This window comes from Pedobacter humicola, assembly GCF_056490705.1.
Genome location: NZ_JBWJIG010000004.1, coordinates 1 through 115,343 on the forward strand (window position 1 = coordinate 1; position 115,343 = coordinate 115,343).

At 38.4% G+C, this 115,343-nt stretch carries 95 protein-coding genes and 1 tRNA gene (1 of these 96 running past the window's edge); 31 read left to right on the forward strand and 65 right to left on the reverse strand.

Annotated elements, in window-relative coordinates:
* Positions 1-58: 58 nt before the first annotated feature.
* Together AC04Q1_RS07930 and pdhA are read right to left on the reverse strand one after the other, a co-directional pair.
* Entirely contained in the window at positions 59-1,723 is a 1,665-nt protein-coding gene (locus tag AC04Q1_RS07930) for a 2-oxo acid dehydrogenase subunit E2 (RefSeq protein WP_478363472.1), read from the reverse strand.
* 30 nt (positions 1,724-1,753) lie between these two features.
* Complete coding sequence (gene pdhA / locus AC04Q1_RS07935) at positions 1,754-2,749, reverse strand: pyruvate dehydrogenase (acetyl-transferring) E1 component subunit alpha (RefSeq protein WP_269426432.1); 996 nt, start codon at positions 2,747-2,749, stop codon at positions 1,754-1,756.
* A 508-nt stretch (positions 2,750-3,257) separates the two neighbouring features.
* On the opposite strand from pdhA, the gene AC04Q1_RS07940 reads away from it, so the two are divergent.
* The 3 genes from AC04Q1_RS07940 (at position 3,258) to AC04Q1_RS07950 (ending at position 5,236) form a co-directional block, all read left to right on the forward strand.
* Positions 3,258-3,815: a C40 family peptidase gene (locus AC04Q1_RS07940; RefSeq protein WP_316844818.1), complete on the forward strand. Its 558-nt coding sequence runs from the start codon at positions 3,258-3,260 to the stop codon at positions 3,813-3,815.
* 96 nt (positions 3,816-3,911) lie between these two features.
* Positions 3,912-5,009: a CapA family protein gene (locus AC04Q1_RS07945; RefSeq protein WP_478363475.1), complete on the forward strand. Its 1,098-nt coding sequence runs from the start codon at positions 3,912-3,914 to the stop codon at positions 5,007-5,009.
* A gap of 44 nt (positions 5,010-5,053) precedes the next feature.
* A complete protein-coding gene (locus AC04Q1_RS07950) occupies positions 5,054-5,236 on the forward strand; it encodes a hypothetical protein (RefSeq protein WP_478363477.1) in 183 nt (60 codons plus the stop codon).
* A 122-nt stretch (positions 5,237-5,358) separates the two neighbouring features.
* Here AC04Q1_RS07950 and AC04Q1_RS07955 read toward each other — a convergent pair whose 3' ends face one another.
* Positions 5,359-5,544: a hypothetical protein gene (locus tag AC04Q1_RS07955; RefSeq protein ID WP_138818968.1), complete on the reverse strand. Its 186-nt coding sequence runs from the start codon at positions 5,542-5,544 to the stop codon at positions 5,359-5,361.
* 112 nt (positions 5,545-5,656) lie between these two features.
* Positions 5,657-7,699: a M13 family metallopeptidase gene (locus AC04Q1_RS07960; protein WP_478363480.1), complete on the reverse strand. Its 2,043-nt coding sequence runs from the start codon at positions 7,697-7,699 to the stop codon at positions 5,657-5,659.
* A gap of 91 nt (positions 7,700-7,790) precedes the next feature.
* Here AC04Q1_RS07960 and AC04Q1_RS07965 point away from each other — a divergent pair, with 91 nt between their 5' ends.
* Positions 7,791-8,732, forward strand: coding sequence for an SPFH domain-containing protein (locus AC04Q1_RS07965; RefSeq protein WP_478363482.1), 942 nt, complete (start codon positions 7,791-7,793; stop codon positions 8,730-8,732).
* Positions 8,733-8,962: 230 nt separating this feature from the next.
* On the opposite strand, the gene AC04Q1_RS07970 is transcribed toward AC04Q1_RS07965, so the two are convergent.
* From AC04Q1_RS07970 to AC04Q1_RS07985, 4 genes are all read right to left on the reverse strand, one after another.
* Entirely contained in the window at positions 8,963-11,128 is a 2,166-nt protein-coding gene (locus tag AC04Q1_RS07970) for a carboxy terminal-processing peptidase (RefSeq protein ID WP_478363484.1), read from the reverse strand.
* A 267-nt stretch (positions 11,129-11,395) separates the two neighbouring features.
* Positions 11,396-12,088 carry a tetratricopeptide repeat protein gene (locus AC04Q1_RS07975; RefSeq protein WP_478363485.1) on the reverse strand — a complete coding sequence of 231 codons (693 nt, stop codon included), beginning with the start codon at positions 12,086-12,088 and terminating at the stop codon, positions 11,396-11,398.
* Between the two features lie 29 nt (positions 12,089-12,117).
* Positions 12,118-12,960, reverse strand: a complete 843-nt coding sequence (locus AC04Q1_RS07980; protein WP_478363487.1) for an isoaspartyl peptidase/L-asparaginase — start codon at positions 12,958-12,960, stop codon at positions 12,118-12,120.
* Positions 12,961-13,057: 97 nt separating this feature from the next.
* Positions 13,058-13,933, reverse strand: a complete 876-nt coding sequence (locus tag AC04Q1_RS07985) for a cyanophycinase (protein WP_478363489.1) — start codon at positions 13,931-13,933, stop codon at positions 13,058-13,060.
* A 295-nt stretch (positions 13,934-14,228) separates the two neighbouring features.
* Between AC04Q1_RS07985 and cphA the strand changes: the two genes are divergently transcribed.
* Positions 14,229-16,844 (forward strand): cyanophycin synthetase, encoded by a 2,616-nt coding sequence (cphA, locus tag AC04Q1_RS07990; protein ID WP_478363491.1) that lies wholly within the window; start codon positions 14,229-14,231, stop codon positions 16,842-16,844.
* Positions 16,845-17,009: 165 nt separating this feature from the next.
* On the opposite strand, the gene AC04Q1_RS07995 is transcribed toward cphA, so the two are convergent.
* The 13 genes from AC04Q1_RS07995 to AC04Q1_RS08055 all read right to left on the reverse strand — a co-directional run bounded on the left by AC04Q1_RS07995 (position 17,010) and on the right by AC04Q1_RS08055 (position 27,178).
* Positions 17,010-17,465 carry a PA2169 family four-helix-bundle protein gene (locus AC04Q1_RS07995; protein WP_478363493.1) on the reverse strand — a complete coding sequence of 152 codons (456 nt, stop codon included), beginning with the start codon at positions 17,463-17,465 and terminating at the stop codon, positions 17,010-17,012.
* Between the two features lie 103 nt (positions 17,466-17,568).
* Positions 17,569-18,486 (reverse strand): glycosyltransferase family protein, encoded by a 918-nt coding sequence (locus AC04Q1_RS08000; protein ID WP_478363494.1) that lies wholly within the window; start codon positions 18,484-18,486, stop codon positions 17,569-17,571.
* 176 nt (positions 18,487-18,662) lie between these two features.
* Positions 18,663-19,424, reverse strand: a complete 762-nt coding sequence (locus AC04Q1_RS08005) for a class I SAM-dependent methyltransferase (protein ID WP_478363496.1) — start codon at positions 19,422-19,424, stop codon at positions 18,663-18,665.
* A 12-nt stretch (positions 19,425-19,436) separates the two neighbouring features.
* Positions 19,437-20,084, reverse strand: coding sequence for a class I SAM-dependent methyltransferase (locus AC04Q1_RS08010; protein ID WP_478363497.1), 648 nt, complete (start codon positions 20,082-20,084; stop codon positions 19,437-19,439).
* Entirely contained in the window at positions 20,081-21,406 is a 1,326-nt protein-coding gene (locus AC04Q1_RS08015) for a flippase (protein ID WP_478363499.1), read from the reverse strand. The genes AC04Q1_RS08010 and AC04Q1_RS08015 overlap by 4 nt, the downstream gene beginning before the upstream one ends.
* A gap of 90 nt (positions 21,407-21,496) precedes the next feature.
* On the reverse strand, positions 21,497-22,102 hold the full coding sequence (locus tag AC04Q1_RS08020; protein WP_478363501.1) for a hypothetical protein: 606 nt from the start codon (positions 22,100-22,102) through the stop codon (positions 21,497-21,499).
* Positions 22,103-22,141: 39 nt separating this feature from the next.
* Complete coding sequence (locus tag AC04Q1_RS08025) at positions 22,142-22,660, reverse strand: DinB family protein (protein ID WP_478363503.1); 519 nt, start codon at positions 22,658-22,660, stop codon at positions 22,142-22,144.
* 19 nt (positions 22,661-22,679) lie between these two features.
* Positions 22,680-23,381 (reverse strand): DUF4476 domain-containing protein, encoded by a 702-nt coding sequence (locus AC04Q1_RS08030; RefSeq protein ID WP_478363505.1) that lies wholly within the window; start codon positions 23,379-23,381, stop codon positions 22,680-22,682.
* Between the two features lie 76 nt (positions 23,382-23,457).
* Positions 23,458-24,147 (reverse strand): YjjG family noncanonical pyrimidine nucleotidase, encoded by a 690-nt coding sequence (locus AC04Q1_RS08035; RefSeq protein ID WP_478363507.1) that lies wholly within the window; start codon positions 24,145-24,147, stop codon positions 23,458-23,460.
* A gap of 40 nt (positions 24,148-24,187) precedes the next feature.
* Positions 24,188-24,505: a low molecular weight protein tyrosine phosphatase family protein gene (locus AC04Q1_RS08040; protein ID WP_478363509.1), complete on the reverse strand. Its 318-nt coding sequence runs from the start codon at positions 24,503-24,505 to the stop codon at positions 24,188-24,190.
* A gap of 30 nt (positions 24,506-24,535) precedes the next feature.
* Positions 24,536-25,180 carry a uracil phosphoribosyltransferase gene (gene upp, locus AC04Q1_RS08045; RefSeq protein ID WP_478364085.1) on the reverse strand — a complete coding sequence of 215 codons (645 nt, stop codon included), beginning with the start codon at positions 25,178-25,180 and terminating at the stop codon, positions 24,536-24,538.
* 88 nt (positions 25,181-25,268) lie between these two features.
* On the reverse strand, positions 25,269-26,537 hold the full coding sequence (locus AC04Q1_RS08050; protein WP_478363511.1) for a DUF7033 domain-containing protein: 1,269 nt from the start codon (positions 26,535-26,537) through the stop codon (positions 25,269-25,271).
* 134 nt (positions 26,538-26,671) lie between these two features.
* Entirely contained in the window at positions 26,672-27,178 is a 507-nt protein-coding gene (locus AC04Q1_RS08055) for a DUF6702 family protein (RefSeq protein WP_478363513.1), read from the reverse strand.
* Between the two features lie 192 nt (positions 27,179-27,370).
* On the opposite strand from AC04Q1_RS08055, the gene AC04Q1_RS08060 reads away from it, so the two are divergent.
* Together AC04Q1_RS08060 and AC04Q1_RS08065 are read left to right on the forward strand one after the other, a co-directional pair.
* Positions 27,371-27,955, forward strand: coding sequence for a HupE/UreJ family protein (locus AC04Q1_RS08060; RefSeq protein ID WP_478363515.1), 585 nt, complete (start codon positions 27,371-27,373; stop codon positions 27,953-27,955).
* A 10-nt stretch (positions 27,956-27,965) separates the two neighbouring features.
* Positions 27,966-30,338: a M1 family metallopeptidase gene (locus AC04Q1_RS08065; RefSeq protein ID WP_478364087.1), complete on the forward strand. Its 2,373-nt coding sequence runs from the start codon at positions 27,966-27,968 to the stop codon at positions 30,336-30,338.
* Between the two features lie 117 nt (positions 30,339-30,455).
* Here the strand turns inward: AC04Q1_RS08065 and AC04Q1_RS08070 are convergent, their stop codons facing one another.
* Positions 30,456-31,616 carry an ATP-binding protein gene (locus tag AC04Q1_RS08070; RefSeq protein WP_478363516.1) on the reverse strand — a complete coding sequence of 387 codons (1,161 nt, stop codon included), beginning with the start codon at positions 31,614-31,616 and terminating at the stop codon, positions 30,456-30,458.
* Positions 31,617-31,805: 189 nt separating this feature from the next.
* Here AC04Q1_RS08070 and uvrB point away from each other — a divergent pair, with 189 nt between their 5' ends.
* From uvrB to AC04Q1_RS08090, 4 genes are all read left to right on the forward strand, one after another.
* A complete protein-coding gene (uvrB, locus tag AC04Q1_RS08075) occupies positions 31,806-33,848 on the forward strand; it encodes an excinuclease ABC subunit UvrB (RefSeq protein WP_478363518.1) in 2,043 nt (680 codons plus the stop codon).
* 76 nt (positions 33,849-33,924) lie between these two features.
* The gene (locus tag AC04Q1_RS08080) at positions 33,925-35,217 is read left to right on the forward strand and encodes a DUF3472 domain-containing protein (RefSeq protein WP_478363520.1); all 1,293 of its coding nucleotides are present in this window, start codon (positions 33,925-33,927) and stop codon (positions 35,215-35,217) included.
* Between the two features lie 56 nt (positions 35,218-35,273).
* A complete protein-coding gene (locus AC04Q1_RS08085; protein WP_478363522.1) occupies positions 35,274-35,471 on the forward strand; it encodes a YwbE family protein in 198 nt (65 codons plus the stop codon).
* A 167-nt stretch (positions 35,472-35,638) separates the two neighbouring features.
* Positions 35,639-35,887, forward strand: coding sequence for a DUF4834 family protein (locus AC04Q1_RS08090; RefSeq protein WP_478363524.1), 249 nt, complete (start codon positions 35,639-35,641; stop codon positions 35,885-35,887).
* Between the two features lie 76 nt (positions 35,888-35,963).
* Here the strand turns inward: AC04Q1_RS08090 and AC04Q1_RS08095 are convergent, their stop codons facing one another.
* On the reverse strand, positions 35,964-36,716 hold the full coding sequence (locus AC04Q1_RS08095; RefSeq protein ID WP_478363526.1) for an SDR family NAD(P)-dependent oxidoreductase: 753 nt from the start codon (positions 36,714-36,716) through the stop codon (positions 35,964-35,966).
* A 98-nt stretch (positions 36,717-36,814) separates the two neighbouring features.
* On the opposite strand from AC04Q1_RS08095, the gene AC04Q1_RS08100 reads away from it, so the two are divergent.
* The gene (locus AC04Q1_RS08100) at positions 36,815-37,174 is read left to right on the forward strand and encodes a winged helix-turn-helix transcriptional regulator (RefSeq protein ID WP_478363528.1); all 360 of its coding nucleotides are present in this window, start codon (positions 36,815-36,817) and stop codon (positions 37,172-37,174) included.
* A gap of 626 nt (positions 37,175-37,800) precedes the next feature.
* Here the strand turns inward: AC04Q1_RS08100 and AC04Q1_RS08105 are convergent.
* From AC04Q1_RS08105 to AC04Q1_RS08115, 3 genes are read right to left on the reverse strand one after another with little or no spacing between them, the layout of a single operon-like run.
* Positions 37,801-38,208, reverse strand: a complete 408-nt coding sequence (locus AC04Q1_RS08105) for a TlpA family protein disulfide reductase (protein WP_478364089.1) — start codon at positions 38,206-38,208, stop codon at positions 37,801-37,803.
* The gene (locus tag AC04Q1_RS08110) at positions 38,166-38,339 is read right to left on the reverse strand and encodes a hypothetical protein (RefSeq protein WP_478363530.1); all 174 of its coding nucleotides are present in this window, start codon (positions 38,337-38,339) and stop codon (positions 38,166-38,168) included. The genes AC04Q1_RS08105 and AC04Q1_RS08110 overlap by 43 nt, the downstream gene beginning before the upstream one ends.
* Before the next feature lie 28 nt (positions 38,340-38,367).
* Complete coding sequence (locus tag AC04Q1_RS08115; RefSeq protein WP_478363532.1) at positions 38,368-38,733, reverse strand: hypothetical protein; 366 nt, start codon at positions 38,731-38,733, stop codon at positions 38,368-38,370.
* Between the two features lie 860 nt (positions 38,734-39,593).
* On the opposite strand from AC04Q1_RS08115, the gene AC04Q1_RS08120 reads away from it, so the two are divergent.
* Both AC04Q1_RS08120 and AC04Q1_RS08125 read left to right on the forward strand, forming a co-directional pair.
* A complete protein-coding gene (locus AC04Q1_RS08120) occupies positions 39,594-40,580 on the forward strand; it encodes a restriction endonuclease (protein ID WP_478363534.1) in 987 nt (328 codons plus the stop codon).
* A gap of 144 nt (positions 40,581-40,724) precedes the next feature.
* Positions 40,725-41,783 carry a DUF4365 domain-containing protein gene (locus AC04Q1_RS08125; protein ID WP_478363536.1) on the forward strand — a complete coding sequence of 353 codons (1,059 nt, stop codon included), beginning with the start codon at positions 40,725-40,727 and terminating at the stop codon, positions 41,781-41,783.
* A 100-nt stretch (positions 41,784-41,883) separates the two neighbouring features.
* On the opposite strand, the gene AC04Q1_RS08130 is transcribed toward AC04Q1_RS08125, so the two are convergent.
* The 5 genes from AC04Q1_RS08130 to AC04Q1_RS08150 all read right to left on the reverse strand — a co-directional run bounded on the left by AC04Q1_RS08130 (position 41,884) and on the right by AC04Q1_RS08150 (position 48,777).
* Positions 41,884-43,368 carry a metallophosphoesterase gene (locus AC04Q1_RS08130; RefSeq protein WP_478363538.1) on the reverse strand — a complete coding sequence of 495 codons (1,485 nt, stop codon included), beginning with the start codon at positions 43,366-43,368 and terminating at the stop codon, positions 41,884-41,886.
* A 5-nt stretch (positions 43,369-43,373) separates the two neighbouring features.
* Complete coding sequence (locus AC04Q1_RS08135) at positions 43,374-43,688, reverse strand: hypothetical protein (protein ID WP_478363540.1); 315 nt, start codon at positions 43,686-43,688, stop codon at positions 43,374-43,376.
* A gap of 267 nt (positions 43,689-43,955) precedes the next feature.
* Positions 43,956-44,960 carry a lipase family protein gene (locus AC04Q1_RS08140; protein WP_478363542.1) on the reverse strand — a complete coding sequence of 335 codons (1,005 nt, stop codon included), beginning with the start codon at positions 44,958-44,960 and terminating at the stop codon, positions 43,956-43,958.
* Between the two features lie 111 nt (positions 44,961-45,071).
* Positions 45,072-46,697 carry a hypothetical protein gene (locus AC04Q1_RS08145; RefSeq protein WP_478363544.1) on the reverse strand — a complete coding sequence of 542 codons (1,626 nt, stop codon included), beginning with the start codon at positions 46,695-46,697 and terminating at the stop codon, positions 45,072-45,074.
* 364 nt (positions 46,698-47,061) lie between these two features.
* Positions 47,062-48,777, reverse strand: coding sequence for a pentapeptide repeat-containing protein (locus AC04Q1_RS08150; RefSeq protein WP_478363545.1), 1,716 nt, complete (start codon positions 48,775-48,777; stop codon positions 47,062-47,064).
* A gap of 795 nt (positions 48,778-49,572) precedes the next feature.
* Here AC04Q1_RS08150 and AC04Q1_RS08155 point away from each other — a divergent pair.
* From AC04Q1_RS08155 to AC04Q1_RS08185, 7 genes are all read left to right on the forward strand, one after another.
* On the forward strand, positions 49,573-50,805 hold the full coding sequence (locus AC04Q1_RS08155; RefSeq protein WP_478363547.1) for an ImmA/IrrE family metallo-endopeptidase: 1,233 nt from the start codon (positions 49,573-49,575) through the stop codon (positions 50,803-50,805).
* A 2-nt stretch (positions 50,806-50,807) separates the two neighbouring features.
* Positions 50,808-51,401 (forward strand): P63C domain-containing protein, encoded by a 594-nt coding sequence (locus AC04Q1_RS08160; protein ID WP_478363549.1) that lies wholly within the window; start codon positions 50,808-50,810, stop codon positions 51,399-51,401.
* Positions 51,402-52,311: 910 nt separating this feature from the next.
* Positions 52,312-53,193: a hypothetical protein gene (locus AC04Q1_RS08165; RefSeq protein ID WP_478363550.1), complete on the forward strand. Its 882-nt coding sequence runs from the start codon at positions 52,312-52,314 to the stop codon at positions 53,191-53,193.
* A gap of 46 nt (positions 53,194-53,239) precedes the next feature.
* Positions 53,240-53,593, forward strand: a complete 354-nt coding sequence (locus AC04Q1_RS08170) for an STAS-like domain-containing protein (RefSeq protein WP_478363552.1) — start codon at positions 53,240-53,242, stop codon at positions 53,591-53,593.
* A complete protein-coding gene (locus AC04Q1_RS08175) occupies positions 53,580-54,116 on the forward strand; it encodes a PIN domain-containing protein (protein WP_478363554.1) in 537 nt (178 codons plus the stop codon). Before AC04Q1_RS08170 ends, AC04Q1_RS08175 begins: the two co-directional genes overlap by 14 nt.
* 264 nt (positions 54,117-54,380) lie before the next feature.
* Positions 54,381-55,451 (forward strand): AAA family ATPase, encoded by a 1,071-nt coding sequence (locus AC04Q1_RS08180; protein ID WP_478363556.1) that lies wholly within the window; start codon positions 54,381-54,383, stop codon positions 55,449-55,451.
* Between the two features lie 4 nt (positions 55,452-55,455).
* Entirely contained in the window at positions 55,456-56,112 is a 657-nt protein-coding gene (locus AC04Q1_RS08185) for a DUF4276 family protein (RefSeq protein WP_478363558.1), read from the forward strand.
* A 1,097-nt stretch (positions 56,113-57,209) separates the two neighbouring features.
* Here AC04Q1_RS08185 and AC04Q1_RS08190 read toward each other — a convergent pair.
* The 3 genes from AC04Q1_RS08190 to AC04Q1_RS08200 all read right to left on the reverse strand — a co-directional run bounded on the left by AC04Q1_RS08190 (position 57,210) and on the right by AC04Q1_RS08200 (position 59,063).
* The gene (locus AC04Q1_RS08190) at positions 57,210-57,593 is read right to left on the reverse strand and encodes a (deoxy)nucleoside triphosphate pyrophosphohydrolase (protein ID WP_478363560.1); all 384 of its coding nucleotides are present in this window, start codon (positions 57,591-57,593) and stop codon (positions 57,210-57,212) included.
* Positions 57,580-58,458, reverse strand: coding sequence for a YDG/SRA domain-containing protein (locus AC04Q1_RS08195; protein ID WP_478363562.1), 879 nt, complete (start codon positions 58,456-58,458; stop codon positions 57,580-57,582). The genes AC04Q1_RS08190 and AC04Q1_RS08195 overlap by 14 nt, the downstream gene beginning before the upstream one ends.
* Positions 58,459-58,670: 212 nt before the next feature.
* Positions 58,671-59,063: a hypothetical protein gene (locus tag AC04Q1_RS08200; RefSeq protein ID WP_478363564.1), complete on the reverse strand. Its 393-nt coding sequence runs from the start codon at positions 59,061-59,063 to the stop codon at positions 58,671-58,673.
* Between the two features lie 925 nt (positions 59,064-59,988).
* On the opposite strand from AC04Q1_RS08200, the gene AC04Q1_RS08205 reads away from it, so the two are divergent.
* Genes AC04Q1_RS08205 through AC04Q1_RS08215 form a run of 3 tightly spaced genes read left to right on the forward strand, consistent with a single transcriptional unit; the run spans position 59,989 to position 65,294 of the window.
* Positions 59,989-60,726, forward strand: a complete 738-nt coding sequence (locus tag AC04Q1_RS08205; RefSeq protein ID WP_478363566.1) for a TlpA family protein disulfide reductase — start codon at positions 59,989-59,991, stop codon at positions 60,724-60,726.
* Between the two features lie 37 nt (positions 60,727-60,763).
* Positions 60,764-63,949: a SusC/RagA family TonB-linked outer membrane protein gene (locus tag AC04Q1_RS08210; RefSeq protein ID WP_478363568.1), complete on the forward strand. Its 3,186-nt coding sequence runs from the start codon at positions 60,764-60,766 to the stop codon at positions 63,947-63,949.
* Between the two features lies 1 nt (position 63,950).
* A complete protein-coding gene (locus AC04Q1_RS08215; RefSeq protein ID WP_478363570.1) occupies positions 63,951-65,294 on the forward strand; it encodes a RagB/SusD family nutrient uptake outer membrane protein in 1,344 nt (447 codons plus the stop codon).
* 65 nt (positions 65,295-65,359) lie between these two features.
* Here AC04Q1_RS08215 and AC04Q1_RS08220 read toward each other — a convergent pair whose 3' ends face one another.
* From AC04Q1_RS08220 to AC04Q1_RS08230, 3 genes are all read right to left on the reverse strand, one after another.
* A complete protein-coding gene (locus tag AC04Q1_RS08220; protein WP_478363572.1) occupies positions 65,360-65,725 on the reverse strand; it encodes a hypothetical protein in 366 nt (121 codons plus the stop codon).
* A gap of 107 nt (positions 65,726-65,832) precedes the next feature.
* A complete protein-coding gene (locus AC04Q1_RS08225) occupies positions 65,833-66,069 on the reverse strand; it encodes a hypothetical protein (protein ID WP_478363574.1) in 237 nt (78 codons plus the stop codon).
* Positions 66,070-66,323: 254 nt separating this feature from the next.
* Positions 66,324-66,680 carry a hypothetical protein gene (locus tag AC04Q1_RS08230; protein WP_478363576.1) on the reverse strand — a complete coding sequence of 119 codons (357 nt, stop codon included), beginning with the start codon at positions 66,678-66,680 and terminating at the stop codon, positions 66,324-66,326.
* Positions 66,681-66,864: 184 nt separating this feature from the next.
* On the opposite strand from AC04Q1_RS08230, the gene AC04Q1_RS08235 reads away from it, so the two are divergent.
* The 3 genes from AC04Q1_RS08235 (at position 66,865) to AC04Q1_RS08245 (ending at position 68,942) form a co-directional block, all read left to right on the forward strand.
* Complete coding sequence (locus AC04Q1_RS08235; RefSeq protein WP_478363578.1) at positions 66,865-67,704, forward strand: LytR/AlgR family response regulator transcription factor; 840 nt, start codon at positions 66,865-66,867, stop codon at positions 67,702-67,704.
* Between the two features lie 97 nt (positions 67,705-67,801).
* Positions 67,802-68,353: a hypothetical protein gene (locus AC04Q1_RS08240; protein ID WP_478363580.1), complete on the forward strand. Its 552-nt coding sequence runs from the start codon at positions 67,802-67,804 to the stop codon at positions 68,351-68,353.
* A gap of 70 nt (positions 68,354-68,423) precedes the next feature.
* The gene (locus tag AC04Q1_RS08245) at positions 68,424-68,942 is read left to right on the forward strand and encodes an SH3 domain-containing protein (protein ID WP_478363582.1); all 519 of its coding nucleotides are present in this window, start codon (positions 68,424-68,426) and stop codon (positions 68,940-68,942) included.
* Positions 68,943-69,137: 195 nt separating this feature from the next.
* Here AC04Q1_RS08245 and AC04Q1_RS08250 read toward each other — a convergent pair whose 3' ends face one another.
* From AC04Q1_RS08250 to AC04Q1_RS08290, 9 genes are all read right to left on the reverse strand, one after another.
* Positions 69,138-70,112, reverse strand: coding sequence for a DUF5712 family protein (locus AC04Q1_RS08250; RefSeq protein WP_478363584.1), 975 nt, complete (start codon positions 70,110-70,112; stop codon positions 69,138-69,140).
* A 2-nt stretch (positions 70,113-70,114) separates the two neighbouring features.
* Positions 70,115-70,690: a BfmA/BtgA family mobilization protein gene (locus tag AC04Q1_RS08255; RefSeq protein WP_478363586.1), complete on the reverse strand. Its 576-nt coding sequence runs from the start codon at positions 70,688-70,690 to the stop codon at positions 70,115-70,117.
* Positions 70,691-71,382: 692 nt separating this feature from the next.
* Positions 71,383-71,697 carry a helix-turn-helix domain-containing protein gene (locus AC04Q1_RS08260; protein WP_478363588.1) on the reverse strand — a complete coding sequence of 105 codons (315 nt, stop codon included), beginning with the start codon at positions 71,695-71,697 and terminating at the stop codon, positions 71,383-71,385.
* Between the two features lie 147 nt (positions 71,698-71,844).
* Positions 71,845-72,603 (reverse strand): hypothetical protein, encoded by a 759-nt coding sequence (locus tag AC04Q1_RS08265; RefSeq protein ID WP_478363590.1) that lies wholly within the window; start codon positions 72,601-72,603, stop codon positions 71,845-71,847.
* Positions 72,604-72,885: 282 nt separating this feature from the next.
* The gene (locus AC04Q1_RS08270; protein ID WP_478363591.1) at positions 72,886-74,637 is read right to left on the reverse strand and encodes a UvrD-helicase domain-containing protein; all 1,752 of its coding nucleotides are present in this window, start codon (positions 74,635-74,637) and stop codon (positions 72,886-72,888) included.
* On the reverse strand, positions 74,637-76,769 hold the full coding sequence (locus tag AC04Q1_RS08275; RefSeq protein WP_478363593.1) for an ATP-dependent nuclease: 2,133 nt from the start codon (positions 76,767-76,769) through the stop codon (positions 74,637-74,639). Before AC04Q1_RS08275 ends, AC04Q1_RS08270 begins: the two co-directional genes overlap by 1 nt.
* 195 nt (positions 76,770-76,964) lie before the next feature.
* On the reverse strand, positions 76,965-77,609 hold the full coding sequence (locus tag AC04Q1_RS08280) for a hypothetical protein (protein WP_478363595.1): 645 nt from the start codon (positions 77,607-77,609) through the stop codon (positions 76,965-76,967).
* A gap of 7 nt (positions 77,610-77,616) precedes the next feature.
* Complete coding sequence (locus AC04Q1_RS08285) at positions 77,617-78,261, reverse strand: hypothetical protein (RefSeq protein ID WP_478363597.1); 645 nt, start codon at positions 78,259-78,261, stop codon at positions 77,617-77,619.
* 328 nt (positions 78,262-78,589) lie between these two features.
* Complete coding sequence (locus tag AC04Q1_RS08290; RefSeq protein WP_478363599.1) at positions 78,590-79,201, reverse strand: GIN domain-containing protein; 612 nt, start codon at positions 79,199-79,201, stop codon at positions 78,590-78,592.
* Between the two features lie 655 nt (positions 79,202-79,856).
* Between AC04Q1_RS08290 and AC04Q1_RS08295 the strand changes: the two genes are divergently transcribed.
* Entirely contained in the window at positions 79,857-80,423 is a 567-nt protein-coding gene (locus tag AC04Q1_RS08295; RefSeq protein WP_478363601.1) for a hypothetical protein, read from the forward strand.
* Between the two features lie 127 nt (positions 80,424-80,550).
* Here AC04Q1_RS08295 and AC04Q1_RS08300 read toward each other — a convergent pair whose 3' ends face one another.
* From AC04Q1_RS08300 to AC04Q1_RS08320, 5 genes are all read right to left on the reverse strand, one after another.
* Entirely contained in the window at positions 80,551-81,315 is a 765-nt protein-coding gene (locus tag AC04Q1_RS08300; RefSeq protein ID WP_478363603.1) for a metallophosphoesterase, read from the reverse strand.
* Positions 81,316-81,650: 335 nt separating this feature from the next.
* Entirely contained in the window at positions 81,651-82,652 is a 1,002-nt protein-coding gene (locus tag AC04Q1_RS08305) for a nucleotidyl transferase AbiEii/AbiGii toxin family protein (RefSeq protein ID WP_478363605.1), read from the reverse strand.
* Complete coding sequence (locus AC04Q1_RS08310) at positions 82,636-83,259, reverse strand: DUF6088 family protein (protein WP_478363607.1); 624 nt, start codon at positions 83,257-83,259, stop codon at positions 82,636-82,638. Before AC04Q1_RS08310 ends, AC04Q1_RS08305 begins: the two co-directional genes overlap by 17 nt.
* An 813-nt stretch (positions 83,260-84,072) precedes the next feature.
* Positions 84,073-85,344, reverse strand: a complete 1,272-nt coding sequence (locus AC04Q1_RS08315; protein WP_478363609.1) for a site-specific integrase — start codon at positions 85,342-85,344, stop codon at positions 84,073-84,075.
* Positions 85,345-85,656: 312 nt separating this feature from the next.
* A tRNA-Arg gene (locus AC04Q1_RS08320) sits at positions 85,657-85,728 on the reverse strand.
* Between the two features lie 235 nt (positions 85,729-85,963).
* Here AC04Q1_RS08320 and AC04Q1_RS08325 point away from each other — a divergent pair.
* Complete coding sequence (locus AC04Q1_RS08325; RefSeq protein ID WP_478363610.1) at positions 85,964-86,686, forward strand: SDR family oxidoreductase; 723 nt, start codon at positions 85,964-85,966, stop codon at positions 86,684-86,686.
* A gap of 90 nt (positions 86,687-86,776) precedes the next feature.
* Here AC04Q1_RS08325 and metG read toward each other — a convergent pair whose 3' ends face one another.
* Entirely contained in the window at positions 86,777-88,888 is a 2,112-nt protein-coding gene (metG, locus tag AC04Q1_RS08330) for a methionine--tRNA ligase (protein ID WP_478363612.1), read from the reverse strand.
* 40 nt (positions 88,889-88,928) lie between these two features.
* Here metG and AC04Q1_RS08335 point away from each other — a divergent pair, with 40 nt between their 5' ends.
* Positions 88,929-89,828 (forward strand): S66 peptidase family protein, encoded by a 900-nt coding sequence (locus tag AC04Q1_RS08335; protein ID WP_478363613.1) that lies wholly within the window; start codon positions 88,929-88,931, stop codon positions 89,826-89,828.
* A gap of 1 nt (position 89,829) precedes the next feature.
* Complete coding sequence (locus AC04Q1_RS08340) at positions 89,830-90,237, forward strand: DoxX family protein (RefSeq protein WP_478363614.1); 408 nt, start codon at positions 89,830-89,832, stop codon at positions 90,235-90,237.
* 69 nt (positions 90,238-90,306) lie between these two features.
* Here the strand turns inward: AC04Q1_RS08340 and AC04Q1_RS08345 are convergent, their stop codons facing one another.
* The 13 genes from AC04Q1_RS08345 to AC04Q1_RS08405 form a co-directional block, all read right to left on the reverse strand.
* Positions 90,307-91,788 carry a RagB/SusD family nutrient uptake outer membrane protein gene (locus AC04Q1_RS08345; protein WP_478363616.1) on the reverse strand — a complete coding sequence of 494 codons (1,482 nt, stop codon included), beginning with the start codon at positions 91,786-91,788 and terminating at the stop codon, positions 90,307-90,309.
* 11 nt (positions 91,789-91,799) lie between these two features.
* Positions 91,800-94,952, reverse strand: a complete 3,153-nt coding sequence (locus AC04Q1_RS08350; RefSeq protein WP_478363618.1) for a SusC/RagA family TonB-linked outer membrane protein — start codon at positions 94,950-94,952, stop codon at positions 91,800-91,802.
* A gap of 1,179 nt (positions 94,953-96,131) precedes the next feature.
* Positions 96,132-97,604 carry a SusD/RagB family nutrient-binding outer membrane lipoprotein gene (locus tag AC04Q1_RS08355; protein ID WP_478363620.1) on the reverse strand — a complete coding sequence of 491 codons (1,473 nt, stop codon included), beginning with the start codon at positions 97,602-97,604 and terminating at the stop codon, positions 96,132-96,134.
* Positions 97,605-97,623: 19 nt separating this feature from the next.
* Complete coding sequence (locus AC04Q1_RS08360; protein WP_478363621.1) at positions 97,624-100,863, reverse strand: SusC/RagA family TonB-linked outer membrane protein; 3,240 nt, start codon at positions 100,861-100,863, stop codon at positions 97,624-97,626.
* 723 nt (positions 100,864-101,586) lie between these two features.
* The gene (locus tag AC04Q1_RS08365; protein ID WP_478363623.1) at positions 101,587-102,291 is read right to left on the reverse strand and encodes a hypothetical protein; all 705 of its coding nucleotides are present in this window, start codon (positions 102,289-102,291) and stop codon (positions 101,587-101,589) included.
* A gap of 198 nt (positions 102,292-102,489) precedes the next feature.
* Positions 102,490-103,449: a DUF1735 domain-containing protein gene (locus AC04Q1_RS08370; protein WP_478363625.1), complete on the reverse strand. Its 960-nt coding sequence runs from the start codon at positions 103,447-103,449 to the stop codon at positions 102,490-102,492.
* 13 nt (positions 103,450-103,462) lie between these two features.
* Positions 103,463-105,064, reverse strand: a complete 1,602-nt coding sequence (locus tag AC04Q1_RS08375; RefSeq protein ID WP_478363627.1) for a SusD/RagB family nutrient-binding outer membrane lipoprotein — start codon at positions 105,062-105,064, stop codon at positions 103,463-103,465.
* 11 nt (positions 105,065-105,075) lie between these two features.
* Positions 105,076-108,216 (reverse strand): SusC/RagA family TonB-linked outer membrane protein, encoded by a 3,141-nt coding sequence (locus AC04Q1_RS08380; protein WP_478363629.1) that lies wholly within the window; start codon positions 108,214-108,216, stop codon positions 105,076-105,078.
* A gap of 353 nt (positions 108,217-108,569) precedes the next feature.
* Positions 108,570-109,052, reverse strand: coding sequence for a lipid-binding protein (locus AC04Q1_RS08385; RefSeq protein WP_478363631.1), 483 nt, complete (start codon positions 109,050-109,052; stop codon positions 108,570-108,572).
* Between the two features lie 27 nt (positions 109,053-109,079).
* On the reverse strand, positions 109,080-109,721 hold the full coding sequence (locus AC04Q1_RS08390) for a DUF5011 domain-containing protein (protein ID WP_478363633.1): 642 nt from the start codon (positions 109,719-109,721) through the stop codon (positions 109,080-109,082).
* A gap of 20 nt (positions 109,722-109,741) precedes the next feature.
* A complete protein-coding gene (locus AC04Q1_RS08395) occupies positions 109,742-111,211 on the reverse strand; it encodes a SusD/RagB family nutrient-binding outer membrane lipoprotein (protein WP_478363634.1) in 1,470 nt (489 codons plus the stop codon).
* Between the two features lie 11 nt (positions 111,212-111,222).
* Positions 111,223-114,393 carry a SusC/RagA family TonB-linked outer membrane protein gene (locus tag AC04Q1_RS08400; RefSeq protein WP_478363636.1) on the reverse strand — a complete coding sequence of 1,057 codons (3,171 nt, stop codon included), beginning with the start codon at positions 114,391-114,393 and terminating at the stop codon, positions 111,223-111,225.
* 199 nt (positions 114,394-114,592) lie between these two features.
* Positions 114,593-115,343, reverse strand: the end of a protein-coding gene (locus tag AC04Q1_RS08405; protein WP_478363638.1) for a M14 family metallopeptidase. It continues 1,745 nt past the right edge of the window; only the last 751 of its 2,496 coding nucleotides appear in the window; the start codon falls outside the window, past its right edge; its stop codon occupies positions 114,593-114,595.

The following is a 115,343-nucleotide window of genomic DNA, read 5'->3' on the forward strand; positions in this document are numbered from 1 at the left end:
CTTGGATGGCTTTAATTATATTGATCAGTATAACTGAAAACCGAGTATTGCTAACTGATTAAGCTAATAACCTGATGGGCTCTTCCAATAAACCTTTTAAGGTTTGCAAGAACTGTGCCCCGGTTGCACCATCAACCACACGGTGATCGCAACCTAAAGTTAGTTTCATTACGTTACCAGGCACAACCGCGCCATTTTTAACTACAGGAACCTGTTGAATGGCACCTACCGATAAAATTGCACCATCAGGTGAGTTGATAATTGAAGTAAACTCGTCAATACCAAACATACCCAGGTTAGAAACGGTAAAAGTAGAACCTTCCCAGTCTGCTGGCTGTAATTTCTTAGCTTTTGCTTTACCACCAAAATCTTTTACTTCTGCAGAGATGTGTGATAAAGATTTACCATCAGCAAAACGTACTACCGGAACCAATAAACCATCTTCAACAGCCATCGCAACACCAATGTTGGTATGCTCGTTAAATCTGATTTTATCGCCACCCCATGATGAGTTAACAGCAGGGTGTTTTTTCAATGCAACAGCAACCGCTTTAATGACGATATCGTTGAAAGAAACTTTAACCGGAGCAACCGCATTAATTGCTGTGCGGGCTGCCATTGCATTGTCCATATCAATACTGACGGTTAAATAGAAATGCGGGGCGGTAAATAAACTTTCTGCTAAACGTTTTGCAATTACTTTACGCATTTGCGAAACCGGAGCTTCAGTAAATTTAACTTCGCCAACATATTGAGGAATAACCGGTGCTGGTGCAGCAGTCTTCTCAGCAGCCGGAGCTGAAGCCGATTCTGCTTTAGCCGGGGCAGCAGATGGTTTAAAGTTTTCGATATCTTTTTTAATGATACGGCCACCTTCTGCACTGCCTGCAACCTGCGCTAAATCAATCCCTTTATCTTTTGCTATCTTCTTAGCTAAAGGAGAAGCTTTAACACGGCTATCTGAAGAGCTTTCTGCAACCGGAGCAGACGCACTTGCATCAGCAGTTGCCGCTTGCTTTTCTTCTTTAGGTGCTTCAGCGCTTTCCGCTTTTGGTGCTGGAGCTGAGCCACCTGCCAAAATTCCGCTAACATCTGTTCCTTCCGGACCAACGATAGCAATAATTCCGTTTACTTTTGCAGCAGCACCTTTCTCAACACCAATGTGTAACAAAGTTCCGGTGGCATAACCCATTACTTCCATAGTTGCCTTATCGGTTTCTACATCAGCAAGAACATCATCATCCTTAACTTTATCGCCAACTTTTTTATGCCACTCGGCAATTACGCCTTCTGTCATGGTATCGCTTAATAAAGGCATGCGGATCACCGTAACACCTTTAGCAGCTAATTCTTCTTCGCTTAGGCCACCACCCTGTGCAGGTGCAGCTTCTTCCTTTTTCTCTTCAGCTTTTGGTGCTTCTGCACTTTCGGCTTTTGGCGCTTCTGCACCTTTTTCCGCTTCCAAAGCAGCTTTATAATCTTCGCCTTCTTTACCGATAACGGCCATGATGGCATCAACAGGAACAGCTGATCCTTCTTCTACACCTATGTATAAAATAGTGCCATCCCAATAAGATTCCATATCCATTGTTGCTTTATCAGTTTCTACTTCTGCTAAAACATCGCCGCTTTTCACTTTATCGCCCACTTTTTTATGCCACTTCGCCAAAACCCCTTCGGTCATGGTGTCGCTCATTTTGGGCATTTTAATTACATCAGCCATTATATCTAATTAATTGAAATCTTATTAATATTAGTCCATTACGTAAGGGTAGTCCTGTTGCATATATACATCTTTGTATAATTCGGATGCATCAGGCCAAGGAGATTCTTCAGCAAATTTCACTGCCTGATCAACAGTTGCTTTTACTTTAGCTTCTACTTCTTCGATCCAGGCCTGATCTGCATACTTTTCTTTAAGAATAGTTTCTCTTGCATGCTCAACCGGATCTTTTGCTTTATAATCTTCTAATTCTTCTTTGGTACGGTATTTTGCCGGATCAGACATCGAGTGACCACGGTAACGGTAAGTTCTCATTTCTAAGAAAGTAGGTCCTTCACCCTTACGTGCACGTTGGATCGCTTCGTCCATAGCATTGTGAACTGCAACCGGATCCATACCATCAACTGGTGCGCATGGCATATCAAAACCTAAACCTATTTTATAGATATCGGTCATATTGGTGGTACGTTGAACCGAGGTACCCATTGCGTAACCGTTGTTTTCGCAAACAAAAACAACCGGCAATTTCCAAAGCATGGCCATGTTAAATGTTTCGTTTAGTGCACCCTGGCGCACCGCACCATCGCCCATATAACAAATGTTAACATTGTCTGTTCCTTTATATTTTTCTGCAAAAGCAACGCCAGCACCTAATGGAATCTGACCGCCAACAATTGCATGACCACCATAGAAGTTATGCTCTTTACTAAACATGTGCATCGAACCACCTTTACCTTTAGAGCAACCTGTAGCTTTACCATACATTTCTGCCATAATACTATCGGCACTAACTCCTAAAGCTAAGGCATGGGCATGATCACGGTAAGTTGTAATCATCGAATCACCTTTTTGCATTGCAGATATTGCACCTGCAACTACAGCTTCTTGTCCAATGTATAAATGACAAAAGCCACGTATTTTTTGTTGTCCGTATAACTGGCCAGTTTTTTCTTCGAACTTGCGCATCAGCAACATCGACTCAAACCACTTTAACCAGGTATCTTTATTTATTTCTACTGCACTCATTTTAGGATATTTGTTTTTTGCGACAGCAAATCTAATTTTTTTATTGTAATTTTTGGCACTTTCTAGTGTAAAAACATCATAGTATAAGGGTTAAAATCAGATTTAACAGTTGTTTTACAATTAAATACAATCGTTAATGTGCCTTTACCAACTTTCGCCAATTTAAGTGCGATTTCACATAACTAAATCAATGCCCTTTATCATAATATGGAATCAATTTATTCTAAAATTTAATTTTGTCTAAATCCTGATTTACGTAATTAAAAAATAAGGCATTTTCTATTCTCCGATCAGAATTTTAAAACGAAAGGCCCCCATAAGAAAAGATATTTTTTTATCGAAATATGAGGCGGCAACGGTGGATAAAAAATAAAAATGTTAATAACTTCCACTTTTTATAAGATTACATTTGGATAACATTTGTATAATCAATACTTTTGACAACCAACAATAAGCCCATGTGGTGTACGTTAATGTGTAAGTGAATACCCAAACATAACTGTATAACATGATTAAAAAATTTTTGTTTTCAACCCTAATTGCTATCTGCACGCTCTCAACCGCATTTGCGCAAACAAAAACAAAAGAATCTGGTAAAGAATTAAATGATCCCGACAACCTTGCATCGCAGTATTTCTCGCAGGTTATGGGTGTTGCAGTAGATGCAACTTCGAATTTAAAACTGTATAAGTTTATTTACGAATGGATCGGAACTCCATATAGTTACGGTGGAAACAGCAAAAGAGGCATCGATTGCTCAGCTTTTACTAAAGCGATTTACGACAAAGTTTTCAACACTACCATCAGAAGAAATTCGCGCGATATTTTTAGTATGGTAGATCCATTGTCTAAGGAAGATTTAAAAGAAGGTGATCTGGTTTTCTTCAAGATTAAAAGCAGAAGTATTTCTCATGTGGGTATTTACCTTGGCGATAACAGATTTGCACATGCATCAAGTTCACGCGGCGTAGTGATCAGCAACCTGAACGAACCCTATTACAGCCGTTACTTTTACAAAGGCGGGCGTGTTTTAGAATCGTTTAAGAAAGAATTCGAAGTAGAATAGTTCAGTGAGCAGTTACCAATTTTCGGTTAACAGTTAAAAATATACAATCCTCCTAAAGAAATTTTGGAGGATTTTTTTATACCGCTTAAATCAACAATGAAGTTCATCAATACGCTAATGATATCCACGCTTGCACTAATTATTTTGATTAGCTGCACCAGTAACAATGCCCAGGTTACCACCCCGGTTGCTAAACAGGATACTGTGATCAGGAAAATAAAAGATACCATATCCATCACTGCAGTAGGCGATATCATGCTCGGCTCGGCATTCCCTTCAAAAACCAATCTGCCACCTGATGATGCGATAAACAGTTTTGATGCGGTAGATAGTCTATTAACAGGAGACATCGTTTTTGGAAATCTGGAAGGCTGTTTCCTCAATTCGGGCAATTCTAACAAATGCAACGGGATCAATCCGAATAACTGTTATGCCTTTAGGATGCCTGAGCGTTATGCCGGAATTTACAAAAATGCGGGCTTCAATGTTTTAAGCATAGCCAACAACCACGTTGGTGATTTTGATGCCAAAGGACGAAAAAACACCGCGAGGATTTTAGATTCCTTACAGTTCCATTACGCCGGACAGGTAAACAAACCTTTCGAGATTTTTGAAAAAGACAGCATAAAATATGCCTTCTGTGCTTTTGCCCCGAACGAGAATACGGTTTCGATCAATAAGATCGACAGCGCCAAAGCTTTGGTGGCCCGATTAAAAGCTGTGGCTGATATTGTAATCGTTTCCTTCCATGGGGGAGGTGAGGGTGCAAGGTTTGAACATGTTCCCCGCAAAAATGAGATCTTTTACAAAGAGAACAGGGGTAATGTTTACGCCTTTGCGCATGCGGTGATTGATGCGGGTGCCGATGTGGTATTGGGCCATGGCCCACACGTAACCCGTGCAGTCGAAGTTTATAAGAATAAATTCATCGCTTACAGTTTGGGCAATTTCTGTACTTATGGCATGTTTAGCTTAAAGGGTAACAATGGCATCGCTCCATTGCTACAGCTTAAAATAAACGCCAAAGGCGATTTTCTCTTTGCAGATATCGTTTCGGTTAAACAGGATAAGATTAACCGTTTAACCTTAGATGATAATCACAGCGCTTTTAAACGGATCAAAGAATTAACGGATAGCGATTTCATTGGCCATCAGCTGAAATTTACTGATCACAGGATCAGTTTAAAAGATTAATCTTCTACGACATCAATCTCAATTTATTTCAGAATATTTGTGCCATGAAAACCGGATTAATACTTCATTATATTATAGGGATAGCAGCAGCGCTATTAGTGCTGGCCGCTGCTTACTACATTCAGCAAAACCCAAAGAACCTCTTATCTGCCGGGATTATCATTTTAGCTGGCTGTCTGGTAGCTTTTAGTCAATATCAGATTATCAAGCATAAGAAGAAAAAATAACAATTACCATTATTTTACGGTCCCGAAGGCTGAAACTTTAAGAATGGTATTTTTCTTGGTTGGCCATTAAGGTGACCGTAGTATTTTTTTTGCTGTCCAGAAAGTTTAGAAGGAAAAGAAACCTAACTCTCGTCTTTTGTATTCTTTACCAGGCCAATACCCGATACGAAGAATATTAATCCGATGATTCCATATACCATCAATCCCCTTGTATTTTGGTTGTGGTTTACAAAGCCATAGCCAGCGTATATCAATCCAATTATACCAAGTACGGTTAATATGGTTCCAAAAGTGCGTTTTACGTTCATGTGGTGATTATTTAATAAGATAAAGACAAAGTTTTCCTGTATTTGTTTTAAAGCAAAAAAAAAGTCCATTCCGGTAGCTGAAATGGACTTTTAAAAAAGTCAAGCGTTTAATCTACCAAACACCCAACCTATTGGCTGGTGCAACATACATCTTTGCTGTTGTGGGAATATTAAAAGCCTTATAAAATGCTTCCATATTATACACGGGGCCGTTCACTCGGAACATTTCCGGACTATGTGGATCTGTTTTTAATCTTACACGCATGCTTTCGTCGCGATCTTTGATTCTCCACACCTGGGCAAAGCTTAAAAAGAAACGCTGATCTGGTGTAAAGCCATCAACCTTTTGGTTGCCCTTACCCTGCTCAGTTAATTTAAAGGCATCATAGGCAATGTTCAAACCTCCGATATCGGCAAGGTTTTCACCCAAAGTTAATGAGCCGTTAACGTGCTGGTTATCCAATAAAGTGAATTTGTTGTAAAATGCCTCCACTTTACCCGCTTTGGCCTTAAATTTATCTGCATCGGCTTTTGTCCACCATTCTTTTAAGTTACCTACAGCATCGTACTGACGGCCCTGATCGTCAAAACCATGGGTCATTTCATGACCGATTACCGCACCAATTGCACCATAGTTAATGGCATCATCTGCAGCGAAATCAAAGAAAGGAAATTGTAAAATTCCGGCAGGAAAAACAATCTCATTGAAAGATGGATTGTAATAGGCATTAACTGTAGGTGGAGTCATTCCCCATTCTGTTTTGTCAACATTTTTGCCCAACTTATCCATCATTTCTTTATAGGCATGTTTATTGGCCGATTGAAGATTGGCATAATAAGTGTTTTTCGAAACCTCAACATCATCATATTTTTTCCATTTGTCGGGATAACCGATTTTTTTAATAAATGCATTCAGTTTTTCCAAAGCTTTCTTTTTGGTTTCGGGAGTCATCCAGTCTACCTTCTGGATCCGCTCGGCATATACTTTCTGCAGATTGTTTACCAAAGTCAACATACGTTCCTTGGCTTCTGGTTTAAAGTACTTTTCGGCATACAGCTGGCCAAGAAGTTCGCCTAAGCTACGGTCTGTAGCGTTCACAATGGCTTTCCATCTTTCGGTTGGTGCTTGCTGGCCATATAGTGTTTTAGAAAAGAAATCGAATTTAGCTGCTCTGAATTTTTTGGTAAATGAGTTGGCTGATCTGTTTAAGGCGTCAAATTTCAACTTTTCTTTCCAGATTTCGATCGGCTGGCTTTTTACCAAGCCAGATAAAGCCTGATAGTACTTCGGCTGCCTAACAATCACGGTATCGGTGCTCGCACCTAACTTGCCCAGCACAGATTTCCATTCGATATTTGGCGTCTGTTTCTGAAAATCGGCCACCGTCATTTTGTTATAGTTTTTCTGAGGATCGCGCAGTTGAACAGGCGTTGAATGCGATGCTGCAATAGCGGTTTCTAACTTTAAAATATTATCGGCATATTTTGCAGCATTTACCGAATCGCCGGCAAGGCTGAAAATTTTAGTGATGTATTTGATATACTCCGTTCTGATTTTCTTTGCCTTTTCATCTTGTTCTAAATAATAACTGCGGTCGGGCAGGGTAAGTCCGGCCTGCGAAAATGATAAGGCATTTTTAGTGCTTAGTTTATCATCCGGATCAACACTGAACCCCAATAAATCGCCTTCTCCGTTTTTGTAACCATCGGCAACAAAGTTGATTAAATCCTGATCATTTTTAATTCCGTCTATTTTACCCAATAGTGGCTTTATCGGTTCAATGCCCAGTTTCTCGATGGTGAGTGTATCCATTCCGCTCGCGTAGAAATCGCCAACTTTTTGTTCGGCGCTTCCTTTAGATGCTTCTGCTTTTGAAGCACTTTCGAGAATCTTGTTCAGGTTTTTGAGGTTATCGTTATACAAAGTATAAAAAGAGCCCCAGCCCGTTTCTGTTTTAGGGATTTCGGTATTTTTAATCCATTTGCCATTGGCATATAGGAAGAAATTATCGCCTGGTTTTACCGTGGTATCCATGCCTGCTTTATCGAAAAATTCGGTGCGTGCATTTACCGTTTCGGTTTCCTGATGGTTCTTATTCTGACATGCAGCAAAGAGCAAAATGCTTGCAGCCGGAAGAATTAATTTAGTTTTCATTGCTTATGAATTAGTTAGAAAAACTTAAAGCTACAAAATGCCAGGTGTAGTTTGTATGAATTTTTTATAACTTCATAAAAAAAATCTAATTATGCAATACACTATTTACATTGTAGCCATTGTAGCATTTATTATCCTACTCAGCTCTTTTGTTACCGTTAAGCAGGGAACCATTGCGGTGGTAACGGTTTTCGGTAAGTACCGTCGTCAATTAAGACCAGGTTTAAATTTTAAAATCCCATTAATAGAGCAGATTTATTCGCGCATTTCCATTCAAAACCGCTCTGTAGAACTTTCGTTCCAGGCAGTAACGCAAGATCAGGCCAATGTATATTTTAAGGCCATGCTGCTATATTCTGTAGTGAACCAGGATGAAGAAACCATTAAAAATGTAGCCTTTAAATTCGTAGATGCCACTAACCTGATGCAGGCATTGATCAGAACCATCGAAGGTTCGATCAGGGCATACGTAGCTACACAAAAACAGGCGAATGTACTGGCACAGCGTAATGAAATTGTACTTCACGTGAAAGAGCAGATCGATCAGGTTTTAGATGGCTGGGGTTATCACCTTCAGGATCTTCAGTTGAATGATATTACCTTTGATGAGGAAATAATGCGCTCAATGAGCCGCGTGGTGGCCTCAAACAATTTAAAAGCTGCGGCTGAGAATGAAGGTCAGGCTTTATTGATTACCAAAACTAAAGCTGCAGAAGCTGACGGTAATGCCATTAAAATTGCCGCCACGGCCGAGCGTGAGGCCGCCCAATTACGTGGACAGGGTATTGCCTTATTCCGTGCTGAGGTGGCCCATGGTATGAGCAAAGCCGCACAGGAAATGGAACAGGCCAATCTGGATATTTCAGTAATCCTATTCACTATGTGGACAGAGTCGATTAAACACTTTGCTGAGAACGGCGATGGAAATGTGATCTTCCTTGATGGCAGCAGCGAAGGCATGAACAGAACCATGAAAGAAATGATGGCCATGCAGTTAAATAAACAAACTGAGCCAGCGGCGAAGAAAGGATAGTCTTGTTTTGAAGTGCTGTAAGATGTTACCATCTGACAGTTAGTATAAATTAAAAGATATATCTTTTCGAATCGGATCGAAATATCCGACACTATAAAAAACGGGGCCTAATATAATTTTAGAGTGGTCAACTTTCTAGCAAACCGGTTGTAAGGTTGAGCACTCGGATACCAACAAAAAAGCCGCTTTAGCAAAACTAAAGCGGCTTTTTATTGAAATGATATTTCTAATTAGTTATTTTTTGGCATCAGACCTAAATTCATGACATAACTACCAGATTGTTGCATAAAATCACCCATTACTTTTAATGATTCGTCTTCAATAAAGTCGTAAGCATCTTGTTTGGTAATTTTATCTCCCTTTTTAATTGCAGGCAACCCTCTTAATGCTCTTAATTCATTCTGTCTGGCAAGGGTTTTCACTTCCTGAGCTTCCCGTTCAGTTTTAAGTTTTGCTTCGTTTAACGTTACAGAAACCTCAGCATCACGTTTTTTAAGATCAGCTATATCTTGTTTCAGATATTTGAAGTCTAAAGAACTGGCAATGCGTTGCTCACTGTTTTTAGTCAGTTGTGCTTTAACTGCTGTTAAATTAGCAACCGCTTTAAAGTTAGAACTTGGAATCACATCCCAAGGCAACGCAGATGGCTCTGTATCTTCTCCTATTTTATCCATTGGATAAACCGAAGGGAAAACCACATCGGGAGTTACACCTTTATGTTGCGTACTGCTACCGGCCACACGGTAAAATTTAGCCATGGTTAAGTTAATCTGACCTAAGTTAATATCGGCCGGATTCGCACTACTTGGTGAAGTACCAACTGTTTTATCTTTAGCAACCAAACCCGCTACCCTTTGCAACATGCTTGGGTTTACCAATTTGTTTAAATCGATAGAAGATTGAACGGTACCTTTACCATAGGTTTGGCTACCCATAATAATACCACGTCCATAATCCTGAATTGCTCCGGCAAAAATTTCGGATGCCGATGCACTTAACCGGTCTACCATTACACCGAACGGGCCATCCCATGCTACACCAGTATTTTCATCTTCATCCACTTCAATTTTGCCACGTAAATCTTTTACCTGAACAACAGGACCTTTATCAATAAATAAACCTGTTAATGAAATGGCCTCAACTAAAGAACCTCCACCGTTACCACGTAAATCCAATACAATCGCATTAACCTTATCGTAAGTTTTTAATGAATCGATCAGTTTTCTTACATCACGGGTGGTACTTTTATAATTTTTATCACCGGCATTTGCCGCTTTAAAATCGGCATAGAATGCAGGCAGAGTAATAATTCCAATTTTAACGTCCTTACCGTTGCTGTTTATCGTTTTTACTTTTTTCTTGGCAGAAGTTTCTTCCAAAATAATTTTATCACGAACCAGCTCTATAATTACCGGTTTCGACGACATTTCTTTTCCTACAGGGATAACCTTTAAACGAACTTTTGTGCCTTTTGGACCTTTGATTTTCGTAACAGTATTATCTAATCTCCAGCCCACAACATCCACAAATTCGCCATCACCCTGGGCTACAGCGATAATACGGTCACCCGCACTTAATTGTTTGCCTTTAAAGGCAGGTCCACCAGCAATAATTTCTGAAATTTTAACAACTTCATTCTCCAGTTGTAAACGGGCTCCGATCCCTTCGAAAGAGCGCGACATGTCTTCATTAAATGCAACCGCATTACTAGGGTTAAAATAATTGGTGTGCGGATCAATCGATTCGGTAAATGCATCCATTAAAATCTGGAAAACATCCTGGTTATTGGTTTTCGAAGTCTGTGATTGCAGGTTCTGATAACGTTTCGTTAAAGTTTCTACATTTTTGGCTTCGGCCGTTCCTGCCAGGTTTAAGTTGATCAGTTCGTATTTAACACGTTTTTTCCAGGTATCATTTAAAGCTGTTGAAGAAACTGCCCAAGGCATTTTCTCTCTATCGTATACATAAGTATCGTTCTGGTTAAAATCGAATTTCGTTTTGATCTGGGCTAAAGAATAGGTAAAATATTCGTTCAATCTTTTGGCGTAAACGTTATAGATAAAGAACGGACCACTTAAATCGCCATTTTTAAAATCATCATCCAACGTATATCTGTATTTTTCAAATTCTTTAATATCAGAGGCCAGGAAATAGTTTTTACCCTGGTCTAAAGATTTGATATACTTATCCAAAATAATAGAAGATATAGAATCGTTGATCTGTATTTTTTTGTAATTATAGCTCTCGATCAAATTGACAACTTCTTTTATAACAAGTTGCTGTTGCTCATCCGGTTTCACATTGGTAACACCCTCAACCATTGGCTGAGTTTTAGGTGCAGCATGACAAGCAAGTACTGCTGCAGTAAAAATTACAAAAAATATTCTCTTTAACATCTCTTTAAATGATTTAAAATCCATTTCCAATTCTATATAGCCAATATGATACCATTTTAGCAAAAAAACAAAAAAGAGACAGCATTATTACCGTCTCTTGTTAAAACTTTATCAAATCTAACTAAAAGCTTTTTATTTAACAATTTCTATAGGAGAACGTTAAGAGTTATTTTTTGTTTTGATCGCCCTTGAAAATTTGACTCATTACAGATCTAAAACATCTAAGAGGAGTAATGTAGAAGGATATTGACGAAAACAAACGACTAATTAGCTTGGATTTACTTTTTTGCTCGTCGTTTTATTGGCGATCATCTCCCTGGCGTCTTTTATTTGCGATTTGTACTGGGTGGTTTTGATGGAATTGGCCAGCCATTCAGCTGATTTTAAATCCCTCAATGCAAGCGTAAAATCTTTCTTTTTGATTTTAACCTGAACAATGCCCAGGATTGATTCGATATAGGAGTTATTGCTTTTTAGCTGTTTTGCCAGAATACCCTGCTGGGTATAAAACCACATCGACTGCGTATACTTGGTATTGGCCAGATAAACTTTACCCAAAAGACTGTAAGTATTCATTATACCTGCCCTGTTGCCTGTTTTGGAATAGTTTTTTAAGGCCACATTCAAAAGAATCTGTTCGGCATCAGTAAAGCGGCCCAACTGATAATGCATACTGCTCATTTTGATGATTGCTTGTCCGTACCTGCTGAAATTTTTTACGGAATTGTATTCGAAAGCCGCTTTTCCAAATAAGGTAAGTGCCTCATTATAATCTCCTTTTCGCTCTAAATCTTCTGCTTCTTCAAAAAAAGAATTCCCGTCTTCCAGATCAAATTTAGACACCGCTATATTTATAGCACTACCTCCATTAGGTTCCTGGATTTCCGTTCTATCAATGTTTTGAGCTTGTAATTGTAATGATGCAAAAAGGCCGATCAAGGCCAATACAATTTTGGTCATGCAACAAAAATAATACTTTAATTCTAATTTTAGCTAAATACCTGTAAATTAACATCAAATGATGCCCAAACCATATAGGGATGTGAATCGCAATGGTAAATTTCACCCAGGGCAGATATGCCTACAACACCTGCAAAGCCATCAAAAGCCTTAAGTTCAGCAAAAGATTTATCTGATGCATCCTTTAACGAAAAACCGTCAGTAACACGTGTCACTATTTTAGCCGCCAGTGCACCGCTCACAATGTCCTCGCCAACTCCTGTACAAGAAATACCTGCGTATTGATTTGCATAGTTACCTGCTACGGTTGCAGAGTCGCTTACCCGGCAGGGGATTTCGAAGCCCTTGCCGCCTGTAGAGGTTGCTGCTGCCAAATTCCCATCTGCATCGAGCGCCACACAACCAACGGTTCCTTTATTGTTTCTCTGATTTAGTTTGGCTTCGTACTCTGATTGCCGCTGTGCCGTAATGGGGTTGAAATATTCAAAACCATTTGTTCTGGCAAATTGCTGTGCGCCATCCCCGCTTAAAACGCGGTCGTCGTAAGTCAATAGATTTTGAGCGATTGCGATTGGATTTTTAACATCCTCTACGTTGATTACTCCGCTAAACTTTTCTGTTCTACCATCCATTAATGCGGCACTTAATCTCACCTTTCCATCACTCTGGATTTGCGAACCAATGCCAGCGTTAAATAATTCATGATCTTCCAGCAATGCAACGGTATACACAACGGTTTCTAAAGCTGTGTGCGTTTTTAAATATTCGTGCCCAAGAGTAACAATCGAAGCCAATGCATCTTGTTTTGCTTTTTTGGTTTCCTGGTTGGTAGACGACTCGCTAAAGAAGCCTCCGTGTATGATAAGTTTCATTTTTTTAGTATCGATGTGTTAGTATCAAGATGGGAGTATTAAGTATCGAGATTAAATACTTTAACTGGAATGTGCCAATTGAAAACTGTAAACTGAACTACGCTATCGGAATAACCTTTGGATGGTGGATCACCAAACTGTGGTCTGTTAAATCATAAACATCGCCATCACACATTACGTGTACCACCATATTCTTGATTGAAACGGGCTGTCCCATTTCTACATCAGTTAAGTTGGTATCGGCCATGTTGCGTCCGTCTACCAAAATCACCATTCCTGAGCCGATGGCCTCCATGGTATGCCCATCAGAAATAAAAAGCCCGGTATCTTCACCAAGGCCGATGCCTAAAATACCCGGATTACTCGCCGCAGCATATAATAAACGGCCGATTCTACCACGTTGAACAAAGTGTGTATCTACAATAACGTCATCAATAAAGCCCAATCCACCGGTAATTTTTACTTCACCTTTCAACAGGGCATCTTTACTGCTCCCCTGATAAATCATGTTTTTAGAACTTGCTGCCGCACCTGCAGAGGTTCCCGCAATTACAACAGGCTCATTTCTATATTTTTCAAGCAGAATCTGATGGATTTTTGTCCCACCGAAAATAGAAGAAAGACGGAGCTGATCACCGCCCGTAAAAATTATGACCTCTGCTGCTTTGATACGTTCATAATTTTCATCAGAATTGGCTTCTTCACGATTGGTGATATTTAGCACCCCCACATTATGAACATCCAACTGTGCATAAGCCTTGATGTATTCTTCGCCAACCTTTTCTGGCATTAACGAGGCTGTGGTGATGATTTCGAATCGGGATTGAATGTCTCTAACTGACTCTGTAGTAATTCGCTTAAGAATTCCACGCTCAAAAAAATTCATGTTTTCAGGCATTCCAAATTGCGTTTCTGCGAAGCTACCTGTATTTATTGCGCCGCCAATAATGATGAGTTTACCTTTCGGAACCATTCTTTGTGTATTATAATTGTATCAAAAAACCCAAATATATAGGCTTAAGATAAAAAACACGACTTTTTTTGTCAAGAATATTCAATTTATTAACAAACGTTAAAATAATCTAATGAAAAATTAACGTTATAGTGCTTGAAAATAAAACAAATAGACCTTAAAATTGATTTAGCTAAATGGAACGTCTATTTTCAAAATAAATGCATAATTTACAGTCATCAATTTCATTCCTTAAATTGAGGAAAAAGGACTTTTCCAAATCCCTTTTTTATATCAAAAACGAACAAAACATTACATGAAGATATCAAACATACAAGTATTAAGAGGACCAAATATATGGTCGATTAGCCGGAAAAAACTGATCCAGATGCGATTGGATTTAGAGGATATGGAGCAAAAACCGACCAATGTAATAGAAGGATTTAGCGAAAGGATCGAGAAACTGTTGCCGAGCATGTTTACCCACCGCTGTTCTAAAGGTGTTGAAGGCGGCTTTTTTACCAGAGTTAAGGAAGGTACCTGGATGGGTCATGTAATTGAACATATCGCTTTAGAAATCCAAACACTAGCTGGTATGGAAACCGGTTTTGGCAGAACACGCCAAACCAAAACAGAGGGCATTTACAATGTTGTATTTAGTTATCTCGAAGAAAAAGTTGGCGTTTATGCTGCAGAAGCTGCTGTTAAAATAGCCGAAGCGTTAATCAATAACGAAGAATACGATTTAGAACACGACATTCGCAGGATGAAGGAAATTCGTGAACTTGAAGCTTTAGGACCAAGCACAGGCTCTATTGTAGAAGAAGCCGTAAGCAGAAGTATTCCGTGGATCCGGCTGAACAAAAGCTCTTTAGTGCAATTGGGTTATGGAAAAAACCAGGTCCGCTTTAGGGCTACCATGACCGAAAAAACCAGTAGCATCGCTGTAGACATTGCCAGTAATAAGGAAGAAACCAAACGTTTGCTTACCGAAGCAGCAATTCCGGTTGCATCGGGCGTTACCATTTCAAATATCGATGATTTAGAGGCCTCGGTGAAAAAAGTTGGCTTCCCTCTGGTTTTTAAACCGCTTGATGGTAACCACGGTAAAGGCGCAACTATCAATGTAAAAACGATGGAAGATGCTATAGCGGCTTTTGAGTATGCAAAAACCTATTCGAGAAGGGTCATTATCGAAAAATTTATTACCGGGTACGATTTCCGTGTACTGGTAATCGATCATAAAGTAATTGCAGCTGCACAACGTGATCCTGCACATGTAAGAGGAAACGGAATCCATACCATTCAGGAACTGATTGATAAGGAAAACGAAGACCCACGCCGTGGTTATGGTCACGAAAATGTATTAACAGAAATTGCTGTTGACCGTGATACTTTAGATTTACTGGCCAAAAAAGAATATACATTAGAAACCATTCCTGAAAAGGGAGAGGTGGTTTATCTAAAATCAACCGCAAACTTAAGCACGGGTGGCACATCAATCGATGTGACAGATATTGTTCACCCACAGAATATTTTCATCTGCGAAAGGATTTCGAGGGTAATTGGATTAGACATCTGCGGCATTGATATTATGGCGCAGAACCTGACTCAACCACTGACCGAAAATGGTGGTGTTGTTTTAGAGGTGAATGCTGCTCCTGGATTCAGGATGCACCTGGCGCCCAGTGAAGGTTTGCCAAGAAATGTGGCCGCATCGGTTATTGATATGCTTTATCCGCAAGGAAAGTTATCACAGATTCCGATTATCGCCGTAACCGGAACAAATGGAAAAACCACTACAACCCGTCTAATCGCGCACATTATCCGTAGTAATGGTAAACGTGTGGGCTTTACCACCAGCGATGGCGTGTATGTGCACAACACCATGTTGATGAAAGGTGATACCACAGGGCCTGTAAGTGCCGAATTTATCTTAAAAGACCCTACTGTGGAATTTGCTGTTTTGGAAACTGCCCGTGGTGGAATTTTAAGGGCAGGCTTAGGCTTTAATGCCTGTGACATCGGTGTGGTAACCAATATTCAGGAAGATCACCTGGGTATTTCAGACATCCATAATCTTGATGATTTAACCCGTGTAAAGGCCGTTGTAATTGGTGCAGTTCGCCGTAAGGGATGGGCCGTATTAAATGCAGACAATGGTTATTGCGTTCGCATTGGTAAAGATGCCCGTTGTAACGTTGCTTATTTTAGCATGGATGAAAACAACCCTGTAATTAAGGAACATTGCAGAAAAGGTGGTATCGCTGCGATTTACGAAAACGGCTATATCACCATCAAAACAGGCGATTGGAAATTAAGGGTAGATAAAGCCACCCATATTCCTTTAACTTTTGGCGGATCGGTAAACTTTATGATCCAGAATGTATTGGCGGCAACACTGGCTACCTATTTATGGGGCTATAAACCAGAAGATATCCGTTTATCATTAGAAACCTTTATCCCTTCGGCAGCACATACCCCGGGAAGGATGAATGTTTTCAGGTTTAAAGATTTTAAAGTTTTAGTAGACTTTGCGCATAACCCCGATGGATTTAACGGGGTGAAAGGTTTCTTACAAGGCGTAGAAGCCACTAAGCAAGTAGGTATTATTTCAGCAACAGGCGATAGAAGAGACGAAGATATCATCGAAACTGCCCGTATTTCGGCACAGATGTTTGATAAAATCTTTATTTGTCAGGAGAAATACCTGCGCGGAAGACAACAACAGGATTTGGTTGATTTACTGGTTAAAGGGATTAGGGAAGTAGATCCTGATAAAGAGATCATTATCAACAATAAAAGTACGGAGTGTTTACAGATTGCGATCGAAACTGCCGAAAAAGGTTCTTACTTAACCATTTTAAGCAACACGATTGATAATACGATTCAGCGTGTTACCGAACATTTAGACCGGGAACTGGAAGCTTAAGGATTAAAAAACAGTCGTTACCCTGGTCCGATAGCTATCGGATCAATTTCAGGGTATAATAGATTGCTGGTCCGGAGTGTCAGGCCAGCATAATGGAAATTAATAAAAAAACCTCCTTCGAGTTATTAATCGAAGGAGGTTTTTCCGTTTTTATATATCGCTCACTTATGCCTGAGCATCACGTAATCTTTTAATCTCATCATGCGATTTTCTTAACGATGCTTTTTGATCAGAAATCAGCTCTCTGATATTTGAAGGAAGCTCTTCTTCTTCCAAAGCCATTTTATATCCGTTTTGGGCAGCATCTTCTCCAAATTCACAATTGTTTAAAACCGTTTTACGGTCGTGACCGGTAAATATAGCCTTAACGTCCATCCAGGCCCTGTAAATTTTACCAGAGTTGGTGGTTCCGGTTTCAATATCTTCACCTAATGCGGCTACTTCTGTAGCTAAAGCCATTTTATATTTTTGGCTTTCGGCAATCATATTTAAAAATAGCGTTTTCAGATCAGCATCGCCATCTTTTAATTCCTGACGGGCTTTTTCATAACCTTCAATACGGTCGTTATTGATTTGAACCAGGTCATTTAATACTTCTGCAGTTGCTGTTGTCGTTTTCATGTTGTTATTTTTTATAGTTTCGATGTATAAAAGCAACACGGGCAATTAAAAAAAGGTTTGTCATTTTTTGAATTGCTTACAACAAATAGCTATATGAGGCAAATTATTTCTTCGAAAAGTATTGCGCAAGTTTTTCTTTTACGAATCGCCTAACACGGGTTACCATATTACCTTTCCGCTTGATTAGAAAGCTTTTAATGGCTTTATAGGCGATAGGATCTTCGGCAATTACTGTTGGAAATTCGACGATTGGCTTTGGGTTGATAATGACGTTATAGATATCGTTTATCCCAGAATGCACGCCCGTTCCATCGTGGCCGATATTATTAACGAGGGATTGTGAGGGGTTGAGTGTTAAACCGCCCTTTAGAAAGATAGAGGCATACCATCTGATGGCCCAGCTGTTGTTCTTCCCTTTTTTAAATTCCTGCATCTGTTTCCAGAAATTCATTTTATTATCGATAGAAAAAGCTGCACGTTTCTTTTTATCGAACTGTTTTAAAAGGATATCAATATCAGGTTCGAAGTTTTTCCACGCTCTTCCCCAGGTAGCCCATCCCCAGCTTGTGGCGGCCCTATAAAAAAACGAGGGCGGAAGTTTTTCATTCTTTAGGGGATACATATAGGCGCCAATATGCATTACCTTCTCCTCTTCACGATAACGGCCTAAGGCGTCGTTAAAATAGGCCAAAGTATGGGGTGAGGTAATCAGATCATCTTCAAAAACAATTACCTGATCGTATTCCTCAATTAACTGGCTTACACCTGCGATTACTGAATTGGCTAATCCGGCGTTATCTTTTCTTTCGATTACCTTAACCGATTTAAAACCATCTGTTTTATTGATGATTTTTCTAACCGCAGCAACATTTTTCTCCTCCTGAACCGTTTTTGCCCCATCAGAAAAGATATATAAATGGCTTTTTTCAGCCAGCTCATTTTGTTGCAGAAATTTGATCGTCCGCTCGGTATGCTGCGGACGGTTATATACGAAAAGTGCTATTGGAGCAAGGTTTTGCATTTTTTGTTTATAAGTTAACCATATCAATAAATTGGCCAATTGTTGTCGCTCATCGTCATTTCGACTGGAGCACCGCGGAATGGAGAAATCTACAAATTAAGAATCAAGTGCTAAGATTTATCAGCTTCGTTTCAATTGCTCGAAATGAAGATCTTCCAACGCATATGTTAAATTACCTAAAATATATGTAAGTTATGGTCAGATTTTTTCGTTAAAACGGTATATGCATTGGCAAACTGTTCTTGTTTTTTCTTTCCAAAAAGATTACCTAAAGTCTTTTTGATGCGGTATTCGAGCTCGATTTTTAAATTCTTAGCAAACGTTTTTGGTGCTTTTCTATTCACAAACTCATTAAACTTTACCGTTTCAGGGGCCGTCATCGAAACTTTATCTTCCAGAATTTCCAAACCTTCGCTTTGCAGTAAAAACCTTAAAGATGTTGGCGTATACATGTTAATGTGACCGTAATCCAAAAAATGTTTCATTCTTTGATCTACACCAAAACGGTAATCTTTTGGCACTTCTACTACAATGTATTTTGCTACTCTTTTTAGTTCCCGGATTAAAATTCTTTCGTGCTCTACATGCTCTAAAACATGTGCCAGGATAATCAGGTCGAAAGTATCGTCTTCATAGGGGATTTTGTAGCCATCAAAGGTCTGCGCATCCTTTAATCTGCCAAGCTTACGGTCTTTTATAATGTCGACACCGCTTTGTGCAATTTCCAAAGCATACAGTTCGGGTGCGAAATGCCATTCGTTTAAAAAGTGTAAAATACTGCCATCCCCAGCACCAACTTCAAGTACTTTTTTAGGCTTTAATCCTTTGCAAACATCAACAATGTTCTGAGCCTTATATTTGGCGCCGAGCATACGCCACGCTACATCACTATTGGTATAAAAATTATCGTAGGCCGTTTTTACTTCTTCGCTTAACATGATCCTGATTGATTAAATGCCTAAACAATTATCCTGCTTGTAGAAAACCGAGGTTGCTTTTTCGTAGAAAAGACCAGGCGAAATGCCACTGAAGCTAATTTCTTTGAAACCTTGTGCTTTTAACAGCACGCGGGCAGCACTATAAACTTCACGCTCGCTGTCATCTAAAACCAATACTCCATTTTCTGATAAAGCATCAACGCTGTACTTGCAACAATTTACACGGTCGCGGCCATCAACGATAATAATATCGAACTTTTTACCCAGTAAGGCTGCCTTTTTAGCATACTCACCATCTTTTTCCAAATGGCAGAATATCATTTCGGCATTGCCAGGGCTTGTATTTTTCACCTTGTCGAACCAGCCTTTATCGTGTTCTACCGAAGTTACAGAACCTGCTCTTTCCGCATAAAAAATAGTAGAACTCCCGGAACCATATTCGAAAATGTGCTGTGTTTTATTGATCCTATCCTTGATAAAATCGATAAACGAATAGGTTACCCAAGGCAATGCTTTTCCTTTGCCATCTACGGCCTGTTTCTTATCAAAAGCGGTGAACCAGCCAATGCTGTTCAGGTAGCCTTTATGTCCGTAAGATAATAATGCCTTAAGCCTGCCTGGCTTAGCAATTAATGTGGTTAATGCTTTAAGAGTACTCAACGTTTAAATATTTTTTGAAATGCTGTGACCAAAAATAATGATTTTAACATCATTATACCTTGTTGACGAAGTTTAGGAATAAATAGTATAAAAAAGGCTGAAATAAAGTATGCGATTACCGTAGATACAGCTGTACCCATCATACCCATTTTTGGAATAAGGATAATGTTTAAAATGATATTTACAACTGCTCCTATCCCTGTTCGGATAAAGGTTAAGCGACCAAAATTTTCTGCAATTAAATACTGTCCACTTGCAACACCAAGAAATATGAAAGCAGAACCCCAAACATGCACAGACAAAACAGGTGCGGCATCCGCAAATTCTGGTTTAAAATAACTATAAATGAACGGTGAAGCAAAAGTTATAAAAATGGCAAAACTTAAGCTTAACCAAACCATTAAATCATATAAATTCTGAAGTCTCTTCTGGTAACGTTCCTTATCATCTCTCCTCGCATTCAGAATTGCAGGAAAGAGTGATGAAACGATGGCAACAGGCACGAAATTTAAAGCCTCACTAAAATTTACCACTGTTGCATAAGCACCAGCTTCAGCAGTCCCCTTTTCCCCTAAAATCTGTTTTAGCATTATCTGGTCAATTTTCATATAAACTGAAACCATTATGCCCGAAATGATAAGCGGCCATGAAAGGGAAAAGAGTTTTTTAGCCAATGTTTTTTCAAAACTCCAATTGAAGATACTTCTATTTTTTCTGCTATAGGTAATGATATATCCTACAGAAAGCAAAATGGTATCAAAAAGAAAAGCAAAAAAGAAGTAGCTGATTGGCGAATGTGTGTAGATTAAAATAATTTTTATTCCAGCAGAAATTAGATTCCCAATAATCTGCACCTGCATGATGTATTTGGATTTTACCTCCGATTGGAAATAAGAATCGATAACAGTAAAAGACTGAAATACACCAACAAACGAAAGCAATAATATGAACTGATATTGAATGTCCTCAAGTGGATAAATTAGCCATGCAAGTGAAATTAAAGGAATACACATAAAACCTGCAAATGCTTTCAACCCAAATGCTGTACCTAAAATCTGATCTCTTTTCTGAGGGAACTGGTGAAGTTCTTTTACAATAAACTGATCTAAGCCAAGGCCAGCCAATGCGGCGAATAAAAAAACATAAGCAATTGATGTAGTGAGAATACCATTACCATACGACAGCAAATAGTTTGCAACTGCAATATTGGTTAGCATTTTTATTCCTAAACTGCCAACTTTCCCCATCAAAAGCATTCCTGTATTTTTAAAATACTTGATTAGTGCTTCCTGGTCAAAACCTTTTATGGCGGGTAATTTCATTAACGCAAAGATGTAAAAAAATGTGCGTTAAGTAAGGTGATGTAAATTCAAAATATTTTAATGCTCCGGATACATTGTTTATCAAAGTGATTATTTTCCTTCACTCTTGGTTTCCAATACTTTTTCTGTTGTTTTAGCTTCGGGCGTTGACACTGGAACAGTATTAACCGGAACAGGTTTACTATTTAAAGGCGCGCCAACGGCAAGGTCGCATCTGTGGTTCGGCTGACCATGAGGTGGATTTAAACCTTTTGCGGTTTTTACGCCTACCGTTTGTGTTACAGCAGGCTGGGTGGTTACAACCTGAGTAGGTTTGCTATCCAAAGGCGCACCAATGGCAATATCACATCTATGACTAGGTTCCCCATGCTTAGGATTCAATTTTTTGCCTGAAGCATTTACAACAGGAGCTACAGGAGCAGGTACCGCTTGCTGAGTAACTTTCTGCTGTTGAACTGCGGCTGCTTGATTTAACGGTGCGCCAACGGCCAAAGCACAGGTATGTCCTGCTTCGCCATGTGGCGGATTAAAAATCAGATTACTTTTAGCTGGTTGTGCTACTGGCTGAACAGCATTGCTTTTTTGCAGTCCCTGTATGCCGGTAGGTGTTGGAATAACCGCTTGAGCAGTTTCTTTCTTTTCGCTGTTACAAGCGCAAAGAACAGTGATGGCTAACAAGTAAAAAGCGTATTTCATGGGACTGAGATTAATTTACCCAAATATGGCTAAATTAATTTAGGCCTGAAAGCTCTTTTCTATTCTTTCTAACTGTTTTAAATGATGTTTCAAATGGATTTCAATAAATCTTAGCCACTGTTTAGCGTTTAAATAACCCAGCCTTGGATGTTTTGTCTTGCAATCGGCGCTTGCAGTTGCTATTGATGGGTAGTGATCATCCAGGGCCTTTTCAAACTCTAAAACAAAATCGAGCGCCTCTGTTTTACTGATTTTTTTAACCCGCTCAGCCAATCGTTTTGGCACTTTGTACTTTTTTGCCGGAGGTAAAGTGCCTAAAAGCAAAATCAGTTTTACAATAAAATGTGTGGGTTTGTTTTCGCCTTTGCCATTTGCGGCATGCTCCAGCGCAATTAATGAAAGCAGGCTTGAATCGAAAATGTGCGAATATACTTCGCTATAGCTCCAGCCCGCAATAGGCGGAATGCTTTGAAAAATATCTGCGGGATAATTAGATAGTTTCGATTTATAGGCATCGACAATTTTATGTATCGATGCCTTAATTTTTGCAGCTGTCATTGAATAAAGATAAGCCGAATTACTGCTTCTCCAAATATTTTAAAAAGTCTTCCTTATTTGACGGGAAAATGAAAATATCAGATAGTGCAAAGTAGTTTTGAGGATCCGCAACATTTTTATAAAGATTCTGGGCCACTCTCAAGCGTTCATCATCAAAGCTAAAAGATTTTAACAGCACCCTTACCTGCGCACTTAAAAGAGATGAATTTTTGCTAACTACATTGATCATTCTCGATCTGCTATCATCAAAACTTTCCTTTCTGTATTGTGTTAAAAATGCCTCAAATGCTTCATCGGATAGTAATGGGTTTAATTCTGGCTTTGGTGGCCGTGGCAGAACAATCCCTGTATTATAATCTCCGGTATAACCATCGAAATCGTTTAGGGCGTATTGCCTGTTGCGATAGATCGTTAACTGCTTTAAAGTAATTAACCGTTTATCATCAAAACTTAACACCAGCCGTTGTTGTGGGATCACCCTTATCCGTTGTTTCAAAACTACAGTATTGCCCTGAATAATAGATAGTATTGGGGTATTATGGTATACATCGTAAAAACGGAACCTGCCATTGGCAGACGCAACAAGTTCGTCGTCGAGATACACGTTATATTTACCTGGATTAACAATTTGCAGAAATACTTCGGCTGCACTGCGGTTATTTTGGGCGAAAGTTAGGGCAGCAAAAAGCATTGCCAATCCTAAAAAGATGGTTTTTTTCATTTTAATTAAGGTTTCATTTGTGTGTGTTTTAAACTCATGCCAAACGAATGCCAAAACCAAACAAAAAGGAGTAAGGTTAAAAAAGTTTTAACAATTCTTCCAGATGGATGATTTCCCGTTTAACATCATCAGGTTTTTCTTTCTGCAGGGGATTGAAGAATATAGCCTCCATGCCAAAATTTAAGGCTCCATAAATATCAGCTTCAAGACTATCCCCAATCATGATGCTTTCGGCTTTTAAAGCTTTTGCCTTATCCAATGCATATTCAAAAATAATGGGATTGGGTTTGTTTACGCCAACATCCTCTGAGATAATCACATTTTCGAAATAGGGATTAAGATTAGAGAGACTCATTTTGGTTAAGGTAGTTTCCTTAAATCCATTAGAAATAATATGCAGCGTATATTTTTGTTGCAGGTAAGCCAGAACGTTTTCTGCCCCTTCGAATAAATTTGTTTTGGTAGGCGAAATGCTTACATAATCATCTTCAAACTGATGCGGAACAGCATCTGGATGGATACCCAATTGAATAAAAGTTTTACTGAAGCGCTCCGATCTTAAAAAATCCTTAGTGATTTTACCCAAGTGATAATCAGCCCATAACTGGTGGTTATTTTCAGTATAAGTAGCGATAAAATCGGTACAAGATTTAAGACCAAGTGTATCTAATTTATAGGTTTGATAAAGCTCATTTAATGTTTCTTCGGCATTGCGGTCAAAATCCCAGATGGTATGGTCGAGGTCGAAGAAAATATGCTTTTTCATGAATAATAATTTTTACAAAGTTAGCCTAATGATTTTTGATTTATAAATAATCATCCACTTTTGCCCTTATTTCTTCAATAAGTTCTTCATCCATATACTGATAATCGTCTGGGATATCCAGCATGATGATTTCCTTTTCACAGATCTCTTCAGGAAAACGTTCGGTAATTCTTTGCTTGTGCTTCTTCTCCATCACAAAGATCAGATCAGCCCAAAGAATCAGCTTGGCACTGATTTTAATCCTGGCCGATGGTTCAGTTCCCGCTGACCTTACCTGATGATCGGAGTGGTTTTTATAAATGGTTTCGGCAGTAGCACTGCGCCATTTGTTTCTACTGCATACAAAGAGGATATTCACTAACTCTGGACTTAAGACTGTTTACTAAAACTAAACCTTTTCTCCATAGGCCAGATCCCCGGCATCGCCAAGTCCGGGAACAATGTAAGATTTACTGGTCATTTCCTCATCAATAGCGCCAAGCCAAAGTTTAGCTTTAGGCAGATTGGCACGGACATGGGCAACACCTTCGGTACTGGCTATTGCCGCAACAATATGAAGTTCGGCAATTTTGTAACGGTTAATCAATTCTTTACAGCACATCACCATGCTTTGCCCGGTAGCCAGCATGGGGTCGGCCATAATTAATACCTTTCCTACTAAATCCGGAGTAGAAATGTAATCCATTTGAATGACGAAATCACCGCTCTTTTTTACCTTCCTATAGGCTGAAATAAAACAGCATTCTGCTTTATCAAAAATATTAAGCAGGCCCTGTTGTAGCGGTAAACCAGCTCTGAGTATCGTTGCTAAAACCGGTTGCTGTGTTAGCACTTCGCAAGATGATATCCCCAGGGGAGTTACAATCTCTTTGGTGGTATATTGAAGTGATTTACTGATCTCGTAGGCAAAAAACTCACCAAGCCTTTCCAGATTTTTGCGGAAGCGCATCGAATCTTTCTGGATATTTTCATCCCGAAGTTCGGCTATAAAGGTATTGGCAATAGATTTTGTTTTGCTCAGATCAAAAATCATAATCATGTTTTTCTGCATCCTATGGATTATGCAAGATGGTTTTACCTTCTAAATTTAGCAATTTTAAGCCAAATAAAGTTAAACTAAATCAATTACCCACGTAATTAAACATTTCTCCGAATAAAGATTTTAACTTCTTGTATTTAGGGTAATCTGATAAACTTTTCAAATTCCAGCTGCTGTAAAAGGTACCGTTTACCACTTTCACTGCATTGACATATTGACGTAGTATTTTTGTAGCTGCTTCACGTGGTAAAAATTGAAGAACATGATCCGTTAAACAATAAGAATTAACCACCAATGCCGTTACTTTCTCGAGCTGCAGATCATACCAGTTAAACGGCGTACAGGTTCCCGCCCTAAATCCAGGTACATCATCATAGCCCATGGAATAATCGGAAGTGATACCTGAATTCAGGATATTTAAATAACATATCGGGAATTTTAATTTTTCTAACTGCTGACTGGTTAGCGGAATGGTATTGGGATGGAACTTTTTGAGCTTAGTCAATCCATCTTTAATTCCGCTCACTTTATCCTTGTTGCTGGCACAAGGTGTTAATAAACCTACCGATTGATCATTTAATGTTTTAGCAACTCCGTTAATCTTGATATAATCCATTGGAACATCGGGAAAATCGATAAAGTATAATGGACTCCTCTTTTTTGATGCAAACATTTGGTTAGCCTGAACCAGAACCTGTTCATTATTGATCCCTATCCCGGTTAACCTGTCAAATTTCGAACTCAGATAATTATTTTCTTTCTTAAAAACAGCACTGAATATAAATTTGGTTCTGCTGAAGAAACCTTCAGGTAAGTTGGGCACAATATTAAAGTGAATAGTTGGCTGGTGCTGAAATTTTTTTTCGTGAAACTTAAAATCCGGATGTTTCTTCCTGATTACACTTTTGATAATCAATGCCCATTCATCAACAACCGGTTTATCTAAAACCCGCCATTTGTGATGGTAACTTTTTGAAGGCTTAAATTCTTCTTCTGTTTTTTGTTTATGGAGATACTCCTCATATCGGCTGATCATAAAGAAGGATGCGGCAAACACATCGAATGGTAAAGCAGAATTCTCAACGGGAAAGGGAACCTGATATTCTCCAAATGAAACAGTTTTAAGCTTAATTTCTTCCAGTCTATTAGAAAAAAGCAAAGCCGTACTTTTAAAAAAAAGTTCATCGCCTAATGGTTCGTCACCATAACTGATTCTGATGTTTTCGCTTTGTAGAAAATACTGACTATTGCCCGTAAACTCTACTTCCGCTTTAAGGATATCTTTAAAAATAAAATTGAAGATATATTTAATCCGAGGTGTTAATATATTGGAGAAGATGATTAGATGCATAACTTATTTTAACAACGCGGTATTTAAAAAAAGATTACAAGAAATATTTCTCAGCCAATATTAACTCACTAATACCGCCTAATAAAGTTAACGGTAATTTAACATTGAACCATTATCTAATACAAAAATTACAATTAAAAGTTTGCTGTGAATTGCTTTTCAGGATAAAGGATCTTGGTACTTTTCCGGTTAGCCCCCTTCACGATGTGCACTATACTCATCTGATCATCAAACATATCGTATAAAATAGTGTCATTAACCTCAACTGATTTCATCGCTGCAACTTTTTCAACTTCAAGATAGATATTGGTAGCCTCGTGGTCAATCTCAAACCCAACGTAACTCATCGTAACGGCCTTTCCGTTGGCTTTTAATTGTAAATGGGAAAGCAGGTATTTTTTAACCAGTTCATCCATCGCAGTCTTCATATTTGGATTACTCAGGTCGGTTTTTTGTTTGTATACCTTTGCCAAAATAGCTTCAAAGTCATCCGAAAAAATCTTACAGCTTATTTCCAGTGTTTTATCCTTTTCATTAAAGCTCACTTCAGTTGTGCTAACATGCAAAGGGTGTTTTACGCCGGCTTCAACCGAAAAAAAAGCACAACACAATAGCAAAAGGGTATATTTTAATTTACGCATCAATATTCAAGTGTATGATTAACAAAGTTACTATTTAAAGCCTGAAGCAAACAATGTCAGCAAATAACCAAAAAATCAGTAACAAATTTAGTATTTATGGCTTTGTTTAAGGAATATTTGGGCTTTTTACAATTAAAAATATAATTTTAAGCTTTGTAAACTATTTAACGTCCCATAGTTAGCTTATTATTCATGCCGTTACAGGATTTTATCTTTTACTTCAAACTGGGTTGGGAGCATATTATAAGTGCGGATGCTTTAGATCATCAACTTTTTGTTTTAGCATTGGTGGCCATTTACAGTTACCACCACCTGAAACAAGTGTTGATCCTCGTTACTGCTTTTACCATTGGGCATTCGTTAACTTTATTTTTAAGCGTTTTAGATATTATCAGATTCGATAGCAAATGGGTAGAATTTTTAATCCCCTGTACCATTGTAATTACTGCGATAAGTAATTTATTCAGGAAGAATTTTTCCTTAAAATCGGTCAAGATCAATTATTTTTTGGCACTGGGCTTTGGATTGATCCACGGAATGGGTTTTGCCAATTCCATTAGGATAATGCTGGCAAAAGACCAGAATATTGGCTGGGGATTATTCGGCTTTAATGTAGGCCTGGAGGCGGGGCAGATTTTTATGGTAATTATTATCTTGCTGATTACCTTTTTTGTGTTCAACTATACCCGTATAAAACGCATCAGCTGGGTTTTATTTGTATCGGCAGCCGTATTTAGCCTGGCTTTAAAAATGGCTTTAGAAAGAATTCCTTTTTAACAAACATATGATGAATAAACTGTATACCCTAACTGGTCTATTGCTCTTCTCGGGCAGTTTGACCATGGCCCAAAACATTTTGAACAATCCTGGCAGCAATCATGGAAATAAGTTCGAACAGCTGGGCACCATTTTACCTACACCCAATGAGCAGCGTACGGCCAGTGGGGCACCAGGTGTTAAATACTGGCAGCAACGGGCCGATTATAACATCAAATGTGAACTGGATGAAAAAAACCTGTTGTTAACTGGATCTGAAACGGTAACCTATACCAACAATTCACCAGATCCATTAACTTATATCTGGTTACAGCTTGATGAAAACGAACACAGTACTGATAAAAGTGCAAACTATCAGGATGCAACCAAAATGCCTGCTTTCGGTACAACCAAAAACTTAGATCAGCTAAGTGCTACAGGAAACAATGGCTATGGAATTAATATAACCAAACTCACTGATGCAACAGGTAAAAACCTAAAATACACGGTTAACAAAACCATGATGCGGGTTGATTTACCAGTTGCCTTAAGAACTGGCCAGAAATTGATCTTCAACATTGATTGGAACTATAAAATCACCGACAGAATGAGTGTTGGTGGCCGCGGTGGTTACGAATTTTTCCCAACAGATGGAAACTATCTGTTCACCATGACGCAATGGTACCCACGCTTATGTGTGTATAGCGATTTTCAGGGATGGCAGAACCATCAATTTACTGGCAGAGGGGAGTTTGCTTTAACTTTTGGAGATTTTAAAGTGCAGATGACCGTTCCTGCAGATCACCTGGTGGGCTCAACCGGAGAATGTATCAACTACAGCGCTGTTTTAAACCCAACACAATTAGCCAGATACAATTCGGCAAAAACCGCAGCTGCACCCGTAGAAATCCAAACCTTAGCAGAAGCCAAAACTGCCGAAACCAAAAAATCGACAGCTAAAAAAACCTGGGTTTTCAATGCCAATAATGTGCGCGATTTCGCCTGGACTTCTTCACGTAAGTTTATCTGGGATGCCATGCCTCAAAAAATCCAGGCCAACAACAACACGGTAATGTGTATGAGTTTTTATGGAAAAGAAGCTTACAGTCTGTACAGTAAGTTTTCTACCCGTGCTGTTGCACATACCATTAAAACCTATTCAGATTTTACCATTCCTTATCCATATCCGGTTGCACAGAGCATCGAAGCCGCTAATGGAATGGAATATCCGATGATCTGTTTCAACTATGGCCGTACCGATGCGGATGGAACATATAGCGAAAGCACTAAAAACGGCATGTTAGGTGTGGTTATCCACGAGGTAGGCCACAACTTTTTCCCAATGATCGTGAACAGCGATGAGCGCCAGTGGACCTGGATGGATGAAGGTTTAAACTCCTTTGTTGAATATTTAACCGAAGAACTTTGGGACAATAAATTTCCAAGCAAAAAAGGTCCGGCTTATACCATTGTTGACTACATGAAACTGCCTAAAGATGAGTTGGAACCGATTATGACCAACTCTGAGAACATTGCCCGCTTCGGTCCGAATGCCTATTCAAAACCTGCTACAGGCTTAAATATCCTTCGCGAAACCATTATGGGAAGAGAACTTTTTGATTATGCCTTTAAAGAATACTCGAGGAGATGGGCTTTTAAACATCCTGAACCAGCTGATCTTTTCCGCACCATGGAAGATGCCAGCGGCGAGGATTTAGATTGGTTTTGGAGAGGTTGGTTTTACGGAACTGATCCCTGCGACATCTCATTGGACAGCGTAAAATTCGCGAAAGCAGATTTCCCGAAAGAAGTTCCTGCAGCAAGATCCAGAATGGTGAAAATAGATAAACCTGCGGTTAATGCTTTTGAGGATATTTCAAAAATCAGAAACCGTGAGGATAAGAAAATCAATTTCTATACAGATAAGAATACTGCTGCTCAGGATTTTTATTACAAATATGATAGAGGACTGGTTACCATTGACACCACAATTGCGACAAAAATGGATATGACCCCGCCTGTTGAAGTTGTTCCAGACGGCGATCAGGGCAAATACGATAATAAATTTTTATATGAGTTAAGCTTTAGCAATAAAGGCGGCTTGGTAATGCCTGTAATAGTTGAGTTTACCTATAAAGACGGCACGAAAGAAATTGACCGCATTCCGGCGCAGATCTGGAGACACAATGAACTGAAAACTTCTAAGTTTTATGTAAAAGATAAAGAAGTGGCTTCAATTTTAATCGATCCACTGCGCGAAACCGCTGATATTGATACATCAAACAATGCCTGGGGCGGTAAAGCCAAAGAAAGCAAGTTTAAAGTATATAAAGCAAAAACTGGTGGAGCGGTTAGAGGCCAATCAATTGGTAAAAACCCAATGCAGGCCGCTACGGGTAAATAATAATTTCAGTGTTCTGTCATCCTGAGCTAGCTTGCACTGCGCATCGTCGAAGTGAAGGATTTATGATGATTTAATTGTTGACAAAATCCCTGTTGAAGAAATTCAACGGGGATTTTTTTATTGGATTTTAGGTAGAATATTCAATAAGAAGTTTCTAATATTGGTTACTGTGATCTCATTTGATGATAAGTAAGTTTCACTGTTCGGCGTAATGATATACCTATATTTTGGTTCAAGATCTTTTATGCAGCTGATAAATCCTTTAGATACCGAAGGTGCATTTGACAATTTAATTTCAATACATGCAACTGGAGTAACTCCCTGCACAAGAATTAAATCACATTCTGCCCCGGTTTGGGTCCGATAAAAGAAAAGTTCAGTCTGCTTTTCCTTTACTTGATAAATTTGTTCTATCACATAACCTTCCCAGGATGCTCCTACGCCCGGGTGACCGAACAGATCAGTATAACCTGGTATATTCAGTAAACGGTGCAAAATGCCAGTATCCCTTATATAAGTCTTAGGAGACTTAATTAATCGCTTTTTTGCATTCACAAACCATGGATGTAAACGTCTGATTAAAAACCCACCTTCTAAAAAGTCCAAGTATCTATTAACGGTAGGTGCACTTACTCCTAATGACCTTGCAAAGGATTCTCCGTTAAATAAATTTCCATTTAAATGGGCAAGCATGCTCCAGAAATTCCTGAGCAAAGTAGGGGCTAAATCTACACCAAACATCTTTGCTAAGTCTCTTTCCACATAACTTACAATAAAATCATCAATCCATTCTTTGCTAAGTAAGTCATTTTCTGACAATAAAGATTCCGGAAATCCACCACGAAACCAATGCTCTTCCAAACCTATTGTATCTGGGAGTTCCGTCAGTCCGATAGTGCATAATTCGTTATAAGAAATTCTACCCGCCAATGTTTCAGAAACGCCTTTAACCAATTCAGGCGATGCTGATCCAAGCAATATGAATCTTCCTGGTGTTCTCTTCGCATCGATTAATGGACGTAGTAGAGAAAATAGTGTCGGCAACAACTGAACCTCATCAATAATTACAGTATGATCTTGTAAACTCTCTAAAAAAGTATAAGCATCTTGTAGTTTAGCAACATCCCTCGGATTTTCCATATCAAGATATATATAGTCATTGCTTAATTCTTTTGCCAATGTCGTTTTTCCAACCTGCCGCGGTCCGAGAATAGCGACAGCCGGTGATTTTTTAAGCCTATTTCTTAATTGAGATGCAAGATTTCTGATAATCAACATATACAAATGTATACATTAACCTAGTAAATCGAAAGTTAAACTTTCGATTTACTAGGTTAATGTGCTGTAATGTGCTTTAAATGCACTTTATAAATTTAGCGAAATTAGCTTGTTATAAAAAAACAGTAAAGTTTTCTGACTTTCTCCTGTTTTACTCTTTACTGCTTAAACCGTATATTTGATATACTCATGAAATTTAAAATCACCTCAGAATATCAGCCTACCGGAGATCAGCCTAGCGCTATAAAACAATTGGTTGATGGCGTAAATGCCAACGAACATTATCAAACGTTATTGGGGGTTACAGGATCGGGAAAAACCTTTACAGTTGCCAATGTGATTGAGCAGACCCAAAAACCTACCCTGATTTTAAGTCACAATAAAACTTTGGCCGCACAGCTTTACGGTGAGTTTAAAAACTTTTTCCCCGAAAATTCGGTGAATTATTTTGTTTCTTATTACGATTACTATCAGCCAGAGGCTTTTATAGCTTCAAGCAATACTTATATCGAAAAAGATCTGAGCATTAACGAAGAGATCGAAAAACTACGTTTACGCACCACCTCTTCATTAATGAGTGGCCGCCGTGATATTATTGTGGTATCCTCCATATCCTGCATTTATGGTATGGGTAATCCGGAAGATTTCTCCAGAATGGTTTTCCGTTTTGGCGTAGGTTTGAGGATCTCAAGAAATGCATTTTTACACAGCCTGGTCGAGATTTTATATTCCCGTACCACAACGGAGTTTAAACGTGGAACGTTTAGGGTGAAGGGCGATACGGTAGATATTTATCCTGCTTACCTTGATCATGCTTACCGCATTTCATTTTTCGGCGATGATATCGAAGAGCTTTCAGCCATTGATCCTGTTTCAGGTAAAACTTTGGAGAAACTCGAAGATATGGCCATTTATCCTGCCAACCTTTTCGTTACACCAAAAGACAGATTTAATTCATCGATTTGGGGTATTCAGGAAGAACTTGAAATCCGCAAGAACCAATTAATTGCTGACCGCCATTTACTTGAAGCAAAAAGACTGGAAGAACGGACCAATTTCGATATCGAAATGATGAAGGAACTTGGTTACTGTTCAGGTATCGAAAATTATTCGCGTTTCTTTGATGGAAGGCAGCCAGGCATGCGCCCTTTCTGTTTACTGGATTATTTCCCGGAAGATTACTTAATGGTAATTGATGAAAGTCATGTTACCGTTCCGCAGATTAGGGCGATGTATGGTGGAGACCGGTCGCGTAAGTTATCTTTGGTTGAATATGGTTTCCGCTTACCGGCTGCGCTAGATAACAGGCCTTTAAACTTTAACGAATTTGAAGCCCTTGCCCCACAAACCATTTATGTGAGCGCAACGCCAGCCGAATATGAACTGGAAAAATCAGAAGGTGTGGTGGTAGAACAGGTAATCAGGCCAACCGGTTTGCTAGACCCTGTTATCGAAATCAGACCTGCCATTAACCAGGTTGATGATCTTTTGGATGAAATAGACACTACCATCAAAAATGGCGGACGTATTTTGGTAACCACTCTAACCAAACGCATGGCTGAAGAATTAACCAAATACCTCGATCGCTTAAATATCAAGACCAGGTACATCCACTCCGAAATTAAAACCTTAGAGCGTGTAGAAATCCTCCGTGGCTTACGTTTGGGAGAGTTTGATGTTTTGGTTGGAATCAACCTTTTACGTGAAGGATTAGATTTACCAGAGGTTACCCTCGTTGCCATTTTAGATGCCGACAAAGAAGGCTTTTTACGTTCAGAAAAATCATTGATCCAAACCATTGGCCGTGCCGCCCGTAACGATAAAGGGCGCGTAATTATGTATGCAGACGGCATCACTGAAAGCATGGAGAAAACCATTTCGGAAACAAACAGGCGTAGAGATATACAGATTGCCTACAACCTTGAACATGGCATCACACCTAAAACCGTTGGCAAATCGAGAGAAGCCATTTTAGAGCAAACATCGGTGCTCGATTTCTCGCAGAAAGCCAGCGATAATAAGGCAAGGGCTTACGTAGAAAATGCCGAAATCAGCATTGCTGCCGATCCGATAGTGCAGTACATGGGTAAAAATGAATTGCAAAGAGCAATTGATACTACCCGCAAGGATATGCAGAAAGCAGCGAAAGATATGGACTTTTTACAGGCAGCAAAACTGCGGGATGAAATGTTTGCTTTAGAGAAAATGTTCAACGAAAAATTCGGCAAGTAACGATTTAGTTTTATAGCATGATTTTTAGATAATTTGGATTACAATTGCAGTCAATAAGTTATCTAAAAATCATCAAATGAAATCTTTTAAACTAACAGCACTGATCGTACTCGGTGTTATGGGCATGAAAAGTTATGCCCAAAATGCTTCGGCAATTTCGCTGCCACTGGCGGGTAATGCCTACAGTTCCTTACACCAGGATTCAGAGAGAACCTTATCCAATAGCGGGATTGTAAACTGGTCTGATCAAAAAGAATATTTTACGGCTTATTTCAGGATTTCTAAACCCGGAAGGTTAATGATCTCGCTGCGCGATAAACCTGTTTTGGACGGACAATCGGTCTTGGAATTCTCTATTAATAATCAACCAAAAAAAATAAGTTTTGATGAAGCTAAACCTTTCGCTGGCAAGATTGGCGAGTGGACCATTAAAGATACCGGCTATGTGGCCCTAAGCATTAAAGGAATAAGCAAAAGTGGCGCTAAGTTTCCTTCCATACAAACTTTATCCATTGATGGAACAGCCATCGAAGGTAAAACGGCCTATGTTAAAAACAATGAGGGAAACTTTTTTCATTGGGGCAGACGGGGGCCATCGGTTCATTTAGGTTATCAACAGCCTGAAAACGTAAATGCGGAGTGGTATTACAACGAAGTAACTGTACCAAAAGGCGAAGATATTTTAGGCTCTTATTTTATGGCCTGCGGCTTTGGTGAAGGCTATTTTGGCATGCAGGTAAACAGCCCAACAGAAAGGCATATCCTGTTCTCCGTTTGGAGCCCTTTCAATACCGACGATCCTAAAAGCATCCCTGAATCGCACAAAATTAAAATGCTTAAAAAAGGTGAGGGGGTACACACCGGAGAATTTGGCAATGAAGGCGCAGGTGGCCAAAGCTATTTAAATTACCTATGGAAAGCCGGAAATACCTATAAATTCTTACTCCATGGTGTACCTGGAAAAGATAGCTTAACTACGTATACCGCATATTTCTTTGCCCCTGAAACCAATAAATGGCAGTTAATAGCCAGTTTTACCAGGCCACAGACAAAAACTTATCTAAAACGCTTCCATTCCTTTTTAGAAAACTTCTCACCAGTTCAGGGTGACTTATCCAGAAAAGTTTTGTTCGATAACCAATGGATCTGCGATGATAAAGGCACCTGGACCGAGTTAAAGTCTGCCCGTTTTACCACCGATAATACCGGAGTAAAAGGTTACCGGATGGATTATCAGGGAGGAGTAGATAAAGGTGTTTTTTATTTAAAGAATGGTGGTTTCTTTAACGATTATACGAAACCAGGAAAAATCTTGACCAGAACTTCGACTGGTAAAAAACCACAAATAGATTTTAGCAAATTGCCATAACATTCAAAATAATTATGGAATTTTGAAGCTTTCATCATTATCTTATTACAGCAAACATGGACGGGCAAAACAGAAAAGACATTTATCCAGGATTAGAAGTCGGAATTATCCTGAAGAAAGATCAGCGGTCGGGAAACATCACTTACGGAACGGTTAAAGATCTGCTTACTTCTTCCGCATTTCATTCGAGAGGGATAAAAGTCAGACTCGAAGATGGCCAGGTTGGCCGCGTGGCTGAAATAGTTGAAGACTAATGACAGGCAGAAGATAAATTTTCTGTAAAAGAAGCTTTATAAAGATCGACTAAAACCATTATAGGCCATTATACGTATTATATTGTAATCAAATTGCAATTAAAGGCGGAAAAAGTAACAAAATAAATTTTACGACGTCTATATTTGTAACAACAGTAATTTAAAGAATGGTATTAGTAAAATTCATTTTCATCACGATATTGGTACTTTGGCTGATCAGAATGTTGATCAGGCTAATTCTGCCAATGCTGTTTAATAACCTCGCGAGCAAGATGCAAAGTCAGGCTACCGGACAGCAACAACAGAAACGGTCAAAACCTGAAGGTTCTATTTCGATAGATTATATGCCTCCAAAGCCCGATCAAAGTAAAACAGATAAACTCGGCGACTTCGTAGATTACGAAGAAGTAAAATAAAAAGAGCCCTGAACTTGTTTCAGGGTTTTTTGTTTTTAATCTACTGCAGTAATCAGGATTTCAAAATGTTACCTTGTCAGAATGCAGAATGGCTGGCGCCACCATCGACAACCGATACCGTTCCCGTTACATACTTAGCGCGAGTCGAAACCAGGAAAACGGCCATATTGGCCATATCCTGTGGCTCGCCAAAATCTTTTAAGGGTATTTCACTTTCCGCAAATTTTCGGCGTTCATCACCTGGGAAATAAGAGCGGATATTATCGGTATCAATCAGCCCAGGCTGTAAACAATTTACCCGGATCCCATATTTACCTATTTCACCGGCAAGCTGCTTAGACCACATGGCCAAGGCCGCCTTAGCCACTGCAGATACATTTAAAGAGCGTAACTCATACGTACTGGTGATATTGAGTATGACACCCTGATTGCGGGCGATGAAATGTGGCAATAATTGTTGTGTAAGCAGCCGAGGTCGCTCAAAATCGAGACCCATAGTTTTAATCCAGGGCTCCTCGGATCCTGAAATAGCAACTGGCTGACTTTGACCAGCATTGTTAATGAGAATATCGATGTGGCTAAGTGCAGATAAGGCCGCGGAAGCAATGATCTCCGGAGCATTGGGTGCAAGTAGGTCATGTGCAAAGATCACGGGCTCCTGATGACCAAGAGCAACGATTTCCCTACGAAGACTCTCTAATAAATCTTGATTACGCCCGGTAGCAAAAACTTTCACCCCTTCTGACGCGAGCTCCTTTACAATAGCCCTACCAATTCCTTTACTGGCACCTGTAACTAAAGCTGTTTTTTCTTTTAAATATAAGTCCATATTTATTTGCTTTTAAAATGACCTTGCAATAATAACTCATACCACCTATTTTTATAGGATGCACAACCACTTGTACGGTACTAACAAATTCGTAAGTAATGACAGCCAGGAAAGAAAACTCGACCTATACGCTTAATGAAAAATTTATAACCGATTGCGACCTCACCTATGCGGCTAACAAAATAGGCGGAAGGTGGAAAATCGTCATATTAGATAAACTTGGGAACCAAAAATTAAGGTTTGGCGAACTGCGAAAAGAATTTCCATATATATCCGAAAGAATGTTAACCCTACAATTACGCGCATTGGAACAAGATGATCTTGTAAAACGAACAGTTTACGCCGAGGTACCTCCAAGAGTAGAGTATGAACTAACCCCAATGGCGATGGAGTTTCTGCCAATTTTTTGTCAGTTAAGTGCCTGGGGTAAAAAAAATAAAGCGTTAAATAATCGGTAAATAGAATTAGCACTTTTCAAGAACAACTAATTTTTTTTAAGGAGTGGCCCGATTTAACAAAAAAGCCAGCAGTTATAGGTAATTACTGGCGAAAGGAGTGGTCCCGACGAAACCAGAACAAGTTTTATTTTAACAACTTTCTGACTATCAAATACTTGTAAAATACAATTTCGACTCACTAACTGTCAAAATGACGGTTTTTTGGCTCAAATGTTATCACTCAAATCTACAAAATTGATTCGTTTTACACAAGAAAAATCATCTAGCTACAAAATATTAGGAAATTAAAAATTGATTTCCGCGAACATTTCAGTAACAATAATACATACATTTACCCTAATTCTATTACAATTGCCAAAACCTTTTACCCTAATTTTGTGACAAAAAAGCAATTAATTTACCCTAATTCTGTGATGAAATATTCGCTAATGAACCCTAACGTTGTAACAACAAGTAGTTTTGAAATAAAAGTATCGCCCTATACGTACCTATAGGTTCATTTTATTATTACTACTAAAAAAGAACAGGAACTCAATGCTTGCAGGATACAACTCTGGGCGGATATTCTGTGGCCTGGGGGATTATTTAACAGTGTAACAAAACCACCAAGAATCCTGGGAAGGCAGTTAATTCTTCGTTAACATTTTTTCAATGTTTTCTTTTAGAAGGGAGATCCGGTAGTCGTTGGGCATTACGATTTTATTTTGTGCGTCAAGAAGAAATATGGCAGGGATAGCGGTAATGTTATAGGTCTTATTGATCAGCTTATAATCACCTGGAAGATTTGAAATATTCACCCGTGGCATATTTTCTTTTTTTAACGCTCCTTTCCAGGCATCTATATCATGATCGGTTGAAATGCTCAACATATTTATTCCTTTACTTTTATAAGACTGGTAGAGCTTTTTTAGTTCCGGGATTTCTTGCCTGTATGGTCCGCACCAACTTGCCCAAAAAACTATGATGGTTCCCTTTTGGCCCTTTATGTCGTTCAGTTCGATTTTTTTCTGTTTTCGTCGAAATAACTGAATGATGAAAAACTAACACCGTGTACAAGATTTTTACTCTGTTGGCCGAAGATTGAAAGTGATTTGCCTTTTGGTGTTTCCATCATTTTACTACTAAAGATCTTGGTTATCTGGGCCAGTTCGGTGGGGGTTAACATACTTGCGTTCTGATAAACATTGAGTAGATTAGCCAGCTGCCTGGATGTTGTGTGCCCAGGCTGAACAACTTTTTTTAAAAGCAATCAGGCTGTCGTTCCTGGAATTTATTACCGCAGAAATTGCCGTTTTGTTGCCGGCTTTTTTTAAACCATCAATTTTTAGGTCGAGTTTATATGTTTCGGGAACCAACAAGCTATATTGCTCAGCCATATTGCTCTCTGCTGATCCGGTCAACTGTAAGCCCTTTGGAGATTTTGTGTCTCCGGTAATTGTGATTTCAGTATTTTCCAGAATAAAACTGCTGCTTTTTTGGTTGGGGTGGAATTTATTCTGAAAAATTAAATATCCTTGTTTTTTGGTTAAAGAATCAATGTAAAAGATACTGTAGACCAAGATGGTTCAAGTAGGGTTGTATCTCTGTGCAAGGTGAAAATTCCGTTGTTTACTCCTGCTGAATCAATCGTTGGCGAGGATAGATTTCTTGACGAATCTCTTTTCATGGTGTTGAGATAGATTTTTTTCGATGGGATGTTGCTTGCCTTTATTCTTATCCGGTAAGATTTATCTTTTTGGGCAAAGGAATGGTTAAAGGCTATAAAAATTGTCAAGAGCGTTAGCCAGTATTTCATGTACGGTTAGATTTTACCCCTAAAATAGATGAATAAAGATGGCGATCCTAAAGTTTTAAAATTAAAGTTTAATTAATACCGGAAAGGTTTGTTGAGACCCGTTTATAGGTGTATTTTATGTCGTTAGATTTAGTTTTAGCTGCTTAATGTGTATTCACCACGGTAACATACGCTTTCGCCACGTTAATGCTAGGTTTTAATGGCGTGCCTAATCTCTTTAATAGGATTGAACGAGACAATTTTCTGTTAATTAAAATTCGTTAACTCAGTGTTGTGAATTGGTTTGGGAAATTTACACTGACTACTTTTTATTAGCTCTGCTGTATAATTGGTGCACTTGGAGCAAAATATTTGGTTTCGATATTGTTTGATGCTGATGGCTAAGGGACGCTGGCACTTTTTGTAGTCGCTTTTTTGAACCGGGACAGAAGGAGGGCAGAGAAAGGAATTTGATGGTTTTATGCGGTGGAGAGATAGGAGTAGGTGAGTTCATTGTGTTATCCTGTTGGCCTGCTTATCAATGTGAAATTTAGTTCGGCTTTATTATTTGGTTTTCTTCTGTACATAAAGATCTGAAGGAAAATTTTATCTTAGCCAAAATGATTATTTTACTGAACAATTTATATGGGCGCGTTCACAGCCAAAACAACAGATATCATTGACACAATTATTGATATAATAGCCGTTAAAACAGGGATCATATTAAACGAGCGCGAATTATTGAAACTCATTGCAGAGGACGACCTCAACCTATCAGACCAATTAAAAATTAAAACCAGCGTTATTAGATTTCGGTCAGAGGCATTTGATGAACTTCTGACAGGCATACGCTTCAAGCTAGGTGATGTTGCTGATACGAGGCCACCATTTGTGATTGTCTTGCAGCTTATGATGTCATGGGATGCAAAGGGATATGATACAAATTTTTGGCAGAAAAAGGTACTTCGAATGATGAAAGATATTGGGCCTGGAGAAAGTGGTATGATTGACCCGACCTCAATCATCTTTGAACTTGTTGAACAAGATAAACTGCCTATAGCTTTTGTGAAAGACCTCTTGATGACATTTGTAGTAAACCAGCAGCGAGGTAATTCCAAATTTCTAAATGACGGTGATATAATTATAAAAGAAACCCCTTTGGCAGATTTATTTAGCAGTGATATTGCGGATAGTGGTGAGACATTTATTGCCCAAAAGTTTATAAATTATCTTGCTGCTAACCCAGAAAAACTCCAGCATATCCATTGGCGTAATTTTGAAAAATTTTGTGCGACCTATTTTGATCGGCTCGGGTTTACGGTAGAACTTGGCCCTGGCGGGAACGATGGAGGAATAGACATTGTAATTAAAGATTCCGAAAATAAAATAAAAAGTCCGTTGATCATAGTGCAATGCAAGAGGTACAAGGATTCAAATGATGTTTCCATCGAGACGGTAAAGTCTTTTTCTACAGATGTTACCTTTACCGGTGCAAAAAAAGGAATCATTGCAACTACTTCAAGAATTGCACCTGGAGGCAAAAGCGTAACGATAGAACGGAAATTCCCTTTGGAATTTGTAGAAGCAGACGGAATAAAAGATTGGGCACTGGTGATGAGCAAACCTAAATAATATTAGCGAACTCTCTTTATCGTAGGTGCCCCGTTTCAACCGGTTTAGCAACATCGAATCTAAACTGGCGTATTTAGTATCATTAGTGCAAAATCACACTGAAACCAGAAAGGTTTAAGGACATAAATTGGAGTATAGTAAACTTTGAAAAATAATATTATGGCTGAAACAAGAAGGGGAAATGCCCAACATATTGGAGATAGGGCAGAAAGTACAGCTCTTTACATTATTTCAAAAAATAAAAATTGGATTGGTAGAAAGCTGCATAAAGATTTTGGCGTTGACCTTGAATTGGAATTAGTTGATAATAACGTTGTCACGGGACAATATGTCAAAGTTCAGGTTAAAGGAATGGAAAAGTGCAAAGTTGTGAATGGCGAAATTCAACTTCAAACAGAGACAAAATTTTTAAAATATTGCGAAGAGTGTAGAGTTCCGATAATTCTCTTACTAATAAATACCCAAAAGGATATTGGATACTATGTCTGGATACAGGAGTATATCCGGCAATATGACGTCGAGTTGGAGGGAGCAGCATCCCGGACAATTAGTTTTTTTGAATCAAATGACTTCTCTGACGGACTTCAACATCACATCCGTAATATCGCCCTTGGACGAAATCACACGCAGCTACAATTAGATCTGAAGGCCTGTGTTAGTTCTGCATTCTTACTGGGCGATAATGCGATTTACGAAAAGCTATCTGAATTAGCGATTGCTGTTTCTAGGACTAGTTCCTTAGAAATTAGCAAGGTACTTGATGACCTGATTATTTTGGGCAATAAAGTAAGGGGAACGAGTAAGGGGAATCAAAAAGCCGAATTACTGTATAATTTGTGCCGAAAATATGGCAAAAGTTTCACAGCATCACATATCGATAAAATGGTAAGCCGAGGGAATTCACTTTCACGAACTGGAATCAACGCTCTAGGTATACTTTATGACGAGTTCCCAACTCACATAAAAGCTTTGGATCTCTCCAAATATTTTGACGAGAATTACGATTTCCGTCTCCAATATTACTGCGCTATCCGAGATAGATATCCCAGCGAAACGAGTTGGAGTATATGGGCAAAAAAAGATCTTGATCTGAAATTTAGGAACATGAATATTCCAGTAGAAGGTCGCGAAGATCTCTATTTAAAATGGCCCAATCGAGGAGAGTCAGCTTTTATTGATTTTTTACAAATATTTCGAGAATAGTCCTTGTAAATTCAAGATAACCAACTTTTTCGGACTAAACTGACCACTTCTTATACTAAAAGTGGTTAGTTGACTTTTTTGATCACATTTACAACTCCAATTAGGCCGTTCTTTTCGTTTCGTCTTTTGGCATTCGAGCATATATAAATGATGAAATCGCATGGCCATCCTCGAAAATCATTTTCGCTTCTATCAACATTGGTCCCCAATACTGATATGCCATGCAAAAATCCGGATTGGTCTCTCGCTCGCAAATAATTTTTTTGAATTTATTCCCCGCCGACCACTCTACAGTAGCTAGTTTAGGCCCGGTTTGCATTTCTGGTCTATGCGGTACAATCCATGCTCTAACCTCATAAGCTTGATTTGGTATAAGCGAGGGCATTACTTCAACAACTGGCATCATCCCTCGTTGTATTTCGTATTTTCCAATCCTTTCTTTATCGTCATCGATATCTGCTAAGCGGAATTTACCAACCGGCGGTATCGTTTGGTACGGCGAAAGTATTTTGTCACTAATATTTACTGTTTTCCATTTCCACTCATCTGGCGCGAGTAGTTTCTTTCCTTTTCTAACTAAACCTCTAGTAATAACTTGAACTCTTGCTTGATTAGCCGCTGGGTGCCATTTTATTGTGATCACACTATAAGTGTTACAAGCTGTGTCAACAGTGTCTGGTAGTTCTTTGCTTCCACAGCTTCCTCCAGAAATAACCAATTGAGGGATTTTTGTGCTGTTTTCCGACCACAATGGTAGAGGTTCATAATTGAATATTTGCGGGTAATGTTTATGCCCATGTAAAATTAAATGGAAATTGTTTTCGCTTAGCAATTCCAGAAGATAGGCTGCGTTTACAATAGAATCGACCCCGCGTCCCGACTCAATAAAAGCGGGCAACAGAACGACGTGATGATGCATCATCGCGACTTTGATGTAATCTTCATAATCTGGGCTTTGTGATAATTCTGTCAACTGTTGTCTCAACCTTTTAATAGAATCCATATCTACCTGCCCACGACTGCTATCTTCTGTCCCTTTTTCAACATAAATACAACAGTTAATTTCTGCTATCAAAAATTTGTTACCATCAATATTGTCAGTGTGAACTTGGGTAAAATCCATGGGTCTGTGGGCCGCCGCGACTGCCCTTTCATTACTATAAAAGCGATTATAGAAATTGGTATATGGCTGAAAGCGTTCGTCGGGCGAATGCGCATCGTAAGAAACGTCATGATTCCCAGGAATAGCATACACATTCTTTTTGGCAACGATGCGGTTCATAATTGGTTTACTAATTAGGCTATCAAGGAAATTTTCAGCTTCTTTAAACTCATTATTTTTAGCCTTTTGCGTGAAATCTCCTGAGATGGCCAAAATTAGAGGCGGTTGAGGATGATCGACATAATCAGTAACGTCAGAAACTGTGGCACCGAAATCTGTTTGAAGATCATTACTAATTAGTTCAGCTAATGTAGGGATTCCTGCTCGCGAAGCCGATGGCGCTGGGTTGCAGATGTGATAATCTCCAAAATGTAAATCCGACAGATGGAGTATTTGAATTTGATTAGTATAAGATAGAGACATATAATTTAGATATAAAATTCTGAGATCAGCCTTGTTCCAACAGCAGCAAATGAATCCTTACTGTTCCCATTATCTTTAAGTTTAACTCTTATGAATGCTCCAGAAACGATTTTTTCATTGCCAGGACGTAGTTCAATACTAAAATTTGGCTCATAGGCATTTTCCTGGTAATTACTATTTTCTTTCCCTGACCATTTTGTCCAAATTTGAGCTTCAATATCTGAAGGGCCTGCGTTAAAAAGTATAAGCTGGGTATTTGTACTTCCTTCGATAACAATAGGATCGTGACTATTCGTCACAGGAATAATAGAGTGATACATGAGAGAGTTATTTTAAGCTAATTTAGTCTTTTCATTTATATAAACAATAGGGGGCAATTTTTTAAAAAAGCAATTTAAAAATAGGCCAAAACCTTGCCAGTCTACTGAGCCCAGACTAAAAGGTCTTTGCCCAGGATGCGGCAATCTAGTCACCGCTAAGTATGGCACCATTAATCCATCATTGGACTCATCTGAAATGTACTTTCTACATTTTTTTTCGTATCAATATAATAGGCAATTATATTTTCCCTAACTGCTCATTGCCATTTAATTGCAAATGGTCTTAGGCTTACCTTTTAGTTCCATACATGGGAAATCACCAATTGATCGTAGATTTACTTCTTCGATCTTATTTCGACTATTTTTTATTGCTTTGAGGTGCGATGATAGAGCATGTAATTTAAATTCCGTCAAATATTCCTTCCCATTGAATTTTACATAAGCTTCAGTCTCCCTGTATAATAAACCGTCATTGCAGATTCTATAGAACTTACCAAAGTGCGCTACATCATTCCTTCCAGCACGCGGAACATAATCTTTATAGTTTACAATATCGTAAACTATACTCCCATACTTACCTTTCATTTCGTGGTTTACTATGCACCCTACGGCCAATGGTGGCGCAAAATGGTAAGCACCTGAAAAATTTAAGTTGTTTTGTTTTAGTGGTTCAATAAACATCTGAGAAATCGCTGCTCCAAGTGAGTGACCCGTCAGATAAATAGGGAATTCCTCTGTTTTTCCATTTGAGTTGCATCTTGAAATCATAGCTTTAATCTGGTTGATTAAATCTTTTTTAAGCATTAACCGCTGTAGTGCTTTTCTAAATCCTCCATGACCCGGAGGCATGTATGAAAGCGCTGCGTCCGATTCTGGCGTGTTTTCGTAATTCCAATATTTTGCATCGGAATACCAATCTTTTAATATCGTTGGCTCCGTACCTCTAAAAGCGACAATCAAAAATTCTTTGGTGCCGATAAGTAGCACTTGATTATGATGTAGCCCGTAATTATCATCTATAAATTTGTATTCAAAAATATTATCGGAATAGGTTGCTTTAAGTTTACTGAAAAGAGCTGAAATCTTGTTCTCCTTCCAGTAAGCAATCTCCGATGCCTGAGCGCAAAAAATTGATGTGTACTGATCATATTCCGTGAAATTTTGTTTAAAAAGCTTCGGATTTAAGTCGCCCACAAGTACACTATCCTGCCCTCTACTAATAAGTGATAAGGATGTTAAACACAGAATAAACAAGGTTATAAACTTTTTCATAATTAAACATGGCTAGTTGGTAAATGGTTAGTTTAAAATTTGTAAATAAACAATGGCAATATCATTTGTAATGTTGTGTCTACAATTCCGCAGAGCTCCTTTCTAACTAGCTTAAAACTCAACAGCTGTCAAATCAGATTCGTTAAAGGCAATGTATTTTAATGGGATATTGACAATGGCTTGAATTTCGTTGAGGAATCTCAGGTCTTCTGCGTCGGGTTCATTTGGTCCAACTATAACTATGTTTTTTTGTTTTGTGCTTTTTTCCTGATGGTGATAATCGAATAATTGGCCGATACCTTGCCTGATGCAACTGTACACACTCGCCGAAGGCTTTATCTCGTAGATATGAACTTCATCTGCTGTGACCCTTATAGCATCTATATTGCGTCTTTCTCCAGTGCAGTGATCACCAGGGTAAGTGTCTTTTAGATACCTTATAAATTTATTTTGTATCCTATTATGATGGCGGTTTACAATAACAGAAGCGATAGCACTCCTCTCAAAACTTGATTCCGTTTTCTCGTTATAATCTTCGTCCAGTGCATCATTAAATTCGTTACCTTCGGGCTCTTCTACAATGATCTCATCTCCATGCTCAATTTCATCGTCATTATTTATATCCCCCGAATACCAACCGAAAATATTATAAAATACGGCTTTATCTTTCTCTGGAGTAAGTTGATGTATAGTTGCTGCATAGGTTTCGCCGGTGTGATTTGCGAATCCCGCATCGAGAAACTCTACGTGGATATGGTGGCCTAATAAATCTTCATCATGGAAGTATATTTGGCCATTTCTTGAAACAACCTGAGCATAAGCAATAATGGTGAGCTGTCCATATGCCCCATGAGACTTAACAGCAATAATATCGCCCTCTTTAATTTGTGAAAACAAGCGGAAATATCTTTGTATCACATGTGATGATGGCTTTTCTTCCTTCCAATTTTCTGAAACAAATTCATTTACTGCGCTCATTTCAGCATTCATATAAGCACTGAAATCAACCCAGTCCAGCCATCCCATCGCAATGCAACCATTTCGCAAAAAGGTTTCCATTACATTAACAGAATCATTCCCACTACCATCTCCGTACTTGCTTCCGATAATGTAATAGCTTTTTTTAGGTTGTTTGGTCCGATTCGCAAATTCCGAATAGGTACGATATGCAAATTCCACTACATCCTCTCCTTCTGGTTTTTGCTTAAGGATATTCTCTTGTAAAAAAGAAATCAACTCATTCCCATTAAAGGTAAGACCCAATCCATTTGATATCGCTAATAATGCTCGAATGCTATAAACAGGTAGCAGCTCCTTTTCCGAAAACAGAAAGGCTATCTTCCATTTTGCAATAGCATGAAACCTAATGCCATCGATTGCCTTCCAATCTTTCTTTTGGCTCAGCGTAACAATCTCTACTATAGATTTCCTGATCTGCTCGAATGCTTCATTCAAATTATCTCCTTTGTTGGCGTTATAAGCATAGTCGCCCTCCATCCTAAATCTCTTGTCCTTAAACTCTTTTTTGTCTTTTGGCCTCCAAAGTTCGAATTTGTTCAAAGAAATTCTGCCAATTGCCCCAAGGCTCTTTGTGCCATATTCGAGCCAATAACATAGGGAATCATGATCAGATAAGTCTGCATATTCATGAATACTCATTGCCTTAATTCTTTCTAGGCTCCAGGATTTAAGAAACGCATTAAGAATTACATCAAAGTGTTTAGGGTTTAATTCCATTGAGATAACGATAAGTTTAGATAAAGACTAAAGTAATCAATTTATATAACATTGTATTTGTAAATCTACTATCACAAAGATTTATTATTCTTCTTAACTCGGCTATGACTTAGGCAGGAATTGCTCATCCACGAGAAAATTCTACCAGATACGATGAACTTCCTTATGAAGAGCGCAGGGTTTGGAAAGGAACTTAGTTCATCTTAACATCGTTCAAACTGCAATCTTGTGCATACTAGCTTAAATTTCAATCAAAGGAGCCGAATAGAGGAACAGGAAAGAAGAAAACAATAGAAACAAAAAACAACGCAAATAAATCCCTATAAGCCAAAAACCCAAACGCATAAAAAACAAAGAAATCCAATTATTTTCCTGCGAACTTTCTGAAAGCCGCAACAGTTTGATACACGCCATAACCTACAACGATCCTAGATAACATGATTACCGTAAAAGAATGCCAGTCTGTAGCCAAATCCGATTGACGTTTATAAAGCGGAAATGAAGCTAAAAACTCAGCAAAGCCATTTACCCAGATGAGCAGTGCATTTCCTGTCTGGCTAAGCGAGGCTTGCAGAGAAAAAAATACGGGGGGACTGGGCAGGCTGAAAACAAAAAGCAGATACATCAGAGCGGAAGAGGCAAGCGTAAATAGCAACCCCCTCGACCAGCTAAGGCCATGGTTATTGGAGATATAGTTTAAATAAAGCAGTATCTTATCCCATCCCCAGTTCATTTCCATACGGAGAAAATGCATCTCTTTTGCTTTATACACCAGGGAGGCACTGCGGTTGCCCTGTTTTTCCATAGCCAATTTAAGCTGACGGTAATTTTCTCTGCGATAAGTATTATCGTTTATCTTCTCATCTTCGGCGATCACATAGCCCCACCTCGGATCACTGGTTCCAATCATAATATTAGGCGGAAGAACAGAATTTGAAAGAACTATATTGCTTACCTCGCTTCTTGCAATCACAATCTCATCGAACTTTCTGAAATCTATATTCACAAACTCAGTCTTATCTATATTAGAGTCAAAGATGATTAGAAGATGATTATTGTAGACCAATCTGATATTGGCAAAGGTTAACCTATTGAAATTTAAAAAACCCTTGATGGTGATTAAATGGGTATCGGTATTACGGAAAACAATATTACCAAAATTACTGCAGCCAAGAGAGATCGAATTTAAGATGATATCCTCAAATAAAATGTTTCCACGGATCACCCCATAAATATCGCATGAAAAATAGTGGTGGAGAGAACGCTCGACATTTCCGTAACAACTACATTCAAAACTGCTGTTAAAATCACAATCGCCCATACGCACAGAAGATAAATTGCCGTTGCTAGAAAGACTTACGCGTTGTTTCGCTGTAACGCTATCAAGAGTTAAGTTATCGCAGAGAAAGCTCTCATGAAAAATGGTCATCTGGTTTAATAGTACCCGGTGCAGCCATAATGATCCCACGCTGGTAGACTGTTTAAAATCAACTCGTTCTAAAAAAGAACAAGAATCTATTGACATATGCTCGATAATTACATCGAGCCCATCGATAGAGAGTTTACCATGAAAATTACCATCGGAGAGATAGCAATGCCCAAAAGTTCCCGTTTTAATCATAAGGGCGGCATTCACCTCCTTAGAATCAAAATGTAAGGTTTCAAAATTCCCTCCGGAAAAGGTAATCTCCGCTGGGAATTCTTTTCCAGTATTCATGTTGCCCTTGAATCTAAGCTCAGCATAAGATCCGCCATCAAAATCCAAACGCTCAAAGTTTAAGCTAGAAAAAAAGAGTTTGCCTTCAAAAGTACAGTCCAAAAACCGGACAGAACGCTCAAAAGTCACGCGCTCAAAATGAACATCAGACTTAAAAGTGCAATTTTTAAAAAGCACCGGCCGCTGAAATATACCAGGTTCTACTTTAAAATGGTTATCAAAAAAACAGTCAATAATCTCCATTAAATCAGCCATTTGAGATGCGCTAAAAGCTACTTCCGAGGTTATATGGTATCCTTTAGCTCCGCCATTGCGAATGTCCTCTCTGAATTGTCTTATGTCTGTTAAGAGTGAATCTTCCATAAATAAAAATGAAGGGTAAATTAAGAAATATCCGCTAATTAAAACGGAAAGCACAAATTGAATAGAGAAATAGATACTCTTCAGAAGAGAAAAAGGCAGGCTATATCGTCACACAAAATTTGCTAAAAAAACATTTAGCAGGGTCAATATCTATATTAAGGGCAAAATGATTTAAAGTTCTGTTTAGTCCATTTGTTGAGTTTTACAGCATCCAGATAATATTTACAAAGCAAAAGAGCTTCCCATACATCTTTCTCTCCTCCGTCTTCCTGTTGTGTTTATCATATTCAATATAAGATATAAAAAACTGAGGTGAAACAGCTAGGCATATATCAATTTAAATTTGAACATATCGTTTAACTCTTTCCATTTTGCCCTAGATTCAAAATAAACTTGTGAAACACTGGAACTAAAACCCTCTGAGTGTACAAACGATGCAGCGTAAGAATAATACGAGGTAATGAACTGCGTTGGTAACGGCCTTTCCTTAATAAGCTTGTTGCAATTGATGAAACTAAGAAAATTCTGCTTGCCAGCTTCGGTTTTTTGGACCGACTCCTGTATTCCCGATTGTAATGTCTGAAACTTATTGCTACTTTTAATTTCATTAATCATACTAATACCTGATTTAATTATGAATAAATCTAATACAGGCAAGCTATGTATTTTCTATTAAAGCCCCCATCAAAAACAAAAACAACAAATAAGGTAGAAGGCCACTTTTTTTTGTAAATAATTTGCATTTGGCGTTAAAACAACTACCTTTACACAAGGTAACTATACCTTTTTTTTGTTATGAACAATAGAGATGAAAAAGATTTTGATGTAGATAAAGTGCTTAGCGATTTGTTTAAGCCAGCTCCATTTGTAAGTAATGAGACTTTATTAGAAGTATTTGATAGGAGAATTTCGGAACTTAATATCTCACGAACAACAGCCCTAGATATTTTAAAAATTGAACGAGTTACTTTACTTGGCATATTGGAAGGGAAACAGAGAAGAGCGGACTTTAGTAATTTTTTAAAACTTTCGCATTTCTTGAAGATAAAACCTGATGAAGTAATTAGCCTTTACCTAAAAGAACTAATTAAAAACTTCCCAGAATACAACGGCAACTCCCAGAGAAATGTAGAATTTATTAAGGATAATTTTGACCTCGCAGTTTTAAAAAAATCTGGCTTTATAGATAGCATAACTGATTTTGATGCCATTGAGAAAAAAATCGTTTCTCACTTTGGCTTATCTTCGATCTATGACTATAAACGGCCCAGTAGAAGTATTGCTTTTAGTAGCGGCGTTATTGCACCAAAAAATGAGTTAACAAGAGATTTTTGGCTGAATAATGCTGAAGATGCTTTTAAACAGTTAAACAACCCTTATGAATATGATCGCAAGTTACTGATAGAGTACTTTCCGCAGATTAGGTGGCACTCTACCAATGTGGAATTAGGACTATTAAATGTTATTAAGGATCTTTTTCAACGTGGTATTACGGTGATTTATCTTCCATCAATGTCTGATCTGCATCTTAGAGGAGCTACTATTCAATACAATGGAAAACCATGTATAGTGTTATCGAATTACCGAGGATTCTACCCAACTTTATGGTTTGCTCTTATCCATGAATTATTTCACGTAATTTTTGACTGGGATGAAATAAAACTAGGTAACTATCATTTATCAGAGGAAGAGCCAGATAAATTAACCTTGCTAGAAAAGGAAAACGAAGCAAATAACTTTGCTCGTGAATATCTTTTTTCGACTGAGAAAATGAAAAAAGTTAAACCCCACTTGGCAAACGACGATTTTGTTTATGAATTCGCTGATCAAAACCATATTCATCCGAGTTTTATTTATGTTTTTAATGCCCGGGATTCAAAAGACAATAGAACGGCATGGGCTAGAGCAAGGAAACATAATCCCGAAATACAATTTAAAAAATTACTTACCGCACTAGAAAACAGCTGGAGAGAATCTACTCCAGTCGCAGAATATTTTAAAAGCAATAAATACAAACTTTATTATTAATTATGGAAGATTCGCTTAATCAAAAAAAGTCTCAAGAAAATGTAGTTTCGAAAAAGCAACTACTAAAGGAAGAAAGGGAAAACCTTCAATTATTGTTAATTCAAGGTGCAGAAAACCTTATTAATGACAAATTCTCAGATAAATTCCTAGACAGACAAAATGAGAAAATAAAATTAATGAGTGGGGTCGAAATCTCATTAAAAAGAGCGCGAGAAATCCTAACCTCTATTGCACAGAATCATCCTTCTCAATTTGATCTTGATTTCTATGTTTCTGTTTTTCGAATCATGAATCTAGAAGGAGACCCGTCACGCTATTTTAAAGACAGGAAAGTAGCAGCCTTTACAAACGAAGTAATCTATGGTAGGTTTGACAAAGAAATTTTGCCAACATTACAACGGATGAATAATTATGTTGGATATTGCATCAGAGCAAAACATCATTATCAATTTCTAAATGATGAAGGTATCCTGAAATTGCAAGAGTATATACAAGAGGCAAAGGATGTCATGAATAGCTCTACTACATATTATGAGTTTCGAGTAAAAATGTATAATCTCTACAATATTCCTTATCAAATACAGATGACTTTCTAGGTTTTTAATATAAAACGGCGGACTCTTAAAAAGTATGCTACAAGATTAATGAATTTAAAACAGGATTAGCAATATTATTGCTCACTGGTATAGGTACCCTGGCGTATGATTCTTATAAAGATTAGAATCTGTTTACCACGTGAATAATACATTTTCTGTTGTTAAAGATTATACATTAATATTTTTAACATATAAGGTTTCCTTGTTTTGGATTTTACTGATCTTATATTAAGCATTACAATTATTCGTTTTGTTATTAAGTTTAAGAAAGACGCATTAAATCAACCTTTCCCTTATGAAGCATATATTACCGAACGTTTGAAAAAATGGAGATGGTCTTGGCGCTACAATATATATAATAATAAAATTTCAATTATCGACTTAAGACCGCACTGCCCTCATTGTGATACCACAATGCATTATGACCTGCGACATGTAGAATCCAAATGTCCAAGATGTGAAAAACACTATTACGGAAATTCTAGTGAGGATATGACCGATATAGAAGCCTTAATATATAGATAACATCAATAGGAAAAACCTTTTAAACCCTTAATTATACACGTTACTCTTATTTAGCTTGTATAAATATTAATTTAAATTAACGACGTTAGATTTAACTACATGGTTTTTCTTTGCCCTATGTTTTTTACATAGGCCGTAATCGCAAATGTTAGTTGTCTCAATAATTGAATCTCAACTGACGTATTAGTAAGAATCAAACATCTACTCCACCAATAATGCCTGTTAAGGTTTTATCTTTGGTCATTTATAAAATAACTTCTTATAAGTTATGGGAAAACTGGTTATTTGCCTAATTAATTTATTTTTACCAATTAATATGGTATTTTTTATATTACCCCATCTAAATTATTATCTTCAACTTAAATTAACACTCAATTATTTATAAATGATAATTCAGGTTCCTGAAGAAATAAAAAGCGAATTTGAAGGGTATGAATATGTCATCCGACTTACTAATACCCTTAAAGAAGCTAGAAATCAAGACATTACATTTGATTTTAGCCTTGTAAATTTTTTAGAGGCAAATTTATGTGCTTTAATTGGAGCAATATTTGAAATTCTTGAGTCTCAAGGAAATAAAATAAATATTATAAACATGACTCGAGGTGTAGAAACAATTCTTAGAAAGAACGGTTTTTTACAGGTTTTTGGTTATACAAAAATTGTTGATCGTTATGATACCTCGCTAACCTATAGAAAATTTATGCCAAATGATGATATTGGCTTCAGCTTATATATTCAGGAGCAACTATTAAACAAAGATGGATTTCCTAAACATAGTGACAAGCTTGGCAAGGAGATTGTTAAAAGTATCTTTGAAATGTATGAAAATGCGAGGACTCACGGCAAGTGCGAATATATCCACACTTGCGGGCAGTTTTTTCCAAGAAAGCAAGACAAACCTTTACACTTTACAATTGTTGATAAGGGCATAAACATAAAACAAAATGTTTCGCAGTATTTGAAAATGGATTACGATGCGTCTGAGGCTATTAAGTGGGCGATGATCAAAGGAAACACTACAAAAATTGGAAATACCTCAGGTGGTCTTGGAATGAGCGTCATTTTCGATTTTATTACCTTGAATCGTGGAAAAATTCAGGTTATATCGTCGGATGGATTTTATGAATATAAGAATGGAGTAGTTGAAACAAAGAAGCTTAACTATGTGTTCGATGGAACGATTGTAAATATCAAATTTAATCTTAATGACACAAATCACTATTCATTGACAAGTGAAATAGAGGATTTTGAAAACATTTTTTAAATATTACGTATCTTTGTAAATAATGATAGCAAATAACTTTCAAACAATGGAACACTTAATCATCAAGGACATAATCAAATCTGAACTTGCAGTATCTACTGAAAAAGGGAATGAGGTTTTTGAGTTGGTAGATTCATACCTCAAAAAAAATGAGAGAGTGGAACTGGATTTTGCAGGAATTACAATAATGATCACTGCCTTCCTTAATGCAGCAATTGGCAGACTTTACAGCAATAAAGCATATACAAGAGATTTCCTTAATGGCCATCTTATTTTGCAAAATGTAGAAGAAGACGACCGAATTCTTTTTAAAGATGTCATCCAGAGAGCAAAGGAGTATTTTGCAGACAAGGAGAATTTTGAAAAGAATTCAAATGATGCAATTTATGGAATCGATTAAGCCAAAAGATCATAAAGTTACTTTTGCAGATAAATTTTTCTTTGATACGAATATCTGGCTTCTTCTGTATGGTACAATAGCTGATTTTCAAAAATCAGATCAAAAAGCTTATTCATCATTATTCAGTGAAATTTTGATAAAAAAAAGCGCTTTATATACTTCTTCGCTTATTTTATCTGAATTTGCGAATGTACTTCTTAGAAAGGATTTTAAACAGTGGGTCGATAAAGGTAAGCTTATAAATCAGGACTTCAAAAGAGATTTCGTAGGAACTAATCAGTATAAGAAATCAGTCTCTGTAGTTACTAATTTAATTAACAAAATTTTAGCGTTACCTTCTCTAGTTCCCATCTCCGATGACTTTTCATCTATAGATAAAAAGTCTGTTTTAAAGAGGTTTGAGACAGTAGATTTTAACGATTCTTACATATCAGAATTAGTAGAAAGATCGAAAACGATCTTAGTTACCAACGATAAAGATTTTCTCAAAATAACTATTGCATCCAAGATAATAACAACTTGATTCTTGGGTAATATATTGTAAAGTGATTCTGATTAATTGCAAAAGGTAGCAGATTTTTTTGGTTATATTGCCGCCCTAAGTTTCAAAAATTATAGTAGTTTTACCGAGTCAGGGGTTGATTTTACATCGTATATATGCGATTCAAACCTCGCAGAATACGTGTCTTGAAATCCCTTCTTTTTTTGAAGAGTTTGAGTTTATGCATTTTTTTGGCTTAGATTTAATAATTAAAATACACCGCATTCAAATTCAGAACAAGAAGTAATGAACAAAATTAGGATAGAAGGGTACAAATCCATCAAACATCTTGAACTTCAATTAAGATCTATTAATATCCTTATCGGCGCAAATGGAAGTGGAAAAAGCAATTTCTTATCCTTTTTTGAATTCCTGCAAAGTATCTATAATCAAAATCTGAAAGAATATGTTGCACTGAATGGAGGGGTTGAAAAATTTCTTCATAAAGGCGATAAAGTAACTGAAGAAATCTCTGCTCGTTTATGGTTAAATCGTAATGCTTATTCATTTACTCTAAAAAAAGCGGAAGAATTTTTCATTTTCACAAAAGAAGGCTTATGGTACAGCGGAAATCCGAATATAAATAACCCCCAAGATATTGCTTCCCTTTCAACGGAATCCAACCTTCGTTACAATCACATGCCAAGAGCGACTTACATTAAACACTATCTTGATGGATTGAGAAAATATCATTTTCATGATACAGGTGAAAATTCCCCATTTAATAAGGAATCAAATGTTGATAATGATAAGTACTTTCTTTATAGTAAAGGGCAGAACATGGCCTCTTATCTTTATGAGGTTTACGAAGAAAATGCTGCAACGTATAACTTAATTGTACGAACAATACAGTCTATTGCTCCCTACTTTCTAGACTTTAGCTTTAGACCAGATAGGAATCGCAACATTCGCTTAAGGTGGAAAAGCAAACATAGTGAAATGATCTATGGGGCAAATGATCTGTCAGATGGGACAATTCGCTTTATTGCGTTGACTACTTTATTTATGCAACCGACATTACCCGAAACAATTATTTTAGATGAGCCAGAACTAGGGCTTCATCCTTCGGCAATTGCTAAGCTAGGAGGAATGATTAAATCGGTAGCATCTAAAGGCTGTCAAGTTATTATAGCCACTCAGTCCACAGACTTGATAGCGCATTTTGAGCCAGAAGATATAATCACTGTTGATCAAATCAACGGTGAAAGTGAATTCAACAGATTGGATAGTGAAATGTTAAGCCAGTGGCTTGATGATTTTACAATTGATGATCTATGGAAGAGAAATATTATTGATAAAGGACAACCAAATTATTGATAATATGAAAAGGATCATCATAGTTTGCGAAGGGCAAACAGAACAAATGTTCTGTGAGAGAACGCTTGCCCCGTATATGCTTGGGAAAGGTTATATCATCCAAGCTCCAACAATTAAACATTCGAGAGGAGGAATTGTAAAGTGGGAAATATTACAAAAACAAATTGAAACGCACCTAAAGTCTGATCCTACGGCTTTTGTAACTACATTCATAGATTATTATGGAATATACAGCAAGTTTGGTTTTCCTTTATGGGAAGATTGCGAAAAAATTGTAGATAAAAATCACAGGATGAGTTCTCTTGAAGCAGGTATGAAGGGCGGAATTGATGGTGCGTTTCATAATCGCTTTGTGCCATATATGCAACTTCATGAGTTTGAAGGTTTGCTATTCAATGATATCAACATTATTAAAGATCAAATTCCTAAACAAGATTTGGTCGGCGTAGCAGAACTAGAAAAAACTTTCAATGACTACGCCAATCCAGAAATGATAAATAATGGTGCGACCACAGCACCTTCTAAACGGCTTTCTAGAATAATAAGCGGTTATAATAAAATAGTTTATGGAGACATTCTTGCAGAAACCATTGGACTTGTCAGAATTCGCAGCAAAAGCCCGAGATTCAATGCTTGGATTACTACGCTTGAAAGTCTTTGAGGTGACACAATAGTGTGCATTTAGTGAAAGTCAATTTTTCGCCACTTTTGGCAGTAAAATAATTTCGTCCAATACTTTTCTTTTATTAATGCATTCAACTGAGATATACTATCGTTACAAAGTGTGTAATAGGAAAAATCAAGAATAAATGGATGCTGTAAAAAACAGAATAGAACAAATCCTTTTTACGAATTGCAATTCCATATTCAGTAAAGACAAGATAAACTATTATTGCTAACAGATTAATCCTAATCAATAATATTCTCGGCATTTGTATTTATTACCCGAGATAACTAAACGTTACTATTTTTTGCCTTAACCTGTGCAAATATATTAAATCTTAATTGCCTCCATGATTGATACCTTAACCCAAGTTGTTTTGGGATGTGGTGATTGAGTATGTTCAGTAGCTTTCGTGTATTTGTGTTGGAGAGGACTTTGATGTAGCTTTGCTTAAACAGCGGTTTCATGATGCAACTTTTTCGATGATTACCATTGCTGTTAATAATGGTTTGGATTTTGATAGTACAAGTTTAAGAACTAGAATTTTTCCGTAAGTTTTTCTGCGAGTTCCGGTGGAACATTGGGGTTGATTTTTAAGGTCAATGCTTTATTAATCAGAGAAATGGTTGGCTGGATTTTACGTAATTTTCTGATGATGTCTGGATCAAATGAAAGGAATTCTTTTAGTAGATGGCTTGCATCTGTGTACTTGTGATTCGCTGCTCGCCAAAAGCCATGGCCATTTTCTAGGCTATAATCAATTGAAAACAAATTTGCTAAACCTTCTTCTAAAACATTCGCATTGCTTTTTCCGGTTGGACAAAGACAGTGTATAACCTCGTGTGCAGTTTGAAATACTGCACGGCTGATATCATGCTCGCAGTCTGTTGATATTTGGATTACAATATGCTTCCTGTTTCCAGGATACCAAACTTGAGGGCCATTTTCGTTTAGCTCTATACCGAGTATAGTATATTCTTTATCTCTTAGTCCATATTTTTATTCTGCCGTATGCAGAATATGGTCTAGTTTGGAGGTAATGGTCCAAGTATAGCCACCTTGCATTTCTTTTGCGTGAAATATCGAATTCATTTTTATGCAATAAGTGCTTTAGCAATAGGAACGTCTGCTGGGGCCAAATTGAAGCTAAGTAGTTCTGTCTTTTTTATCCATTGAATTTCATCATGGTCTATCAACACGAAATCAGCTTGAATGAACTTACAGTCATAAGCTATAAGTTCTATTTGAACATTTCCATATTGATGAATAATGGTTTTAAAATGTTTGTCTATTTCAACCTGCATGGAGAGTTCTTCTCGTAGTTCTCTTATTAACGCATCGCTCTCCGATTCATCAGGTTCAACTTTTCCACCAGGGAATTCCCAACAACCACCAAGAGATTTTTCAGCTTTTCTTCTGCAAAGAAGTATTTTATCTTCATTAAAAATAATGCCGCAAACAACTTTAATTGTATCCATGTGCAACGCGATGATAAGCTAGGTTTGATAAATTTAGTTTATGCTTTTCTTTCAAAATTAGCTTTCCAGCCACATCGCCTAATAAGTTAAAGTCATCTGAAATAGAGAATAGCCCTTTGTCGAACATTACATGATGGTTAGGGCACAAACATATTAGGTTATTTGAGTTATCATCTCCGTTATGTGGTTTGCCTAAAGGTTTAATGTGTGCACCTTCGGCATATCGACCAACTTTGGTAATGATGGTTTCATTGCATATCTGGCATTGATAATTGTAGAGCAGTTTGACCTCTCTTGCTATTTTGGTGTCGCGAACTATTCTTAAAACAACGCTTTCGATTCTTTTTTTCTCTTTAATCGAGTAATCAAGCTCTATTTCTTCTGTGGTTTTCCTATGGGGATTAATACCTGTGTACTCGAGCTTGTATCTGCAGATTTTAAAACCGCTTTTACCGATCTCCTGCCACGCGTCTATTACACTATAAAGACCTGCGTACTTGTAGCCTTGTTTTGGAGAAAATGGGCTTTTGTGTTTTGCCCCTCTAATTACCCTTATGGGTAATCCCTCGTCCATGCTTTTTAATAATCCAGCGTTGCCTCGGTTATTCCAGTCTTGGTCTTTAGTTTGCTTTTTACTGTCGCCCTCATTACCACCAGCACCTGTATAAATGATTGTATCGCCAAGATCTTCGTCATCTGCGTAACCCCCTGAAAGTACAATAGCCGAAACGCCTGTTTTCCCTGTCCCATCTATTCCTCCGGCCCAGTTTCTATGGAAACTGTCCTTCATCATTATTCTTCTATCTTCAAATTGATAGCCTTCTGGGATACCTTTTATCTCTCCAAATATTATCGGCTTAGTCATGAAAAGTTAGCGCTTAATTTAGTTGTTGTTTTTAAATATGAGCCTATTGGCTAGAATGCGTTTTAAACGGAATGTTAAATCAGGATATCTGACGGTAATTCAACCCTACTACCACCCAGTCTCGTCGTTATATCATATCTCTATATCCATTGAACAATAAGGGGGGAGCTTGTTTTTTCCTTACATATTTCTTAACCGATCAAACAAACTCCCTATTTCTTTTTATAACCCTCAGCAAACTCCCTCAACCTCTTTACCAGCTCCGGATTATTTACCTTAACACTGACACCCCTTTTCTTGTCCAATTTTTCAACTTCATAGGGTATTCCTTCTTCTTTGTGCAATCTCTTCAACTCTTGTTCTAAAGCCTTGGCCAAACCTGTATCAATTCGCCCCTGTGGCTCTAATAAATCACGATTATCTTTTTGCAATAGTTCACCTATTTGATTTAGCTTCTCATCACTTGGCTGATATTTGTTTGAACTCCAATTGCTTACCGTTGTATAGTCAACATCAACCCATAGTGATATTAACCGAGACGAAGCACCCTTCTCCTTAGCAAGCTGTTTAATCCTGTTTACACTTTTATTGTTTTTTTTCTCCAAAATGTCAAATAAAAAGAATAAAAAGTTTGCGTATAACTCAAACTTTATTATATTTGTTATTAGTTATTTATAGCGACAAACAGAGTCGGGGCAACCAGGCTTTAACGATGTCACTCATGAAAGAAAACCGCTAAATTTCCACATGAGCCGATCGTGAGTTCGCCTATCTATTGAGTTTTGCTATCTTCGTGATATCTTATATTCAATAGGGCGATACTCATGTCAGTCTTTTGTGGAACACAAACCGAGGTTTGTGTGGTTCTTAGCGGTACCTCTTTCAAAAGCATTGAGTTTCGCCCTATTGGTTTCTACCAGTCTGGTTTCCTTCTGCTTTTGTTGAGTTCGCATCGTTTTACATAAAAACAACCGTTTATGAAAACGAAAAAATTAAGCGCCATCAAATTGTATCACTTCCAGGAAGAGATATTTAGTTATTCCCTTAAACTCATGTTAAAGAACATTATCTGTTCTCCATCGTAATGCGCGTGCAGGAAATACAAGTTTAAATAAAGCCCAAATAGTAGAGGCTAATGTGAAGAGAGCACACAAAGTCCCGGTGGGTTAATTTAGCTTGGTACCAGCCCTTTATTGCTGATTAGGCAAAGGTGCAACACAATGGTTTTTCGCAATCCCAAGGTAAGTATCTTTTTCCTAATAACAAATATGGTTTCCCTTATCCGCATGTTTTTATGCAGAAGGGCTGGTTTTTGTCTGTTTTTTTATTACACATATAAATTTAAAACAACATGAACCTAAGCAAACACTATCCCTTTGATAGGCTTTATGCTTTAAAGCCTAAGAATCCAATATAGTCAGTCAAAATCAAGGCGGTAACCTGGATGGTTAAATAGAAATAGGTTCTTTAATGATAACCTGCCTTGGTTCTTCTTCCCCGATTATCTCTTCCAAACCAACTAACCAAATCATGAAAATAAAGATAAAAAATATCTTACTGGATTTGTTATGTACAAATTCTGGATATAAAAAACTGGAAAATCAGTCTACAAACTGTTTTCCTACGATAAACACCAAGGCTTTAAGTAACGTCTGCCAAACTCAAATTTTGCGACAGACATTTATCCAAAAAATATGCGCAGTTAGTCTGCTCATTTTTTTTGCATTTACCTCTTTTGCCACATGTTGCCATGGCCAGGGAGTCAATATACCTAGATCTCTAAATATAGGTGATACTTTAAGCAGATCAGATTTAGCCACCATTTTCCAAGCAAGCAACTTACCTAAAAGCCGTAAAACCCTTGCATTAGATCACTACAAAGATGATCTGATTATTCTGGATTTTATGAATTCGTCATGTTCAGGCTGCATTGCAGCTATTCCAAAACTCGATTCACTTAAAAACAAATTTGATAAGTTAAAAATCTTTATGGTATCGCCCGAAAATAAGGAGAAATCACTTTATTTCTTCCGACATAATGAGATCGCAAGAAAGACAAAAATTCCGATGATATATGGGGATACAATTCTTAAAAAATTATTCCCCCACATGTTTATCTCTCATCTGGTTTGGATAAAAAACGCAAAAGTTCTGGCTATTACAAGACCGAAAGAGGTTAACCAAGAAAATATCAACAAAGTTATTGCAGGAGAGAAAATAAACTTTCCTATAAAAAATGACTTCATAAAATCAGCTAAAAATGAATAGGCTATTATTTCAATCTCTTCTAGTCATACTACCGTTCATGCTAAAAGCGCAATCGATAAGCGGGACTGTGCGCGATAAGGAAAACGGCAACATTATTTCCGGAGCCTCAATCAGACTAGTAAAAAACAGGACTGTCTCTATTTCGGATGAAAATGGAGTCTTTAAAATCGTTTTAATCATACTCCCGGACACCCTAATAGCCAGCAAGATGGGCTACAGCCAGCTAAAAATAGTGGTTCAAACACGAACGCCTATCAACATCACACTTGTTCCTACATCCAACCAACTAGAGGACGTAACGGTAAGTACAGGGTATCAAACAATATCAAAAGAGAGAGCGACAGGATCTTTTGAGGTGATCGATAACAAAATGCTGAACAGAAGAACAGGAACGGATATCCCAAGCAGGCTCGAAGGAATTACCACCGGTCTTCAGTTTGACAGACGCGGCCAAAGTCCCGACCAAAGTGCAGCAAGCGCGGGAAATATAGTTATAAGAGGGATCAGTACGCTTTCCAGTAACATAAAAACACCTCTCATTGTACTCGACAACTTTCCTTATGAAGGGGATATCCTAAATATAAATCCGTCGGACATTGAACAGGTGACAGTATTGAAAGATGCCGCAGCAGCATCAATCTGGGGAGCAAGGGCAGGAAATGGTGTTATCGTAATCACCACAAAAAAAGGAAAGCTTAACAGCTCAACCAAAATCACATTGGGAGCAAACCTGATTGTCTCCGAAAAGCCGAATCTCTTTAAATATCCCAGTATGTCTAGCTCAGACTTCATTGATATTGAGCAGTACCTGTTTAGGCAGGGCTTCTATGATTCTGCCTTAGGGAACAACACTACGTATCCTGTTCTTTCACCTGCTGTCGAGATTTTCGATCAGTCCAGAAAAAAACTTATCTCAAACGCAGACTCCTTGGTACTGGTTGATCAGTTGAAAAGTAGGGATGTAAGAAAAGATTTCGATAAAAATCTTTATAGGAATGGAATAAGCCAGCAATACAATCTTAGTATAAACGGTGGATCTGAAAAGATGGCCTATGCTGTTTCTGCAGGCTTTGATAAGAATTTCTTAAACCAGATGGGTAATTCATACCAAAGAATAACTTTGAGGGCCCAGAACACTTATAAACCCATAAAAAATATTGAAATACTGTTTGGATTACAGTATTCCAATAGCATTTCAGAAAACAACAGTCCAGGCGGAATAAGCGACATTCAATATGCATCCGGAAAAAACCTTTATCCATACGCCCAGTTAGCTGATGATTCTGGAAACCCAGTTTATTTTGCAAAAAATTATAGATCCGGGTATCTGGATACAGCAGGAAGAGGGAAGCTCTTGAATTGGCAATATAGTCCTCTTGACGAGCTGGCCAACGCTAACAATACCAACAGTCTCCAAGGGATACTTATTAATACAGGAATCAGGTACAGAATAAGCGATAGCTGGGCTGCTGACCTTAAATACCAATTTGAAGAAAACAAGACTGCAGCCACAAACCTGTACAATCAACGAACATTTCTGACACGGGACCTGATCAATCAGTTTACATTGCTACAGGGTGAAAAAATTACCTATAGGGTACCATTAGGTTCAATCCTAAATTCAAGTAACAGTACTTTAGGTGTTCATTCTGCGAGGGCACAGCTCAGTTACAACAAACAATGGAATAAACACAATATAACAGGAATAGCTGGTTTTGAAGTCCGGGATGGCAGCACCAAAAGTAACTACGACAGAACATATGGTTACGATGAAAATACACTTTCGATCTCGAGCGTAGATTACATTACCAATTTTACAAAGTACGGTAAACTCGGTACTGGAAGAATCCCCTTCGACGCAGGGTTTACCCAGCTTGAAAACCGCTTTGTATCGATGTATGCCAATGCCGCATATACTTTTAAAGAGCGATATATCCTATCAGGGAGTATAAGAAGAGATGCCTCCAATATATTCGGAGCCAGTACCAATAATAAATGGAAGCCCTTATGGTCATCCGGATTTGCCTGGGAAATCAGCAGGGAAGGATTTTATAGTATCGGTTTTTTACCTATGCTAAAGCTACGGGCCACCTATGGAGTCAGCGGCAATACCAACAACAGCATATCCTCCATCCCTATACTTTCTTATTCTTCAGGCGCGAACAATATCATCGCCAATTTACAGAATGCGACAATCCTCTCAAGCGGGAACCCCAACCTGACCTGGGAATCTGTTAGAACATTGAACTTAAGTTTAGATTTTTCCGTGGCCCAGAGCAGGGTTTCCGGAAGCATTGAATGGTATAGCAAGAGAACTGACGATCTCATCGCGGGCCAGCTTATAGATCCGACAACCGGTTTTGGGGGTATTTCTTCAAATAGTGGTGGAATGTTGGGCGAGGGGGTGGATATCACCCTTAATACGCTTAATTTAAATGGAGCCTTTAAGTGGAGTACAACACTGCTTTTCAGCAGGGCTTCTGCCAAAATCACAAAAATCAAGAACGATGTATCAAAGCGCCAGGGCCTCGACTATGCTCTGGGGGACGGCTCATTGATCCTGCAGGCACAAGATACGAATCCTTATGCATTATGGGCTTTCAAATGGGGTGGTCTCGATAGTAAAACAGGTAATCCCATCGGTTATCTCAACAGCGAGGCCAGTCAAGACTATACAGCTATTCTGAACGGCACACTTGTAGAGGACCTGGTTTACAAAGGAACTGCGCTTCCCCCTTATTTCGGTTCCCTACGAAACAGTTTCAATTATAAGAATTTCGGTCTCGCCATTAACATGACTTATAAAATGGGGTATTATTTCAGAAAAAAAACCATTTCTTACTATAACCTTTACAACAATGGTGCTTCCTCTCCGGAATATTCTAAAAGATGGCAAGTGCCAGGCGACGAGTTAAAGACTAATGTCCCTTCAATGATATATCCGGCCATCCCGGCAAGAGACTCATTTTATCAGGGCTCAGAGGCCTCGGTATTAAATGGCAACCATATCCGTATTCAGGACATCAGTTTGAGCTATGATATGGCACTGAAAAGAAAAAGTGCCCTTCCGGCAAACAGTATATCATTTTATATATACATCAATAATGTCGGCATCCTGTGGCGGGCAAATAAAGAGGGGCTTGATCCCGACTACAACAATGGGAACGCTGCATTCCCTTTACCAAGAAGTATATCAGCAGGATTAAAAATAAATCTTTTATAAAATGAAAGCAACATACTTGATTTTACTAGTGTCAATCGCAATGAGCTTGAGTTCGTGTAAAAAGTTCCTTGATGAAAAACCGGACAGAAGCCTTTCAACCCCTGATAAACTGCAGGACCTCCAGGCACTGTTGGACGGGGCCGCGAGAATGAACAGGGCCGCAATCGCCCCTATGAATGCAAGCGATGAGTTTTATTTGCAACCTACTGTTTGGACAGCATTGCCAAAGCAATTTGATAAGGACTGCTATGTCTGGTCCCCTGAAACACAGAATGACCAGGACTGGGAGGCACTTTATATTATTGTATATTATGCAAACACGATTCTGGACAATATTGATCGCGCTGGTAAAAACGGAACAGCCGTTGAATACAACAGCATAAAAGGTTCAGCATTGTTTTTCAGGGCCCATGCATATTATCAGCTTTCACAGACCTTTGCAGCACAGTTTGACCCTAACACAGCAGAAAGCACTAAAGGTATCGTGTTACGAGCGAATTCCGACTTTTCCATACCTTCGAAAAGGTCCACCATCAAGGAAACCTTTGAACAGATATTAGGGGACTTAAACGAGGCTAAAACCCTTTTACCTATTGATGTACTTTATAAAACAAGAGTGAACAGGGCCAGTGCCTTTGCGCTAATGGCAAGGGCATATCTTGTTATGGGCGACTATGAGAACGCGCTGAAAAGTGCATCATCTGCTCTGGAATTAAATAACCGATTGCTGGACTTCAATGCCCTGGATGCCAGAGCTACTGCGCCCTTGCCTCTGTTCAATGATGAAGTAGTATTTTACTGTAATACCAATCTACCCTTGGTCTCAGTTTCTAGCAGAGCCATAATTGACACGGTCTTATACAGGAGCTATCAAGATAATGATCTTCGAAAATCTGTCTATTTTTCATCTAATGGTAAGGGGGGATACTTTTTCAAGGGAAGTCTAAACGGCTCTACCTCCAATATTTTCAATGGAATTGCAAATGATGAACTTTATCTAATTAAAGCTGAATGTGAAGCCAGGACGGGCAATCTACCTGGATCAATGAGAACACTTAACACCCTGATTCGAAAAAGGTTCAAAACGGGAAGCTTTACAGATTTCTCCGCTGCAAACAGTGACGAAGCACTCCAGCTGATTCTCGCGGAACGTAAAAAAGAGCTTATTTACAGAGGATTACGATTCACGGATATTAGACGTTTAAATATGAAAGGTGCCGCGATATTTCTCACTAGAAACCTGGAGGGTAAAATTTATAGGTTAGAACCTAATGATAAAAGATTTACTTGGCTCATCCCTCAGAAAGTTATCAGTTTAACTGAGCTTGAACAGAATGAGCGTTAATAAAAATAAATAGGGCACCGTAAATTTACAGTACCCTATTTACTTCTATAAATGACCTATACTATTTAGTCCACTTTGAAGTGTACACTTTCGCTTTGCTCAGGAAAAGTGGTCGGAGATGGAGTTCCGGGATTCTCAGCTGCCAAAAGGGCGTTTAAATCTGTTTGACTTAAGCCGGTTGTTGGATCCTGAGATGGATTCTCTATATAAATCTCACATAACGAAACATCTCCGCTACATCCACCACCACTAGGATTTCGGGTATAGCTTGCCGCTGAGTTTTGACTTCCAGACGGGTTATAACTAAACCAGGTTGCGTCGTATTTTTTTGCTGGTTTAAATGCAAAAGTCAAACCCATGATTGCTACAAGAGCAAATGTAAACATAGCTCCAAGCCATGTTTTTTTAGTATTAAATGATTTGGTATACATACCGATATTGTTTAAATTTAAAATGATTTAATTATGGTCGCCCTTGCGGCGGGCATTCCGAAAAAGGACTGTTCAGCTTTGGACAGCCTTTTTCCTTTCAGCAGGCCTCACGGCCTCGCCGGGAACAGCGCATATTTGCGAACATGTGGAAAATAAACAACTACTCTCTTTTGGGCGTGGTATTTATTGGGCTCACTTAATGCAGGTGAACCTAATTTTACTTCTACATTAGCTAAACGTTTCTTAATCATTTTAAGGATTAGCGTTGCAAGCACAGAAAGACCGGTTCGGAAAATTATTTCCGGTATCCGTTCAATCCATAGCGCTACCCTTAAAGTTTTCATAATTTCTGTTTTGCCTAACATTTACCCTTTACAACAACCTGGCTATTGTATGCCCATTCTAAAAATATACGCGCTTATCGCTGCGCCTGCGTCCCCTGTATAAAGTCCGGTCAAAACTTACGAGCACCTGCCGGTTTCCGCACCAATAACCTAATCAACTTCTGGGCAGATTATCTTAGCGCTTTGTACTTAACGCCCGGGAAGGGCGGCTGAAAACAGGTGCTACCCACCATATTTCAATATTTTTTCCCAAATCAATCGAGCCTATTTTCTTTATTTGAACGTCGTCTTTTCTCTTGCTCAAGCTTTTTGAGGAGCTCTTCCCTTTTAGCGGCACAAATAATGACACTTTCACGCTCCCGTTGATAGTGCATGACCTGTTTGTTACCTTGACGGGCCAAGGTTTCCAGTCTCAGGTCTGTTATCTGATCCTCGCATGTGCAATTTTTCTGAGGAAATAGTGTAGCCAGTCCAACGCCAATGACAACTGCGATAATGCCAAAAAGGCTTTGATAAACTTCTCCCCGTTCCGGTTTTTGAAATCTCATCCAAAGAAATTTATACTCTTTTTTTTCAGAGCCTGACGGCTGTTCATTAAAATCATTGTTCATTGCCTATCGGATTGCTTGAATAAATTTAGGCCTATCCTTTCAGAAAAATAGAGGCAAAAAGGACGTTTTTCCGTCAACTGCACCAATTTCGGGGGTGAACTGTCACTCACTTTGATGAATTGCCCCCAATGACTGGCCAATAAAATGGTCTTTTTGTATTTTTATGAAACTAATAAGGCAGTTTATGCATAGCAAGAAATCAGATGGCAAAAATCTTCCGGATTATTTCAGCTTTGGCTGGATGATGCTGATCTCACTATGCATAACGCTTTGTTTGAACTGGCCAACTATGAACTCACGGTTTTGGCATACCTTAACCCAAGATTGGTATCATATTGCATGTGCAAATACATTTGCAACCGTTTTCATCATGATAACCTTTACCAATATTTTCACAAGTTATCTGGATTCAAAGTGGCTCTGGGAGAAAGATTTATGGAAAAGGCTTGTTTTTCAGATTCTATTAGGATTTATGGCACCTATACTGATCTGTTATTTTTTCAGTTGGGTTTCTTTTTATTTCCTCAACGTCAATATCAGCTCAACAAGGTATATCCGGAATATGTCCAGCTTACTTGTACTCATTTGTATCATGATCAATCTCCTACATATGGTTTATTACTATATGTATAGATCTTCGGAATGGCTAAATAGTACGGCTGGAAAACCAAAACCAGCGCCGGTTTTGTATCTATTTATTCCTGATGGGAAGGGAGAGAAGAAAATTGCAACCGCAGCTATTGCCTATATTTATGTAGAAAATGGGACAACCTATATCCAGCATCATAATAGTGATCTTGATGTGTGTTTTATAGCTTTAGACAGTCTCTATAAAAAACTAGATGAAGCATCTTTTTTCAAAGCAACAAGAAGTTATATTGTCTCATCTGCGGCAGTAGATGGCTATGTAAAGATTCCACACAAAGGCCTTAAAGTAAAACTACAACCACAAACCCCAGAACCTATAAACGTCAGCCGTTCAAAAGCCCCTCGATTTATAGACTGGTTAAAAACAGACTCTTAGTAAAGTTTGCAAGGGATTTATCACAACTTTACGGAAACCCGTAATGATGTCTTTTTAGTTTCTCATACCTTGGCTCCTATTAATTCAAATCAGAAATATGAGCACAATTTTTACAAAATCAGTAATGTCTACCGCACTACTTATTTTAGTCGTGATGATGCACAGCTCCTGTAAGAAAGCAGCGCAGGAAACTGCAAAGGAGCAGGAGCAAGTTCCGGTAGTTTTTTCTTATGAGGTCACCTGTGATTACTGTAACATTTCCTACATCGATGCAACCAATCAGACCAAAACGGTAACGAGCAACATAGGCAAATGGACTTATAAAATTGAGAAAAAGGTTTCCTTTGATCTGAAGTTAAGCGTTTCATCAATCATTTCAAGTTATCAGACCATCCAGGCTTATATCTTAAAGGACGAGGAAGCGGTATACGGAAATCTCGGTTATAACCGTGCGGATCTTTCCTATAACACCGTTTCTGGAAATGGTACCTCAAGTTTTGGCAGTTATGTTTCCACCACCCCAACCGGCGGGAACAGCTCAGGCGGAACCACCGCGCCAACCTCGTCAGTTTGCGGGGCAAAAAACAAGACCGGAGGCTATTGCAAACGGGTGGTTGTCGGAGGTGGCAGATGCTGGCAGCATAAATAGACTGCCCGGGCGTATCTTCAATTGTATTTTACTTTAGCAACCTTTATATCGTTATATTAAAACGAAAATCATGAAAGCATTTATTTTGTCAATAGCACTGATGTGCTGTTATTTTCTTGGCAATTGCCAAAAGATATCTTCACTTGGCACAGTCAATGAAAGCAAGCTAGGAAGATGCACCGGTTCAGCTTATTGTTCAGCGTGTAAAAACTGTTCCCGTTGTGCCCACTGTGGGAGTGGAGGCACCTGTGGGGTATGCTCACCTGTTGAATCGCAAACCCCGGTATACTCCAGCCCCCGCAAAAAAGCATCTAGCTACAAGCCGAGATCATCTGCATCTGGTCAGCAGAAAAAGCAATCCTTTAGTGTTGAAAAGAGTAATATGAAAAGTTACGTTTCTGAATCTTTATCAGCGGTAAAGCTCAAAGAAATCAGTCTTCGCTCAGGGCCAGGATTATCCTATCCTGTTATAGAAACGCTTAAGCGCAACCAAAAAGTGAACCGACTTGCAAAAAAGGGAGAGTGGGTAAAAGTGAAAGTCCTGTCCTCTGGAACGACCGGTTACTGTAATCTGGCAGGAATAAATTAATATCCTGTACGAATAAGCTCTAAGAATGATCAGGTGGGGAAATAAATTCATTTGACTAACCCCCACTATTTTTTCCTGTAGAAGCTAAAGCGAGACATGCCGGGATAGTGCACCCGGGTGTTTCGCAGGCCGCAAGGCGCGAGGGGATTTCTTCTTCCGACCTTTTGATTTTTTATAAAACTATAGTCCTTCCTCTCAACGCTGCATAGCCTGCTGTTGTTGCCTCGCTTTTCTCCTTCTTCGCTTTTCTGCTTCTTCAATCGTATCAGATGCGATATCCGGAATAAAAGCAGGCTCCATCAAAACTTCCAAAAATTCGCCTACGGTTTTACCCGTAGATTCGAGCATGCTCCCAACAGAAGAAAAAATTCCCTCAGCGACACCTAAAGCAAGTTCATTAACCACAGACCTGCTCTGGTAATTTTTCGTAGACGCCTCTTGTAGAATATCCAACTGCTCCCTTTGCTGTAAAGTGCCGTTCTTTAAAACATTGGCATAGGCCAGGGTATCTTTCAAGTTTCGCTCAAAGCCAAACTGATTGTCAAACAAATGCTCCCCACATTGCTTAAAAGCCATCCGGTCAAACTGCCCCATCTTTCTGGAATGTGCTATATTTTTACCTTTCGAGCTGTTCATGGGACTGAGCTTGATTCTATTAGTGATATCCCTGCGGCTGACGATCACCTGTACATGCAGCTGGTTTCCACTCTTTTTTTCTCCACGCTTCCGGCTACCATTTTTAACCGCTACATCCTTATGACTATAATACCTGTTGTGCTCCACTTTGCCAAACCAGAGCAAATCCTTATTGCTGTTTATCCCGGGGCGTCTGAAATTCTTTGCATATTCATCCATTACTTTCTCCGTATATACTTTCAGCACATTTTTCATATCGGGATCCCCAACCGATTTCCTTAAATGCTCCAGTTCCTTTTGGCTTGGGCTGATATTGATCAGGAAAAACTTGGCCTCATTTCTCCCGAGCTTTGCATTGTTTCCATCCATTGCGCGGCGTACTTCATAAGCCTCCACATCCTGCCGGTTTCCGTTGAACCATAGCTCCGGCTGCTTTAAATCCTCGGTCCGGTTCTCCTTTTCCAGGTAATTTACCAGACCTCCACTGCTGCCCTTGTTACTGGCTTCCTTATTGTCCGTAATATTGATGTACATGGCTATAAAAGATCAATCTGGTTTTTGGTTATCCTGATCAGTTCTTCTTTCTCCTTGGCTGAAGTCATCATGCTAAATGCATCCCTGCTTTTGATGTAAGTGCCGAGTATGTACAGGAACTGTTTTTTAAGCTGCTCCCTCGTCGATAGCTTCATTAGGATGCTTTTGAGCACTTCATCAGTATTGAAAAGTTTGCTACTGTAATTTTTGCCGGCTGATAAAAGTTCATTTTGGCCACTGGCTAGCGTATCGCTCCTTTTCTCCAACTCTCGAAGAAGATTATTGATGTCCTGCTGGTTCCCCGTCATCCGATCCACCTCTCTTTTGATCGGAATAAGCAGGTCATTTTCCTGGGTCCTGATAAAACCGATGTAATCCTTGTGCTGTTTGAGCAGTGTATTCTTTAACAGCTCATCATTGATATCAAGTGGATCTTTCTTAATGCGAAAGAAGTAATCCACCATCTGCGCAAAAACCAACCGGTTCGGGCGGCCAAGTTTTTGAGCGATCTTATCCATTTTGACCGCGGTCTGCGTATTATATTTTATGGTTCTTAAAGTTTCCATTCTCAGTTTCATTGTTCATTAATTAACTTGTTATATACACTACAGTATATATTGCCTTATAGATATACAGCTATATGACTATGCATATAGCTGTATATCCCGAACCCTGCAAAGGGTTCCTTTTTCTTTAATCCAACCGCCACCAGCGGCCTAGAGAACCCCTGGAGGGTTCTCCAAACAGCCTTTACGCTAGCGTAAAGGCCAGATGGTGAGGCTCTGCCCAACCACCGCTTGCTCCTTTTCTGAAAATGAAAAAGGACCTTTTGCATGTTGCTTTAACCCCTCAGAGTTTTTTAGTGGGAGACCGATCCCAACAGATCTCCCATAAGAATTATAAAAAAAAACTATTTTGAAATGCTCAATTATTATGTTGCACTCACAACATCCATGGTCGTCCTTAAGATAAATTGCAGCTCAACACAGTTTCATCTTCAAGGTTCCAGGATACCCGGCTTCCGAGGAATGGATTATAAGAGAGGCTGTAAAAGATGTACCCAAAAACCCTAAGTTCACTGATGCACTTGTGATAGGTTGACGTCGAATAGATCTTAGATGAACGCATCAGCTTGCTCCGGCTGACCTGGAAAGGGTGAATCAATCCAGAATTTTCCGAAGCAAAAATCAGCGCAGCCAATAGGCTCACGTGAAACGCCGAAAGCCTTTGATCCGCCTGAATCCGGTCTTTAAGATAATCAAGGTTTTTATCAATGCTCCCCATGTGCCTCCTCTCGAAATAATCTTTTGACAACCGCATTCTCTGGCGTACCGTTACCCAGGATCCGCCTGACATCCTCGCGGCTAAAGTACACGATACGGCCAATCTTGGTAAAAGGCAGTTTGCCGCTCACCCGTAAGTGCAGCAGGGTACCAGCTGAAATTTTCATCAGCTTTCTGACCTCAGAACTTTTGAGGTACTCATCGGGCGCAGCCGTTTGGAGTGGAACAATTTTTTTGATCTCTTCGATCAGATCGCTTTTTAGTTCAAGCAGATCAATTTTGGTTACCAGGTCTAAATTCATGTCTCTTAAAAATTTAATGATCAATGCTCTCCAGCTAGCCATAACAAAAAGCTATCTATATGGAGATTTCACATCAAAAGTAGGGGCAGAAACATGCAATCAGATGCCCAATGGAGGTGTTTGGGCATAGCTGCGCTTTAAAATCGGCTAATATCGGTTAACAGGTTTAACCGGAACAATATCAAAAGCCCTATCCTTATCGGATATGAAAATATATTTAGAAGAGCCTTCAGAAGAAAAATAATTCTGAGCGGTTGCCAGCGGTATCGGCTTGTCTCCATGAACAAAATTTTTGGCAACCATTTTATACCACGGACTATGGCCCTGAGTGCTCACCAGCCTTTTCTCATTTGGAAGCATGAGTTTTTGGAACTGGCGCATGAGATCCATAAATGCAGCTAAATTTCCACTGTTGATTACTATCTTTTCACTCGCCTCATACTGCAGGATTTCATCGAGCTGAGCCTGTAAATCTGCCAGATTTCTTTTAAGCTGCGCAATTTCTGCATCTTTTTGATTTAGTATTTTTTCTGTAGAGGTATTTACATTCCACTCATCAATGGTAATTAAAAACTGTTGGAATGCTTCTAATTTATCTAGGTTAGCAGAGTGAATTTCATATTCAGGTTTGAATGGGTTTTTCCCCGAATAAAAAGTGATTCTTCTTTGAATGCTTCGGTTTACCTTACGGAAAAATCCTTCACGCCCATCTGGATTACGAGCCAGATAGTGGTTTAAATGAAAGTCGTAAAATGCTTTAAATTCACCTTCAGGTAGACCATAAAGTTTCAGCGCAAAAAAATTATCCTCTAATTTTCTATTGGAGAATATTGGATTACCAATTTCATAAGGATGTGGAGAGAAGTCAAATCTCCCCCTAAATTTAAAAAAACATTCGGTCATCATAAATTAAGGATGTATAGATTTCCACCAGTATTCTGATAAAGAGTAATTATCAATTATTTCAATATACAATTATTGAAGGTAATAACCAATATCCTTAAATTAACCAGCTATATTATCAGATAGTCTTTCACTTGCTATTATTCTGTCAATTACCTAAATCATGTTCAGTCACCTTTAATCTCCATACATTGAAAGGCTTGAGTATTTAATTGAGACATGCACTGCATGAGCAAAAACAAGCTATTAGTAAAAAACAGCATATATACATGAATAATTACGTTTTTACCAGTTCTTATTATCATAGTTGAAATTAACAGCATCAAGTTGTGGCGTGGTCTCCCTATTATTCCAATGGCCTTGTTCTGAAAATAAGTGCAGATGGCGCTTTGCTCGAGAGCATATCACATATAATAGTTTATTCCCAGCCAAATCCTGATCGATCTCACCTGCATTAGGAATAAAACCATCCAACAGGCCAAAGCAAATCACGGTATGAAACTCTTCACCTTTAATACCATGACAGGTATTAACGACAACCCCTTGGTTGTGCCTAAACATCCTCTTAAATCCTTTCACATCTGAAGCAGTCTGAAAATCCTTTTCAGTCAGTTTTTTACGAATACCATCGAAAAATGAGTTCCAATGCAGTTTAAGCAGTGGGTAATGCTCTATATTAATGTTTAAAAGTATCATAAACTGTGTAAAGCAATCCTGTAGATATTCAAGCCCTTGCTCTTCTGTTGAAGAAATCGAATTGAATGTGCGCAGAAATCTTTTTGACCTATGCTCAATATCTGCCATAAGTTGTAAGCCAATTATGTCAAGTTCTGATAGTAATTCAGTAGCCCATCGACTGCGCACAAAATACATGTTAGGAGCTGGATCAACCAAAAAAAGTCTTGCAAATTTAAACCAGATATTCTCCCTGTTCCTGGTCAACGGGGAAAGACCAACCGCGTCAAACTCAATATCTGGCAAAAGTGCTTTTAACTTTCTCCCCATCGGAATAATCATCCACCACTGAGGTCCTAGTACACAGATTTCCCGCTCAGGAACTCCGTTATCGATGTTTATTTGGATGATTTCCGCTATGCGTTCCGCAAGGTCATCCCTCAAAACTGTATCCTCAAAGCTTATCACCCCCTGCAAATCCTGATAATCGCACTTAGATTTAATATCAATATTTGCACTTTGAAAATTACGATAATAGTCTATCGATCGTTGTGTGCTACGGTAATTCCCGGAAAGCTTAAGCTCCTGGATTGCTAATCCGTTGAAAATGAATTTAATATCTTCAATGGATTTTGCCACACCGCCCAGAGATCCATAAATAGCTTGGTCCGAATCACCAACGAAGAAAATTGTTGTCCTGGAGGGATCAACGTTGATAATCTTGGAAAGGATGCGGTATTGAAGCTCCTGTGTATCCTGATATTCATCCACACAGATCAATTGAAAGAGGGCGTTAAGGGTAGCAGCTATTCTTGGAAATTTAGACAAAAGCTTGTACGAGAGAAAAAGCATCTGATCAAAATCGATCATTTTTTTTTCAGCTAGTCTTTTGCGGTATTCCTCAATCACATGATGTAGCGTAAGATCAGGCTCGAAAAGGGAACCATCTGGGCTTATCCTAGTTGATAGCCGCTGATTCCTTCTGTACCCAAGTTCAAATTTTACCTCTGAAAGCATCTCCTCCATCATGAATTCATCTGCAATTACAAACCCATCCCGTAATTGCTCAAGGTAACTACAATAAGGGTAAAGAATCCATTCCAGACAAAAAGCATGGATAGTACCTGCCCAAAGTCTACCTGAATCCATGTCCAACCGGTCTACACGCCGTTTGATCTCATCGGACGCCCTATTTGTAAAAGTCAGTGCTGCAACAATTTTTTTGTGACGGAGGCGTTCAAGTTCGTAAGCAACCCTATATGTTAAAACCCTCGTCTTTCCACTTCCTGGACATGCTGTTAACAAAACATGCCCGGATGCAGTGACTGCGTTTTGTTGCTCTATATTGAGTCCCTTAAACATTATTTTAGGATAGCTTTAATAAGAGTGGTTAACTGATCATCAGGAAGTTTTTCTATATAATAATTTATAGCCTCTGCTGGATTCGTAATTCCGCTGACATCAAGCAGAAGCTGATTGTAATCTATGGTACTGCCTGAATAATCCTCTAGATTTAATTTTCCTAATCGGTATCTCATCATCTGCAGAATAATACTTGAAGATATGTTTTTAGCAGAAAAGGCTATTGCATTAATGATATAAGGTGGAACGTAGGTAAGGTGTGTGATCTCATCAGAAACCATAATAGCAAACCAGCCCTTGCCAAATTTATCCGCAAGCCGAAGTATCTCTGCGCCGGAAACGGCGATTTCAGTACTGGTCAGTTTCTCGACTATCTTTTTAATGGTCGCTTCCTGTTTGAATTTTTTCTTAACAATTAAGGTAACTTCAGGTGCATTACCAACTTTTAGAAAGTCCACCTCAAATGTGTAATCTGCGTAAAATGGCTTTACCCATTGATTGTCCTTACAAAATTCATCCAGCTTTATTTTTCGTGCAGCTCCAGAATCTTCTGAATTTCGGCAGTCTTTTTCTATTTTGGAATCTTCATCTGGATCGTCTGGCAAATCTAGGATAGATTCATCTAGATCAGTTAGGATGCTGCATTTTTTCTGAAGCCGCTCATCACTGAAGAGTATTGCGATATTTTCAAATCCAGTACTTCCAATATTGACTAAGCTGATGCCAATCTCATCAAGAGTTACTCCAAAAACTTTACTTATCAGCGTCGGAATTGTAATCTGTTCCGCATCGCCCTCAACCATTAAAACCCCTTTAGCGAACATTAGGTTTGTTCTCACTGCATCTAGGTAACGCTCAATTCCCGTAACCTCATCCTCATCCAGCCCATTGGAAGGACTGAAAACTACTGCATGCTTATTGTTTCTACTTAACACATTGAGCGAACTGATCTTACTTACCGACGAAATATGAGTAGAATGTGTAGTAATGATGATCTGGGTCTTGTGGTTATGTAGCTTCTGAAAGAGTGTCTTTTGGATATGTGTATGAATATGCGCTTCAGGCTCCTCTATTAATAAAAAATTTGCAATCTTATTTTCGGATTTAACCTTCTCATATTCTAACAACTTAAGCGAAAAGTAGATCAGGTTTGCTCCGCCTAGGCTCAATTCCCAAATCCTTCCTTTGTGATCATCTTCATCCGGATCTCCGACCCATAGTTTTAAAGATTGCAATAGCTTATCCATATCCTCGGGAAGTTCTGAGCGGATATCAATAGAGGGCGCATAGGTTTCACCGACAGCCTCCCTAATACTCTGTGAGATTCCTCCTGAAACCGTTTTGACTTCATTTAATCCAGTGATTTCAGCATTCAGAGACTTTACCTTCTTGATGATACTATCCTTATCGGTTACTTCAATATTTTTTTCCTTTCCTCTAAGCAGACTCAACAGAGGATTATCGCGGTAGGAGCGTAGATCCGCCTCAACATCGCGCAGTGCCTTGATAAATGTACATGAAAGCTCATTTGGGATCGAAAATCCACTAATTTTAATCCCATAAATATTGCTTTGTTGCAGATCAGGATCTGGAAAAACCACGTTATCAAAATCACCCACAAATTCCTTATAAGTGTTATCGTCGGAAAAATCAGCTGAACCTCGGCCCCTAAAAACTGCCTCGTAATCATCTAAGGTGACATAATCAAGAATCATTTCAAGCCCGGCCTTTGTCTTGTCCTCAGTGAGTGAATATTCAAAGATTTGTCGGCGTACGCTCTCCCTTGGCCTGAAGATCAGAGAGTAACTCCCTTTGCTAAAATCGAGTTCGTCCATCGAGCCCGCTTTATGCATAGCAATTGCCTGCGCTTCTTCCGCAGTGTCTAGTTCGTTAAAAATGACCTGGATTATAATCCAGTGTCCTCTCCATTTATTTAATGCCCTGTTGAAATCTGATTCATAGAGTTTTACATGCCTTGGTAGGTTTTCATCTATCAGAAGGCGTAGTGCCTGCAAGATGTTGGTTTTGCCGGAGCCGTTTTCACCAATGATTGTATTAACGCCTTGGCTGAAATTCAGGGACATATTCTTAAAGTTCCTGTAATTTCGAATAGAGAGCTTAGAAATATACATTTTGAGAAATTAGATGGAACTAAGATATAGAATTTCTACTGAACTATACCAAAATGAGCGTTTAGTGTAGAGTTGTTCTTGAGAAATATTTATAAGATCCCAATACAGTTCAAAAGGTGAGCTGATTCTCTCCGATATCAACGGCGTAGAAATTCTCAGTGATCCAATATTCTATGTGGACAATTTTGCCTTTTATTAGGATTGATTGATTAAATCGCCCAGTCGGTTTTTGAAATTTATCCAGATGTCATCACAATCAAAGTCAGATTTAATCAGTTGATCCCTGTAATCTGTAAGAACCGCCGTTAGACGGTTTGCGAATTTGGTTGCATTTAGGGTTTTAGTAACTGGGTCGAAATAGGGTGTATTTACCTCTCTCGTAATCGTCCACCCATTTTTGATCTCTGCATTATGTAGGATTCCGCATCGTACATTTTCATAAAAGTCATTTGGCAAGCCTCCATCTTTCCGATCCGCAATGGTACCGTCTGGATTAAGGCCACCTTCAGATAATTCAGAAAAACTGCTTTGGGTAGTAAAAAAATGCCCAAATGTTTTGCCGCTCAGCATATGGGTTCTTCTAAATCTTTTATCAGTAAAAGATGCATAGGTCTCTATCAGAAGGCAGCAGGCTGACATGATCGAAAAACCATTTTTATAACTTCTTACATATTCTTTGTCTGGAAAGCTGAAAGGTTTTAAATACCGGCCATAAAGCCTGTCGTAGATAAAATATGCAAGTTGAACCTTATCCTTTTTGACCAAATGATTCATGCAGTCCTTGACGGTAATATTTTTACCATTGGACGTGGTTGCCAGAATAAGATTATCGTTTGCCATGTTTATACTAACTATTCATTCTTTCAAATAATTCCTCTATTTCATCCCTTAGCAGCTCGATATTTTCGGTAGCTTTCGTAATATTCTGCTTTGCTTTCAGGCGGTCTATTTTTCCATTAATAACCTCCAGTTCTCTTTCACTATATGAATACATCATGTTCCAATCTCCCAGACTATCCTCCTCAACATAATCAAGGTGTTTTTTCTCACCGATTAGTATTTCCGTCATTTGCTGAAAGTCTCCTATCATTGCAGAAATTGTCCCTTTCAGTTTTTTTGGAAGTACTATTTTACTGTAGGCGAGTTGGTTAATACATTCATGATGCGCGTGTATCCAGTTGTTGATTCTGTTTTTAAAACCCTTGTGATCATTAGTATCATATTCACTGTTCAACAGGCTTTTGTTTGCCACACCAAACAAAACAAGTTTCTGGTAAGCTACCCTGAGCGCCTCGATCTGTAATTCATGATATCTAGTAAATTTGATTTCAGTTTTCTTCAGCATCGCCTTAAATTTCTCCATTCTGATGGCTACCAATATGACTAGAAGACTTTGAAAACCAATAGAACATAACAATAACAGATTTTGATACCGTTTGTAATCGCCAAGATAATCCTCTAAGGCCTGTTTGATAAGTTGCTGGATATCCATGGTGTAATTTAAATTATTTTAAATAATGCGAAAGAAAATTTTAAATTTTTCTGTCAGTCACAAGTTACTCCCCATTCTCGAGGTAGTTTTTCTGGATGATAACAGATTATCAAAAGCAAGCTAAGATTCTTCTGGTGAAGTTCAGCCTATTCGCTAAGATTTTATAATGAAAATATCACTTCCTCTTTTGAATGCCAACAGCTATGTGTTTTAATTAGTGAAAATATATAACAGGTTCGAATCTTGTCCGTAAAATAAATTATTTTGCTCGGCAATAACAAAAAAAGCTGTCCATTTGGGCAGCTCTATTCATCTGAAAAAAAAGTTTCTATTTTGCTAAAACCATTGCATTTTGCTCCGCTTCCATAAGCGCTTCAGAAGCATAGGATTCTGATTTAAGACTGGCAAAGTCAGCTAATTTTACATTTTTCATATTGCTAGCGATCATTGTACTTTGATCAGCAGTACCATTTAATTTTAATACCGCATCATCCTTAACGATAGTATATAAACTTTCCGCTGTAGTTTTAATCTTTGCTGTAGCACTTTGTCCTAAAAATAACTGAAGGTATTTTACATCGAAATTATTGCTGGTCACCACGACAGATTGACCATAAGCTTCAATTCTTTCCAAATCTTTTACGGTAATATTAAGTGTTACCTGACTTGTTTCCAATGAATTGATAAATAAGGTTTTTCCATCAGTTGATACTGAGGTTTTTGCAGCGTCATAGTTGCTAGTGCCCTCTACATTTTGCTTGTCACCTTGTGTTAAGACGATTTTCACATTCCCGCTCACCCAGATCCTGTTGAATTTTGATAATGAAGCAGTTTTTGTTTCTGCTTTAACTGGCTCAGCGGCAAAAGTTGCCACCGTTGATGAAGTTAATACTACTGCTGTTAATGCTGCTGCGAATATTGTTTTTGCTAAAGTTTTCATATCGTTTATATTTTAGTTTTTTGCTATTGTTTGTTATTGAGACGCAGCTGTCCATCAAACGTTTCAGGCAAAAATCCCGTAATATACCAGCGTAGGGAACCACTAGACCAACGCCTGTAATTTCTAGACGAACAGTTGCGAATTCTATAGCCAGATTTGCATAAATTTATCTATTGTGGCAATACGTATGTTTTTTGAATAAGTCCTATATCTAATGATTTGATGGCTACCATATCATCGGCGTATAGTTCGAAGTCAAATAGGTTAAAATTTCCTTAATCTTTTGTGTACTGATTTTTGAATAGCACCGACCTCTCTTTGAATGAACCATCGCAAGACTACTTGGGCAATGCCCTTATTATATTTACCTGACAGTTCTTTTAAAAGTTCATGGATAAAAAGAGCGGCTCAAACACAAATTGTGCATAAAAACAGATTTATCAATGGCGCTTCCATGACGAACTTAAACTGGAAATATAGAGATGTAAAATTTTTCAACTTGAATATGTGCTTATATTTAGATGCATGTAAAAAGATAGTAGAAGCAAAAGCTCTTTTCAATTTGATTTTTTTAGAGCTGATTATTGAATGAATTTCGTCAAAAATCATGCAAATACTTTAATAATCCATATATTTTTACCCGAAAGGATTTGTTATGCCAAAATTAGAGGAATTAAAGAGTCATCTTAAAAAAGGGGTGATATACAAAAGGGATGAACTGCAAAAGTGGTCAAAATCAATAGACAGGCATCTTTCGGAACTTACAGGTGAGGGGACTTTGAAAAGAGTTGGCCCTGGGCTATATCACTTTCCGAAGAAAAATGCATTTGGTTTTGAGCCACCGGCGGATGATATGCTCATCAAGAAATTCTTGGACAATACCAACTTTCTGATTACTTCTTTCAATTATTTTAATGCGTTGGGCCTGGGGACGACACAGTTGTATAACAAACAGATTGTTTACAACCACCTGCGCAGCGGAGATATTAAATTGGATAACAAATTGTTCACCTTTAAAAAAAAGTCTTCTTTTCCAACCGAGCCTACCAAGGAATTTTTGGTGATTGACCTAATCAATAATTTGGAATCACTTGCTGAGGATCAGCCAAAAGTACTTGAAAAGGCATTGGAAACAGCAAGGAGTTTGGATCAGCAGTCTTTAGGAGATGCTGCTGAAAAATATGGAAACCCAAAAACAAGAAAGTTATTAGCTACGAACTAAGTAATTACGTAAGTTATATGAATAGTAAGTTTCTTCACCAGCGAAAGGATATCAAAAACTTGATAAATTCTTATTATTATTAAGCCTCTAATATTTCAGAGTAGTGATACGATAGCCGCATTCTAAACTAAATATTAATGATCAAATCTTTTTCATAGCCATTATACTCCTCATTCAAATAGCCATGTGGATTACAGATAATTTCAGTGTTACCAATAGTATACCTGGTAGGCGTGTGGATATGGCCATGAATCCAATACAAGGGCTGATGCTCCAAAATCACATCTTCAAGGTTTGAAGCATAGGCAGATGACAAGATATCATCTCTATAAAGCTCGGGTATTGATTGCAGGCTAGGTGCATGATGGGTAATTACCACATTCTTATAACCGCGTGACTCTTTAAGACTTTTTTGTAGCCAAGATTTTGATTTCTGGTGAATCTGATAGGTATCTATTGTTCTTAACTTTGAATAAGCTGGATCTCTGCGTATCTGCACATAATCGTTCATTTTGGCTTGACAAATAATGCCAGACTCCACAGGATTTCCATATAAGGAAAAATCCGTCCACATAGTTGCACCGTGGAACCTTATGCCCTCAAACTCAACCATATTATTTTCAAGGACATTTACATTTGAGTTTTTGGATGCTTCAAGTATTTTGTTGAGTGTCTTCGGGTATGATCCCTTGTAATATTCGTGATTACCCAATAAATATATTACCGGTTTATCAGGGATGTTTCGCTTTACCCATTCTATTCCTTTTGTCCCCAGGTTTGTATCTCCAGCCAGGATAATGAGATCAGCATTGCTAAAATCCAAATCTGAGATCCCAAATTCTTGATGTAAGTCGCTAATTATCTTTATTTTCATTTCTTTAGTTGATAACATTCGAATATATTATGGCTTTTCAGACAGAAATTGTTCCTAACGTTTTTACAAAAAAGGATGACTGCATTCGATGTATGATGATTATTATTTCAAACTTAATCAACATAAATGATTGAAATAACAATCATTTAGCTAATCACTGTTTATCTAAAAAATCAATTGGCTTATAAGTAATTAGGTATAATCGGTGCACTGACACGCAAATTCGGTTTACCGAAACGGAGAATTGCGGCGATCATCGCCGAAAACTCCCATTTTCGTAAACCAAAATCCAGCTGGTATGAATAAACCTTAAAACAAAAAAGCAGGCAATTTATCCTCTTGAAATAAAGAAGTTATTTTACATCTCGGAACCTTTTGGTCAGTTCCTCCATACGTCCGACCAACTTTTTAAACGTTTTCGAGTCACCATAGATCATACTTTCCTGCATGGCCTTATAATCATTTTCCCAAGCTCCCAGTACCTCAACCGGTGGAATAAAGTTGATATCCTGATACCCATGTTTTTCGTAACCAATTCCTCGGATCACATTGAATTTTGCCCGATGTTCCACTATTCCCTTGTATAAATCCTTATCTTCCAGCGCCTGTTTACCATGCTCAGTATCCATAATCCTATCCAGATCATATAGATGCCGCGACATTCTTTCTGTTCTTATCTTTTCTGCAGTCTTACAAAATTCCTCATGTAGGAGAAAAACCTTTTCCAAAAATGTACGCGCTGGCAGAACAGTAAGCACGCTGAACGGTTCCCCAACTATGTTAAAATCGCCCAAAGCCTGCGAAATAATCGGGCTGATTTCTCTTTGCTCTGAAGGCTCTTTTAGCGACCTGGCACCAATCTCGATCAGTACAGCCTCTTTTAAATACCCGCCTTTTTCTAGTACAGACTCGTAATAGAGCTCCAGTACCTGAGGATCCCGGTCAGATTCTGTCGTTTCAGCCACTTTTAAAGAAAACAGATCTGCAGGGATGCCCAAATCGAGCAACTCCTTTTCCAACCCGTCCCTAAATTCCCCTGAAATAAAGGCACAGGAAGCCTTGCGCAATTCTTTAATCTTGGAGTTACTCAGCTCTTCCCCAAAACCCAGTACCGACCGGTCAATAACCAGATCGATATCTTCGGAAAAACGCTCGATCAGGTCCCAGGATTTACTTAAAGAAGTACCGCCTTTGAACACCAAATGATCCGACCAGGGAGTCCGGAATATCGCATACAACGCCAAAGTTACCCACCAATCCTTTTCTATCGCATAAGCGGGAAGACCAGTCTTGTTACTGGCCAGTCCCAATAATTCTTTCTGACGTTCAGCCGTTGATTTAAGCCAGTTTATCATTTCCTATCGATTTAGAGAGTTCATTCAATATCACCGCAATCCATGCCGGTGCTAATTTAGCATCATGTTCAATGTTCCTGTTATCTTCATCCTTCAGTACCAACTTCAAACGGTCTAGCACCTGGCTATCCACATTCTTCTGACCCAGTTCTGAAAGCGCCTGTATCACCAGCGTACTAATCTTTCCTTTAGTAGCCAGCTTCTTTGCCGTTGTAGGCTTAAAAGTAATCCGCTGCTTTCCGATCTTGATTTTCCTGGGCGCACCATCTGTCAGATAAGTAACATTCATCGGCACCTGCGTAGTCAACCTCAGTTTATGTAAAGCAGCAGATCCTGTAGGAATAATCCTCGCATGATCACGCCTAGCAATACTTTCCGCTATCTCCTCAGTAGAAGGGTAGAGGCTACCAAAAACAGGATCAATCTTCGGATACAAATAAATTCCATGCGCAAGCCGTTCCAATACATGGTCCCTTTCGAGCCTGTACAGGCTGCTCCTGATCGCATCAGCACTACCAATATCCGAAAAGTCGGTTGGGAAAAACAGCTTTCCGCGTTTATTCTTTATTATCTTGTTAACTATCTGATTATGTGCTGAATATTTCATGTTAAAATGAATTATTTTGCCACAAATTTATGAAATATTTGTGACACTTTATACTAGCTTTTTTTGGCTCATAAGAAGAATGATTGACGTATAGGAATAAGTCATGGCCCATCAAAGATGGGCCATGACTATACAGCAAGTGCCTTTTATACTGTTTACTGAATGGCAACAAAGTTGCCATTCGGTAAACAGTAAGCGAATAAAGGGCATAGAGATCCCTTTAAAAAGGCTTATTTTTTAAAATTTTTGGATTTTCTTCGAAGATTATCAAAGATAAAAACAAAATATAAATAATCAAAAAACTTGTTTATAATCAGTCACTTAAGTCTACTTAATACTCGCACTTCCTAAATCTGTTGGAAATTTGATTGGGCGCGTTTTTTCCCTTAAGTTGCCTTGCTACCATAATACCTCAAAACACTATAATTATAAAAACTCACAGTTGCCATAAAAATGTTCCCTAAAAAGATTACACCATGAACTATATTTTACTCAAAAAAAAGAATCTAAATTAACATTGCTTCAATATTCAAAGCCTATAACAGCTACATAGCTAACAATCTAGCTAAAAAGCTTCATAACCTTCACATCACCAATCATCTCCTCTTTATCCTTCTAGAAGTTTCTCCTGTAATGCAGACATCTTAATACCAGTTTAAAAAAACATAAAAAGTAATACTATTAGTATAATAACTATTTATTTTTTAAACCCTTGTGTGAAAATTATCTGACTAGTGTTGATACAAATACTGGCAATTAGATTAAGATTGACAAGACAAATTACAACCGATTTCCGTTTACATTGAAAGCAATTTATCTAAATAGCTTCATAACTTTCATATCACCAGTATCTTCTTCTTCCTTATCTCGGTCTAAAAGTTTCTCCTGTAATGCAGACATCTCAGTACTAACTTTAGTATCGATAACCTTCGCATAATGCTGTGTTGTTTTCAAGCTATTATGACCAAGCATTTGGGATACGGTCTCAATCGGAACACCATTTGAAAGTGTAATAGTGGTTGCAAAAGTATGCCTCGCGAGATGATAAGTAAGCACTTTAGTGATGTTACAAAGATCGGCGATTTCTTTCAGGTAACCATTTGTGCGTTGATTAGTGAGCACCGGCAACGCGACTTTTCTCCATCTGCATATCCTGTGATTCTTATACCTGTCAAGAATTACTTTCGCCTCATCCAACAAGGGGATATGACAGGGTGTTTCCGTTTTCTGCCGTTTGATGAATATCCATAAATTACCGTCATCACCCTTTGTAATCTGATCCGGGCGAAGCTGCTTCACATCTATATAGGAAAGGCCGGTGTAGCAACTGAAAATAAAAATGTCACGAACGATGTTTAATCGCTCGAGTGGAAATTCCCTGCCTCTGATCCTATCCAACTCTTCCATATTTAAAAAAGTCCTTGCCTTAGCTTTAGCAGTATTGCGATAATTTAAAAATGGATTACCAACAATCCACCCGGCACCCAGGCAATACAGCATGATTTTTTTTAGGTGAACAATATATTTCCGGGCAGACATTGCATTATTTCCTCGATCTATCCTAAGAAATAGCTCATAATCGGTGATAAATTTAAAATCTACCTTTTTGACGTTAATGTCCTGAACCTCATATTTGAGCTGAAGAAATTGTTTAACATGTCTGATGGAACTTTGATAGGTTTGAAACGTAGCATAACTGTATCCTTTACCAATTAGTTTTTCCATATTGTCATTGTGCTTCTGGTAAACTTTCAGCAGGCTATGGTTAGACGTATTCTTTCCGGTAAGATGATCCCTTAAAACTACCGCTGTCACCTCATCTTCCTTTTCAACAAGAGTGGTATGAAACCGTCGAACTTTTGAGGCCAGCGTATCCAGATAATCATTAAGTTCCCGGATCTCCTCACGCAGGCCAGTGCCTTTCCCTTTAAGCGCAGACCAGAAGCTGGGAACAATTTCCCTGCCGACAGAATATTCCGAATGTTTTCCTTTCACGGTAATCCGTAAATAGATGGGCATCATCTCGCCCTTGATAAAATTTTTTGGTCTTTTCAGATAGAATAAAAGATGAAAATTGTAACTCATAATGATACATTTAAAATTAAACAAATGTACATTTGAGCCAGTGAGTCATCAAGATGTTCGCCAGTCGAACGAGCTGTAAATCAATATCTTACAAAATAATCCAGCACCCGAACATTTCGGAATAATTCTGGTTTTGATATTTCAATCAATTTACTGATCTACAGTGTTTTACAAAAATTAGTCAGTTTTCGACTCACTAAAATTAACCATTCAGAATGGTCGAAAACGAGTCTTAATGTGTTATAAAAACCAAAACAAAGCCTTGAAAATCAACGATTTGTGCGGCAATGTTCTGGTTTGAATCTAAGGAAGTGGTCCCGACGAGAATCGAACTCATATCTAAAGTTTAGGAAACTTCTATTCTATCCGTTGAACTACGGGACCATTTTATTTTGTTGCGCAAATATAACAAAAGTTTTGTCGCAAGAGAATTCATTTTAATAAGCTTTTATAGATAGAAAAATGACCATCAAACCGCACTAAAACTTTTATTATGGTTTTGAAAAAAGCCTTTTTTCTAGGTAGTGCCTGCTAAAAAGGTTATTTAAAAAACTGTACTACTCACCATAATAAATCTTTTGAATAGCTTCATCTTTGTCTTAACAAATTGATTAAGAACATGAAATTAGCAAATAACAAAATACTCATCACTGGTGGAGCAAGCGGTATCGGCTTCGGATTAGCAGAAAGATTTATCAAAGAAAACAATACGGTAATTATCTGTGGCAGGCGAGAATCGGCCTTAAAAGAAGCTGCAGAAAAATTACCCTCTGTAATTACCAAAGTATGCGACTTGGCTGTTGAAGCCGATCGGGTTGAATTATACAATTGGATTGCCGAAAATCACAGCGATTTAAATGTGCTGGTAAATAATGCAGGCATCCAAAACTGGATAAACATTAGCGACAGCGATTTTTATGAGAAAGCAAATGCTGAAATCACCACCAATGTATTGGCTCCACTTCATTTAACGAAACTATTTACGGGATTAGATTCACTCGATACCATCATTAACGTAACCTCCGGACTGGCTTTTGTGCCCTTATCAGCGGTACCGGTTTATTGTGGCACAAAAGCATTTATGCGTTCATTTACGCTCTCTTTGCGCCATAGCCTTAAAGCTTCTCCTATAGCGGTAATTGAAATGATTCCGCCTGCTTTAAACACAGACTTAGGTGGTAAAGGTATACATGATGCACATCCTGCAGTGAGCGACTTTGTAGAATCTGTGTTTGAACAGATGAAAGAAGGAAAAACCGAGCTTACCTTTGGAACCAGTGGTGATAGGGCAAAAGCAAACAATGAAGCAATCGCTGATTATTTCAACCGGATGAACCCATAGGCATCAAAGTCATTGCACCTAAATAAATGATCTAAAAAAAGCCATTTGAATTTAGTCAAATGGCTTTTGTGTTTTTAATTAGCAGCAAGGTTATCTGATTACGCTACCTTCCTGAAATTTTTCTGCGGGCGCTACAAAAGTGAGTTTTCCTTCCGAATTTTCGGCCATTAAAATCATTCCCTGAGATACAATTCCTTTTATTTCTCTTGGTGCCAGGTTAACGATCATACTGACTTGTTTACCCACGATATCTTCTGGCTTATAATATTCAGCGATGCCTGAAACCACAGTTCTTTCATCAATACCTGTGTTTACCGTCAATTTTAGCAATTTTTTAGTCTTCTCTACCTTTTCTGCAGCAATAATTGTCGCTACGCGGATATCCATTGCGGTGAAATCATCAAACTGGATGTTCTCTTTTGCCGGAACAGCCTCTACTACATTCGCAGCAGCATTGCTTACCTTACTTTGATTGAGCTTTTCGATCTGGAAATCAATTTCCGCATCTTCTATCTTTTCGAATAAAAGAACGCCTTCGCCAATTTGATGTCCGCGTTTTAATAAGTTTACACCACCGGCATTTTCCCAATCATGTCCACCATTGATTAACATCTTCATTAACTTTTCTGCCGTGAAAGGCAAGAAAGGTTCGATCAGGATCTGAATATTGGCTGTTATCTGAAGCGCAATGTGTAATATCGTCCTCACACGGTCTTCATCTGTTTTAATCAGTTTCCACGGCTCGGTTTCGGCCAGGTATTTATTACCCAATCGGGCAACATTCATCACTTCTGATAAAGCCTCTCTAAAACGATAATTTTCAATCGAAGCAGAGATTTTCGCAGGATAACCAGCCAATTCATCAATAACAGCCTGATCTGCATCGGTAATTTCCATACAGGTAGGCACGGTACCTCCGAAGTATTTGTGGGTAAGCACCACTACCCGGTTTACAAAGTTCCCTAATATGGCGACTAATTCATTGTTATTTCTTGCCTGAAAGTCCTTCCAGGTAAAATCGTTATCCTTGGTTTCAGGAGCAGTTGCAGTTAGCACATAACGCAACACATCTTGTTTACCCTCAAATTCTCTTAAATATTCGTTCAGCCAAACGGCCCAGTTTTTAGAAGTCGATATTTTTTGTCCCTCTAAATTTAAAAATTCGTTTGCAGGCACATTATCGGCCAAAGTGTATTCGCCATGCGCCATTAACATGGCAGGAAAAATAATGCAGTGGAAAACAATGTTATCCTTACCTATAAAGTGGACCAGTTTGGTTTCGTCACTTTTCCAGTACTCTTCCCAACCACACTTATCGTTTTCATAACTGCTGATGTAATATTCTTCAGCCTTCGGGTTCCACACATCCAATTTGGCATAATTACAAAGCTCTTTGGTAGCCGAAATATATCCGATAGGGGCATCGAACCACACGTAAAGCACTTTACCTTCGGCATCCCGAAGTGGGACACGTACGCCCCAATCTAAATCCCGGGTCATCGCCCTTGGCTGTAAACCTGCATTTAACCAGCTTTGGCATTGGCCATACACATTCGGACGCCATTCTTTATGACTTTCGATATAAGTCCTTAAGCGGTCTTCATATTGATCAAGTGGCAAGAACCAGTTTTTAGTCTCCTTTAAAATCGGCTTATCTCCAGATAATGTTGATTTGGGATTGATTAAATCGGTAGCATTAAGGGTAGAGCCACAATTTTCGCACTGATCGCCATAGGCATTTTCGTTGCCGCATTTTGGGCAGGTACCGGTAATATAACGGTCGGCCAAAAATTGTTTCGCTGTGGCATCATAATATTGCTCCGTAATCTCTTCGGTAAAAACACCCTTATCATACAGGGTTTCGAAGAAATCGGCAGCCGTTTGATGATGGGTAAGCGAAGAGGTCCGGTGATAAATATCAAAAGAAACCCCAAATTCTTTGAAAGAATCGCCAATGATTTTATGGTATTTATCTACCACTTCCTGAGGAGTAATCCCTTCTCTTTTGGCTTTTAAAGTAATGGGGACACCGTTTTCGTCAGATCCGCAAATGAATTTCACATCGCGTTTATTTGATCTTAGGTAACGGGCATAAATATCTGCAGGAATGTAAACACCAGCAAGGTGCCCAATATGAACCGGTCCATTGGTATATGGAAGTGCTGCAGTTACGGTATATCTTTTTATTTTACTATTATCCAAAACAATTTTTATTAATTTGGCAAAGATAAGTGTTTTGAAGATGATTAAGCAGCCCCCGTATTTAAAAAAAGGAGATAAGATTGCCCTGGTATGTCCGGCAAAGAAATTACCCAAACCTATCGACCATGCCATTGAGCTATTAAAAAGCTGGGGACTCGAGGTTATTATTGGCGATAGCGTATATGCCAGCCACCACCAGTTTGCCGGAAACGATACATTAAGAACCAAGGATATCCAACGTTTCCTTGATGACCCATCTATAAAGGCTGTTATTTCTGGTCGGGGAGGTTATGGTACCATCCGTATAATTGATGACTTGGATTTTACAGCATTCAATAAAAATCCGAAGTGGTTTGTTGGTTTTAGTGATATTACCGTAATACTTTCGCACCTGATTGCACAATGCCGTACGCAATGCCTGCACGCACAGATGCCCTATACATTTGACGAATCTACCGGAGAGGCTTTAATCTCTTTACGAAAGGCGCTATTCGGCGAAAAACAGACTTACGAATACCAAAGTATATTCAAAAACAGGACGGGTGAATCCAATGGCATTTTAATCGGCGGCAACTTAACTTTATTAGCCATGGTGCAGGGTTCGGTTTCGGAAATGGACTTTAAAGATAAAATTCTTTTCCTTGAGGATGTTGGAGAACACGAATACAGCATCGACCGCATGTTGCGCATGTTAAAAAGGGCAGACAAACTCAGTCAATTGAAGGGATTGATTGTCGGTGCATTCAATGAAATTGAGGAAGAAAAAATTTCTTTTGGCCAAACAGCCGATCAGGTAATCTGGGATATTGTAAAAGAATACGACTATCCGGTTTGTTTTAATTTCCCAACAGGCCATATAGACAATAATTTATGTATGACTTTAGGTGCGGAGGTGAACTTAAAAGTAGAAACGAATAACGTTCAATTTAAATATTTATAAGATGGCCATTTTAGACAATTTAGGAAAATATCGAAATACCGGGCTGTTACTTTTACGTATTGGCTTAGGAATAATGTTTATTATCCATGGTTTTCCGAAGCTTGCGGGAGGGCCTGGCGGCTGGACTGGTTTAGGAGGAAGCATGAAAGTAATTGGTATAAATTTTTTACCCATATTTTGGGGATTTATGGCCGCAGCCACTGAAACCTTTGGTGGTTTCCTTTTAATTGTAGGCTTGTTCTTCCGTCCGGCCCTACTTTTATTAATTTTCACAATGGTAATAGCTGCTTTGGTACATTTTGGCAAGGGCGATGGATTAGGAGGCGCCAGTCATGCAATTGAATTGGGCATTGTATTTTTTGGATTGATTTTCATCGGCCCGGGGAAATACAGCGTGGATAAAAAGTAGACTATGTTATAATGATAAAAAAACCAAAAAGTCCCGATTTTCACCGGGACTTTTTCTTTACATAGTAAATTAATTCTGAACAATCAACTTATTATTCTGAACCTCATTGGCCGATATTGGCCAGATATAACCTGCCGTGTTAAAAGGAATTGCGGGAGCGGTACCCTGAGGGCCACTTTTAGCAACAAAGTTAGCACCTAATCTCATTACATCCGGAGATCTAAAACCTTCTCCAAGTAACTCAATTCTTCTTTCGGTAAGGATGGTGTTTTTTAAGTTAGCAGGTAATAAATCGGTTGCCGGAAATACGTATCCTGGATTTGATCTTTGTCTAACCGCAGTTAATAATGCGATAGACCTTACAGGATCCGTTACCACGGTAGCCTCTGCTAAATTTAACAGAACTTCTGCATACCTGATTACCGGAATGTAATCAGTATACGGAGATGGTCTTTTGAATTTAGTTAAATAAGTATTGGCACCCGAAACTCCCGTCAAACTTTTTCTGGCGTCAGTTGAACCTGCAGCAAAAACAGGATTGGCTAAAATACCTGTAGGGTTTAAGAAAAATTCCTCGTTACCACCTGCCTGATTTGGCGAAACATTGTAATAATAAGCCAACTGATTCTGCGTACCAGGTGCATCTAAATCTGCCATTGGAAAAGATAATGCAGCTTCAGTAGCCGTTGCATTACCTGTATACGCACCACCAAATACAGTAGCAATATTAGCTTCTAACTGTAAGGGGGTGCCTGTTGTTGCTTTAAATGGTGCTGTTGCGCTAACAATTTTATTGGCTTCGGCAACTACTGACGGTAAATCTCCCATTGCCAGATATACCCTGGTTTTAAAGGCGATAGCAGTATTTCTGGAAGCCCTTATAGATGTTGCTGTTGTTGGTAGAGTTAATGCCAAATCCGGCTCTGCCTCATTTAAATCTTTTAAAATTTGCGTATACACCTCCGCAACCGTACTTCTTTTTAAGTCGTTACCTGTTAGATCTTTCTCTCCCTTAAGTCTTAAAGGCACACCCAAACTAGCACCATTATCGGTTACATAAGGTTTTGCATATAATTGTAAGGCACTATAATAACATAAGGCCCGCAAAAACTTGGCTTCTGCAATATATTGTTTCGCTACCGCCGGAGCAAGCAAAGAGGCATTGGCATTAACGCCTTCAATAACCAGATTGGCCCTGTTAATGGCAGCATAAATTGCACCCCATAAATTTACAACCTCATTCGTGTTGGAAACAAGGTTAAACCTCCATGTATCTAAACCTGTTACCCCATTTGGTTTATTTACGATAAATTCCTCACCACGGATATCATTATAGATTAAATATCTTCCGCCATAAAACTGGCCATTCTTTACTCCAGCGTAAATACCGTTTACCTGAGAAAGGATCCTATCCGGATTGGCAAAAGCCTCTTCAATCGGTAGAGAGGTATCTGGAGCGGTAGTTAAGAAACCCTTTTTACAAGACGATGCAAACAGCAAGGGAGCGGCTATAAAAAGATATTTTATTTTATTGTTTATTTTAATTTTCATGATCTCTAATTTTAAAATCCAACATTAATACCAAACGTAAATGTTCTGCCAGATGGCACAGAGTTTCTATCCACCCCTGGGGCCAGGTTACCGCTATTTCCTGTTGCAGTAGAGTTACCATTTACAGAAACCTCTGGATCTGGGCCTGGATAACCAGATATAATCAAAAGATTACTTGATTGTGCATAAACCCTAATATTTGAAACACCATATTTACTTAAAAGTGTTTTTGGTAATGTATAACCCAATGCCAGGTTTCTGACTTTTAAGAAATTACCGGTAAAAACATTCTGTGATTGTGCAAAAGCTGATCCGTTTGAAGTATTGTCGCCATATACCACACGAGGTATATCCGTGATTTGGTTTGGTGTAGTCCACCTATTCAACATTCCTTTGTCGTTGTTCCAAAAACGTTGATCACGAAGACCAGCTAGCGATCCATAGTAAATTTTGTTACCACCAGAGAATGTTAATCCTAAGCTAAGATCGAAAGCTTTATAACGGAAATTATTATCTAAACCTCCAAACCATTTGGGTATTGATTGACCGGTTATCGTTGCATCTAACGCAGCATCAATTGCGGGAGCATTCTGCCCTGCGTTTGGACCATCAAGATATTGGTAACGGGCTGCGGTAGCTCGTGCAAAACTGAATCTTAATTTTTGTCCAAATCTATTCACGAAAATACGCTCACCAGTTGCTGGGTCAACACCTGCTGTGGGTACGGTATAAATAGAGCCGATCGGGTAACCAACACGTGTAATGTTTGCCGTTTCAAGAGAAGTAGCACCGAAAACGTCGGCATTGTTATTGCCTAATGCAGTAACTTCATTTTTTAATGTACTGAAAGTAAAACTTGTTGTCCAACCAAAATCATCACCTTCAAAATTTCTTGAATTTAATGTAAACTCAAATCCTTTGTTATACATTTTACCGATGTTGGTCGTGATGGCATTTCCAGGAATACCTTTTGATGGTGCCTGAGGGGCATTTTGAACCAAGTTGTCGATATCATTATGATAGTAATCAACATCCAATGAGAAACGTCCGCTTAAGAATTCCAAATTAATTCCAATGTCAGCTTTTTTACTGGTTTCCCACCTTAAATTAGGATTTCCTGCCTGTGAAAATGACAATGCCGGCGATGATCCGTACAATCCTGGATTATATAAGAATAGGGCAGGATAATTACCAATGTTGATATTCCCAACCTCTCCATAGCTTCCATGCAATTTGACACGAGTCAACACCTTGCTGATACCCAAATCTTTATAGAAATTTTCTTCAGAGATCGCATAACCAACTGATGCACCACCGAAGTTACCATATTGATTTCCTGCCGATAAGCCTGAGTAACCATCACGTCTGAAAGATCCTGTTAAATAATATTTCTTTTTATAGTCATAATTAATGCTGCCAAAGTAAGAACGGAAAGCATTATCACCCTGCACCAATCCGGCAGGAGTAATGGCACCAAATGAACCTTGAAAAACTTCAATAAAAGGATCAATAACACCCTGTCTGGTTGCACCATAACCAAGTGATTTGGTATACTGGTCTTCAGCACCGATAAATGCGCCCAAGGTATGATCGCCAAAAACACCACTATAGTTTAAAGTATTAGACCAGTTCCATCTGCTGTTTTTCACAAAATTACTGGTTGCACCACCACCATAAGAAAAGCCATCACCCTGTAAACGGTTCACAAAAGAATTGTTATCGATTTTCAGGTTATCTAAACTATAGGTAGTTTTGAACGTCAGGCCTTTTACAATTTGGATTGAAGCATAGGCATTCGCGATAATACGGTCGCTCTCTGAAGTATTTTTATCTTCATTTACCAATACAGCCGCATTAGGATAGTTTGATGCAATGGTATTTGCACCTAAACCAACTGATCCCGCCGGAGCGTTGATATTATAAGAGCCATCCTCGTTATAAGCGGCTACGTTTGGAGGAAGTACAATGGCCAACCTGCCCAAACCTACTGTAGAAAAAGCTTGTCCCGCCAATGAACCTGTATTGGGCGCACGGTTTAAAGTATTACTGTATGAAAAGTTGGTTCCAATGGTTACGTTTTTAAAAAGTTTATGATCTAAATTAACACGTCCGTTTTTCCTTTCGAAAGAGTTGCCAATAATAAATCCTTCCTGATTACTATAACCTACTGATACGTAATATGACGTTTTGTCGTTTGCCCCAGAAAAATTTAAAGCGTGATTTTGGGACGTCGCTGTTCTATAGGCGTAATCATACCAATTGGTTTCTACCTGAGAACCATCCGATTTTGTTTGTAAGAAAAATGCCGGAGCCTGGCCGTTATTGGTTCTAGATTCATTTTTGATCAGCACATATTCAGATGCATTTAATAAGGGGGTAAGATTTTGGGCCTTTGTGGTTCCTACCCAACCTTCATAATTAACCTTGGTTATACCTTGTTTACCCTTTTTGGTGGTAATTACCACAACGCCATTAGCAGCCCTTGAACCATAAATTGCAGATGAAGCTGCATCCTTTAGAATATCGATTGATTCTATATCTGCCGGGTTAATATCTCCCAAAGCATTGCCAGCGGCACTGTTGGACGATTGATCGCCTGTAAATACCGGAATACCATCAACGATAATCAGTGGATAAGAACTAAGCGAGATGGAGTTAAAACCACGCACCCTGAAAACAGGAGGGTTGTTCAATACGCCATTAGGCTGAATAATATTTACACCGGCAGCTTTACCCGCCAATGCCTGTTCAAAACTCTGAACTGGTTGGTTTTTAAGTTTTTCTCCACTCACACTTGCAATTGAGCCCGTAACATCTCTTTTTGACTGTGTGGTATAACCGGTTACCACTACATCGGATAATGTTTTGGAATCGCTTTTCAATTGTACGTTGAGTGTACTGCTGCCGCCTATAGACCTTGTCTGACTCAGGAAGCCAATATAGGAAAATTCTAATGCTGTTGCATTTCCAGTAATTTTTAGTGAATATTTACCGTTTGCAGCTGTAGTGGTTCCGCCAGCCGCACCTTTAATTTTAACACTTACACCGGGGAGGGGTAATCCATCTTCCTGCCCCGTAACTGTTCCTGTGATTGTTCGGTCTTGCGCTATTGCTGAGGAAGCAATAAAAAGCAATATGAACAAACTTTGTAGAAGTTTTTTCATAAAAATTTAGTTTAGTTTTAGTTAATAATACCCAATATATGGTTTAGTATATTGTAATGCAAATTTTACAAAATGAAGGCCGTATTCCATTAACAGGAACAAGATTTTCAAAATGAGCCAATTATGAATTGGTAAAAAACCCGGAAATAGATACCCTAATTATATTAAATTAACGACGCAAATAGCCTTACTTATCTGATTTGATAAGGCTTATTTAGTGTAGTTATACTAGGTTTTAAATATATCCACCTGATGAAGTACTGCCGTGGTGGTTCTAACAGCAATATTGTCCTTTCGGATCGAAAATGTGAGTTATAATTTGAATTTGGGGGTTCTTTTATGCTCGCTCGGCCTTGGTTTATTGCTAAAGGCGCAACAAACGGCAACACAAACGAACCTTGCAAAGGTTTTTTCATGAAATTTAATTTAGTTTGGTTAATGATAAATCCAAAATACGATTTATAAACCTTTAATGCAAAAAATATTACCCAAAAAACGCCAAAACTTAATAAAATACTAAAACCAGCTCATTAGTTTAAATAAAACAAAGATTATTTTTAAATAGTCCCTAAAAAAATACAAACAATTCAAAAAACGGGCCTATTCATGATAATGCAAATATAAATACTATTTCTATGTATCAGTGTATTCACAAATAACATGTATTATTCCAATACAATAGATATAAAATGGCGGAAAATGGCCACTTTTTAATATGAGAAGAATTTCAAGAAAAACGATAAATAAATTGCTTATATTCTTATTGCTCAATATGAGAAACGATTATTTTACTAATTCTCGAATGCTATTTTTCCCTCATCTGTTTACATCGAAATCACGAAAAGATAATAAATCTGCATTAAAAAATGAAGAATAGTTATGGACATTATAAATTTAAAAAGTAGCATTTTTGGTATAATCTGCCATCGCTTCAGTTACGCTTCTTCTATGTAACAAACGGGCGGGTTGAGAACATACATCATCATCCGTTAGTGGATTCTGGCTTTGAATTTGAATCAGATAATGGTCAGTATATGGCCGACTGCTTACTAATTATTTTGTTTTATTCAATTTATCAAGAAGGATTAAACCAAATAAAATGTTTTAGGGAGGGCAAAAAAAAATAGCAGCCGAAATGAATCGGCTGCTATCTTATATGTTTATTCTGAATTAAGATATTTATTTATCCCACCAAACAGGAGTATAGATTACCACATTTCCAGGGAAATTCAAGTTTGAAGTTGATTCTGCACTAGAATAAAGCAATCTTAAAGGCGTTCTACCGGCACCTATATTTGAAGCAGCTGAAACAACAAGAAAATCAGGGTAGCCCGTTCTTCTGTACTCTGTCCAGGCCTCAAAGCCTTGTGTACCGCACATTGCATAATATTTTTGTGTCACAATAACTTTCACCAAATCTTCTGGCGTTGTTGCCGCAGTTAATGCAGCCTGGCCATCTGGTGCTGCTGCAAAATACGCAGTTGCATCAGCAGCAGTTAATCCCGTAGCTACAAAACTAGCTTGTACACCAGAGTTTAACAATGTAGAAACTGTGCCACTTGCATAGGTTCTGGCTACTGCCTCTGCCTGTAAGAAAAATGACTCAGATAAAGATATTAATTTTACTGGTGCTGTTGCTGATCCGCTGTTTGCCGCATTACCGCCTGTTAAAGTAGACGGGATAGAAACCACTTTAACCACGCCAGATGTAGCAAAAGTACCTTGAGCGATAGCGTTCAAAGTTGTTTGTCCATCAGCCAGATCGTAGAATTTTGAAACTCTTGGATCTGAATTTCTTTTAAAAGCATTGAACGCAGTAGAGCTAGCAACCAAATTTTGAACTTTACCTAAAGCCAACATTTCATTGTATAGTGGGTTTTCATTACCACCTACACTAGAGTATTTAATCGCAGCATCTTTAGTTAAAAATGTTGGATTAGTAGCATAAAGGGCTTTAATTCCTGCTGATGCTTTTGTTGGATCAGCTTTTACAATCCTAAGATATGCTCTCAGTTTTAGCGTATTGGCAAAAGCCTTCCAGCTCGGAACATCTCCCTGAAAAATAATATCCTGTGCGCCAGGTGAAGTTGATGCAACACCTAATAGTGCAACACCTTTATCGATATAATTGAAGATACTATCATATACAAGCGCTTGTGAATCGTATTTTGGTGAACCATAAAGGCTAGGATTTAAAGCCTGAGACAAAGGCACATCGCCAAAAGCATCAGTAGTGAGCTGATAAGTATACGCTTTAAGAATATAAGCCATACCTTTCATCGATTCTAGGCTGCTACCTTTACTATTGATAATCAGGTTACAGTTAATCAATGCGTTACGATAAAGTGTTAACCAAGGTCTGTCAAATGCAGTATTGGCCAGGTTATACTGATCAATCGTTTTATACTGTGAGCTGTTTGGGCTTTGGGTCCAGTACTGGCTCCACATGCCTCCATAAACCTGAAATCCGTTACCAACAATCTGACCTACTGCTGCTTCTACTGTAGGAAGCAATAAAGATGGTTCAGCAGTATCTGGATTATTTGGATTTTGATTGATATCCAGGAATTTTTTACATCCCGATATACCCAATATGCCAATAAGCAATACCAGCAATAGCGTATATTTTGATTTTTGTATTTTCGTTTTCATATTGAACTACTTAAATTTATTAAAATGAAACTTTAAGATTGATACCATAATTACGAACCGAAGGTTGCGCAGTAAAATCAAATCCTTGAGTATTCCCAGCACCTGCCGAATTAATTTCAGGGTCAGCAAATTGGTTCTCACTAGCTGTCCACATGAATAAATTGTTTCCGTAAAGGCCAACGGCTAAAGATCCAAATGGCAAGCGTTTAAGCTGCGCTTTGCTAAAGGCATAGGAAAGACTGGCAGAACGCAGTTTTACGAACGAACCATCAACGATACTAAAGCCTGCTGGCAAGCTACCGCCATAATAATCTTGTTTAACATAACCAACAGTTGTATTTGGAACATAGGCTCCGGAAGCATCCTGATAAACAGAATTCGGGAAAATTTCTCCAAATCGATTACCACCAGTTTCTGCAGATGCACCAACAAATGCTAATGTTGATCTTGTTCTAGAATAGAATTTACTTCCTTGTTTGGTATCAAACAAAACATTTAAAGACAATTGTTTAAACCTAACAGTTGTTCCCCATGATGCCTGATATTTAGGGTTATAATTACCCAAATATTCAGCTTTCGCAGTATTCAATGGTATACCTGTATTTTTATCAACAACGGTTCTTCCCTGATCATCCTTTAATGTTGTAACTCCGTAAAATTCACCATAAGGTTTGCCTACAGCGGCCACAATCGACATTCCTGAGAAGCCACCAACTACAAACTGGTCAACTCCAGGCTGTAGTGAAACTACTTTGTTGTTATTTTTAGTGAACGATCCGTATAGATTCCACTCCCATTCAGAAGATTTAATAACCGTTCCCTTTAAGCTAACCTCAACACCTTTATTTTGTACTTCACCTGCGTTCACTACGCTAAATCCGTATCCGGTTGAATTGGGAATTGGGATGGCCAAAATCTGATTTTTAGATTTACTTTTATAATAACTTACATCTGCTGTGATCCTGTTGTTTAAAAACCCTAAATCTGCACCAATTTCAAAAGCTGTAGTAATTTCCGGTTTAAGATCGGCATTCCCCAATGTTGTACCAGGTGTTAATGCAGGTACATTTCCAAAAGGAAAGACGGTGCTACCAAAATTTCCATTGATAGTCGTTTTTCCATAAGTAGATAATAACTGATAAGGATCAGTATCATTACCTACCTGTGCCCAGCTTGATCTCAATTTACCATAATTCAAAATTTTGCTTACTGAAGCATCTTTAAGTAATTCGGTGAAAACAAAAGAGCCGCTTACACTTGGGTAAAAGAAGGAATTATTGTTTTTTGGTAATGTTGAAGACCAGTCGTTTCTCGCTGTAGCCTCTAAAAATAAAATATTTCTATAAGATAAGTTCAAATCAGCATAAAGACCAATGAGTCTTCTTTTCGAAAGGTTATCTGCTATAATATTTACCGGTCCGTTACTGTTAGACAAGTTATACCATCCCGGAACAACCAAACCACCCGACGTATTGGTTGCAGAACTCAGTGTATTTGTTGCTCTTTGTCTGATATTGTTTCCCACCATTAACGATCCTTCGAAATCCTCGTTAAATTTGTGTTTACCGGTCACCATAAAATCGTGAACCAATTCTGTCACATTATATTGGTCTATCTGATAAGCACCAACATTCGTTCTGGTATTAGAACCTGCATATTCCGCCGTCGGGTCGATATCAACAAAACTATATTTTGGAGATAACGTTCTTCTTCTATCCGAATAAGTATCTATACCCACTCTTTCCTGAATATCCAACCAGGCTAATGGTTTGTAATTTAAGTTAAAGTTACCTGTAACCCTGCTTACATCATCGTAGTTTGCAAAATTTTCAAGTACCCAATATGGATTTTGTGTATAGGTTCCATAATATCCATAAGAATTAGGATGTGGAATACCTGCCGCATCGGTATAACCGTAACCGTAGTATTTGTTACTTAAATCTCTTAATGCAGGCAAATCGATATCTCTTGCGGTTTGCAACACGTTGTTGAACACAGAAGCAGCACCCTGACCTCCACCCACTTGGTTGGCATCAATTCTATTATAATTGAAAGATATACCGGCAGTAAATTTATCACTTAAATCAGCTGTTCCATTAAACCTCACACCATATTTATTGAATTTGTCTTTATCCGTTGGAAATACGCCGTTCGAATTAAGTGCATTTACTCCTAAATAAAAGGTTGTTGTTTTTCCACCACCAGAAAAGCTAAGATTATTATCTGTTGCAAAACCCGTATCGAAGAAATCCCTAACATTGTTTTCAAGAGGAGAGTATGGTTTAGTTAATCTAACTCCATCAATTTCTTGACCCCATCCTTGTACCACGCCGGTAAAGGGAGCTCCCCAACTTCCGTTTTCTTTAAGATCGGTTACAAAAGTTGCCGATTTTCCATCTGGAGCAACAACGTCATAATAACCTTGTCCATACTCATTTTGCAGATCAGGTAACTTCACAACATTTGAAAAAGTATTAGAAGTACCAAACGTGATGTTCATTTTTTCTGATTTCGATCCTTTTTTGGTTGTGATGATCAAAGCACCGTTAGATGCTCTGGAGCCATAAAGCGCTGCTGCAGCAGGGCCTTTTAAAACCGTTACATTCTCAATATCATCAGCTGCCAAATCATTACCACGGTTACCAAAATCGACACTCGATAATACAGAAGCTCCACCGATCACACTTGAGTTATCAATAGGAACACCATCAACCACGATTAGTGCCTGGTTAGATCCAGAAATAGACGAACCTCCACGAAGTACAACTCTTGCCGAACTTCCCGGGCTGTTAGATGTAGAAGTAATATTCACACCAGCCACTTTTCCCGCTAGAGAGCTAATTGCACTTGGGCTTCCGCCAGAAGTTAGTTCGCTATTGTTTAAGGTAGGTGCCGAATAGCCTAAACTTCTTTTATCTCTTGAAATGGAGTTAGCCGTTACGATTACCTCACTTAATACTTTAGAATCTGACTGTAAAACAACGTTTAAGCTGTTACCGCCTCCAACCGTCTGAGTTACGGTAGTGTAGCCTAAATAAGAAAATTGTAGCTCGGCAGTTCCTGATGGTACATTGATAGAATATCTACCGTTTATATCTGTAACTACACCGATTTTAGTGTCTTTGATTTTCACACTTACACCAGGGATCGGCAATTTATCGTCCGAAGATGTAACCGTACCAGTGATTGTTCGCTCTTGTGCTATTGCGCTAATCGCAATAAACATCAATACAAACAAACTTTGTAAAAGTTTTTTCATGAAATTGAAGTTAGTGGATAAATAGTTATTTAAAGCGATAAATATAATGGAGATAAATATCAATTAACAAAATTTAACAATAATACAGTTTTTAATGACAATATTTTGACAATTTTGACGTCTAATTAAAAAGGCTTGATTGAGGAGTTTATCCTCACATTTGTGAAATAATATACATAAATAGTCGTATTTTACCCGCATTCAACCCTATAACAGCCTAAAAAGCGCAGAAACAGAGCATTCCAATTCAGAAAAAACTATGCCAAAAAATTACTGTTTTTAGTGGCTTTATCATTTGGAAAAATTTCTAAAAATCTAATGATCCCTAAAGAACATTGTTATCTGAGAATATTGTCGTAATTTTTATACATGATTTAGCAAAAAAATGCTCAAAATATGGCGAAACAGCCAGAAAGGATCGATCATAAATCGATTTATGAAGGCAATGTTAAAATGATCCGGATTAAAGGGGGGGCTTAAAAAGACTATATGCAATTTTAGACCAAAATTTAAGATAAACTAGCGACTACAAAGCGCAGTAAAATTTACCAATTGCAAAGGCATCATCGTTCGATTTGGTCAAATCACTTCGGTTTAAAATATTCTTACTTTTGGGTATGCCTGTAAAAATTAATAACAAAAGCATCTTAAACAAATAAAGGGGTAGTCTCGTCGATTACCCCTTTTATTAGTCAATATTAAATTAGATCCACTTGTTGAGTATTAATATACCCAAATAAACCGTTGTTTGATACCTGGCTTCTGTACAAAATCTATTCTGGCCTTTACAGAAAATACTGAGGCATAACTCGTTCCCTTATAACTTGAGGGAATCCAATCGATATCAAATGCCCTTTCAGCAATAATTAAACGTTTGGTTACCGGGATACCATCAACTACATAGGCGGCAGTATAAGTTGCGTTGCCATTTTTATCGATATTGGTGATTAAATCTGCATCCAATGTACCATCGGCACTTTTATTTTCTTTTAAAATCATTCTCTTTAATTCGGTACCCAGTAAAGAAATGTACTGGTCTATAGATGAAATGGGTACAGGGATACTGGCTTTTTCCTTTATTTCAGGATCATCGGTTTTCACATCCACTTTTAACCGGCTAATACTCACCGTATCTAAATAAATTAGCTTTTTAAGATCATAATTGTAGCGGAGAAAAACATTACCATTATCGTTAAATGCGTACCAATTTCCAGTTCGGGCATTGTCTTTATACACACCCCTTAAAAAAACCTGATCATCATTTTTAACGATAGAATATACGCCTTCAAGTTTTTTAGCGTCGTTCATTGCATACACCACTTTTGTTTGATCAGAAAGAACGGATGTTTTTTGATCTTGAGCCTGGCATAATGGTGCTGTTGCAAAAAGCGCTATAACAGGCAAACAGATGTGTTTTGAGATATTCATAATAGAGCTGATTAGTAAGTATAAATATAGTTAATCTTTATGTCTTCTATTTATTTTTATTTAAAAAGGTTAAAAGCCTTTGTGAATTACCTTATTAAAAGCTTAACAATTGTTTAATAAAAAGCCCCCAGCTATAAAAGTTGGGGGCTTTTTAAATTATTTTTAATGATTCACTAATCGCTAGCCTTAAGGCATCACTTATCTAGCCCCCTTGTAAACTAACCTTGCGGTAATTTTGAAAGGGCTGAAACCTGGTTGCGTCATAAAATATGTTACAAAAACATTATGTGTAGCAGGATCAAAATAATTGTTCGCGGTCAAATCTAAATTCATTTTTCTTCCGTTTGTTGCAGCAGTAATTGCGTTTGAAGCAGAGATAACTTTATTGGTAACCGGGTCGAATTCTAACACTAAATTAGTTTGCCCAAAACCACTCGTACCGTTAGTACTTGTAAACAATGGAATTAAGAAATCACCATAGTAGGTATTATACAAGTTATTTTTAGCCGCACCTGTAGTTCTCAATTGAACTTCATTCGGGTATTTAAATTCAGTTCCGGTTAGGAATGTTGGTCTATCTGGTGCTTCGTGTAGTGCGTAGTAAGTATACGCACCATCAAATTTGTTTTTCGCACCAATATTCAACAAAATTGTATTAAAGTTTCCACTAATAATACCTGAAGAAGCTGAAGTAATGGTTAATGGTAACACTTCAGAAGCTGCGAAATCAAAAGTAGATGGCCTTAAAGCAATGTTAAATGTTGCTTTACTCGTACCAGCTTTAATAACTACTTCGTTAGTAGCAAGCGTATAACTTTCTGGTTTAAGCATCACATAATGTTCAGATGTTGCAGTGTTATAATCATCAATTTTTGCCTGACTACCTACAACAAACTTAACCGTAATATCTTGCGGTGCAGTTGCCTCAGGACCCGAATAACTGATTGTTATTGGAAGAGTAGGCGTTGATGTCACATCATAAGAAAAGACATAAAGCGGTGAAGGCGTTCCATTTACGGCAATTTGAGCCGGATTCGCAAATTCAATCACATTGTGGCCTTGAGCGGGGTCTAACACCAGGCTATCATCTTTTAAACAAGAGGTAAGCGACGTTACCGCAAGAAAAAGTGCCAATGATTTATAAATATATTTTTTCATAATTTCTTTAAAATTAATTTAAGTCCCAAAATATTCTCGAACCAAATAAAGTTATACCTGCTGGTACGTTAGTCGTATTTAGATTATACTCATTCTGAGGATATAAAATACGCGCAAGTAATTTATCACTACGTGTAGAGGTTGATTGTTTAGAAGCAAATGTTAAACGGCCATCAGATGAACCCTCTACAATTTTAGGAAAACCAGTTCTCTTGAATTCGTTAAAGGCTTCATCACAATTGATTACGTTCATGGCAATATACTTTTGGGTAATGATTGCCTCAATTTGCTCATCCATTCCTGAAGCTGCGCTAAAATCTACTAGTCGGTTTCCTGGATTTTCGTCATCAATATATGCATCAGATTCAGAATTATACTCCCATCCTGAAATAGCCGAACCATTTTGGTCCTGATATATATATTTAAACGATGCTTTAATACCTTTCCTAAAGGCATCTGCTGCGCTTCCGGTTAAATATCCTCTGGCAAATGCCTCTGCCTGAAGGAAGAGACTTTCCGAAGCCAACATAATCGGCTGACCTTGTGATGGGCCCTTAGCTACACCAATATAAGGAGTATTAGCATCTGTTCCTGTAAACCAAGACGTAGACCCTGTAGGTGGAACAACGGAAGATCCAAGATTTTCTTCACCAAGTCTATTGGTAGCTGTACTAGGAAACCCTCTGTATATGGCATAGCCTCTTCCTTGATCGGAAATTTTCACCCCATTGTAAAAAGTAAAGATCCATTGTGTTGGCACGGCCTGACCCTGAGATCTTGCATTATCACTTCCAAAAGCCAATGAGTTATATAGTGGGTTCTGTCTTCCGGCTTCCTTAATATATCCTGGGTTAACCAAAGCATCTGTGTCTAAGAAACCAAGTGTGGTATTTAATGAGGCAAATTCAGTTGTGGCATAGCCCGACAATGCTGGTACGCCACGCATCTTAATTAATAAACGAAGTTTAATGGTATTGGCAAATTTTTTCCAATATTCCATTTGCAACTCTTTTTTCGATCCAAATAAAGGATCAGTACTTGCTACAACAGCTGTAGTTGTGGTTACTGCCTGGCCATCAGTAATTAACTTGATGGAAAGGGTAAGCTGGGCAACTAAATCTTTGTATATATCCTCGGCTTTATCATATTTAGGGGTTAGGTTTCCACTCCCTTTCAAAGCTTCAGAATATGGCACGTCGTTATACTGATCAACCAATTTAGAAAAAATGAAAGCCTTCATAATTCTGGCGATTGCATTTGAGTATGCTAACGCAGGCTTTCCAGCTGTGTTATCAATCACATATTGATAATCTGTTGCATTGTCATAAACACTGCTAAATAAATTGGTAAAACTACTTGCAGTATATGCATACGTTACACCTGCACCATAACCACCAACACCATAAATGTTAGCGGCAAAACCTCCCGGGAAATAGTATGCACTATTATAACCTTGGGAAACTGCAGCAGTACCCACGATAGCTTGTGGCAATACCAATTCTGGGGTCGAACTGGTGGAACTATTTGTATTTTCGTTTATATCAAGATACTTTTTGCATGACGAAAAACCTAATGCTAAAGCGACTATGAATAAACTGTTATATATCTTTTTCATATGTGTATGTATTAAAAAGTTAATGATAAAGTAGCACCATAAACACGGGCAGGAGGCGTTTGGCCTAATGAGGTGATACCAATACCGTTATTATCAGAACCAGCTGCACTATATTCAGGATCTGTATAAATGTTAGTTTTAGGCGTCCAGATGAATAAATTCCTACCTTGAACACTCACACGGGCTGCTTTTACATATTTTAAACTTCCCAGAACTGATTTTGGAAGATCATAAGATAATGAAAGCTCTCTCAACTTCCAGAAGGCAGCAGAATAGGTATAGTTTGTGGCTACACCGGTGTTGGTTGGGCCATTAGTCCAGAAATCAACTCCTCCTGTACGTGTGGTGATATTGGTATTTTCGATATATGTATTTGTGGCCGCATCTAAATAAGAAGAGTTTGGAATCACAAAACGCTCACGGTTAAAATAAGTTGTTCTGATACCAGCACCTGAGAAATCGAAACTTCCTGAATTTTGAGCCATTACAAAACCACCTCTATATTCGAATAAACCTGCCAAACGGAATCCTTTAAAGGTAACCGCAGCATCAACACCCAAACGGTGTTTAGGCTCTGTGTTCCCTAAAATACTCGTTCCCGTAGTTACACTTGGAAAACCAGTGATTTGATCTACAATGATCCTTCCCTGATCGTCTCTATTATAATCAGTACCTTTTAATACCGGGAAAGCAGATCCCTCAACAGCATAAACACCTAGAGTGGTTGTTCCTGATAAACCCAGCTGAGTTAAACCATTACTAATTGAAACCACTTTGTTATCGTTATATGTGTAGTTTGCACCAACTGTTACCTCCAAACCATTACTTGTATTTCTGTAAGGAATAAAACGAAGGCTTGTTTCGATACCTCTGTTACTTACTTCACCTGTATTGGTTAAATAAGAAGAGAAACCAGTTGAATTGGCAACATTTACCGGAACCGTTTGATCGGTTGTATTTGATTTGTAATAAGTAAAACTACCTGTAATTCTTGATTTCAATAAGGAGAAATCAACACCACCCTCGTAAGCTAAAGTAATCTCCGGTTTAATACTTGGCGAAACAATACGGTCTCCCAATGTAAATCCAGGGATACCACCGTATGGATAACCATAAGCCTGACCGAAGGTTGGCAATAACGAATAAGCACCAAAGTTCGAACTGTTACCTAAATTAACGTTACCCACTTTTGAAACACCACCCCTGATTTTTAATGATTCTATAACTTTAGAGTTTTTCAGGAAAGGAATGGCATCTGATGCGATGAATGAAATATCAGCAGCCGGATAGAAGAACGATCTGCTTTCTGGAGCCAAAACTGACCTCCAATCATTTCTACCAGTAACGTGTAGGTATAAATAATCTCTAAACCCTAACCGTGCATCTCCATAAACACCAATCTGTCTGGCTTCAAAATTCGATTCACCAGCACCTGGGTTTTGCAAGCCATTGCTGATATTAAAAAATCCTGCTAAAGCTAAGCCACCATTTGTACCAACGCTTACATTTTTGTACGTGTTCTGCCTAATAGTAGCACCGCCAATTACATTCAAAGAAAAATCTTTGCTTAATTTTTTAATGTACTGTGCCTGGAATTCTGGATTAATCTGCACATTATAACCTGAATAATCACTTACACCACCAACAATGTTTGAAAAGTTAGTAGTTTCTTTAAGCCTATAATCAGAGTAAGTAAATTTATCAGTAGTAGATTTATTAGAGAATGCTCTGTTTGATAAATTTGCCCTAACCAATAATGATAGTTCTTTAATAGGGTTCCATTTTAATTGCGCGTTACCCGTTAAATAATCATTACGGGTTAAACTTCTGTTGTTCCCTAAAGCGAAATAAGGATTTTGATAATATTCGTTGTAGTATCCATCAGGAGTAGAGAAAGGATCATTTTTATAATCACTATATCTGGTTAAAGGAATTTGTCCCGGAGATTGTAAAACATTATCATAAACAGATGCAATTGCACTTGATTGATCGTAACGGTTCTGAACATAGTTTAAATTAAAACCAAAGGTCACATTGTTACCTAAGTTACGTTCGCCGTTAACACGCATGGTAAACCTGTTGTATTTATCACCAGGTACGGTACTTTTTTGATCAAAATACTGGCCAGAAAAATAATAGGTTCCTTTATCATCACCAGACGACAAGCTAAAGTCTGTTTGGTTAGAGTAACCAGTTTCCCAAAATGCATTTTTGTTTTCGTCAGCATTAAATGAGTAAGGTACAGATTGGATAGACCCATCTGCCAATGGTTTACCAATTGGGCGAACTACACCATCAAATGCCGGACCATACTGTTGGTTCTCAAATGGGGTATAGCTGGGTACATCATCATTACCTGTACCAGAACCAAAACGCTCTTGTATCTGCGGTAAGAAACTTACTTGTTCTACGTTTGTAGTGTGGCTTACATTAATGCTAGAAGCACCTCTTTTACCTTTTTTGGTTTGAATAATTAATGCACCGTTAGAGGCATCAGAACCGTAAAGTGCAGCAGCACCCGCTCCATTTAATACCTCGATATTTTCAATATCCTCAGGATTTAAGTTACCTAAGATATCACTTGGTACAATTACGTTATCCACAACAACCAAAGCCTGGTTGTTACCCAATAAAGAACGGTTACCTCTTAATACCAAACGGATATTCGGGTTAACACCGCTACTTACCGCATTTACCTGTAACCCTGCAACTTTACCGGTTAAGGCACTTGCAACGTTAAAAGCTTTACCTTGCGTTAATTCTTCGGCCTTAACTGTAGTAGACTGGTTACCTTGCTGACGGCGTTGGATGGTAACACCACCAGCAGTTACTACAACTTCGTTTAAAGAAGTCACGTCAGAATTTAAAGAAGCGTTAACAACATTGTTTGCCGGAATAACAAACTCTTTTGTTCCGTAACCTAAAAAGGTTACCACTAATGTTCTACCATTTTTAGGAACACTTAGTGAAAATTTTCCGTTCGCGCCTGTTTGTGCGCCTAGACTTGGGATTTCTTTTACCCTTACTGATGCTCCTGGTACGGGAAGTCCATCTTCTTGAGATGTTACTGTACCAGTTACCGTTCTTTCTTGGGCAAATGCTGAGGATGCGCATAGCACAAGAATGAACAAACTTTGTAGAAGTTTTTTCATAATTTGAAAAATAGGTTAGTTAATGAATGATTTAGGTACTAATGTAGAGTTAGTTGTGTATATCGCCAAATTTTTTTTAACAAATTTTAACAATTAACTAAAAAACATTGAAAAACAGGCTATTTCGAAGAAAAAAACAACAAAAAAGAGTAGAACTAATCAATTAGTTTGAACTATTTCGCCTTTTTTTTCATACAACACTATTAATTTATGTACAAATGACAATTAAAACGACCTAAAATGTTAGTTTACAAAAAAAATTAAATCCTCAGTCGCGTACTAATTAAAATTTTATAAAAAAAGCCTTCCAAAAAAGAATTTTGGAAGGCTTTAATGATTAATGTCAAGGAATATTAATGATCGTCCTCAACAAATTTAGTCCTGTGATATCCTTTGAGGTGATAAACCGTTCCCGGATCATCTGTAAACTCAACATCTAATGCTATGGCATCAGTTGGTGCTTTAGATGATGGTCCGACTGCACCATTTGTGGTAATCTTTCCATTGGTTACTGTGAATTTTATCCCCCCATCATAGGTACCTGCATTCACAACATTCTGTCCGGTAAATGTCTTGCCATCCAGGTTTACATTTATCTTGCCAAATACTGTTTGAGTTGAGCTACCCCAAAAATTAGTTAAGTTTAACCACATTTGGCTTGCTGAATTATCGGCAGTATTATAAGTAGAAATCCCATAATAATCACCTTCACCATCAATCTGTACCCACCATTCGCCAGACAGATCTTGCACTGCTGTACCACCAACTGGCTCATCTTTTTTACAAGCAGACATGCTTAGTATAAAAAGCGCTAGTATATAAAAATATTTTTTCATTGCGTTTTAATTTAATTACTGACCATACTATTTCTTAACCCAGCTTCTGGTTGAATTACTAATGCCCTGCTCTGGAATACTAACCACATACTTTAAGCTTGTACCCGCCAAAATTCCGGTTCCGCTTAGTGTTCCGAAAGCATTTGCCTGGGTGGGTACAATGATGCTCTGACCATCAACCGAGAGAAGATAAGCCGAGATTGTTGTTGCTGCCGACCAAATATTATCCGCCTGATAAAATCCAGGCGCCAGCTTGGTAACAGTTGATGTTGTCCCCCCTGTAGCATAATTGTAATCACCGGCAATGGTTGCGCCAGCAACTTCAGCCGAAGGCAAAACTGCGATGTAACGATTAACTGTAGCAGGAAAACCATCTCCGTTTGTTGCACTATAAGTGATTACGTATAACCCAACAGTTCCTGTATTTACCGAACCCGCTATCTTAACAGTCAGGTCGCTACTACCTTCTTTGGCAGTTACGCCCTGTTCGGTATAAGTTCCTCCCTTTACTATCGACTGATATGCATCTCCTTTCATGGTAAAGGTAGCATACTTTGTTATTTTAGATATCCCTACATATCCTTCAGGATAGTTGAAATCTGCTTTTTTACATGAGCTATAGGTCATGCCCATAAGTCCCAATATAATTATTACCAAATATTTTTTCATTTTGCTATAGATTAAAATGTTTACTTGCCCCACCAAACTTTAGTCGTAATTGGAACTTCTGCAGGTGTATTGTTATTTCTGTCTCTCGATGATGCAGGAAACACTAAACGTTTAGGGAACAAACCTGAAGTAACACCATTTTTAGAATATACCCATTGCCCTGCAATATAATTTGCATCTGTTGAGTATACATTACTCGTTTTTGGATATCCGGTACGTTCCTGCTCAAAAAAACCTTCCAAACTATGTGAACCGGCGAAGGATGCCCATTTCTGAACAATTATCTTTTCCAGTTTTTGTTCGAAACTTCCTGTTGGGTACACTAAGTAAGCAGGTGGAACTACATCACCCAAGCCTACCTGTGCAAAAGCTGCTCTAACACCATTTTGATACATCGCCGCAGCGCCTGCACCTCCATAATAGCGTTCTAAGGCCTCAGCCTGCATCAAATAAGATTCGGCAGCAGAAATAAACCATACCGGATCTTCAGCTGTTTGTACAAAAACAGTTGCACTTGCATATGTTGGCTGTTCAATTGCTGTAGCAGTATAATCACCCTGGTTCATCGGTACCGGACTTTGTGTTCCAAAATAGTATTTAGCCCTAGGATCATTATTGCTTGTTAACCAACTCGTAAAAGTTTTACTCGCTCTTAAGTTAGTAGTCGTATTTAAACGGCGAACATTATATTCATAAAAAGGATTACTGTTATCTGGCGTATCATCGAAGGAAGCAATCCCCGCACTGCTGGTCAAAAAGTTTGCACCATCAGTGTATAAATTCGTTATTCCGGCCTGTGCTTCCGCGGGTTTAACATTAACCATCCTCAAATACATTTTTAACTTCAGGGTATTTGCGAATTTAGTCCACAAATCCATATCGCCGGCAAATAGAAAATCGGTTTTTTTCTGCTCGCTGCTCAGCGCGACGCTCGAATAGTCCTTTGAAAGGGCCGCGTCTATCTCAGCAAGTAATCCTACATAAATGGTATACCCATCATCAAACTTAGGCTGCAAATTATCAATACCTTTTAAGGCTTCGGTATATGGAACTTTATCGTACAAATCTACCAATACCTGATAAGTATAAGCTTTCATTACCGTTGCCATTAAATTATAGCGCCAATCGCTTTTCGCAACCGCCAGGTTTATGGCTAGCTGATAATCGGCCAAGGCACCAGAAAAGAGTTCATTATAACTGCCATTTAAATCATTACGGGTTAGCGCATACGCATCAATGGTTTTGTACTGGTTCGACGCATTTGCCTGGGTATAGTATTGAGCCCAGATACCGCCCAGAATCGTAAGCTCACCGCCAACACGACCTGTAGTCGACATTACCGCAGAAGGAAATAATACTTCAGGGGTAGTGGTTTCAATTATAGGATTGTTTGGACTTACGTTAATATCAAGTGTTTTCTTACATCCAAAAGCAAGAAACACCATTGCTGATAACATCAGCGTTTTATATTTTATGTGATTATTTTTCATTACAAGATAGATTAAAATGAAACTTTTAACGATGCACCAAAAAACCTAACTGGAGGTGCGGTTCTAAACTCACCAAATTCACTACCCAAATCATTTCCAAAGTTAGAAACCTCTGGATCAATCGTTTTGTTCGTTTTTGCCAGCCATGTAATTAAATTTCTTCCAAAAACAGATACACTTGCTCTTTGCGCACCTACTTTACCAACAATCGATTTCGGTAAGTTATAACTTAAAGTGGCTTCTCTTAGCTTTAAGAAAGATCGATCTAAAATACGGTTAGCGTATGCATCGGCCTTATTTGACGTGGTATAATAAAAATCATCTGTATTGGCTTCCGTTATTGGGGTTGTATTTTCTACATATGTACCATCTGCTAATTTCCGAACTGAATTAGGAACAATAAAAGGGCGACGGTCATTATAAGTAGTTTTCGCATCAGCACCTACGAAGTTTAATAAATCGGCAGTTCCTGAATAGAATACACCACCTTTATGCCAGTCTAGGGTAAATGAGAGTGAAAAATCTTTATAACGGAACTGGTTGCTTAATCCCATCACAAAATCTGGGACTGTAGAGCCAAAACTTACATTTTCTGAGGAGTATACCGGATAGCCATTTGCATCTACAATTACCTGTCCGCTTGGGCTATAAGTACGCGTAGGTGCTTCGATAATACCTAAAGGTTGACCAACACGGGCCACAAACTGGGCATCATAAGCCGAATTTAACACCACCTTATCCAATCCAATCGGCAATTCGGTTACTTTACTGCTTTCTTTTGTAAAGGTGTAGTTTAAGTTCCAGTCGATATCTGTTGTTTTAATTGGTTTGATATTTACAGCTATTTCTACGCCTTTGTTACGTACCGAACCAAAGTTGACAATGTAAGAAGAATACCCTGTCGCCGGATCAATAGGCAATGGGATGATCTGATCTTTCCTTAATTTGTTATAATAAGTTGCATCAATACCGATACGGTCTTGTAAGAACCTAATCTCTGCACCTAACTCAACCTCTTTCACACGCTCGGGCTTGAAGTTATTGCTGTTTAACTGGTTAGAAATCGAATAGCCCGGAACACCAAAAATAGGGAAGGTTAAGGTTCCAAAACCTAATGGAACAGATGTTCTTGTAGCGCTATTGAACACCCGGTAAGGATCGGTATCACTACCCGTTTCACCGTAACTTGCTCTTAATTTTAAAAAGCTGATCGGTGTTTTAGACAAATCGATGGCCTGAGAAGCAATAAAGGCTAAACTCGAAGCAGGGTAAAAATAGTTGTTATTATCCTGCGGAAGCGTTGACGACCAGTCGTTCCTTCCGGTTACGGTTAAATATAAATATTTGTTGTATCCAAGTGTTGCGGAAGCATAAGCACCAAATAAACGGCGGTGAGATTCTGCATTGGTTGATGTTGGTTTATTTGCAGAGTTGTTGATCTGGTAAAAACCTGGTATTGCTAAATTTTCGATCCCCGTGCTTAATACCCTCGATCCACGATCGTTATAGTTCACCCCAATTAAACCGTCTAAATCGAAATGGCTATTTAATTCCTTATTAAAAAGGGCATTCAATTTAGTATCGTACTCGAATGTTTTTACAGATCCCTCGATAACGTCACCAACATCGGCAGCTCTTTTAGAGCCTTCAATGTTTCCGCCATCATTGTAACTGCCTGGGCTTGGTGCGTTTTTATTGTGCCAGATTTTGCTAATAGCGTTATCTACGTCAGCACCTTGCTGGAATTGAAAACTTAACCAATCCGTAGCTTTATAGTTTAAGTTAATATTTCCATAAACACGGTCACTTTTATATCTACTGCCATTTTCGTAAAGGGCATAATAAGGATTTTCCGCATAAGGGGTAAAATAGTTATCTACGTTAAAGAACTTATTTTTATAATCCTGAAGATCTTTAATCGGAATATCGCCTGGGATCTGTAGGATTTCCTCATAGAATGAAGAACCAATACCCGAGTTACCACCACCTTGATTGATAAATTTAGTGGTTTTACCAACATAGTTTAAAGAGGCATCAGCAGAAAAATTTCCATATTTGGTTGACCCCTTTAAGGTAAAATTGTTTCGTTTATAAGAATCGTTATCAGATGGAAGATAACCATTACTATAAATATTGCCATAAGAAAAATAAGCAGTGCTGTTCTCATTTCCTCCACTTAAAGCAATGTTATTGTTTAACTCAACACCAGTTGTTAGGGCATCCCTTACATTGTTTTTAATAAATGAGTACGGTTTTAACAATTGAGAATTATCAACTATAGCTCCCCATGACCTCAACTGTCCGTCATATTTAGGCCCCCAGTTACCGTTCTCGGAAGGGATATAAGTACCATCCCAGCCCTGGCCAAACTGATCCTGAGGTTTATAAATTGAGGCAACATTTGTTAAGGTAGTTGAGGTAGAAAGGTCTACCTTCAATTTACCAGCAGCACCTTTTTTAGTGGTTACAATTAAAACACCATTCGATCCGCGTGAGCCATATAATGCTGTTGCTGCAGATCCCTTCAAAATACTGATGCTTTCGATATTGTTTGGATCGATATCGTTCGCATTGTTACCAAAATCATAATTATCGCTCGAACCTGCAGTTGAGTTATCTAAAGGCACACCGTCCACAACGTACAAAGGCTGGTTACTACCCGTAATAGATGAATAACCCCTTAAGATAACTTTAGTTGATCCACCTGGTGCACCAGAAGTGTTAGAAATGTTTACCCCTGCTACCTTACCCTGCAAACCTCCAAATAAACTGGCCGGCGCAGAAGCATTAACCTCTGCTGATTTTAAGGTACTTTGAGAATAACCCAAAGTTTTTGTAGCCTTGTTAACACCCAATGCTGTTACTACGACCTCGCCCAGGGCTTTAGAATCGGTACTTAGCACAACATTGATTACACTCGAACTTCCGAGTGTCCGGGTTTGAGTTGCAAACCCAATAGAGGAGAACTCTATTGTTTTAGCATCCGATGAAACTTTAATGGAGAATTTTCCATTCGAATCAGTAGAGGTACCACCTGCGGCCCCCTGAATTTTTACGCTCACTCCAGGAATTGGTAGCTTGTCTTCTAAAGACGTAACCGTTCCTGTGATTGTTCGATCCTGTGCCATCGCGCTTATCGCAAAAAACATGAGGATGAACAAACTCTGTAGAAGTCTTTTCATGGTAGAAATAAATTAGTTAATGTATTTAAAATAATGCACTAAATTAGAGTTACTTAGTATCTCCAGCAAATTTATTTTACCATTTGTTAACTTATAATGTCTTATAGAGCACCTGGCACGCATTTATCCATGTAACATTTTCGCTAACAAAATAGTCACAACTAAAAAACTAGGTATAAAGCTGCTTTATCTCTTCTGCTTAATAGCTACAAAACACAATATTGCCAAAAAGTGTTTTACCGCTTTCCCAAAAATTCCTGAATAAGGGATCGTTCGCTAAATACACCACCTGCCCACGGCCGAAGTCCTGTACACCAATTAATAGTCCGGTTTTAAGCTCTTCCCGGGCTTTTTTGCCCACTACACCGGCCATTAGACTTTTGTCGTTAATTAAACCTACATTCCATCCTTTAGCAAAAGGCTCGTAAATTTTACGGTCTGTTTTTAAGCTGTAATACGTTTTGCCCAAACCATAAGAAAAGGGGTGAGTGGCATCAAGGTTGATCTTATAAATCGCTCCTGGTATCGTGGTTTCGAAATCATCGCGGTCTTTATCCTTAAACAGTTGTTTATTTGCTTCAGGTTTTTCGTCTTTTTTTACAAGTGCCTCTTTCTTTTTAATATCGAATCCTTTTTTCTCCAATACACTTTCAATGGCATCTTCCATTAAAATCAGCTTGCCACCCTTGTTTAGCCAGGCGGTTAAACCATCACCTATAAAAGGACTATAACTTCCGTCGGGCAGGATCAGGGTATTGATCTTGTTGATATCCAAACTATTAATATCCTTCGTATTGATGATACTTGGCGAAAGGTTTAAATCGTGTTCCAGGTAAAACCAGGCCTCGCCAAATGCCAGAGATGAAACTTCCATGCCTGATACAATCGCAATTTTCGGCTGTTTTAACAGTGGATATACATTAGAGCCGAAATCTTTACCTTTCTCTACA

Bases quoted from the DNA above. Each gene is read 5' to 3' on its own strand.
- AC04Q1_RS07930 (WP_478363472.1), bottom strand. From the start codon at position 1,723: ATGGCTGATGTAATTAAAATGCCCAAAATGAGCGACACCATGACCGAA.
- pdhA (WP_269426432.1), bottom strand. From the start codon at position 2,749: ATGAGTGCAGTAGAAATAAATAAAGATACCTGGTTAAAGTGGTTTGAG.
- AC04Q1_RS07940 (WP_316844818.1), top strand. From the start codon at position 3,258: ATGATTAAAAAATTTTTGTTTTCAACCCTAATTGCTATCTGCACGCTC.
- AC04Q1_RS07945 (WP_478363475.1), top strand. From the start codon at position 3,912: ATGAAGTTCATCAATACGCTAATGATATCCACGCTTGCACTAATTATT.
- AC04Q1_RS07950 (WP_478363477.1), top strand. From the start codon at position 5,054: ATGAAAACCGGATTAATACTTCATTATATTATAGGGATAGCAGCAGCG.
- AC04Q1_RS07955 (WP_138818968.1), bottom strand. From the start codon at position 5,544: ATGAACGTAAAACGCACTTTTGGAACCATATTAACCGTACTTGGTATA.
- AC04Q1_RS07960 (WP_478363480.1), bottom strand. From the start codon at position 7,699: ATGAAAACTAAATTAATTCTTCCGGCTGCAAGCATTTTGCTCTTTGCT.
- AC04Q1_RS07965 (WP_478363482.1), top strand. From the start codon at position 7,791: ATGCAATACACTATTTACATTGTAGCCATTGTAGCATTTATTATCCTA.
- AC04Q1_RS07970 (WP_478363484.1), bottom strand. From the start codon at position 11,128: ATGTTAAAGAGAATATTTTTTGTAATTTTTACTGCAGCAGTACTTGCT.
- AC04Q1_RS07975 (WP_478363485.1), bottom strand. From the start codon at position 12,088: ATGACCAAAATTGTATTGGCCTTGATCGGCCTTTTTGCATCATTACAA.
- AC04Q1_RS07980 (WP_478363487.1), bottom strand. From the start codon at position 12,960: ATGAAACTTATCATACACGGAGGCTTCTTTAGCGAGTCGTCTACCAAC.
- AC04Q1_RS07985 (WP_478363489.1), bottom strand. From the start codon at position 13,933: ATGGTTCCGAAAGGTAAACTCATCATTATTGGCGGCGCAATAAATACA.
- cphA (WP_478363491.1), top strand. From the start codon at position 14,229: ATGAAGATATCAAACATACAAGTATTAAGAGGACCAAATATATGGTCG.
- AC04Q1_RS07995 (WP_478363493.1), bottom strand. From the start codon at position 17,465: ATGAAAACGACAACAGCAACTGCAGAAGTATTAAATGACCTGGTTCAA.
- AC04Q1_RS08000 (WP_478363494.1), bottom strand. From the start codon at position 18,486: ATGCAAAACCTTGCTCCAATAGCACTTTTCGTATATAACCGTCCGCAG.
- AC04Q1_RS08005 (WP_478363496.1), bottom strand. From the start codon at position 19,424: ATGTTAAGCGAAGAAGTAAAAACGGCCTACGATAATTTTTATACCAAT.
- AC04Q1_RS08015 (WP_478363499.1), bottom strand. From the start codon at position 21,406: ATGAAATTACCCGCCATAAAAGGTTTTGACCAGGAAGCACTAATCAAG.
- AC04Q1_RS08020 (WP_478363501.1), bottom strand. From the start codon at position 22,102: ATGAAATACGCTTTTTACTTGTTAGCCATCACTGTTCTTTGCGCTTGT.
- AC04Q1_RS08025 (WP_478363503.1), bottom strand. From the start codon at position 22,660: ATGACAGCTGCAAAAATTAAGGCATCGATACATAAAATTGTCGATGCC.
- AC04Q1_RS08030 (WP_478363505.1), bottom strand. From the start codon at position 23,381: ATGAAAAAAACCATCTTTTTAGGATTGGCAATGCTTTTTGCTGCCCTA.
- AC04Q1_RS08035 (WP_478363507.1), bottom strand. From the start codon at position 24,147: ATGAAAAAGCATATTTTCTTCGACCTCGACCATACCATCTGGGATTTT.
- upp (WP_478364085.1), bottom strand. From the start codon at position 25,180: ATGATTTTTGATCTGAGCAAAACAAAATCTATTGCCAATACCTTTATA.
- AC04Q1_RS08050 (WP_478363511.1), bottom strand. From the start codon at position 26,537: ATGCATCTAATCATCTTCTCCAATATATTAACACCTCGGATTAAATAT.
- AC04Q1_RS08055 (WP_478363513.1), bottom strand. From the start codon at position 27,178: ATGCGTAAATTAAAATATACCCTTTTGCTATTGTGTTGTGCTTTTTTT.
- AC04Q1_RS08060 (WP_478363515.1), top strand. From the start codon at position 27,371: ATGCCGTTACAGGATTTTATCTTTTACTTCAAACTGGGTTGGGAGCAT.
- AC04Q1_RS08065 (WP_478364087.1), top strand. From the start codon at position 27,966: ATGAATAAACTGTATACCCTAACTGGTCTATTGCTCTTCTCGGGCAGT.
- AC04Q1_RS08070 (WP_478363516.1), bottom strand. From the start codon at position 31,616: ATGTTGATTATCAGAAATCTTGCATCTCAATTAAGAAATAGGCTTAAA.
- uvrB (WP_478363518.1), top strand. From the start codon at position 31,806: ATGAAATTTAAAATCACCTCAGAATATCAGCCTACCGGAGATCAGCCT.
- AC04Q1_RS08080 (WP_478363520.1), top strand. From the start codon at position 33,925: ATGAAATCTTTTAAACTAACAGCACTGATCGTACTCGGTGTTATGGGC.
- AC04Q1_RS08085 (WP_478363522.1), top strand. From the start codon at position 35,274: ATGGACGGGCAAAACAGAAAAGACATTTATCCAGGATTAGAAGTCGGA.
- AC04Q1_RS08090 (WP_478363524.1), top strand. From the start codon at position 35,639: ATGGTATTAGTAAAATTCATTTTCATCACGATATTGGTACTTTGGCTG.
- AC04Q1_RS08095 (WP_478363526.1), bottom strand. From the start codon at position 36,716: ATGGACTTATATTTAAAAGAAAAAACAGCTTTAGTTACAGGTGCCAGT.
- AC04Q1_RS08100 (WP_478363528.1), top strand. From the start codon at position 36,815: ATGACAGCCAGGAAAGAAAACTCGACCTATACGCTTAATGAAAAATTT.
- AC04Q1_RS08110 (WP_478363530.1), bottom strand. From the start codon at position 38,339: ATGTTAACCCCCACCGAACTGGCCCAGATAACCAAGATCTTTAGTAGT.
- AC04Q1_RS08120 (WP_478363534.1), top strand. From the start codon at position 39,594: ATGGGCGCGTTCACAGCCAAAACAACAGATATCATTGACACAATTATT.
- AC04Q1_RS08130 (WP_478363538.1), bottom strand. From the start codon at position 43,368: ATGTCTCTATCTTATACTAATCAAATTCAAATACTCCATCTGTCGGAT.
- AC04Q1_RS08135 (WP_478363540.1), bottom strand. From the start codon at position 43,688: ATGTATCACTCTATTATTCCTGTGACGAATAGTCACGATCCTATTGTT.
- AC04Q1_RS08140 (WP_478363542.1), bottom strand. From the start codon at position 44,960: ATGAAAAAGTTTATAACCTTGTTTATTCTGTGTTTAACATCCTTATCA.
- AC04Q1_RS08145 (WP_478363544.1), bottom strand. From the start codon at position 46,697: ATGGAATTAAACCCTAAACACTTTGATGTAATTCTTAATGCGTTTCTT.
- AC04Q1_RS08150 (WP_478363545.1), bottom strand. From the start codon at position 48,777: ATGGAAGATTCACTCTTAACAGACATAAGACAATTCAGAGAGGACATT.
- AC04Q1_RS08155 (WP_478363547.1), top strand. From the start codon at position 49,573: ATGAACAATAGAGATGAAAAAGATTTTGATGTAGATAAAGTGCTTAGC.
- AC04Q1_RS08160 (WP_478363549.1), top strand. From the start codon at position 50,808: ATGGAAGATTCGCTTAATCAAAAAAAGTCTCAAGAAAATGTAGTTTCG.
- AC04Q1_RS08165 (WP_478363550.1), top strand. From the start codon at position 52,312: ATGATAATTCAGGTTCCTGAAGAAATAAAAAGCGAATTTGAAGGGTAT.
- AC04Q1_RS08170 (WP_478363552.1), top strand. From the start codon at position 53,240: ATGGAACACTTAATCATCAAGGACATAATCAAATCTGAACTTGCAGTA.
- AC04Q1_RS08175 (WP_478363554.1), top strand. From the start codon at position 53,580: ATGGAATCGATTAAGCCAAAAGATCATAAAGTTACTTTTGCAGATAAA.
- AC04Q1_RS08180 (WP_478363556.1), top strand. From the start codon at position 54,381: ATGAACAAAATTAGGATAGAAGGGTACAAATCCATCAAACATCTTGAA.
- AC04Q1_RS08185 (WP_478363558.1), top strand. From the start codon at position 55,456: ATGAAAAGGATCATCATAGTTTGCGAAGGGCAAACAGAACAAATGTTC.
- AC04Q1_RS08190 (WP_478363560.1), bottom strand. From the start codon at position 57,593: ATGGATACAATTAAAGTTGTTTGCGGCATTATTTTTAATGAAGATAAA.
- AC04Q1_RS08195 (WP_478363562.1), bottom strand. From the start codon at position 58,458: ATGACTAAGCCGATAATATTTGGAGAGATAAAAGGTATCCCAGAAGGC.
- AC04Q1_RS08205 (WP_478363566.1), top strand. From the start codon at position 59,989: ATGAAAATAAAGATAAAAAATATCTTACTGGATTTGTTATGTACAAAT.
- AC04Q1_RS08210 (WP_478363568.1), top strand. From the start codon at position 60,764: ATGCTAAAAGCGCAATCGATAAGCGGGACTGTGCGCGATAAGGAAAAC.
- AC04Q1_RS08215 (WP_478363570.1), top strand. From the start codon at position 63,951: ATGAAAGCAACATACTTGATTTTACTAGTGTCAATCGCAATGAGCTTG.
- AC04Q1_RS08220 (WP_478363572.1), bottom strand. From the start codon at position 65,725: ATGTATACCAAATCATTTAATACTAAAAAAACATGGCTTGGAGCTATG.
- AC04Q1_RS08225 (WP_478363574.1), bottom strand. From the start codon at position 66,069: ATGAAAACTTTAAGGGTAGCGCTATGGATTGAACGGATACCGGAAATA.
- AC04Q1_RS08230 (WP_478363576.1), bottom strand. From the start codon at position 66,680: ATGAACAATGATTTTAATGAACAGCCGTCAGGCTCTGAAAAAAAAGAG.
- AC04Q1_RS08235 (WP_478363578.1), top strand. From the start codon at position 66,865: ATGCATAGCAAGAAATCAGATGGCAAAAATCTTCCGGATTATTTCAGC.
- AC04Q1_RS08240 (WP_478363580.1), top strand. From the start codon at position 67,802: ATGAGCACAATTTTTACAAAATCAGTAATGTCTACCGCACTACTTATT.
- AC04Q1_RS08245 (WP_478363582.1), top strand. From the start codon at position 68,424: ATGAAAGCATTTATTTTGTCAATAGCACTGATGTGCTGTTATTTTCTT.
- AC04Q1_RS08250 (WP_478363584.1), bottom strand. From the start codon at position 70,112: ATGTACATCAATATTACGGACAATAAGGAAGCCAGTAACAAGGGCAGC.
- AC04Q1_RS08255 (WP_478363586.1), bottom strand. From the start codon at position 70,690: ATGAAACTGAGAATGGAAACTTTAAGAACCATAAAATATAATACGCAG.
- AC04Q1_RS08260 (WP_478363588.1), bottom strand. From the start codon at position 71,697: ATGAATTTAGACCTGGTAACCAAAATTGATCTGCTTGAACTAAAAAGC.
- AC04Q1_RS08265 (WP_478363590.1), bottom strand. From the start codon at position 72,603: ATGATGACCGAATGTTTTTTTAAATTTAGGGGGAGATTTGACTTCTCT.
- AC04Q1_RS08270 (WP_478363591.1), bottom strand. From the start codon at position 74,637: ATGTTTAAGGGACTCAATATAGAGCAACAAAACGCAGTCACTGCATCC.
- AC04Q1_RS08275 (WP_478363593.1), bottom strand. From the start codon at position 76,769: ATGTATATTTCTAAGCTCTCTATTCGAAATTACAGGAACTTTAAGAAT.
- AC04Q1_RS08280 (WP_478363595.1), bottom strand. From the start codon at position 77,609: ATGGCAAACGATAATCTTATTCTGGCAACCACGTCCAATGGTAAAAAT.
- AC04Q1_RS08285 (WP_478363597.1), bottom strand. From the start codon at position 78,261: ATGGATATCCAGCAACTTATCAAACAGGCCTTAGAGGATTATCTTGGC.
- AC04Q1_RS08290 (WP_478363599.1), bottom strand. From the start codon at position 79,201: ATGAAAACTTTAGCAAAAACAATATTCGCAGCAGCATTAACAGCAGTA.
- AC04Q1_RS08295 (WP_478363601.1), top strand. From the start codon at position 79,857: ATGCCAAAATTAGAGGAATTAAAGAGTCATCTTAAAAAAGGGGTGATA.
- AC04Q1_RS08300 (WP_478363603.1), bottom strand. From the start codon at position 81,315: ATGTTATCAACTAAAGAAATGAAAATAAAGATAATTAGCGACTTACAT.
- AC04Q1_RS08305 (WP_478363605.1), bottom strand. From the start codon at position 82,652: ATGATAAACTGGCTTAAATCAACGGCTGAACGTCAGAAAGAATTATTG.
- AC04Q1_RS08310 (WP_478363607.1), bottom strand. From the start codon at position 83,259: ATGAAATATTCAGCACATAATCAGATAGTTAACAAGATAATAAAGAAT.
- AC04Q1_RS08315 (WP_478363609.1), bottom strand. From the start codon at position 85,344: ATGAGTTACAATTTTCATCTTTTATTCTATCTGAAAAGACCAAAAAAT.
- AC04Q1_RS08325 (WP_478363610.1), top strand. From the start codon at position 85,964: ATGAAATTAGCAAATAACAAAATACTCATCACTGGTGGAGCAAGCGGT.
- AC04Q1_RS08335 (WP_478363613.1), top strand. From the start codon at position 88,929: ATGATTAAGCAGCCCCCGTATTTAAAAAAAGGAGATAAGATTGCCCTG.
- AC04Q1_RS08340 (WP_478363614.1), top strand. From the start codon at position 89,830: ATGGCCATTTTAGACAATTTAGGAAAATATCGAAATACCGGGCTGTTA.
- AC04Q1_RS08345 (WP_478363616.1), bottom strand. From the start codon at position 91,788: ATGAAAATTAAAATAAACAATAAAATAAAATATCTTTTTATAGCCGCT.
- AC04Q1_RS08350 (WP_478363618.1), bottom strand. From the start codon at position 94,952: ATGAAAAAACTTCTACAAAGTTTGTTCATATTGCTTTTTATTGCTTCC.
- AC04Q1_RS08355 (WP_478363620.1), bottom strand. From the start codon at position 97,604: ATGAAAACGAAAATACAAAAATCAAAATATACGCTATTGCTGGTATTG.
- AC04Q1_RS08360 (WP_478363621.1), bottom strand. From the start codon at position 100,863: ATGAAAAAACTTTTACAAAGTTTGTTTGTATTGATGTTTATTGCGATT.
- AC04Q1_RS08365 (WP_478363623.1), bottom strand. From the start codon at position 102,291: ATGAATATCTCAAAACACATCTGTTTGCCTGTTATAGCGCTTTTTGCA.
- AC04Q1_RS08370 (WP_478363625.1), bottom strand. From the start codon at position 103,449: ATGAAAAAATATATTTATAAATCATTGGCACTTTTTCTTGCGGTAACG.
- AC04Q1_RS08375 (WP_478363627.1), bottom strand. From the start codon at position 105,064: ATGAAAAAGATATATAACAGTTTATTCATAGTCGCTTTAGCATTAGGT.
- AC04Q1_RS08380 (WP_478363629.1), bottom strand. From the start codon at position 108,216: ATGAAAAAACTTCTACAAAGTTTGTTCATTCTTGTGCTATGCGCATCC.
- AC04Q1_RS08385 (WP_478363631.1), bottom strand. From the start codon at position 109,052: ATGAAAAAATATTTTTATATACTAGCGCTTTTTATACTAAGCATGTCT.
- AC04Q1_RS08390 (WP_478363633.1), bottom strand. From the start codon at position 109,721: ATGAAAAAATATTTGGTAATAATTATATTGGGACTTATGGGCATGACC.
- AC04Q1_RS08395 (WP_478363634.1), bottom strand. From the start codon at position 111,211: ATGAAAAATAATCACATAAAATATAAAACGCTGATGTTATCAGCAATG.
- AC04Q1_RS08400 (WP_478363636.1), bottom strand. From the start codon at position 114,393: ATGAAAAGACTTCTACAGAGTTTGTTCATCCTCATGTTTTTTGCGATA.